Source organism: Pseudomonas sp. JS3066 (assembly GCF_036328175.1).
Taxonomy (GTDB): Bacteria; Pseudomonadota; Gammaproteobacteria; order Pseudomonadales; family Pseudomonadaceae; genus Metapseudomonas.
The window spans coordinates 170979-280728 of record NZ_CP143312.1 but is presented as its reverse complement, the minus strand read 5'-3'; the positions used below and the strand labels follow the sequence as shown (position 1 = coordinate 280728).

The window sequence follows — 109750 nt, the reverse complement described above, 5'->3', positions numbered from 1 at the left end:
ATCTCGAAGGTAGCCTCGCGACCCTCAACCTCGATGGCCGGACGGATGGCGATGCCTGCTCGGCGCATCTCTTCCTCGAGTATTTGCCGGGTCATGGAGCCACGCTCGCGCAACACCATCGGCATGTCCTCCAGGTCGGCAAGGACGATCGACTCACGCGCAGCCCATGGGTGCGAGTGGGCCACGAACGCCACCAGCGGATCAGCACTGAGCACATGTGTGATCAGGCTGTCGTCTTCGACAACGCGACCAAGCAGGGCAAAGTCCGCCTTGTACTCCTGCAGCCGGCGCAGGCATTCGTCGCTGTTTCCCGTGACCAGGCTGACGCGGATGCCCGGGTAACGCTCGCAGAAGCGCGCTATGTGCCCCAGCAGGTGAACGGGCGAATCCACCGCCAGGGTCAGGCTGCCTGTCTCCAATGCGCGTGAGGTGGAAAGCAGTTCCTGCGCTTCGGCTTCGGCTGCGAATAGCCGCTGGGTGATGGTCAGCAGACGTTCGCCGAGGTCGGTCAATTGCACCGAGCGCTTGTTGCGGTGGAACAGCAGGATGCCGAAACGTTCCTCCAGCTTGCGCACCTGGTCGGAAACCGCCGGTTGGCTGAGGAACAGGGCCTCGGCCGCACGGGTGAAATTGCCGTGCACCGCCACGGCGTGGAAGGCCTTGAGCTGTGCCTGGGAAACCGCCATTCGCCTGCTCCTCGATAAATAAGCTCAACTTATATTTGAAATACTATAAATCGATTTTTTTTATTTTTATGGAATTGGTTTTATCTCTCCATCGCAACGCGCCCTCACCAGAACAACGCTGGAGACGACCATGACCAAAGCCGAATTCCCCACCAACGCCCAACCGCTGGCAGCCCCCGCCCTCGGCGAGCCCTACCTGCTGACTCCCGGTCCGCTGACCACTTCCAAGGCCACCAAGGAAGCCATGCTGCGTGACTGGGGCTCGTGGGATGGCGCCTTTAACCTGGTAACCGCAGAAGTGCGCCAGGAACTGCTCTCCATGGCTGGCGTGCAGGACGACAGCTTCGCCTGCGTTCCCCTGCAGGGCAGCGGCAGCTTCTCGGTAGAAGCCGCCCTGGCCACTGCCATCCCCCGCGATGGCAAGTGCCTGATCCTGATGAACGGCGCCTACGGCCAGCGTGCCGCCAAGACCCTCGACTACCTCGGCCGCGCCTACATCACCCTGGACAAGGGTGACTACCTGCCGCCGCAACCGGATGAAGTCGACGCCCTGCTGCAGGCCAACCCGGACGTTACCAACGTCTTCCTGGTCCACTGCGAAACCAGCTCCGGCATCCTCAACCCGCTGCGCGAAGTCGCCGACGTGGTGAAGGCACACGGCAAGAGCCTGATCGTCGACGCCATGAGCTCCTTTGGCGCGGTGCCGCTGACCGTCAATGAAGTCGCCTTCGACGTGCTGGTGTCTTCCGCCAACAAATGCATCGAGGGCATCCCCGGCTTCGGCTTCGTGATCATCCGCCGCTCGGTGCTGGAAGCCGCCAAGGGCCGCGCCCATTCCCTCGCCCTGGATATCTATGAGCAATGGCTCTACATGGAGCGCACCGGCCAGTGGCGCTTCACCCCGCCGACCCACAGCGTGGTGGCCTTCCGCGCGGCGTTGGAACAGCACGCTGCCGAAGGAGGCGTAGCTGGCCGACTGGCGCGCTATAGCCGCAACCGCGACGTGCTGGTCGCCGGCATGCGCGAAATCGGATTCAAGACCCTGCTGGACGACCAGTGGCTGTCGCCGATCATCACCACCTTCTTCAGCCCGGAACACCCGAACTTCGAGTTCAAGCGCTTCTACGAGGAGCTGAAGGCCCGCAGTTTCATCATCTACCCCGGCAAGCTGACCGTCGCCGAGAGCTTCCGCATCGGCTGCATCGGGCAGATCGACGAACACATCGTCCGCCAACTGCTGCGCGCCATCGCCGACACCCTCGAGGCGATGGGCGTGGACATGAAATGACCCGCAGTTGAAACGGCCACCCACGTCGAAGGGCTGGCCCATTCCAGGTCACCCACCGTCCTGAGACGGTTCCCGCTGCGGGTAGCGGGGCCGTGGTGCGGTGACCTTTTTCTGAAACATATCCGTAGTAAACCAGCCGCTCGGCCGCGCCGGGCAGGAGCCAAGACTAACGCCGAATCCCATTCACCAGCCTGACGCCACGACCGCTGCCATCTGACCAAGGTCGTGCGTTTAGACAGCCCAGCAGCAAAACAACAACAACCTCCCTATTTGCACTGTCCGGCATACCCACACGGGGTCAGAAAACCATGAACAACAACGCAGGTGCCTTGCACAGCGGCTGGAAGTCCCTCCAGCGCTGGCGTGTCCAGATATTCCTCATCACCTGGCTGGCCTACGCCGCCTTCTACTTCACCCGGAAAGCCTTCTCCGTCGCCAAGCTCGGCATTGGCGAAGACCCAAGTTTCGAACTCGACAAAGCCGCGATGGCCAACCTCGATGCCCTCTACCTGGCCGCCTACGCCGTGGGCCAGTTCACCTGGGGCATCTTCGCCGACCGCTTCGGCCCGCGCGTGGTGGTACTCGGCGGCCTGGTGATTTCGGCCGTGGTGGCCGTTGTCATGGGCACTTTCGCCACCCTGCCGATCTTCGCTACCTGCATGGTGGTCCAGGGTCTGGCGCAGTCCACCGGCTGGTCGGGCCTGTGCAAGAACATCGGCAGCTTCTTCGCCACCGGCGAACGCGGCCGCGTCCTGGGTTACTGGAGCACCTGCTACGCCTTCGGCGGCCTGGTCGCCACTCCCTTCGCCGGCTGGTGGGCCTACGAAGTGTTCCATGACTGGCGCATGGCGTTCATCTCCAGTGCCCTGGTGGTGGGCGTGGTCGCGGTGCTGTTCTACTTCCTGCAGCGCAACAAACCGGAAGACGTCGGCCACGCGCCGGTGGAAGTGGAAATCGCCACCAGCGGGCCGCGTGAAGGCCACTGGAGCGCCCTGCGCAAGGTGCTGAAGAACCGCACCGTGCTTGTCCTCGGCCTCGCCTACTTCCTGTTGAAGCCGGCGCGCTACGCCATCCTGCTGTGGGGTCCGGTCATCGTCTACGAGCGTATGCCCGCCATCGGCAAGGTCGCCTCGGCCATCGTCCCCACCGCCTTCGAACTGGCTGGCCTGGTGGGCCCGATCCTGATCGGCCTCGCGTCGGACAAGCTCTTCGGTGCCCGCCGCATGCCAGCCTGCGTGTTCAGCCTGATCGCCCTCACCGTGTGCCTGGCGCTGTTCGTCCCGGCCATGCAGAGCGGCAGCCTGTACCTGGTGGTCGGCCTGCTGTTCATGATGGGCATGACCCTCTACGGACCGGATTCGATGATCAGCAGCTCCGCCGCCATCGACTTCGGCACCCAGGAAGCAGCCGGCACCGCCGCGGGCTTCGTCAACGGTTGCGGCTCGGTGGGCGCCATCCTCGGAGGCCTGCTGCCGGGCTACTTCGACACCAGCACCGTATTCGTGGTGTTCACCGCCGCGGCACTGCTGGCCAGCCTGATGCTGGTGCCCTTCTGGAACAGCCGCCCGCAAACCCTGAACGCGCCGGAAAGCTTCCCGGCAACCGGTCAACCGGCCCTGGCCGGGGCCAAGACCTGAATTCCCTTAGCCAACCTGCAATCCGCTGGAGTCATCACCATGCATTACAAGCAACCCACCCAACTGCAAGCCGTCATCCTCGACTGGGCCGGTACCGTCGTCGACTTCGGTTCTTTCGCGCCGACCCAGATCTTCGTCGAGGCCTTCGCCGAATTCGGTGTCGCGGTCTCCCTGGAAGAAGCCCGCGGCCCGATGGGTATGGGTAAGTGGGACCACATCCGCACCCTCTGCAACATCCCGGCCATCGCCGAACGCTACCGCGCCGCCTTCGGCCGCCTGCCCACCGACGATGACGTCACCGCCATCTACGAGCGCTTCATGCCGCTGCAGATCGAGAAGATCGGCCTGCACTCCGCGCTGATCCCCGGCGCCCTCGACGCCATCGCCACCCTGCGCGGCAAGGGCCTGAAGATCGGCACCTGCTCCGGCTACCCGGCGGTGGTGATGGCCAAGGTGGTGGAGCTGGCCCGCGAGAACGGCTACACGCCGGACCACGTGGTGGCCACCGACGAAGTGCCCAACGGCCGCCCGCACCCGGCGCAGTCCCTGGCCAACGTCATCGCCCTCGGCATCGACGATGTGGCCGCCTGCGTGAAGGTGGACGACACCTGGCCGGGCATCCTCGAAGGCCGCAGCGCCGGCATGTGGACCGTGGCGCTGACCTGCTCGGGCAACGCCCTGGGCCTGACGTACGAGCAGTTCAAGGCGCTGCCGAAGGACAAGCTGGACCAGGAGCGCGCGCGCATCGGCCAGATGTTCGAAGGCTCCCGCCCGCACTACCTGATCGACACCATCGCCGACCTGCCGGCGGTGATCGACGACATCAACAAGCGCCTGGCCCGTGGCGAGATGCCCCAGGCCAACTGATTGGAAGCGGGGTCAGCCGTCGGCCCCTCCCCCGGCGGGCAAGGATGCCCGCACCTCTCGTGAAAAGGCCCGGCCCTGAAAAGGTGCCGGGCTTTTTTTGCCTGTTGTGGGGGCGAATTCATTCGCCAAGGGATGCGCAGCATCTTCCCTGCAAGTCCGAAGGCCCGCCCTCTACCCCCGCGTCGCAATCGCGTGCTTGCGCAGCTTGCGATAGAGGGTGTTGCGGCTGATGCCGAGTTGCTCGGCGGTGCGGGTCATGTGCCAGCGCTGGCTATCCAGCGCATTGAGCAATGCGCTGCGTTCGGCGTCGTCCAGCGGGCTCGCTACCGGCTCGGGCACGGTCGCTGAGGGTGCCGCGCGCAATACCTCGCGAGGCAGGTCGGCAATTCGAATGATGCCGTCCTCGCACAGCGCCGCAAGGGTACGCAGCACGTTGCGCATCTGCCGCACGTTGCCCGGCCAGTGGTAGTCGAGCAAGGCCTGGCGAGACTCTTCGGTAAGCACGATACGCGTCCCTCGAGCCTCTTCCGCCAGCAGGTAATGCAAGAGCTCCGGCTTGTCACTGCGATCACGCAGGGGCGGCAGGTCGAGGACCAGGCCGTTCAGGCGATAGAACAGGTCTTCACGGAAGCCCCCGCTGCGCACTCGTTCCTCCAGCTCGCGGTGGGTGGCGCTGATGATGCGCACATCAACCGACAGCGGCTCGCCGCCGATGGGTACGACCTGGCGCTCCTCCAGCACCCGCAGCAGGCGAGTCTGCAGTGCCAGCGGCATATCGCCGATTTCATCGAGGAACAGGGTGCCGCCATCGGCCTGCTGCAGCTTGCCGCGCATGCCTTCCTTGCGGGCGCCGGTGAAGCTGCCGCCGCGATAGCCGAACAGTTCACTCTCGATCAGGGTTTCCGGAATGGCCGCGCAGTTCAGCGCAACGAAGGGTCGCTCGGCACGGGAACTGGCCTGGTGCAGCGCACGGGCGAAGGCTTCCTTGCCGGAGCCGGTTTCGCCGTTGATCAACAGCGGTACGTCGCGCTCGTACACGCGCAGCGCGCGACGGAAATCGTTCTGCAGCGCCGCGTCCCCGAGGCAGATGCCCGGGCGTGTCGGTTTTGGCGGTTCCAGTGGAATGGGTTGTGCAATGGTGCGTGGCTGACCGCGCAGGGCGGCGAACAGGGACCGACCATTGCGTGTGCGCAACGGCCAGCTGGTCACTGGCTGTGGGGTGGCGCGGCCGAGCAGATCGTCGAGACGGCAATCGAAGAAGGCCTCCACCGACTGATCGATCAAGCGTTCGCGGGGCAGCCCCAGCAGGTTGATCGCGCTCTGGTTCACCGCGCTGATCCGCCCTTCCCCATCGAATGCCAGCAAGCCTTCGCTGAACAGTCCGACGTACTCAGCCTGCAAATGGAAGCGCAGCAGCCATTTGCCTTCGAAGCGACGCAAGAAATAGCAGCTCTCGATCATCTTCGCCGAGAGGTTGACCAGCGCCATGGTGTGGAACTGGCTCTGGCGCGAGACATCGTGCCGAGCGGATGACACGTCCAGCACTGCCATCAACTCACCCTGTGGGTCGAACACCGGGCTGGCAGAACAGGTGAGGCCGGTATGGCGGCTGCGGAAATGTTCGTCCTGGTGGATGGTCAGTGCCTGGCGCTCCACCACGCAGGTGCCGATGCCATTGGTGCCCTCGCTGGACTCGCTCCAGTCGGCGCCGAGCCAGAGCCCGGCACGCTCGAAGGCGGGTCTTTCGGCATGGGCAGTAACGCAGTTGAGGATCACCCCGCGGGCGTCGGTCAGCAGCACCGCATGGCCGGCCCCGGAGAGCTGTCGGTAGAGGTTGTTCATCTCGCCATTGGCCACCTCGAGTACCTGCTGCATACGCTCGCGGCATTCGAGCATGCGCCCGTGCTCCAGCACCGTGGGTGCCACCGGCTGGGCCGGATCGAGGTGGTAGTCCTCCAGGCAGCGCAGCCAGGAGCGAGCAATCGAAGGGTCGGCAGCCGGCCCGCTGGCCTGTGCCTTCCCTTGTGCCAGGGTCATCACCTGCTGGGCGTGACGGCTGAGAGAATTCTGCATTGTTGTTGTTCTCCTGCGCGCTTCCGGGAGGCAGCCCGGGCCGTGGAACGGCATTCGCGTCGACGCAGCATCCTCCAGCATCGATGCCTTTGCAATGGCCCCCTGACCCGCTGGTCACCTGCTGTGCCAGATGCGTGACAAAGTGTCACCCTCAACTGTGGCAGGCATGTCACAAGCGCCCACCTTCGCCCTATAGGTGCGGCGCAAGAACCGCTCTGGGACGGTGCTTTCCACGCCCTGGCCCAGCACTTGCTCTGTGGAAGACATACGCCACCCTGCGTTATCTCCAACAAAACAAGAGACAGGAGAAACACCATGCGTTACGCCCAACCCGGTACCCCCGGCGCTGTCGTTTCCTTCAAGTCCCGCTACGGCAACTACATCGGTGGCGAGTTCGTCGCCCCGGTCAAAGGCCAGTACTTCACCAATACCTCGCCGGTGAATGGCCAGCCGATCGCCGAATTCCCCCGCTCTACTGCCGAAGACGTCGAGAAGGCCCTGGATGCCGCCCACGCCGCGGCCGATGCCTGGGGTCGCACCTCTGTGCAGGACCGTTCGAACGTCCTGCTGAAGATCGCCGACCGCATCGAGCAGAACCTGGAAGTCCTGGCCGTCACCGAAACCTGGGACAACGGCAAGGCCGTGCGTGAAACCTTGAATGCTGACATCCCGCTGGCTGTCGACCACTTCCGCTACTTCGCCGGCTGCATCCGCGCCCAGGAAGGCGGCGCGGCCGAGATCAACGAGAACACCGTCGCCTATCACATCCACGAACCGCTGGGCGTGGTCGGCCAGATCATCCCGTGGAACTTCCCGCTGCTGATGGCCGCCTGGAAGCTGGCCCCGGCCCTGGCCGCCGGCAACTGCGTGGTACTGAAACCCGCCGAGCAAACACCGCTGGGCATTACCGTGCTGATGGAGCTCATCGGCGACCTGCTGCCAGCCGGTGTGCTCAACGTGGTGCAAGGCTTCGGCAAGGAAGCGGGCGAGGCCCTGGCCACCAGCAAGCGCATCGCCAAGATCGCCTTCACCGGCTCCACCCCGGTGGGTTCGCACATCCTCAAGTGCGCCGCCGAGAACATCATCCCCTCCACCGTGGAGCTGGGTGGCAAGAGCCCGAACATCTACTTCGAAGACATCATGCAGGCCGAGCCGGCCTTCATCGAAAAGGCCGCCGAAGGCCTGGTCCTGGCCTTCTTCAACCAGGGTGAAGTCTGCACTTGCCCGTCCCGCGCCCTGGTGCAGGAATCCATCTACCCGGCGTTCATGGCCGAGGTGATGAAGAAGGTCAAAGCCATCAAGCGTGGCGACCCGCTGGACACCGACACCATGGTCGGCGCCCAGGCTTCGCAACAGCAGTTCGAGAAGATCCTCTCCTACCTCGACATCGCCCAGCAGGAAGGCGCGGAAGTGCTCACTGGCGGCGCGGTGGAAAAACTGGAAGGCAACCTGTCCACCGGTTACTACATCCAGCCGACGCTGCTGAAAGGCCACAACAAGATGCGTGTGTTCCAGGAGGAAATCTTCGGCCCGGTGGTGGGCGTCACCACCTTCAAGGACGAAGCCGAAGCCCTGGCGATCGCCAACGACACCGAGTTCGGCCTGGGTGCCGGTCTCTGGACCCGCGACATCAACCGCGCCTACCGCATGGGCCGTGGCATCAAGGCTGGCCGCGTGTGGACCAACTGCTACCACCTGTACCCGGCACACGCCGCGTTCGGTGGCTACAAGAAGTCCGGCGTTGGCCGTGAAACCCACAAGATGATGCTCGACCACTACCAGCAGACCAAGAACCTGCTGGTGAGCTACGACATCAATCCGCTGGGCTTCTTCTGATCCTCGGCAAGTAACCAAAAAACGCGGCCCCGGCCGCGTTTTTTTATGGGCGCCTCACAGAGCTTCCCTGTAGGGACGAATTCATTTGCCAAACAGGTCGAAGGTCTGCCGTTCGAACTCCGCGCAAAGATTCGCCCTCACCCCTAGCCCTCGCCCTGAAGAGAAGAGGGGTGACTCATGCCTGCTCCGCCCTGCCCCAATGACCAGCGCCTGTGGGAGCGAATTTATTCGCGAATGAGTTCGCCCCCACACAAGGCAGCCCCAAGCACCGACCTCAGCGCTCATCCCCGCGCCACTGCCTCGGGCTCACGCCGAACCAGCGGCGGAAGGCGCGGGAGAAGGCGCTGGTTTCGGAGTAGCCGAGCAAGGGGGCCAGCTCGGAGATGGGCCGCTGCCGTTGACGCAGGTAATGCAGCGCCAGCTCGCGGCGTGTCTGTTCCACCAGTTGGCTGAAGCTGAGGCCGTCTTCGCGCAGGCGACGCTGCAGACCCGCCGGGGTCAGTTCCAGACATTCGGCGATCTGTTCCAGGCAGGGTTCACCCAACGCCAGGGCCAGGCGAATTTGCGTGCTGGCTTCTTCCAGCAGGTTCGGCCCAGCGCCCTGCTCACCCAACCTGCGAATCACGTCCTGGAACAGGAACAACAGATTGGGATCTCGCTCGGGCATCAGCCTGCCCTGCACATCGCCCTTGGGTACCAGCAGGAAATTGCAGGGCCGGCCGAACTGCACGGGCGCACCGAATGCCTCGGCATGTTCCTGCCAGCCCTCGGGACGTTCATGTTCGAAGGCCACCGCGCGCGGCGACCAGTCACGGCCCAGCGCATGCCGGACCAGGTTGAGCGCCATGCCCATGGTCAGTTCGGCGTCCTGGCGGCGGTCGAGAATCGCGCCATGGCGGACCTGGTAATCGAAGCGATAGCACTCACCACAATCCACCAGGCGGATCAGGGTGCTGTGCTGGTGATAGGGGAAGGCCGCGGCGAAGTTCTTCAATGCCTCTTCCAAGGTGTTCGAGAACAGCCCGACATAGCCCAGCAAGCCCAGGTCGCGGGGCTGGAATTGCTGGCCATAGCGCAGGCCGAAGTTGTCGCAACCGGACTGTCGTGCGGCCTCTTCCAGCACCTGGCAGTAGTTGGTCAGGGCCAGGCTCAGTGTCGGGTGCCGCAACTGCTCCGGGTCGATACCGGCGCGGCCGAAGATGCGGTCCAGGTCTCCGCCCTGCCCGGTGATGAAGCGGTCGAGACCGCTGGCGGCAGCCGAGAGCACACCGACATTGCTCGTGGTGGATGCTTGCAGGCTGGCACTGGAAAACAGGGACGGATTCATCACGGTCCACCGAATCTTTTTTGAACGGACATTCAAGCAAAACCCATGCCCTCGCCCCGGCTTCCTGCCAACGCCGCCACAGGCCCTCCAGCTGGGCGTTTGCGGGCCATTTCCGGGCATTTTCCATAGACCCGCCCCGTGCTGGGGCACGACGCGTGGGGCGATGGGTAACAGTGCCATACGACTTGACCGCAGAGGCCGCACACGACCTTCCACGGTCAAGTCCTGGGGAGGGTCGCTGGATAAGATCGAGCCTGGTCATCCACCAACGACGCCCCCACGGGCGAGGAGTCCTGATGAGCACAACACAACTAAAACCAACGCTCGGCACCTTGCATCTCTGGGGTATCGCCGTCGGCCTGGTGATCTCCGGTGAATACTTCGGCTGGAGCTACGGCTGGGGCACTGCCGGCACCCTCGGTTTCCTGGTCACCGCGCTGCTGGTGGCCACCATGTACACCTGCTTCATCTTCAGTTTCACCGAACTGACCACCGCCATTCCCCACGCAGGCGGCCCCTTCGCGTATAGCCGCCGCGCCTTCGGCGAGAAGGGCGGACTGATCGCCGGGATCGCCACCCTGATCGAATTCGTCTTCGCCCCGCCAGCCATCGCCATGGCCATCGGCGCCTACCTCAACGTGCAGTACCCCGAGCTGGACCCGAAGCACGCAGCCGTTGGGGCGTACCTCATCTTCATGACCCTGAACATTCTCGGCGTCAGCATCGCCGCCACCTTCGAGCTGGTGGTCACCGTATTGGCCGTGGCCGAGTTGCTGGTGTTCATGGGCGTCGTCGCACCGGGCTTCAGCTTCAGCAACTTCGTGGTCAACGGCTGGGCAGGCACCAATGAGTTCGGCAGCCACGCCATCTCCGGCATCTTCGCCGCCATTCCCTTCGCCATCTGGTTCTTCCTCGCCATCGAGGGCGCGGCCATGGCGGCGGAGGAAGCCAAGGACCCGAAACGCACCATCCCGCGCGCTTACATTGCCGGCATCCTGACCCTGGTGTTCCTTGCCATCGGCGTGATGATCATGGCCGGCGGCGTGGGTGACTGGCGTGAGCTTTCCAACATCAACGACCCACTACCCCAGGCCATGAAGGCCGTGGTCGGAAACGATTCCACCTGGATGCACATGCTGGTGTGGATCGGCCTGTTCGGCCTGGTGGCCAGCTTCCACGGCATCATCCTCGGCTACTCCCGGCAGTTCTTCGCCCTGGCGCGTGCTGGCTACCTGCCGCGCGGCCTGGCCAAGCTGTCGCGCTTCCAGACCCCGCACCGCGCCATCATCGCCGGTGGCGTGGTGGGTATCGCAGCCATCTACAGCGACGGCCTAGTGAACCTGCAGGGCATGACGCTGACCGCCGCGATGATCACCATGAGCGTGTTCGGCGCCATCGTGATGTACATCATCAGCATGCTCAGCCTGTTCAAGCTGCGCGTCAGTGAGCCCAATCTGGAACGTACCTTCCGTGCGCCGGGCTATCCGGTGGTACCGGCGATCGCCCTGGTGCTGGCCGTGGTCTGCCTGTTGGCGATGGCGTGGTTCAATACCTTGATCGGATTCATCTTCCTTGGCTTCATGGCGGCGGGGTATATCTACTTCCAGTTCACCGCCCACCATCGCGCCAGCGCACCGGTCGATGCCCTGCTGAACCGCGCCTGATCCTCCCGCGCCCCAGTGCAAGAAGACTGGGGCGCCTCACCAAGGAGAGCTTCGAGTGAGTAGTTTTTCCCACAGCGTCGGCGGCGAGACCTGGCGATTCGAGAGCCTCCGGGAAGTCATGGCCAAGGCCAGCCCGGCCCGTTCCGGTGACTACCTGGCCGGCGTAGCCGCTGCCAGCGACGGCGAGCGCGTCGCTGCGCAGATGGCCCTGGCGGACATCCCCTTGAAGCACTTCCTCGACGAGGCGCTGATTCCCTATGAAGAAGACGAAGTCACCCGGCTGATCATCGACAGCCACGACCGCGTCGCCTTCGAACCGGTCAGCCACCTCACCGTCGGCGGTTTCCGCGACTGGCTGCTCAGCGAGCATGCCGACGAGTCCAGCCTCCGCGTCCTGGCCAAGGGACTGACGCCGGAGATGGCCGCCGCCGTGTCGAAGATCATGCGTGTGCAGGATCTGGTGCTGGTGGCGCAAAAGATTCGTGTCGTGACGCGCTTTCGCAACACCATGGGCCTGCGCGGCCGACTCTCCACCCGCCTGCAACCCAACCACCCGACCGACGAACCCGCGGGGATCGCCGCGAGCATTCTCGACGGTCTGCTCTATGGCAACGGCGATGCCATGCTCGGCATCAATCCGGCCACCGACAGCATCTCCTCCATCTGCGCCATGCTGGAAATGCTCGACGCGATCATCCAACGCTACGAGATTCCCACCCAGGCCTGCGTGCTGACCCACGTCACCACCTCCATTGCCGCCATCGAGCGTGGCGTACCGCTGGACCTGGTGTTCCAGTCCATCGCCGGTACCGAGGCGGCCAACGCCAGCTTCGGCATTAGCCTGAAAATCCTCCAGGAAGGCTACGAGGCGGGCCTTTCGCAGAAGCGCGGCACCCTGGGCAACAACCTGATGTACTTCGAAACCGGTCAAGGCAGCGCACTGTCGGCCAACGCCCACCACGGCGTCGACCAGCAGACCTGCGAGGCACGGGCCTATGCGGTGGCCCGCCACTTCAATCCATTCCTGGTGAACACGGTGGTCGGCTTCATCGGCCCGGAATACCTCTACAACGGCAAGCAGATCATCCGCGCCGGCCTGGAAGACCATTTCTGCGCCAAGCTGCTCGGCGTGCCCATGGGCTGCGATATCTGCTACACCAACCACGCCGAAGCCGACCAGGACGACATGGACACCCTGCTGACGCTACTTGGTGTCGCCGGCATCAACTTCATCATGGGCATCCCGGGCTCCGATGATGTGATGCTCAACTACCAGACCACGTCCTTCCACGACGCGCTCTACGCCCGCCAGAGCCTGGGCCTGAAGCCGGCCCCTGAGTTCGAGTTGTGGCTAGAGCGCATGGGCATCCTGGTGCAGAGCGACGGTCGGGTGATCCTCGGCGACCAGCTTCCGCCGGCCTTCCGCCAGGCCATTGCGCGACTGGCCTGAACTCAAGGAGCAATGGATGAAGACGCCTCGCCCCCATTCCGGCCACACCGCCAACCCCTGGGAAGAACTGCGCCGCCTGACTCCGGCACGCATCGCGCTGGGTCGCGCCGGCATCAGCCTGCCCACCCATGCGCAACTGAATTTCCAGTACGCCCACGCCCAGGCACGAGACGCGGTACACCTGCCCTTCGACCATGACGGACTTGTCGCCCGACTGGATGAGCGCGGACGCGCCACGCTGCTGCTGCACAGCGCCGCCAAGGACCGCGACACCTATCTGCAGCGACCGGACCTCGGTCGGCGCCTGGACGCGGCCTCACGCGAGAAACTACAGGAGCATGCACGGACTAATCCCGGTGGCTATGACCTCGCGGTAGTGGTCGCCGACGGCCTCTCCGCCCTCGCCGTGCAACGCCATAGCCTGCCCTTCCTCGAACGCATGGAAGAACAGGCGCTAGCGGAAGGCTGGTCGCTCTCGCCCGTGGTGCTGGTTCAGCAGGGCCGGGTGGCAGTGGCGGACGAGGTGGGCGAACTGCTCAACGCGAAGATGGTGGTGATCCTGATCGGCGAACGCCCTGGTCTCAGCTCGCCCGACAGCCTCGGGCTGTACTTCACCTGGGCACCCAAAGTCGGCCTGACCGATGCCTACCGGAACTGCATTTCCAACGTGCGTTTGGAAGGCCTGTCGTACGGCATGGCCGCCCACCGCCTGCTCTACCTGATGCGCGAGGCCTGCCGCCGCCAATTGTCCGGAGTGAACCTGAAGGACGAGGCCGAGGTGCCCTCGCTGGCTGGCGAACCGGACAGCGCCCTGGCGGGCAATTTCCTCCTGGCCACCGATCACCACTGACGCGCCGCGTCGCAACCGCTCTGCACCACTGGTCGCCGCGCCGCGCGTGGCTCCCGTTCGTCGGCTAGACACAAATCAAGCCGTCCCAGAAGTCGGCAGCCACGAACACCATCAGGAGCAACGCGATGCAAGCGACCCAACTGAGCGCCCTGGCGCTAGCGGTTTCCGCTGTACTCGGCCTTCCTGCCATAGCGAGTGAACAGTCCGAAGCCAAGGGTTTCATCGAAGACGCCGACGCAACCCTGCTGCTGCGCAACGCCTACTTCAACCGCGACTTCAAGGATGGCGCCAGGGATGCCAGAAGTTGGGGCCAGGCCTTCATCGGCACCTTCGAATCGGGCTTCACCCAGGGCACGATCGGCTTCGGTGTCGACGCCTACGGCCTTCTCGGCGTGAAACTGGACAGTGGTCGCGGCCGCAACTATGCCGCCTTCTTCGACACCGACAGCGATGGCCATCCGGTAGACGACCTATCCGAGGCCGGTGGCGTGGTGAAACTGCGTTTCTCCAGCACCGTGCTCAAGTACGGCAACCAGTTCCCCACCCTGCCGGTTCTGGCCCATGACGACAGCCGCCTGCTGCCCCAGGCGTTCACCGGCACCCTGCTCACCAGCAAGGAGATCGAGGGCCTGGAACTGAACGTCGGCCGCTTCACCGGGGACAGCCCCATGGGCGACCCGGCCCGCGACCCCAATCACCTGAAGAGCATCGACGTTATCGGCGGCAGCTACCTCGTGAGCGACAACTTCAGCCTGGCGCTCTACCACTCCGACGTGGAAGACATGTTCAAGAAGTACTACGCCAACCTGAACTACAACATTCCCTTTACCGATGAACAGGCGCTGAACTTCGACTTCAACATCTACCGCACCAAGTACGACGATGGCTCCGTTGCTGCGCTCGCACTCGGCGGCGACGGTGAGGACGACAAGAACACCCTGTGGAGCCTGGCGGCCAAGTACAGCATCGGCGCCCACGCTTTCATCCTCGCCCACCAGCGCAACACCGGCGATACCGGCTACGCCTATGATTTTGGCGACGGCGGCAGCACCATCTACGTGGCCAACTCCTACTACTCGGACTTCAACCTGGAGGACGAGCAGTCTTGGCAGGTCAGCTACGAATTGGACTTCGGTGGCTACGGCGTCCCCGGTCTGACCTACAAGATTGCCTATGTGCGCGGCACCGACATCGTTGCCGGTGGCGAGAACGACGGCACCGAGCGCGAGCTGTTCAACCAGTTCAAGTACGTGGTGCAGGACGGCCCGGCCAAGGACCTGTCGTTCAAGCTGCGCAACTCTATCTACCGTGCCGATAACGACGTGGGCCCGGACCTCAATGAAGTTCGCGCCTTCATCGAATACCCGCTCAATATTCTCTGAAGTCTCTGACGGCCCGGCTCAATCGCCCTGGGCGGTGGCCTTGAGTCCGGCCAGCACCAGCTTCTGATACAGCTGCTCGCGCAGGCCCGCCGGCGCGAGCAACCCCATCCGATCAAGATGCCCGACGTAGCTGGCCGGATCCGGCAGGTCGAACAGCGCGGCCCTGCCCAGGTCGATGATTTCCCCCAGTTTCAGCTTGCGCTTCAGCCAACGCAGGGCGCGCAACAGGTCCTGCTCCACCGGGGTGAAGTCGCAGCCCAGCGGATATTCGGAGAACAGCTGGGGAAACGCCACGCGCAGCTTTTCCAGCCGCCCCGGCGTGTTCTGCCGCCAGGCCGGTTCCAGGATGAAATCTTCGGGCAACTTGCCGGCCAGTTGCGCATCGGCGATCAGCCCGTCCTGGAAGCGTGAGTCGGCGATGCGCACCAAGGCGGCGATCACCTCCGAGTCGTTCTTGCCGCGCAGGTCGGCAATGCCGTACTCGGTAACCACCAAGTCCCGAAGGTGACGAGGAATCGTTGCGTGGCCGTACTCCCAGACGATGTTGGAACTGACCTCACCACCCGACTCACGCCAGCTGCGAAGCATCAGGATGGAGCGACCGCCTTCGAGCTCATGGGCCTGGGCGACGAAATCGTATTGGCCGCCGACACCACTGATCACCCGGCCATCCTCCAACTGGTCGGCGGCACTGGCACCGAGCAGCGTGACGGTGAAACAGCTGTTGATGAAGCGCGCATCACGACGCTGCAGGCGCTTGAGGGGCTCGTCGCCAAGGAGCCGGTTGATCTGGCTGATCGGCCCCATGGCAATACGCGCGCGACGTGCCTCACTCAGTTCGCGAAGGCGCTGATAGAAAGCCTGCGGCCCCAGGAAGAAGCCACCGTGCACCAGGATTCCCCGGCCAGCCTTGCCCCAGTAGGGCCTCAGGTCGGGGTTGTGGATATCGCATGCGCTGCTGCGGCAATCCGGAAGGCGCAGCCGTCCTTCCTCGAAACGGATGCCTTCGTCGAGCAGGCCATGAGACTTCAGCCAGGCCAGCCCCTCGGCATCCAGGCCTCGTGGCAATCGTTCGGCCAGGGCGTCGAAGTCGACTATCACACCGTCGCCATCCAGTACTCCGGCGTCAGCCAGGCGCTGTAATTCGATGTCGTCATACACGGGGCGGCGCAGGATGCCTGCTTCCATCAGCACCAGCAGGCCGAACAGGAACATTTCGCTGTTGGCGTAGAGCCCCCGGGTGAATGGCGCAAGCCCCCCTTCGCGCTTGATCAGGTCTGCCCAGCGACCGGGCACATCCATGGCGCCCAGCAGAGCCTGGTAGCGGGTGTTGTCGGCATGGCGCGCGAGCAGCGCAGCTGTCAGCCCATCAGCCATCGCGCCAATTCCCATCTGCAGGGTGCCGCCGTCCCGCACCAGGGTGCTGACATTCAGGCCAATGGCGTGGTCCTGGGTGCTGACCGGCATGTTTGGCGTGGAGAACAGGCGGCTGCGCTCGACCCTTTCCAGCACCAGGTCGAAGCAGGCCGCGTCCACCTCCGCCGGCCCTGTCATGTAGGGCAGCTCGGCATGTTCCTGGGCGACCATGACGATGACCTCGCCTCGGGCGCGGCGCTGGAGCAGGCCAGGGAGCAGGTCGAGCGTAACGTCGGGATTGCAGCTGAGGCTGAAGCGGCCGGGGTTTTGCGTCCTTGAAGCCACCATCTGGGCGATCAGATTGATGCCCTTGCGCTGCAGATCGGCAGCCACTTGGCTGTAGTTGAGGCTGACGTAGTGTTGCTGGGCCTGCGGATTGTCCAGTTGACTGCCAGGTTGCAGGTAGAACTCCTCGATGCGCACATTTGGCGGCAACTCACCGCAACGCAGATCGCTGAGGTAATCGAGTTCCACATAGTCGGCGAAAACCCGGCGCAGGAAGGGCCCGCTGAAGCGCTGCTCCAGTTCGCTGCCGGGCTGCGGCTTGGCCAGGGACAAGGCGGTATGGATGATCAGTTGCCGCTCCGGCAGGGCCTTGATCCGCTGGTAGAGCGCATTGACAAAGCGGTTCGGCTTGCCGAGCCCAAGCGGCAGGCCCAATCGAACGGGGCCATCGATGCGTTCAAGCACCTCGTCGACGGCCTGATCCAGAGCGCAACGGAGCATGGCGTCCTCCTTGGCATACAGCGATTAAGGTTGGACTCCGCCAGCGTCAGGATTGCTCACGCTTTCCCAACCATTCAAACGCTTGCTTGGATTGCGTTTTCCACAATTTCTGGTGCAGCATCGACGACGTTGGCTGGCACAGCATCTGCATCGCCAATCACGCCCATCCACAGATACCGAGGCCCATCATGCGCATCGTCCAAGCCACCCTGGAGCACCTGGACCTGCTTACGCCGCTGTTCGTGAAGTACCGTGAGTTCTACGGTGAACTGCCATTCCCGGAGTCCTCGAGAAAGTTCCTGGAGAAACGCCTGAGCCGCAAGGAATCGGTGATCTACCTGGCCTTTCCGGATGACGATGACACTCGTCTGATGGGCTTCTGTCAGCTCTATCCGAGCTTCTCCTCCCTGTCCCTGAAGCGCGTCTGGATCCTCAACGACATCTATGTCGCCGAGGATGCCCGCCGCCAACTGGTAGCCGACCGCCTGCTGCAGACTGCGAAGAAGATGGCGCGGGAAACCAACGCCGTGCGGATGCGCGTCTCCAGCAGCGTCGACAACGAAGTCGCACACAAGGTGTACGAGTCCATCGGCTTCCGCGAAGACACCGAGTTCAAGAACTACATCCTGCCAATCAACAGCGACTGAACCCGCTGCATGGGCCCGGTCAGCAAGCCGGGCCCCTCCCCACTAACCAAGCCCCAGCCAGAGCCCCAGTAGCAGCGGGAGCCCGAGTAGCAGCGCCAGCGCCACTTGCCGTGACCTGCCCAGCCTGGGAGAGGACCGTTGCCTGAGCGCCTGCGCCAACAGGCGCTCCAGGGCCAACTGGAACTCCGACAGGGCTTCGTAACGCACGCGAGGCTGTGGCGCCAACGCCTTGGCCAGCACCCCGTCCCAGCCTTCAGGTAGCCCGGGTACCCGACCCGCCAGCGGCATGTAGCGGCTGGCCTGGCCACCTTCGGGGCGCGCCGTTTCAGGCCATTGTCCACTGAGCAGCCAATAGGCCAGCGCCGCCAGGGCGAACTGGTCGGCACTGCCATCCAGGGCGCGGCCATGGCGTAGCTCCGGGGCCAAGGGGACGGCCTGGGGCGGCGCCGTCTGCTGTGGCACGCCTGGCAGGATGGCGGCGAACTCGGGCAAGAGCAGCAAGCGGCCGCGCTCGTCGAGCAGTATCTGCCTGGGATTCAGCCAGAGCCCCTGCATGCCGCGCCGCTGCAGCGAGCGAACCGCCTCGATCAACTGCACCAGAATGGCCAGGGTCGCGGCGGCATCCAGAGGTGGTCGCCCTTCCCGACGTCGCGCGAGGCTCTGCGCACCTGCCGGCGGCAAGGCGAAAAGCAGAAAGGCGTGCTGACGGTCCTGCCGCGGCGAAAGTACCTGCGGCAAGGTCTCCACAGGGCTACGGCGCAACACCCATTCCCGCTGCCAGAAGGCCTCATCGGCATCCACTTCAGACAGCCAGAACAACGCCTCGCGGCTTTCCTCCCGCGCCCGGAACAACCTCCCTGGCGGCCCATAGTCGCAGGGGGCGAGCAAGGTCCAGCCATCCATCACGGTTCCCGGCACCACGCCTTGCACCTTCGGCCAGCGGACTCCAGGCGCCGATGGCGGCAGGCAATGAGGCTCGCCGGGCAATACCAGCGCAGCGGCTCCGGGGGCGCTTAATAGGGGTTCCAGCAGCCCGCCCAGTTGACCGGACTGCAAGTTGTCACTGGATTCACGCAGGGGGCTCAGATCAGCCACTTCCAGTAGCGGCTGGGGCGCCATCAGCAGAGGCTGGCCAGGTGTCAGTGGCAGGCTGTGCTGGATCACCGCGAGCTCAGCCTGCGCTCCCAAGGGGTTGTCCCGCCCAGTCAGTTCCTGGGCCAGTTGTCCCTGAAAACGCACCAGTCCGACCGCCCCGGCCTGCAGGAAGTGCGCCTCGCCGTCCTGCACCAGCAGTAGACCAACGCTCAGTTCCGGGACCCGTTCACCGGCCTGGCGCCGACGAAAAAGCTGGAGATTGAGTGCCGCCAGCACCTGGCGCGCCGCCTGGGTCTCGCTCCATCCATCCGGCGTGCAGGCGTAGTCGACGAACAGGGCGTCCAAGTACTGCCCGAGCATTCGCACCACGTTGGTGCACGAACATCCCCAGAGCAGGGCCACCAGCATCAGCGGCGGACGCCCCTTCCGCCCGGCTACCCAGGTTGCACGGGCGCGGGCCGCCTGGGTGGGCAGGTCCCGGCCGTGTCCCTGGGCCAGGCTGACGGCGGGGTGTTCCAGCAACTGCAAGGGCATGGGCGCGCATCCTGGTCCGGGAAAACAATGGAAACAGTTGCAGCCTTCATGCCGTTCACCATTCGGATAACAGCTCGCCGTGGCCGGGAAACTTCCCCTTATAATGCGGCGACTACCTCGCTTTCTCGCCGCAGTCACTCACAAGGCGCCTCATGGATTTCAACCCGATCGACCTCATCCTCCATCTGGACCAATACCTGAATCTGCTGGTCAGCAACTACGGCACCTGGATCTACGCCATCCTCTTTCTGGTCATCTTCTGCGAGACGGGTCTGGTGGTAACGCCCTTCCTGCCCGGCGACTCCCTGCTGTTCATCGCCGGCGCGGTCAGTGCTGGCGGCGCCATGGACCCGTGGCTACTGGGCGGCCTGCTGATGATCGCGGCCATAAGCGGCGACAGCCTCAACTACCTGGTCGGGCGCACGGCCGGCGAACGCCTTTTCAGTAATCCGAATTCGAAGATTTTCCGCCGCGACTACCTGCAGCGCACCCATGATTTCTACGACCGTCATGGCGGCAAGACCGTGACCCTGGCGCGCTTCCTGCCCATCGTGCGCACCTTCGCCCCCTTCGTTGCCGGCGTAGGCCGCATGCCCTACCCGCGCTTTCTTGGCTTCAGCGTGCTGGGCACCATCCTCTGGGTGGGCGGCCTGGTGACCCTCGGCTATTTCTTCGGCAACGTACCTTTCATCAAGCAGAATCTCTCGCTGATGATCATCGTCATCATCGGCATTTCACTGCTGCCAATGATGATCGGCTTTGCCCGCAGCCACTTTCGCGCCGCCAGCAAGGGCGCCGAGCACTCGAGCTGACCGACGCACCATGTGGTCCTATCGCGGCTGGCGCCGCCAGCGCATCCTCGCCCGCAATCCGGTCACGCCGCAGCAGTGGGAGATCGTGCGCCAGCGCCTGCCGATACTCGATGGCCTGGACGAAACGGAAGACCAGCGTCTGCGCGAACGCAGCGTGATCTTCCTGCATGAAAAGCGCATCACCGCCCTGCCCGGCGTCGAACTGTCCCCCGAGGACCGCCTGACACTCGCCACCCTGGCGCAACTCCCTCTGCTGCATCTGCCAGACCTCGATTGGTACCGGGGCTTTCACGAGCTGGTGCTCTATCCCGACGACTTCGTCAGCCCCCAGCGCCATCGCGACGCAGCTGGCGTGGAGCACGAATACGATGACGAGCGCAGCGGCGAATCCTGGCAGTACGGGCCGGTCATCCTCGCCTGGCCTGGTGTGCAATCGAGCGGCGGCTGGGATGGCTACAACCTGGTGATCCACGAACTGGCACACAAGCTCGACATGCTCAACGGCGCGCCGAACGGCCTGCCCCCACTGCACCGCGACATGCGCCAATCCGACTGGGCACTGGCCATGCAGTCCGCCTATGACGCGCTGAATGCCCAACTCGACCGCGATCCCGAATCCGAAACGCCCATCGACCCATACGCCGCCGAAGACCCGGCAGAGTTCTTCGCAGTCGCCAGCGAGTATTTTTTCACCGCACCGGACCTTCTGGACCAGGCCTTCCCCGCCGTCTACCGCCAGCTCCAGGCGTTCTACCGCCAGGACCCGCTGCGGCGCCTGAAGCACCTCCAGGACATCCACCCGGACTATCGCGACGCGACCAATGGATGAGTACAACGGCGTGGCATCGGCCCTGGAATATGCCTATAATCGCGCCCACTTTTTTGGCCCACCCCCAGGGAGTTGACCATGAGCTACAGCAAGATCCCGGCAGGCAAAGACCTGCCGAACGACATCTACGTCGCCATCGAAATCCCGGCCAACCACGCGCCGATCAAGTACGAGATCGACAAGGACAGCGACTGCCTGTTCGTCGACCGTTTCATGGCCACCCCGATGTTCTACCCGGCCAACTACGGCTACATCCCGAACACCCTGGCTGACGACGGCGATCCCCTGGACGTGCTGGTCGTCACCCCCTACCCGGTCGCTCCGGGTTCCGTCATCCGCGCCCGTCCGGTCGGCGTTCTGCACATGACCGACGAAGCCGGTGGCGATGCCAAACTGCTGGCCGTTCCCCACGACAAACTGAGCGTTCTCTACAAGGACGTGAAGGAATACACCGACCTGCCGGCGCTGCTGCTGGAGCAGATCAAGCACTTCTTCGAGAACTACAAGGACCTCGAAAAAGGCAAGTGGGTGAAAGTAGAAGGCTGGGGCAACGCTGACGCTGCCCGTGCTGAAATCACTAAAGCGGTTGCGGCCTACCAAAAGTAATTTTTTAGGGGAATTCAGGGGGTTACGCCCAGATAGTACGGAACCCCCACCCCGCTAAAATCCCCCACAGCCCTCACCTGTGGTACGGAAAGTGGTACAGAAAAGGCCCGGCATTCGCCGGGCTTTTTCATTGGCGACATCCATCGCTCCCTCACTAGAATTTCGCCACGATTGAGTCGATTGCGTCGAGGGCCTGATCCCTGTATTCGGGCTTAACTTGCACTCGATGCCCACCGATACTGAGCTTTCCTGTGGGCATAGTTGCGAACGAACATCCCTTCGCAAAGGCGACCACCCCAGTAGTCCCAAAATCGCGAACATCCACCACGCCATCATGGACTTTCGCGAAGGTAAAGTAGTCCGGATAACCCCGAATCAGACCCTGAAGATCCTTATCAATCCCAGTCAGCACAGCCGCATAGGCAGACGCGGCCCCCATGTACTGAGTCAGACGGTTCTTCAAGATAAGGTGCATTCTCGGAAGCTCGCGGCCGGCAGCGTTCATCTTGGTAGCAAACGTGTACTTCGAGTACACCTCCGAGGGCAGCTTGACTCCGTACATCAATGAGAATGCGTTCTGAATTGCTCGCCTGGAGGAGTCGTCCGCCATTACCGGGAGAATGACCCTGTCCGCCGCCGCCAGCGCTATCTGCGTGTACATAGAGAAACTCGGGTTAGTGTCGATAAACACATAGTCGAACTCGTCCTTCACCTGGTGGAGAAAATCGCTCAACCAGTCAATGACACCCAGCCACGCATTAACCCCCGGAAGGTCAGCGTTTGCGAGGGTGTTCATCGCAATCGCCTGCAACTCCAGCAGAGGATCGCCGCAGACGAGATCGATGTTCTCAGGCACGTTCCCGTTGTAGTCGCTCGGGTTTGTTACGAAGTCCCAAGCGTTAAACGGAGGCGGGGCGAAAGGAGCAGGCAGGCGCGCGTCAAAGTAGCCCCCAACGCTGCACCGCGGAGTAAACCCCTGCCTCTCCAATAGCTTCGCGCTTCCTCCATTAGAAAGGCCGCCTAGGAATAGCTCAGAAAGATTGGCCTGCGGGCACATATCCACAACGAGAATTCTCCGTTCTGGATTGAGCTCTGCAAACCGGGAGACCGCCTGAAATGTGAGGCTAGTTTTCCCGGTACCACCTTTGTTGTTCCAAATTGCATAAGTCAGCATGAAAAGTCCTCCGTTAAAAGCTAACGATACGGACATTACCATGTCCAAAATGGACATTCAACAGTCCCAAAACGAACATGCAAGGTCCAATTAGTCCCTATTAATGGAAATGCAGGCCACGAATTCCGCTTCCGTACGGACGAGGGAGAGTGTCGTTAGAGGCCAAAGAACAGACCTCCAATGTCTGTCGCTTGCCAATTCATTACTACAAGCTCTCCAGATATCTCGGCCCTCGCTTGCCGCTGGTTGGTGTTGCTGTAGCGAATGTCTATCCGCTCCAGGTGGAACCCCTCAAACACCCGCCGGATGTCCGGGTGGTCATTGATGCTGACCATCACCCTCCCCTTGCAGCGCCGCATGAAGTCGGCCATGCGCTCGTAGTTCTCGAACGGGAAGTCAACCCCATACCCCTCGGTCTGCCAGTAAGGCGGGTCCATGTAGAGGAAGGTGTGCGGCCTGTCGTAGCGCTCGGCGCAATCCAGCCAGGGCAGGTTCTCGACGTAGACACCGGACAGGCGCTGCCAGGCGGCGGAGAGGTTCTCCTCGATGCGCAACAAGTTGATGGCCGGGCCGGTGGTGGCCGTACCGAAGGTCTGCCCAGACACCTTGCCCCCGAAGGCATGGTGCTGCAGGTAGAAGAATCTAGCGGCGCGCTGGATATCGGTCAGGGTCTCGGGGCGGGTCATCTTCTGCCACTCGAAGATCTGGCGACTGGAGAGGGCCCATTTGAACTGGCGCACGAACTCTTCGAGGTGGTTCTGCACCACCCGGTAGAGGCACACCAGGTCGCCGTTGATGTCGTTCAGCACCTCAGTGGGCGCCGGCATCGGGCGAAGGAAGAAGAGCGCAGCGCCGCCGGCAAACACCTCGACGTAGCACTCATGGGGCGGGAACAGCGGGATAAGGCGGTCGGCCAGGCGGCGCTTACCGCCCATCCAGGGAACGATCGGATTGGTCATTGTGTGCAAGCCTTTACTGTATGAATATCCAGTTGTTAGACTCGCCGCGCTTCGTGCACGAGGCGGGGAGCCTTGGCTGGGCTTGCAGGTACGGTCTGCGGTTCAGCGACCGGCCCGAGTGCTGGAACACTGGGGCCGGTCGCTCCTCATTGGTGAGTCGTGATGAAAGTTCAGGAGACAACCATGCGCCGCTACATCAGCCTCCAGTCCCTGATCCTGGTGAAAAGTCGCGAGCACGACTGGGTGCTCACGCCCTCCACAGCAGAGGACCTGGCTGGATTCGGGCTTCGATTGCTGATTGCCGAATTGGGCACCGAAGGCGCCCGCCTCTTCCTGCGCAAGAAGTTCGCCGAGTACCGCCCGGATTACCGTGGCGTCGGGCGGGACGACCGGCCACCCGAGAAGGACAAGGAAAAGGGACCTGGCGGGCATCCGCCACACTGATCCCCTACTGCGCTTGAACCGCCTGCCGTCCGATGCAGTCCAGCACCTGGCGGGAGCATTGCTGCAGCGCGCTCTCCAGTTCATCCACCGCCCGGCGCCAATCCTCGTTGCTGGCCGGCGCCGGCCGCCCCGGCAGGCGGCAGGGCACCAGCGGGCAGAACTGCCGGGCTGCGGTAGGCGGCGGGGTCGGTGGTGTCGGGGCGCTCGTACAGGCGGCCAAGGGCAACAGGCACAGCAGTGCGCAGATAGTCAGTAACGCTCTGGTCATGGGCTTTCAGTTCCTCGATGGCGACGGCCTGCGCCGACGCGTTGCGGTCTACGGCCTGCCCGATCTGTCGCATGCGGCGCTCCAGATCGGTGATGACGCCGATATCCTGCTGCTGCCGCTCCAGTACCCGGGCCTGCAGAGCGGTCAGCTCCTTCTCGTCGGCCAGCTCACCCTCGGCATGGGCTGCGCGCTGGGCCTCCAGCTCGATGCGGGGGCCAAGGCCCCACCACACCAGACCAGCGCCCAGGACCACCAACGCCAGTACCCCGATCACGACAGCGACAACGCGAACCGAGGGCATCATGCCGACACCCCCACACCCAGCACCTGGCGCGCCCGCGCCCAGATCTCGCGACGCTCGGCCAGGCCATTGGTGCCGCCGTTGATGATGCGGGTGATGCGGGTGAATTCGCCGGCATCGGCCAGGGTGTTCAGCTCCTTGCTGAACCAGAACCAGCCGGCCGACTGCACCGCCCAATCCGGCTCTTCCAGCAGCGAAGGTTCGCGCAGGAGGCGGTCATCCCCGAACAGCGCGATGCTGGCCATCAGGTAGTTGTACCGACCGGTGACCTGAATCAGGCCCCGCCCCCGGTAGAGTTGGCCATCGCCATCGGCCTCCGGGGTGTTGCCGAGCTTCTCCGCCAGTCGGCCGGTGTCGTACTTCGCCAGGTAGGCGGTACCGCCCAACTCGCGCACGTACTGCAGGTGCCCCGACTCGTGGCCGACCTGGGCCAGGAAAGCTGCCATGCGCTTGGGCGTGTTGATGGCCCAGCGCCGCGCCGCACCATTGATCGCAGGTGTGAACAGCGCCGCCCGCTTGCTGCCGGCGTTTGGCAGGATCTGCAGCAACTGCTCCTTGGTGATCTCCATGTGTCCTCCAGAAACGAAAACCCCGCCGAAGCGGGGTTGGTAGTGGTGGTCATTCAGCCGGCGGCGTCTCCGGCGGAGCCGGATCGGGTGGCGGGGCATCACGCTTCAAGGCGACGTGGCGATAGGCGCTGGCCAGCGCCACGTACAGGTCCTGGTAGGTCATGCTGCCCAACACGTCGCCGGTTTCGGGGTGTACCAGGTCAAACGCTTCGGCGGCGTTCTCCGGGGTGAACGGCTCCACCAGGTTGCCCAGCTTGTTGATCAGCTCGCGACCGCCGCCCAGGGCGATCACTTCTTCCTCGACGAAGGTCACTGAGGGTTCGCCGCTATGTGGGCGCGGGTTGTTGATCCCGAGGTAGCCGCAACGTACCCAGCTGGTACCGGCCACGTCGGTTTCCTTGTAGTCGGGCATGGTTATTCCTCGTAGGTGATTAGCACGGCGAATGACTTGGACAGGATGTTTTCCGAGTTGGTGGGGTGCAGGACTACCTGAACCCCCGTCGAGGTCAGTTGTACGTCGTACTGGTAGCCAGCCGAGGCTACCCATCCCGGTAGGATGGCGTTGGTGCTGGAGTGGAATACCAGCACCTGCACTCCAATAACCTTCGACGACGTGACGCCGTGGCTGGCCGATACGGTACCGCCTTCGGTGGCAGCCGTGGTACCGGTCAGCTTCTTCTGCTTGATCGCGGGCGCGGTATCGCCCAGCTGGGTGTATTCGTTGAATATCTGCTTAGCGACCCAGGTGTTGCTGAAAGCCAGGCGCGCCAGCTCCAGCCACGCCCCCCAAGCACCGCTGGCAAAGCCCCGGATCGACGCCTTGGGGCTGGTGGTATTACTGGTCAGGGCGATTTCGCTGGCGGTCGTGCTGGCCTGCGCATGCAAGATATGGTGGAAAGTGGCGCTGGGGCCATTGGTGTACGGCGAGCCAAGGTTGTACAGGCCACCCGCTGCAATGGCATTGGCGTCCGTTATCACCGGCATGACGCCGCCGACTCCGTACGCGCCAGGGGCCATCTTGGTGTCGTCGGTGATGGTAATGTTCGCTGAACCATCGAAGGCCACGCCGTTGATGGTGCGTGCAGTGGCTAGCTTGGTCGCGGTGGCCGCGTTCTTGCTGATGCTGATCGGCCAGTTGTTGGCGAAGTCCGTCGCGTCGATGGTCAGCAGCAAACCACCAGCGGACCAGCCGATTTTCACGTTGTTGCCCAACTGGCCGGCGCCAGTGCCCTGCTGGACTGGGTTGTATCCCAGTGCATTCTGCTTGGCATTTAGCGCCGCCTGAGTTGCTGTACTGATCGGTTTGCCGAGGTCGGAGGTGTTGTCGACATTGCCGAGACCGAGGGCCGCTCGCGCGTCAGGTGCATTGGTGGCCCCGGTACCGCCGGCAGCGATCGGCAACCAATCCCCAGACGGCAACTGGCGAAAGCGGCCGTTGAGCCGGATGACCGGCGCGCGCGCGGCCATTAGAGCACCACGTAGGCGTCGTCAGTGGTCAGCAGCTCCGTGGCGCTCTTCGCCTTGCCCAGGTACTGGCTGATCTTCCCGGCATTCGCCCCGCTGGTCTCGTCCAGCGGAGTGTTGGTTACCCCGCCAGCGGTACCCAGCCAGTAGTCAGCGCCAATGGTCAGGCCGCTGCGCGCGGTGTTGGGCGAGTCGAGCGGGTAGACGGTGGCCGTCGCGGCGTTGTTCACGGCAGCGAGCACGAAGCCGTCGGCCGGGCGGTTGTTGCTGTTGTCGGCCTTGCGTGCCGACCAGGTGCCGGCGTTGCCGTACAGGTTGACGAAATCGCCCGCAGCCAGTGCCTCACTGGCGGTGGCGTTGGTGGTCGCCTGCCCCACGCCAACCGGCATCATGCTGATGTCGAAGCGCCCGCTGTCATCCAGCGCGGCGATCTTGCCGGCGTCAGCGGCGCCGGCCGATACCTGGATGCCGAGGATCTGTTTGGTACGCCCGGCCACGCGAGCGAGAAAGCCTTGTGCAGCCATGGTGTTACTCCTGTTCGATGGGGTCTTGAATGTTCAGGGTGATGCGGGTGGCCGATACCGCCGCGCCAATCAGCACGTCGAAGCCATCCACCGGCGGGGTCTGGGTCAATTGCCCGTCGGCGCCGAGCCAGATGCGGCCGGGCTGCCAGCTCCAGCCGGCGTCCTCGATCACGCCGGAGCGCTGGACGTTCAGCGGCTGGCCGGCATCCGCCGCAGTCAGGCTGAGGCCAAGCAGCAGATCGATGTGCGTCTCGTCGCGGTAGTCCAGGGCGAACACCGCGCCGTCGAGTTCGTAGAGCACGCGCAGGGCACTGAGCACCTCCCCGGCCTGACGCTGGAGCGACGAACCACCCGCCGGGCCAGGGATGCCCTGCGGTCCCGGTGGGCCTTGCTCGCCGGCACCGATGACCACCGTCTCGGTCTGCTCCAGGGTGATGACGCAGTCCTCGCCCCCCTCGACCAGCACCGGAGCAGTCACGGGCTCCACCACCAGTACGAAGGCCTCGGCGGTTAGGGTGGTGTCACTCATGTGGTCACCTGCGGCGACAGGCTAACGGTACCCTCGGCCCAGCGCTGCACAGTGCCGTCGGCAAAGGTCAGCTCCAGGTCGTACACGGCAGCGGTGAAGTTCAGCGCGCCGGTCTGCGCGGCGGTGATCTCGCGCCGCAGGGTGCCGGCCGGCTCCAGGGTGAGGCCCTGCCCGGGGGCGGTTCCAAGCTCCAGCAACAACTGGCCGCCGGGCATGTCGCGGATCTGCATGCGCGCGCTGCAGCCGGTCAGGTCGACCGGCGCCTGGTAGATCAACTGGCCGCCGAGGGGCTTCAGGCCGACAGCGGACAGCGCATTGATCTCCAGGGTGTCGGCGTCCAGCCACTTGGCCGACCAGGGCCGCTGCTTGAACGGCTCGCGGTTGATGTCCTGCATCCCGGCCACACCGCGCACCCACACCGGCCAGTCGGCCGCCAGGCCGTGATCGGGCACCACCAGCCGGACCGGGGCTTCGGCGGGGATGGATTGGATGGCCTTGTAGACCAGGGTCGGCTGGCTGAGCCGCAGGGTGTCACGGTAGGTCGCGCCCTGAATCAGGCACAGGGGTACACAGGCCGGCTGCATGGCTGGCTACTCCTTGGATCAGGTGAGGGGGAGTTAGGCGCTGCGGCGCATGCGCAGGATCGGCACGCCGCCGCCGGAGCGCTCGGCCAAGCTGAGCGTCCAACTGGCCGGCAGGCCGCTGGAGAAGGCGATGGTTTTCTGCAGGATCGAGTAACGCGACGTAGCACTGCCGCCCAGCGGCACCGGACCCGACGACATGGCGTCCAGCGCACCACCCAGGCTGGCGTGGAAGGCCAGCCAGTAGACCTTGCCCGCCTCCAGGGCGAGCGGCGTGATGGCTGCCGTCTTTTCCCCCGTGGTATTCATGGCGAGACCCGCCACGCTGGTCAGCAGGTCAGCCGGCCAGCCATCGGCGGTGGCCGAATAGATGCCCACCCGCGCCTCACCAGACGTCTGCGCGGTGGTCACCCGCACGCTCAACTGGTCGATGGTCAGGTCATCCAGCGGCACCCAGGGCGCCAGTTTCACCTGGTCGGCAGAGAAGCTCTGACCGCTGGCGAAGTTATGGCTGATCACGTTGTCCAGGTACTCGCCCACCGGCATGCGGGGGATGGCGCGCAGCACGGGGCTGTCGAGCTTCAGCCAGGCACCTTCACGACGCGCGTGCAGGCCCAGCGCCGGCGCGTCCGGGATACCGCCGCCGCCCCCGCCACCAGACTCGGCGGCGTCCCGCAGGGTGGACAGGTCGCCGGCCGTCAGCCGGGCCTCGATGCGCGAGCCCACCGGCCAGAGGTTCGCCGCCGTGCCCTCCTGGGCACGCACGATGGTCAGGGCACCACCGGCCTGGGCCGTCACCTTGACGATCTCCCAGGCGGACTCGGCGCCGGCCACGTCCAGCGCCACCAGCGTCAGCAGGTAGTAGTCGCCGGTCCCCAGGCCGACCAGCTTGGCCGCCTGGGCGGCGTCGACGCTCAGCGTCAGGCCGGCCATGGCCAGCTCGGCGGTCAGCGCGGCCTTCCAGTTGTTCACGAAGAGTCGTTTCGGCATCTCAGCTCCAGCCTACTGGCGCCGCCTCGGGGGCGGCATGGTCATGGGTCGACGGGTTCCAGGCGCCGAAGGGGCGCGGCCCGTACAGTTCGAAGCGCGGGGCCAGCGGCCCCGACTGGGTCAGGTCGACCGTCGTGTCGATGGCCACCGAGCCCTGCGGGCTGGCCGCTGCCAGGTAGCGGTGGCGGTCGGGGCCGTCCATGTTCAGCCGCAGGTACAGCCCCACCAGGTTGTTGCCGTAGGGCAGCAAGTCCATGGCTGATCCGCCCGAGACACTCTGTGCCCGCACCACCGCATGCTCTTCGCCCCCCTCCGGCCAGGCCGGCGGGATCGGCGAAATGATCATCGTTGCTTCGCCGATGTCGTCGGCGATGATCACCGTGGTCCGATACGGCGCGTCGTCCAGCGACAGGGTGATGGTCATGGTGTTGGGGAGCTCCGAGGTCACCGCGCCCGCCTCCGCATAGCTCAGCTTGGCCGTAGCACAGGTCGCCGCACCCAGGCGCAGGGTGAAGCGGTAGTCGGTCGCCTTCGAACAATTGCGCTCGGTGTACTGGTTGGGCGGATCGCCCGTCGGCGGTGAGTACTCGGGAAACTCCTGGGCGGAACGCTCGTGGATGTCCAGGCACATCTCCTGCGGCTCATCCGCCCCGTCGAACCACATGGCCCAGATCCGTCCCGTGAGGGTGCGCACCGTCTCACCGGTGGCGATCTCATAGTTCAGCGTGTTGTCGTTGAACATCATCGAGCGCGGCTCGATCACCATGTCGTTGACGTAGCCCAGGGCGCCCAGGGTCTGCGCCCGGGTGCGCAGCACGCTGACGTTCAGCACGAAGGGCGTGCCCAGCCCGCCGGTCACTTCGGCCAGCAGGAAGCCCAGCGGAATCGGCCGCTCACGCGCCGGGTAGCCCGGGTCGCTGGTGTACAGCATGAAGATGGCCTTACGGCCGTCCGCGCTGATGTCGATTGGATCTTCCCACTGCAGCGCAGTCACCGGTCCGTTGCCCAGGTCCACCACCGGGGTAGCCTGGCCGGTGTCGGACGGGTTGTTGATGGTCAGGGTGCGCTGGTCGCTGGGTTGGCCGATCTCGCCGAAGCGGATCGCCTTGGCCAGGTCACGGCGGATCAGCCAGCGACTGCCGTCGGGAGCGCAGTAGATCCAGCCGCCCATCTCCTTGCCGTAGAGCTGAAAGAACCGACCGCAGAGGATCGCCTCGCTCCACCACTGGCGTCCCGCCGCGACATCGGCGGCCAGTTGTTCAGGGGTACGGGTCACGACTGGCGTGCCCGGCACCCGCAGACGATAGGTATTCCAGGGTCGTTCGGGCAGCGGGTGAGTCTTGGTCTGACCGTTGGGCAGGTGCAGGCCGGCCGCATCGATCCGACCATGCCAGGGCCAGCCCCAGAGGTTGACCTTGTCAGTCAGCACGCCACCAATGTTGATCATGGCGCCACCGACTGCGCCAGGTTGATCACCACGTCGGCGTTGGCGGCGTCCTTCAGCTTCAGGGTTTTCACCGGCGGCACCTCGTAGGTGAAGATGCCGTCACTGCTGGTCAGCACCAGATCCGGCCAGTAGTCGCGGTCGGGCACGGTGTCCTCGCCCACCACCTTGGTCTGTTCGGTGAGCGGGCTGGCCACGCCACCGCCCACCGTCGCCGCCTGCGGATTCCACAGGCCGCGCCCCTTGGTGGCGGGACGAAGCCCCTTGCGCTCCAGCGACACCAGTTCGCGGATCTGCCGACGCTGAGTCTCCAGCGAGTTGAGATCGCGGCGCAGGGTGGACGTGCGCGCAGCCGTGATCCCCGCGCGGGTCGCTGCACGTTCTTGGGCCAGGGTCATGGGTTACAGCTCCAGCAGGTCGTTCGGGATGGCCAGCTGATAGGTCTGGGCCTGGCTGACCGTGTACTCGTCACGGTGATCTTCGGGAATCTCCGGCGCCGTCAGGTCGAAGCGGCGCGGGAACTCCTCAAGCGAGGGGTTGATGTCCAGGTCGTTGACCGTGTAGTTGCCGGCGAAGCCGTCCAGCTCTTCGTCGTAGATCGGGCTGATGTTCCGCGAGCCCAACTGGGTCGGCAGGATTATCAGTGACGGCGGCGTGCCGGGTGGCGTACTGGGAGGACTGGCCGGCGGCGTCAGCGGATCGGTGACATCGCCACCGCCCTGGCTCACGGCCAACTGGATGCTGGTCAGCGCCGAACCACTGTCGAGGTCCCACTCGTCCAGCAGGTTGAACACCTTCGCCCGGCACTGCACCGGCTGCCCAAGAATCTCATCCTGCACATGCAGGGTGTGCTCCAGGCGAAAGCCCAGGGTGTCGGAGGTCGGTAGCTGGAACGCGAAGCGGTTGCCACGGTGGGCGCCGAAGATGGTCGTGGCGGCCATGGCCAGGCCGCAGGTCAGCGCCTCGGTCCGGCGTTCTTCCTCTCGCAGGTCTACCACCCAGTCGCCCAAGGCGTCCTCGTTGGCGTCCGGTTCGTGTTCGGTGAACTCGGCACCTTCAAACTCCGCTTCCCGATCGCTCTCGGTCTCCAGCGCAACCCGCTCGCGGCTGATCACCTCGCCGGCCTGGGCCACACTGGCGGGCGCTTCAACCCTGAGGGTGTATTGCTCGGTTACCCGTTGGCTCCAGCGCATGGCGCTGGTCCAGGTCGCACTGAGCAGCAGGTCGGGGTACGGGTTGGTCCAGCCGAATGGCGGATCACACAACACACCACTGCCGGTCGCGGGCACCCGGCCCCAGTTTGCGGTGCTCAGGATGGCCTGATAGCCCGCGCCACTGCTGGCGTCCTCCACCATACCGATGTCCGGCACCTCGGTGTTGTCTTCGCGGCCCCAGGTCAGGCAGAAGCCATCGATGATGGACACCCCCTCAACCGCCGGATGCTCCCAGATAAAATCCTGGTGGCGCTCGCGCAGGCGAATGAAGCGGTAATCGGCGGCCACCTCCACCACGTTGATGCGGTCATTGAGCTCCACCGGCACCCAGTCCAGCGTGCCGTCCAGCACGGCGCCGGCCGGGATGACAAAAGCCGCTGCACCAGCCGCCCAAGGGGTCACCTGCAAAGCGCCTTCGACGCTGCGCTGCAGGCTGGCGGCCTGGGTGCTCATGCGCTCCAGGGCATAGTCCCAGCGCGAGCGCCCGTCCACCGGCTCGAACACGTCGGCCGACCACAGTCCACCCACTAGGGCGTCGATGGCGGCCACGTCCATGGCCTCGACCTCTTCCTGCAGGCGGTCGCTGCACTCGCAGGCGAGCACGCGGGTCTGTAGATTGAATTGCGGACGGATGACCTGACCGGTGAAGCGCAGGGTTTCGGTCCAGACATCATCGCGACGATCACGGTAGTAGATCGACACGCTCTGGCCAATGTAGCTGGCGGGATTCACCGAACCGACATCAAGCAGCAAGCTAAAGTCGGCGATTGCCCGGGCGCCCTCCTCCCGCTCGATACGCACGGAACCGGTGAGCAGGTCGCTGGCATCCACCCCATTGAGCAGCAGGCGAACGTCCCAAACCACCGACAGCACCGGTTCGATGGTGATCGACTCCGGCAGCTCCCCATCCGCCGCTGCGCCGTTCAGTTCGACGGCGTTCAGTTCAGCGCCATTCAGCTCCATCAGACTTCCTCGGCCGTGAAGGACCAGTCGTGGGTGTTGTCCTCGGCCTGCATGCCGCGCTCAGGCTTCGGACAGAACACGGTGTAGACCGGCATCCAGTGGATGCGGTACGAGGTTGCGCCCGCCACCGCCGTCAGGGTGTAGGCCATGTCGACCATGCTGATTGACGTGCGCACCAGCTCCCCCTCCACCCAGGCGAACGCCCATGGCGGAACGTCCGGGCGCCATTGCGTCGGCAGTTGTCCGACTAGAGATGGCGTCTCCAACTCCAGGGGCTTGGTGCAGCGCAGCTCCAGGGGTTGGGTGAAGTCGAGCCCATCGAACCCCGGCCCCATCCAGCCTTGGCCCGAGACGGTGATGGCCTCCCTGACCCAATGCTGCATGCGCACGGCGCGCCCCTTGGAGCGGCGCCGCGTAACGACCCCACCGACCGTCGAATAGCTCTGCCGAGGCGGGCCGCTGAACGTGCGGATGGGGATACCACCCAGCTCCACATGGATCATGATTTGCTCCCTCCACTCTTACGGGCCGCGAGCCGCAACAGCTCCTCTGCCGAAGACCGGCGAGCCAGTACCTCGATAGACTTGCCCTCATCCTCGATGCGGAAACGACCCCAGTCGTTGTCGAAGGGGTTCACCTGCGCCGACTGCGCTGCGTCCTGCAGCACCTGCCCGCCCATGTCCAGCTCGGCCAACCCTTCCAGCCGGCTGGCCACATTGCGCGAGGCCAAGGCCGACAACACCTTCTCGCCGCCATTGAAGGCCCTAAGCTCTGGGCCGTTCTCGCCCACCCAATGGATGCCGGGTGTAGCGCTATTGGTCCCCTGGGCGTACCCGCTCACCGGGAAGGTCAGCGGATCGCCGCCCTGCAGGGCCATAGCATTCATGTCTGCCGTCGGCTGGATTCGCGCCGGAATGATCAAGGTCTGGCCCAACGCAGCAGCCAGCTCCTCCATCTGCCCCTTGACCTTGGTGATCTCTTCCTCAGAGAGGTTGATGGTGATGTTCACGTTCTTCAGCTGGTCGGCCTGTGCCTGCAACTGCGCCAGGCTTTCGCGGATCGAGGCGAGCTTCTGCTCGGCCTTGCTCTGCTCCAGCTCACTGGCAGCCAGCTCGATGGCCTGTAGCTCCTTGGCAAAGCCGGTGAAACCGTAGGTGCTCTGCCCAGCAGCGGCCAGATCCTGCAGCATCTTCAGCGCGGCCTGTGCCTGCTGCTGGGCCGTCTCGGTATCCCCGGCCCGCAACGCGTCTCTGGCGCCGACCTTGAGCACATTCGCAGCGCCGAAACTGGCCTGGCTTTCGCCGCCAGCGTTGAAGCCGGCGATGGCCTCCTTGTAGCGCTGCTGGATTGCCAAGCGCTCCTTGCCGAACTTCTCCAGATCGGCCAGGGCCTTCTTCTCGGCGGCCTGCGTCCTTTTGATGGCATCCTCGGCATCGGCCACCACTTGGTCGCGAATGCCCTTCAGCGACTTGCGATAGCTAGCCTCCTGGGCCAGCCGTGCGGCGGCGATCTTGTCGGCCTCGCTGACCTCCTCCTTGGCCGCATCGCGCAAGCGCTCCAGCTGCTGGCTCACCAGGTCGATCTGGCTGTCGAAATAGGCGGCATCTTTGTTGCCGAATAGCAGCCGATTGGTGAGGCCCAGTTCGCCATCCTGGGCTATCTCGTCGCGGGCCTGCTGCATACGCTGCAGCACCACTTCCAGGGCAGTTATCTTGGCATCCCCCACCAGTCCCTCGGTCAGCTTCTCCAGCCCCTGCAAGCCTTCCTTGTTGAATGCCTTCAAGGCATCGGTGGCGGTATCCGCCACACCCCCCAGGAATTTGAAGCGATTAACCAGACCCTGAGTGAAACCAGTCGCGGAGTCGATCTGGCCGGCGAAGCGGGTGGCCGAGTTACCCAGGGTGGTCAGCGAACCGCCCACCGTCTCGGGGATCTGCTCGGCTTCCTTCTGTAGCTTCGGCAACTGCCCGATCAGGGCATCGGCCACCACCTCAGCGGTGAGCTTGCCTTCGCCGGCAAGCTCCTTCAGCGCCCCGACTGGCACGCCCAAGCTGTCCGCCAAGGCCTGCATCAGACGCGGCGCCTGCTCGGCCACACTGTTGAACTCATCACCGCGCAGCGCGCCAGAACCAAGGGCCTGGGCGAACTGGACAATGGCCCCCTCGGAATCAGCGGCGGAAGCCCCGGAGACGCGGAAGGCGGTGGCCACCGCCTCAGTCACCTGCAGGATCTCCTCCTGAGAGCGTCCAGCCTCTCGCAGCGGGCGAGATATCCGCGAGTACAGGGTGACCAGCGACTGCAGCGGCGCCTGCGTCTTCTGCGCCAGATTGAACAGATCCTCTTGGGCGCGGTTGAACTCGGCTTGCGAGCTGGTGGCCAGCTTCAGCTGGGCGTCCATCTGCTTCACAGCATCGGCCGCCGAGCTGAATACCTTCACACCCTCCGCCACCAGGCCGCCGACAAAGGCGGTACGGATGCCATCGGCCAGCCGGCCGACTCGCTCGCTCAGGTCTTCGACATCCTTGCCGGCCTCCTTGAAGGCCTTGCGGCTGTTGTTCTTGCCCTCGATGACAAACTGGGTCGTGATTCTTCCGGCCATCAGCTGAGACTCTTCAGGACTTTGCGGTACTGCTCGGACTTCGCCCGAGCAGCGCGGAGGAGCAGCAGCTGCGTGCGCTGGGCAGATTTCTGCTCATCGGCCAAGGCCGACATGAACAGCTCAGCCTGATCCAGGGTGAAATCGCGCACCTGTTCCAGACTGAATCCGGCACTCACGAACCGCTGGACGATTGCGCCCCAGCCAACACCTTTGCCACCTCGACCAGGGCTGCGTCGAAAAAACTGGTGTTCACCCGTACCACGAGGGTGAACAGCTGCAGGGACGAGGCCGCAGGCAGACGCCAGATCCGCCAGCGACTGAGGCTGGTGGTCAGACGGAGGGCTCGGCGCAGATCCTTGGCGTGCCGTTCGGCGAACTCTGCCAAGGCCGCAGGATCACGGCTGCCGATCAGTTTCAGCAGCGGCGTGACACTCTTGCCGAAGGCTTCCAGGTCGCCCAGGCGCACTGGGTGGATCACCACCCGGCGCCCGTCGACCAGCCCAGCCAGCGGCTCGGGGAAGATGACGGAGAGATCGGTCATTCGTCGATTACCTCATCCTCCCAGACGAAGAAGGCCGACTCGTCCGGTACGAAGAAATTGGGGTCCTGGGAAAGGTTGAAGGTGACGCCGATGGCCGCGAAGTCGTCGCGGTTGATCAGCGGCAGGCTGCCGCTCAGGGCGATTCGGGCGCGGCGCAAGGTCACCCGCCGGCCGTTCAGCTGCCCAGCCTCGTTCATCGTCTCGATGAACACTTCCCAGAACTCGCGACCCTTCATGAAGGCCTGGATCAGGTCGGTCTTGCAGCGTACGTAGGTCACCTTAACCGGCAGGCTCTTGTAGCCGTCGGTGTCCGCTGCAACGGCGGCAATGGCCTCAGCCAAGGGGCTGCCCGGCAGCACACGAAGGCCGCCCGGCGTTTTCACATAGTCAGTGTTGGCGACATAGGTCGTCACATCATCGACACTCTTCACCGAGGTGATGGAGAGCGGCAGGAACTTGAGCATGGAGGTGCGGCCAATCATGACCACCACCGACTCGTCGGCAACGGACTCGGAGGCGACGGTCTGCCGGCGTCCCGCCAGCAGGGCCACCAGGGTCTCGGGCGCCAGCTCCAGCAGCTCACCTTCGAGCGCGCCCCCGGCCGGGCGGCTGACGCCATCCAGCTCGGAGTTAGCCAGGGTGCGCGGGTCGGCCACGGTCAGCTCGTTCAGCTCGGGGGTGAATTCGACCTGGCGATAGGCGCCCAGCTCGAACGGCGGCAGCGTGGAGCCCTTGCGGCGGACATGGACGCGGCCGTAGTTCAACTGAGTAAAAGGGTTATCGGACATGCTGATCTCCTGGGCTCGGCCCGCTGTTACGCGTAGTTTTCGACGTAGGTGGTTTGGATGGTGATAACGATGCGGCGGGCCTGGGCCCCGCTATCCATGCGCGGGATCTCGGCCGTATCGCTTACGAGCTGGCCAGGCAGTGGACGGTCGAACTCGCCCCCAGCCCAGCCAAGGGCGCGGAGCACGTCCTGGTGGAACCGCTCCAGATCGGCCAGCTCAGCCGAGCGAGGAAAGACGCCCTCGATCACGTAGGCGCGGCTGCGAGTTACCCTGGTCAGCACCCGCTCTCGGGTCTCGTCCTCGCCCCAGCTCAACAGCGCCATGGGCTTGGGCTTGTCGTCCGACACCTCCTCGGTGTGGACTGCTTTGAGGTCAGTGGCGTAGCCGTTGGATGGGCAAATGAGCCCCAGCCGGGCCTGAATGGCCTGGCTCAGTTGAACGCTCTTGGACATGGCGGACCTGGACATGAAAAGGCCCGCAGCGCGGGCCGGGTTGAACGGTGCAGGGTCAGCGCTTCGCGATGGCCTTCTGCTCGGCCTGGCGCACTCGCTTCTCGAAATCCTGCTGCGCGTAGGCGTTGATCATCCGCACGCGCTTCACGGTGGTCAGGCGCTTGAAGTAGTACGCCACCGACGGCCCAAGCGCCGGCTGCGGTCGCTGGAAGCCATAGCGATAGCTCTTGCGCTGGTCGTGCTTGGGCGGCTTCTTCAGGTTGCGGGCTCGCTCGGAGCGCGTGCGCAGCGGCTCCTTCTTCTTGCTGCCTGGGTTTACGAAGCCGGCGGCGAGCTTTCGGCCACCCCCTACATCGGGCACATAGATCCGCGCCCGTGTCTTGGACAACGGATCGAACCCCCAGCCCTTGCGGCTTCTCACCTCGACACCCGAGCCGGAGGGGATGATCCGGGCATTCAGCCGGCGCGTGCCGGCCAGCTTGATCTTCAGCTTCTTGTTCAACCACGCGCGCTGTGGGAACACGGCCCGCAATTCCTTGGCGTAGATCCCGCGTCGCGCCCAGCGCACGGTGGTGTTCAACGTACCGCGCAGGATCGGGTCGACCGACTTGCCCACAGCATCCAGCCGCGCCTTGGCAAGCTTCACACCCTGCAGACCGATCTCGACTCTCATTGCGCCTCCAGCCAGAGACTGCGCACCACGCCATCGTCGCTGCCGTCGACGTAGCCGATCACGTTGTAGACGGCCTCGCCGATCACCAACTGGTCGTCGAGTTGCACTCGGCCGGTCTCGACCAGGGCAACCTCGGCCTGCAGGCGGTAGTCGGTGAGGCGGTCGTTTTCGTCCACGAAGGGCGAGATGTGCCGCAGGAAGATTCGCGCCGGCACCGGGCGGCCACCTTGCGGTCGATACTCGCCGGGCTCGCCCACCAACTCCTCGCACGACATAACCAGTTCAGCCCGATCACCCCGGAAGTCACGGGCGCTGGTGACGTGCAGTAGCCTGCCACCGTGGATCAGGTAACGGCCAGGCACCAGGCAGTCGCTGAAACGAGCGCGAACCTCAACCAAAGCCGCCACCCGCAAGCCATCAGCCGCACGTACATCGGCAGCCTCTTTGGTGCGGATACCCACCCAGCGCTGCCCAACGGTCACCGGCACCTGGTCCGGCGACAGTGCCAGTACAGTGGCGCGCTTGCTCAGTTCACCTGCTCGCATGTCAGAACCTCGGAGGCACTTCGATTTCGGCCAGCAGCGAGTCGGTGAAGCGCGACGGCAATTCGGCCAGAATGGTCCCGGTGATCAGGGTTTCCCGGTATTCGTGAGCCGTGGCGGCGCTCATCAGCAGCCAGAGCTTCACGCCCGGATAGGCGGCAGGGTCATACCCCGCCTTGTAGCGAATCCGCAGGACGCCTGCCGGGCGCCCATTGGGGAAGTGCAGGAAGCTCTCCCGCTGACCACGCTCCAGGCGCCGAGGATCTGTCAGATCTTCGGTCGTACCGTCGCCCAGCACCCGCTTGACCGACAGCACCTCGCTGGCCTGGCCGACATCGAGGGCATGGCCCGAGCCGTAGGACTCGGGCCACTCCTCTTCGTACTCGGCCTGGCGAATCGCCGCCCCGGTGCGCTGCTCGGCCTGGGCCGTAACGCCGGGGATGATCACCTGCTCGATCAGCTCGCGCTGCAGATCCTCAGGCTCGACCCGACATTGCAGGGCCACGTCGTCGAGGGTGATCACCGGATCACCCTGGTAAGCGATTCGCCGGGCCATGATCAGGGCTTCTCGTCGTCGTCATCGCCGCTTCCGGCGCCGGGATCGCCGTCGTCGTTACCACCACCATCGTCATTGGCATTGGGTTCGTCGTTATCGTCGCCATCGCCATCGTCATTGGCATTGGGTTCGTCGTTATCGTCGCCATCCTCATTACCGGCAGCCGGAGCCGGAGACTTGCCGGGAGCCTTGGGCGTCGCCTTCTTCGCGGCAGGCTTCGCGGCCTTGACCTTGTCGTGCGCCACAGCTACCTCGCCCTTGATCAGCTGGTCCGCCTTTTCGGGCAGGAATCCGGCAATCTCGCCTGGGCCATAGCCGTTCCACGGCTTGACGAACTTCACGATCTTGCGATTGCTCATTGCTTCACCTGTGCTCAGGGGTTCAGGGAATGCCCCGCCCGGAGGCGGGGCGCTCGATTACATTCCGTCGCCCCAGGTAACGGCGGTGCCCACGGCAATCGACTCGGCGTGACGCGGGCCGAAGTCGTGCTTGCTGATCACGCGGATCAGGGTCTGGTCGCGCTGGAAGGCGCTGACCATGTTGCCGCCGCCGTCCTTGTAGGCCGCCTCGGTACTGATGGCGATTTCCAGGTTCTCGTCCTCTCCGATGTAGCAATCGGAGAAGTTGACGAAGTAGATCTCCGACTCGTCGCCGCCAGCGCCGAGGTTGGTCGGGATCTGCGTGGTGAGGGCGAACGGGTAGCCCTTGAGCTGACCCGCGTCGATTTCCGGGTAGGCCTTGTTGCCATTGCCATCACGCAGCGACTGCAGCCAGCGCACAGTGCGCGGGTGCATCAGCCAGCCGCAGGACGACAGGTCAACGTTGGCCACTTCCAGGCGCAACATCAGGCCGCCCAGGAAGGTGTCGATGTCGGCCAAGGTGACGCCCGCCGGCTGCGGGATGATGTGCCCGGCCGGAGCCCAGTAGCGCAGGCCCTTGGGCAACGGCGCCACACCCGAACCGCGGATGAAGTGCAGATCCTCGGACAGCGCCATGCTGGTGGACAGGTCAGCACTGACCTGGGCGTCCACACGGGGGTTCACCCCGGCATAGGCCAGCAGATCATTGGAGATCGGCACGATGGCCGCCGCCTTCTTGGCCGCCAGCTTCAGATCACCAAACTGCATGTCGCTCAGCGGGATGTCCGTCTCGGTTCCGATGTAGGTCACCGAGGTATTGCCGATCACACGTGGCAGGGTCAGATTGCCGTTGTTCAGCGGCAGGCTGATCGCGCCCATGCGGCGCACCACCGACTTCGGCCGCAGCGATTCGATCATGCTCCCGCTGAAGTTGGTCGGCACCAGCACACCGCCGGCGCCCGGAGTGACGGTGGACAGCGCCATGTGGACGTCGGCGCCATAGCCACCGGACTTGGCCAGCTCGGCAGCCTGTTGCTGGTTGCCCTTGGCCTGGGCCAGAAGGCGCACCATCTGAGCCATAGCCAAGCCTGGCTTGGTCGGCTCATTGAAGGGACCAGAGATGTTGGCCGGCGGCGAGTTGTTGCCAGCAGCGCTCTCGGAGACTGGCACGGCCGACGCGGCAGCCATACGCTCGGCCGCCTCGGCACGGCTGATCTTGGCGCTGAGGTCAGTGATCTTCGCCTCCAGATCCGCAAACTCGGCCAGCTGCTCGGCGGACAGGGCAGCGCCGCCGGCCTCCAGCTGGGCCAGTGCCTGCAGCTGGGTGTTCAGCTTGGCGCGTTCGCTACGCATTTGAAGTACAAGGGACATAGTGCCTCCTGGGCATGAAAAAGCCCGCACTAGGCGGGCTCGGTTACTGCCGCGAACGCGGTCAGAGTTGGGATTGGATATTGGCGGCAGCGGCGCGGAGGCCGATGCGATTGTTCTGTCGGCTGGCTCTGCTCATCGCCACCGCGCGTGAGACTTCGTCTACTGCGTCCTGCGGGCTCTGCAGGCGGTCAGCCAGACCGGCGGCGATGCCCGCTTGCCCGCGATAGAGGCCAGCCTGGGTGGCGATCACCTTCTCGGGAGACAACCCGCGATACTCCGCCACCGCGCCGACGAAGAGCTGATAGCTCTCCTGCACCAGGTCCTGGAGCACCTTCAGCGACTGCTCGGTGAGCGGCTCGTGCGGGCTTAGGTCGTTCTTGTGGTCACCGGCATACACGGTGGTCACCTTGACCCCCATGTTCTCCTCCATCTTGGAGCGGTCCATATGGCTGGCGATCACGCCAATGGACCCGACGCCGCTGGTCTGGCTAACCACCAGCTCGCTGCAGGCGCTGCCGATCAGGTAGCCGCCGGAGTAAGCCATGAAGTTGACCAGGCCGCTGATGGGCTTGAGCCGGGCCAAAGCGCGGATGTCGGCCGCCAGCTCGAAGGCGCCCACTGCCGCCCCACCAGGACTGTCGATGTCCAGCACAACATGCTCGACCATCGGATCAGCCACCGCTTGCTTCAGCTGGGCCCGCAGATCCTCGTAGCTGGTCATGGTCTCGCAGGCGTTGAGGTGGCTGCCCCGGCTGACCAGAACGCCATGGACCGAGATCACCTCGACGCCGGTCTTGGCGATGGCCGCGCGGCGCTGTTCCTCGATGCGCTCCAGGCGGGCGCCGTAGTCATCGTCGTCGTGCCAGAGCTTGTCACTAACCGTCGGGCCGATGTTGATGATGTTGAGGTTCATTGCCTGGTTGGCCCAGCGCACACCCAGGTCAAGCATGTCGGGCGTCACCAGCAGCGGCTGGTTGAACAGCAGGCTGGCAGCTCGCAGGTAATGTTTCATTGCGCCAAGATCCTCTCGATTTCGCGCTGCTGCAGCTCCAGCTGCGCCCGCACGTTGGGGTTGTTCAGGTCGGGCATGCCCTTACCGGCGTCCACCATGTTCAGCGGCTGCAGGTACACGTTACCGCCCGGCACGGGTGGCATGTTCTCCAGCCGGCGGATGTCGTTGACCGACAGCCAGCCCCACTGGCGGCCAATGGCGTAGGCCTCATAGCGGCTCTTCTGGTCACCACGGAGCAGGCCGGACAGGTTGAACTCGATGAAGTACTCGCGGCGGTCCTGCGGCAGCAGGAAGTCGCGCATCATCGACTGCTCATGGCGCTTGACCCACGGCAGCAGGCCGAACACCACGAACTGGATCAGCAGCTGCTCGATGGTGTTGTAGTTGGCCTTTTCCAGGTCGTTGAGCATCGGCAGCGGGATCTTGTAGATCCGCGCAATGTCGTTGCCCGTCAGCTTGAGTAGGTTGACGATCTCGGCGTCGACGTGGTTCATCGACACCGGCTTGAAGGCCATGCCCTCCTGCAGGAAGGCCACCTTCTTGGCATTGTCCATGCCGCCGAACTTCGCCCCCCATTGATCAAGGATGCGATCAATCGTCCCCTGGTCCTTGATCGCCGGAGCCTCGCGGGGGCGCTCAATCACGCCCGACACGGCCACGCCGTTTGCAAACGACTTGCCGGTGTACTGGCGGATCGCCTGGGCCATGCCGACCGATTCGGCGTGCAGCTCGATGGGCGACATCCCCACGTAATGGTTGGTGCTGGCCCAGCGCACATGGTGAACCATGCGCATAGGCAGCGGTTCGCCCCCATTCACGCGGTAGTACGGCAGCATGTCGGCGCCCTTTAGCACCTGCACCTTGTCGTTCTGCAGGGGCCAGATCGCCGCGACGTTACCGTCACCTCGGCGGTCGATGAAGCTGTAGCTGTTGCCGCGCAGGCCGGCCGCCAGCTGCTCGCACTCGCGCAACTCGAAAGGCGTCTGGAATCCGTTCGGCTGGTAGCGCAGCACGTCGTACAGCGGGTGATTGACCGCCGCCTCCCGCTGCCCCTGGTCCTGCCGCCGGTATAGCTCCAGCGGCAGCTGGGCCACGCTCTCGGCTAGCAGCGTCACGCAGTTCTGCAGCATCGGCACACCGAGCGCCGTCTCGGGCGTCACCCGGACGCCGGTACTGTTCCGGCCGGAGCCGATCAGTCCACGCCAGAAGCCGGAGGTGGCATCGACCAGGTTGCCCTGGCCCGAACTGAGCACACTGGAAAAGAACATGCTCAGCCTCCTTTGGCATTCATGGTGGCCGCGGCGGCCCGGTCGGCGAGGCGAGCCCAGGCCAGCAGCCCAGCGCCAGCCACGATCAATGCGGCCGGCACATTGACCATGGCCACGCCAGCCACCAGCAGGCCGAAGCCCAACAGACCAGCCAGCCAGGACAGGATGACCAATTTCATATGCCTACCCCTTCGTCATAAACAGATTTGCCGGAACCAGGCGCGGCAGTGCCGCTGATCCCGGTGGCCATAATGGAGGCCACGATGCCGTCGATGCGGCCGATGGCCTTGGCCTTGTCGACCTTGCGGTTGCCCGCCGGGTCGGACACGGTGACCGCGTTGCCGGCGTTCCAGGTCAGGACCGGGTTGCCGTCGTGCCGGAGCGTCTCCACCTCCACCTCATCGGGCGGCAGCAGCTCGAAGTCATCGGGGTCTAGGGCGATCACGTCCCCCTCCCCCGCACCCTTGGGCGGTAGGCCCAGCAAGCGGCGCTCGAACTCGTCGACGGCCGGCCCCATGTCCTTGAAGCCCTGGCCGAACGACACCAGCTCGGGCAACACAATGTCGTTATCGATCATCAGCGCCTTCAGGTCCTCAATGCGCCAACGGTCATAAGCAATCGTCAGGACATCGAAGTAGGCGCAGATCGTTTGCAGCCGACGCAGCACATGCAGCTTGCTGATCGCTCGGCCCGGCGTAGTCTCCAGGTGCTTGTCCTTGATCCAGACGCTGTACGGCACCTTGTCGCGTTTCTCCCGCTCCTCCAGCTGGTGGTCCGGTATCCAGAAGTACGGCAGCAGGCGCCAGTGCGGGTCAGCCTCAGCCGGGTAGAACAGCAGCACGAACGCCGTCAGGTCAGTGGTACTGGACAGGTCCAGCGCCGCAACGCAGGGCCGATTGCGCAGCACCCGCATGGGCACCCGCTCCTCGGCCTGGCTCCACACGTCCCAGCTGATCCAGGGCGAATCCGCCTGGGTCCACTGGCAGAAGTTCAGCCGGCGGACCACCGCCTCCTTGGCAGGCAGCCCCTTCGCCTCCTCCACCTGCTCGCGCAGGTACACACGGCCAGGGATTCCATCCGCCTGCCCCTCCGGGATGTAGTCCAGGGAAGGGTTCACCTTCGGCCAGCAGGTCTCGTCCTTGAACGGGTCGTCGCCCTCATCCAGCGAGCAGATGAAGGCAAACAACGTATCGCTCTGCTCAATGCCGGCGCACACGCGCTTACCCTGCTCGTGGTACTGGCCGGCGACGCTGTTCTTGTCCGAGCCGGAGTTGGTGATCATCACGACCATGGCGCGGCGACGGTTCTTGGTCCCGGCGCGCATCATGTTCACCATCGCCGCCGTCCGGTGCTCATGCACCTCGTCCAGCAGGCTGATGTGAGGGCGAGGCCCTGACTGACTGTTCTCATCCGAACCGATGGAGCGGAAGAAGCTGTTGGTGTTCGAATAGAAGAGGTTCCAGACCTTCTCATGCTGGCCGGACTGCACCAAGCGGGAGGCCAACTTGGGCGACATGTTGACCATGCTCACCGCGTCGCGGAACAGGATCTGCGCCTGGTCCTTCTTGGTCGCCGCCGCGTAGATTTCCGCGCGCTGCTCACCATCCGACACCAGCCCATACAGGCCAATGCCAGCCGCCAAAGGCGACTTGCCCGAGCCCTTCCCCGTCTCGACGTAGGCGATGCGGAAGCGGCGGTGGCCGGTGTCCTTGTACCAGCCGAATAGGCTACCGACGACGAAGGCCTGCCAGGGCGCGAGCAAGAAGGGCAAGCCTTCGTAGTCGCCTCCGTTGAGGCACAACACATCCTCGAAGAATCCGATGGCCCGGTCGGCGGCCTCCTGATTCCACACCAGGCCGCGCAGCGGCCCCTCGTCCAGGTCGCTCAGGTGGCGCCGCGCAGCATTGCGCACGTCCGGCCCTGCGACGATCTCTCCAGCCAGCACCGCGTGCGCGAAGCCGGCAACGCGGCACTCAGCTGAAGTACTTGTCTGCTGCGTCTCTTGCTTCATGGGGGAAAAGCTCGCCTTGAGGCGCCAGCGCCTTCATGGCTCGGCGGGCCACCGGGGAGAATCCGAACAGCGCGCCGGCCTTGTTCGCGCGCTGCTCGGCATCGTTGGCCAGCTGCCGCCAAACGCTGAGCTGCTTGGCGCCGCTCTGGAAGGTCTGCACGTCACCGCCGCTGTCCATTGCCGCGTTCAGCTCAGCGATCTTGCGGCGGAAGCGCAGCCAGTCGGCCACAGCCTCGCAGTACGTGGCCAACGCCATCATGTCGAGGCTGCTGATCCAGCCGAGGGCCAGCAGCGCTTCGACTACGCGGTCCCACTCCATGGCCGCCTCGGGCGTCAGGAAGTCGGGTTTTGGCGGAGCCTGTACCGGGATAGCCGGAGCCTGCGACTCCGCTTGGAGCGCAGTCATACCCTTCTTGCTGGGGTCGCCGCGCAGCATGTGAACCGTTGCCGGCAGAGCCGGCCGGCCAGAATTGTGGTTTCCAGCCATAAAACCTCCTTGGTCAGAGGGGCCAGTTGATACCCCCACCCCTCCCATTTTTCCCGGCGTTGCAAACCGAGATCCCCCCGTCGTTCGACACTCGGGAGACTGGAGGTTTTTCACCCCCCCTCCCCGGCCGAAGTCGGGCGGTTCCAGTGGTGGCGCGGGTCGAGCGGCCGTCCGTCGTCGGAGCAGCCGACCCGGCCCGACTTCTCCATCCGCTGCTTGGTCGAGTCGTGGCAGGGCTTGCACAGCGACTGCCAGTTGGCCCGATCCCAGAACAGCTTCCACGCCCTGGCGATCTGTTCCTGGTCACCGCTCAGCTTGGCGTCGCCCAGCTTGTGCGCCTTGATGTGGTCGACCAGAGTGGCCGCGACCGACAGGCCGCGAGCCAGGCAGAACACACAGAGCGGGTGGCGGCGCAGGTGATCGGCGCGGGCCAGCTTCCAGCGGTAGCCGTAACCCTTTGCCGCCGAACTAAGAGGCTTAACGCTCATCGGCTCCACCTGGTGGCGGGACATCGCACACGTCCATCCGCTTGGCCACCCACCGCTCGTACAGGGTGGAGGACACATCGGCGCCCATGGTGGCGACGACGCAGCCGACACACACCGCGACAACGATGTGCGCTTCGAGCAGCAGCCAGACCAGGCCGAAAGTGGCGAGGCCGAAGAACGCCGAAGCCCCAGCCCGCAGCACGATGCGCTTCAGCAGATCCCAGCCGGTGAGGCCGGCCTTGTCGGCCCGCCACATCTCACCGCTGAGTCCGGCCAGCACCAGGGCCAGTACCACTGTCCACAGCGGCACCTCAGCCACAACCTGGCTCTGTTCGCTCATCGCATCACCTCGAAGAAAAAGCCCGCTGCCTTGCGGGCGAAGGGTCGGCTATCAGTCGACCAGCGTGATAGGTGCCGCCTCGCGGCGGCGGGTGCTGCTGACCAGGGCGGGGACCCCGCAGCACCAGGGAGAACGGGCAACAAAAAACCCGGCGCGGTGGCCGGGTTTCGTTGTGTTCGTTGCTGTCGCACCTCTTGCGAAGCTAGCGGTATTTAACCCCCTGATTCCGGTGGCAGCAATGGGGCAGGACTGCCATAGGCGCAATGCACCGGCAATGTGCCCGCAATGTACCCCGAATGTGCCCGCAATAAGTTCCACTCTGGCTACTGGCGCCTCTGGCGCCGTCCCACCGCGCCCCACCTCGCATGCGAGGTGGGACGCCGCAAACCCCTGATATCCCTACCTTTGTCCCACTCCCCACTAAAGTATTAAATGTATTCACGCGAGCAAGCGCGCGCGAACACACGCTACGCGCCACACGCCCCCATGCCCACGTCACGTACATACGCACGGCGCGAGCGGAGGTGGGGCGTGGGACAAGCCCAAGCGCGGCGCGGACTCTGGCCGTCCCACCTGATAACAGAGGTGGGGAACGTGGGACGGAAACGAAAAGGCGCGCTCATGCGGCGCGCCTCTTCATCAGTTGGGCCTCAATGGATTCATGGGCCTGGTGCAATCGCTCGTAGTACCGCGTTCGGCCACAGCCGCACGCCTCCCACTTCTGGGCCTCGCGACTGTCGTAGTTGGTGTAATGCTCGACCACGACCTGCTTTTCCTTGAATGGCAGATGCTTGTTGACGATCAGCTCGATCTCGGCCGCCTCGTCCAGCAGCACCCTGGAGCCCCGCGTACTGCGGATCAGCTCCCCTTTGGTGGCCATCAGGGTAGCAATGACATTGCCGCCTCCGCTACCCCAGATCACCGGCTCAGGACCATGCAGCTCTGCAGCCCAGAGCTTCAGCGCCTCGTCGATGTAGTCGATCATAGGGCCGGCTCCCGCACCGGCAGGGGCTGTTGCTGCGCCCCGCCGCCCCACGACTCCGGCCGATGGTAGGAGTACAGACGCAGCCCATGCTTGCTGGGGCGCGTATCGCGTCGACGCTTCCATCCAATACGGTGCATCACCTGGCCCAGCCGCGTCTGCTCAGGCTTGCCCCAGTGTCCCGCATCGAGGTTGAGTGCCTTCGACAGCAACACATCGCCCGTCACCTGCTTGTCCAAGTTGGTCTCCAGGTAGCGGACGATCACCGGCTCCCATGCGTCCGTCGCGAACCGGCAATCCTGCTCGGCTTCAAACATCGCCGCTTCATCAGGCTGCGCCCACCAAGGCTCTCCCTGGTTGTACAGATGCACCGCCTCCGCCCACAGCTGATCGCGAGCGGCCGTCAGGCCCGCCACATCCACTGCCTCGCAGAAGACAGGCCAGTAGCGGCGGTTACCGGTAGCATCCTTCAGGTACTCGTCCTGGTTGGTCGTGCCCGCGAAAACACACTGGCGTGGCACGTCCACAGTACGACGGGCATAGCTGGCCCGGAAGGTATCCACCGAGGCCGAGAAGAACTGCTTGGCCTTGGTGCTCTCTGCCTTGTTGAAGGCATCCAGCTCCCCCAGTTCGATGATCCACTTCCCCCGGATCTGTTGGAAAGCCTCCTTGTCACCGAGCTGGAAAGGCGAGTCCATGAACCACTCGCCGCCCAAGATCTTCAGGGCGGTGGATTTCCCCTTGCCCTGCAGGCCCTCGAAGATCAGCACACAGTCCGCCTTAACGCCGGGCTGCATCACCCGAGCCACAGCAGCGACCATCCAGCGCAGGCCGGCGATGCCGGGATAGCGCTCATCATCGGCGAGCGCCCTCGCGCCCAAGTACTGCACGGTCCAACTGGAGAGGCGGTGCTTGCCGTCCCATTTCAGCCCGTTCAGATAATCCCGCACCGGGTGGAACTGATTGTTTCGCGCCACTACCGAAACACCCTCCAGCACCGTAAGGGACTTGGTGCGCATGTTGTACTGCTCCGCCAGCCAGATCGCCGTCTGGATATCGTCCAGGTCCGACCACTCGCCACGACGGCTGCCATAGGGCGTGGTGCGCCGGATCACCGTCTTCGAGCTGAAGGTGTCCTCCGCGATCACGCCCTGCCAGCGCTTGTCGTTTCCCAGGATCAGCGCCACGTTGACGGCATGGGAGATCAGCCCCTCCTTCGAGCGGTGCAGCTGGTTCAGCCAGGTCTCGTCGGTCGCCGGCTGAACCACCGCCAACACCTGGCGGCGCACAGCCTCCAGACCCTCGGAGCAGTGCAGGTCGTTGAAGTCCGTCCACTTCGCCTCCCGGTCAATGTCGAAAACCGGCACCGCCACCTGCCCACCAACCACTTCGGCGGCGTTCTGCGCCTTCTCCACTCCAGGGTTCCAGGCCGAGCCATCCGGCCGCGTGGTCTTCCAGTCATCATCCGCGCACAGCACGAACTGCCGACCAGGGAATTCCGCACGCAGCGCTTCGGCCACCGGGAACAGGTTGCCCGCATCGAAGGCAATCGCCACAGTCAACGAGGTCGCCATGTGCAGGCTGGCGCCGGTCGCGTACCCCTCACAGATCAGCAACGGCTCGCCCGGATCGGGGCGCGGGCCGATCAGGTGAAAGGCCCCCTCCTTCGCCATACCCTTGGGCCAATAGGTCTTGTTGCGACCGCCGGCCAGCTTGGCACCGCCGATGATCTGCAACCCCATGATGTGGCCCTTCACGTTGCGCATCGGCACCAACATGGCGCCCGAATTCGGCGAATAGCGCACCCCGAAGCCACCGACCTGCTTGGCTACCAGGTAGTCACTGCGCCCCTTCTCCGGCATCGCGTTGAACATGCCGGCAGCGCGGCGGGCCGCCAGCTTGGCACGCTTGGCCTCGGCCTCGGCGGCGGACTGGCGCGCCCGCTCGGCCTTGGCCTTCATGACGGCACGGTCCTCCTCCGAGATCCTGCGCCCCTTCTGTTTGATCTTCTGCCAGTCGCCCTTGCCACCCTGGCGCCAGTCGCCATAGGCGCCGCAGTAGAACAGCCGGCCATCGGTGCCGCGATGCTCATAGATCACGTACCAGCCGGTCTCGTCGTCGCTCTTGTCGCCATGCGCCTTGCAGCGTGTGCGCTTGTCGATCAGCAGCGGCAGCTTGGGCTCCAGCCCATAGTCCTGCAGCTGCTCCAGCACGTTGTCGAGGAGATCATCAGCCATAGATCACCGCCCTTTTCCGGTCATGCCGGCCCTGACACTCGATGCAGCGAGTGCAGCCCCGCCCGGCCATGGCCAGACGGCGCCCCTCGGGGATCACCTCCCCGCAGTCCTCGCAATCCTCTGCGACTGCCCCGCCTTGGGCAGGCTGGCGCGCCGCGATCTGCTGCTCCAGCTGCAGCAGCATGGCGTCGTTGGCCATATCCACGTCATCAGCCATGGGCGCAATCCTCCGCATGCTTCTTGCGCACAGCGGCGCCGAGCTTGAACACGGCCTGCACCAGCCGCTCGGTCAGTGCCTCGAACTCGGCCAGCTCGTCGTCGTTGAGGTCGTCATCATCCAGGCTCTTGCTGAGATGCTGGGTCAGGTCACCTTCGCGGCTCAGCATCTCGCTGATGCCGGCCAGCAACGCCTTGGGGGTGTCCGTCTCGCGCAGGTCCGAAACGTCGATACCCACCCAGCCAATGGGGCGCAGGATCGATTCGACGATGCGCGGATCTCGCGTGGCGTCGAGGATCAGCTCCAGGTCGCGAATGTTCGGCGTGTGAGTGGTGTTGGTGAGGCTCAGCTTGTGATTGAAGGTGGAGGGGCTGATATCCCCATCAATGGCCGCGATGGCGGTGGCGCCACCGGGATAGTCACGGGCCGCGTGATGCAGGGCCTGCGGAAGGGTCAAAATGGTACGTCTGGCACGCTCGGCATATCCAAACCGGGCTCGGCTCATGGCAGTTGCTCCCTAAGTCTGCCAGTGACCGCGCCGCGCCTGATTGCTACAGTTGCGGCATGGTCACTTACAGGTGGTCATGTGCGGATGGCGGCTCTGTGGTGGAAAGGCCATCCGCTCCCCAGTAGGCGAGGCGCTCGCTCCGCGAACGCCCCGCCGAAAAAGCCAGCTGCTCTGTGGTGGAGAGGCTGGCAACCCAGGGCCTCCGTGCCCTGGTTCGGGAAGCGGGGTAGATCGGCTGGCTGTACTTGGTGTGCTCCATGCCGATCTGCCCCGCACCCCACCCCGGTGGTGACGGGGTGAATGCTTAAGCTGCAGCCGGGTGCTCAGGAGCCGGAAAGATGTCAGGGAGGTCCGGGCGCAGCTCATGCGCAGCAACCCTCCCCTTACAGGCACGCACGACCGCATGGACACGTTCAACGGGAATGCCTCGTCTTTTCCATTGCGAGACGGCCATTGGGCTGACTCCCAGCTCAGCGGCCAATGCTCTCCCGCCGCCGGCTGCTTTGATCGCCCGAGATAGAGCTGAGTCGTTCATAAACACACCGTTCATTTTGGTCACGGAAGTACACGTTACGTTTATTTAAACGGATTGTCTAGCCCGGTAAACTTCGTGTTTATGAATACTTCAGGACAAAGGCTGCGCGGCCTACTAGACGAGCAAGGGATCGCCTACAGCGATTTCGCGGCATCTATAGGCGTCGAACCGCAGCACGTAAACAACTGGTTCAATCGCGGCATTCCCAAGGGCCGGGTTTTTGCAATCGCAGACACCCTTGGCGTGAATGCCCGTTGGCTCGCGGATGGATTAGGTACCCAAACCACATCTGCCACCTCCAGCCCAGGCTCACAGCCCGTGAGCGAGCTGCTGGAACCCATGGAGCCATGGGACGAAACAACCCCTCTGGATGACGATGAAGTAGAGGTGCCGTTGTACAAGGAAGTCGAGATTGCTGCCGGTGCAGGCAGGACTGCGGTTCGGGAAATCCACGGCCGCAAGCTTCGATTCTCTTACGCCACGCTTCGAGCAGCTGGCGTCTCTCCATCTAATGCCTTCTGCGCCACGGTAGGCGGGAATAGCATGGAGCCGCTCATCACAGACGGCGCGACGATAGGTGTCGATCGGAGCGGCACGCGAGTGGTCGACGGCGAGATATACGCTCTCGAACACGACGGAATGCTAAGGGTTAAATTCCTCTACCGCACACCTGGCGGCGGTATCAGGCTCAGGAGTTTCAACGCCCTGGAGCATCCTGACGAGGAGTACAGCCCTGAACAGATGGAACAGCTGCAGATCAAGATCCTGGGATGGGTATTCTGGTGGTCAACCCTTCGCACTCGAAAGTCCCCATCACTCATTCGATAAACAAAAATAAACAAAGCGTATTGACCTAACGATAAACGCACCGTTTAATTGCCTCGTCTCTCCACCACAGAGCCGAGGTAAACCATGCAATGCGCCACCATCCACGCTCTGCCGTCCTGCGGCACCGAGCGCATCTTTGAACTGCGCCGCGCCGCTCAAGTAGCCGGCGCCCGCTTCTTCCGCATCAAGCCCAAGGCCAGCACCAAGCCGGTCACCTCCCACAACCCCTGGGGAGGTGACGCGGCATGAGCACCTTCCTCCGTCTCGATACCGCAGCCTTCATCCGACTGAAGGCGCAGATCAACCTGAACGGCGCCTTCAACCACACCCTTCGCAACGAGCTGCGGGCCACAGCACAGGTCTCCGTGGAGATCGAGCAGTGCGAGCGCGCCGTACACGCCACCGTGCGCGGCGGCCCCTACGTCAACAGCGTCACGCTCGACAAAGGCAATCGTACCAACGCCATCCGGCTCGCCCGATTCATCGAAGCCAGCGCCAACGGTGGCAGCTTCGGAGCGGTAGGGCTGGAAGTCGGCGAGGACGATTTGGCCGACGACATGGAGCTGACCCTGCGCCACGCCCTGCGCCTCGGTCGCGGCACGCACTACCTGCCGACCGAAGATCTCGACACCTGCATCCTCATGCAACGGACCTGGAACGGCAGCCAAGTGGCCGTGCTGGAAGCCGACGATGTTCAGGTGCAGATCGCCCTTCCACGCGACCGCCGCGCCGCCTTCGAAGTGCTGAAGGCCGACGTAGGCCGCTTCCTCGCCGGCCATCGCGCCGCACTTGCCGCGTGAGGTCTATGCCATGTCGAACTCCCTCAAGTACACCGCCGAACGCTTCGGCCTGGGCCATCGCAAGCTGATGCAGCTGATGCGAGAGAAGGGCTTGCTGAACGAGCACAACCACCCGGCACACCCCGACCGCGACAAGGAATTCCTCGTCACGCGGGAAGGTAAGTGGTTCGACCCGAAACACGGCCATCAGTACCCGCGCACCACTCGCGTAACCGATGCCGGAATCCCCTGGCTAGCCCAGCAACTCGGCATTGAACGACCGATGCCGGCACTCAAGCCGGACCCGCGCGATGCCGCGTGATTCCGGCCCCTGGCCGCGCCACTACACGGCTCACATCGTGAGCCTGCCCACCCTGGCCGAACGCCGTGCGGCGTTCGACAAGGTGCCACCGGAGTGGCGCGAGCTGGTGAAGAAGCAAGTGGAGATCGCCTGGAACCATCCAAGTAGGAAAGAACCCCATGGACAGCAAACTGATTGATGAAACCCTGCTCCAGGTGCTGCAGCTACCCGAGGCCAAGAGAACCCCGGAGCGCATCCTGAGCCACCTGGCCCTCGCAGCCACGGCCGCAGACGCCAAGCTGCCTGGCGCCTCACCGCTCCAGCTGGAGCACATGAAGCTCGCCGCAGCCGTCGGCCATCTGGCCGGCGAGCTGGGTGACGGCTTCACCCACCGCACGGCCTTGCGCCTCGGCCCCGACCTGGAAGGGATGGAGCTGTACGCAAGCATCGAAGCACGCACCCTCGGCGACGAGGGCCCCCGCTGGGTGGCCTTCGGCGGCTCAGCCGAGCGTGTACTGGCATCCCTCCGCCGCGACATGGAGCAGCACGGCAAGGCCCTCGAACAGCGGCCCCCTCGTCGCCTGCGTAGCTCCAACCCGCTCCGCATGCTGCCGAGGGAGCGCCGCGCATGAGCCAACAGCAAGAAGCCCAGCAACGCCTCCACCTGCCCAGCCAACCGCGCCAAACCACGGTGGAGCTGCTGTTCCGCATGTTCGGAACCGTGCTGATCCCCGCCGAGGACGTGCGCACCAAGCTGTTTCGCAACCTCAACCAGGACCGCTTCGGGCGTGTCCTCGGCCGGCATGGCATTCCCATGCCAGTGACCCAGCTCCACGACAGCAACAAGGCCCCGGCCTACGTCGAGATCCACCGCCTCGCAGCATACATCGAGCACCGCGCAACGCTCGCAGACGAGCACCTGACGCGCCTGCTCAACACCTCGGAAGCACCGGAAACGGAAGCCCAGGAAGACTGATCCACCCACCGCTGCCACCACCAGCGGAACACCACACCAAGGAGCACACCATGGAACTGACCAACCAACAGCTGATTTATGTCCTGTTCGCCGCCCTGGTCATCGCGCTCGCGCTGGCCGGTATCGCCTACTGCGTCGGCCTGAAGACAGGCCAAGGCGCCGGCTTCGAGCAAGGCCGCACCACCGCTACCGACTACTGGAAGCCCTTCTGCCGAAACCTTCGCAAGGACCTGATCAACGTCGAGGCCCAGCTGGACTGCCGCAGCAGGGAGATCCGTGCCCTGCGGCTCAACATCGAGCAGGAGACCTCCGACCATCAGGCCGTCGAGCGCGCTCTGCGCGAGGAGCTGAACGCAGCCCGCGCCTATGCCCTGACCTGGGACGACCAGCAGACTCTGATCAAGGCCGTCCGCCAGCTCGGACTCGCCGCCCAGCAGTTCGCCCGCTCCGGCAGCACCAAGACCAACCACGCCGCCCTCCACCGTGACGCTCTGTCGGCTCTCGCCGCTAAGGTGCAGGCCGCCATCGACGGTGGCGCCGTCCACCCGGACACCGAGCTGATCGAGTGGCTGGACCGCGAGGCCACCTTCTGGGCCGACCACGAGACCGGCGAGATCCGCTTCCTCTTCGCCGCCTCCCCGAACGGGCACGAGCACCTCCGCGATGTGCTGCAGATGGCCAAGCAACAGGCCGAAGAGATCGAACAGAACCACGCCACCCTCCTGCAGGAGGCCGCAGCATGACCTGGATACTCACCCGCAGCGGCAAGCGCTTCGACCTGCAGTCGCCCTCGGCCAAGATGGTCGACGCCGCCGACATCGCCTACAGCCTCGGCCAGCTCTGCCGCTTCAACGGCCATACCGGTGCCTTCTACAGCGTGGCCCAGCACTCCATCATCGTCGCGGACCTGGTGCCGGCTGAACACCAGCTGCAGGCCCTCCTCCACGACGCCGCCGAGGCCTACGTGGGCGACATGGCCAGCCCGCTCAAGAAGATGCTGCCGGAGTACCGACAGATCGAGCTGAGGGTGTGGCACGCCATCTGCGCCCACTTCCACATCGAGCCCGAGCTGGCCCCCTGCGTCCAAGACGCGGACCTGATCGCCCTGGCCACCGAGCGCCGCGACCTCATGCCGGCGCACCCCGACGCCTGGGAATGCCTCGCCGGCACCCAGCCCATGGCCGCCCGGATCACGCCCTGGAGCCCAACCGAGGCAACCACCCACTTCCACTACCGGCTGCTGGATCTGCTGGCCACCACCCACCGCGCGAGGGCTGCAGCATGATGTCAAGCATCTATCTGCCCCAGTTGAGGGACTCAATTGCCGACTTTTTGGCTGATCTGATCAATATGGTGGAGAGCGTCATCAACAACGGAGACGCTCATGACAAACAAGAAGTGGCAGTGGATTCAACGGGTATTGGCTTGGCTGTTCGTGCTGACTTTGCTGCTGCACTCCCAGCCAGTGCTTTAGCTCTCGCCACCCACCACACCCAAGCCCCGGCCGCGCGAAAGCGCGGCGGCGGCCTCGCTCCAATGCCCCAGTACTGCGCCGTGGCCACCGGCCGCCAGCAGATGCCCGGGGGTGGCGAGATAAACAGCCTCTGCCGCGCAGCGGCAGGCATCATCCCTACGCTATCCAGCGCCCGCGCAGAGGTCGGACACCCCACGACAGGCGTGCGCAGGGGCGCAGAAATGGGGGCAACGCTCCGCTTCCCTTTTCGCCCGCACGCGCAGCTTATTAAGGGGTACAAAGCCTCAAGGCAGTACAAGTTCTGGAAGGTGGCCGGTCGCGGCGCTTTCGATTCTTCGCACTGCATCGACGGCGCGTTGGCACGCTTCGGCGGCCTCGTGATAATCCTGCTCTTCAAAGGACTCCGGGGCGTGCTCAGCCAACTCCACTGCACGTCGGACGTCATTGGCTGCATGTCTCAACTCAACCCAGCCAAGAGCCGCTTCAGATTGGGGTATTCGGTCGAAAGATACTTGCCGCAGCAAGTAGTCGCTGTTGTCCAATGCCTTGGAAACGATGTCCAGTCCAGCAAACTCACCGTACTTATTCTCGAGCACGTCGAGCGAAGCCATGGTGAGGTTTCCAGTGTGCTTTGCGATAGCAACGACCTTTTTGAGCATTTCGGCCTCTTGTTCGCGCACCAGCCTTATCTGCTGAGCGCTATGCCGGGAGGCCACCAACATTGCCACCAAGACCGCGCCAACCGATCCGACTGCCTGAACCCAAGCCGGCGCATTAGCGCTGTTCCACGGCAAGCTCAAAACCCACCAAATAATCCCCCCCGCCAAAGGAGACAGGAACAGGCCTGCCAGCAGGGTACGGGGGCGCAGAGTGATGGTGACGTCATTGGGAAGCACAGCATTCTCCTTGCCGTTAATCACGGCGGGAGCTTGCCCTTTCCTTTTTCCAGGGTCCAGAGGGGGAATGGCAAATGACCGCTACCGCCGAAGAACTGGTTGAGCACCCAGTCGACAAAGTACTAGAGGCCAAGTTGGCCCAGTTGGTCGGCACGACGCGAAAAGCCCTGGAGCGCAAACGCGAACGCAAGATCATCCCCGAAGGCGTCTGGCAGAAGCTGGACGGCCGCATCATCTACAGCATCAGCAGGTACAACGCATGGCTAGAAGGCCTCTGGATCTCCCCTCCGGCGTCGAATTCATTGGAGAGCGAATCCGTATCCGCTTCAGCTGGCGGAAGGTCCGCCGCTGCGAAACCCTCCCCTACCCCCAGACGCCCAAGGGGATCGCAGCGGCAGCTGGTCTACGTGATCAAGTAGTCCAGCTGGAGCGCATGGGGATGCTCACGGACGAGAAGTACCTGGAGCTGTTCCCCACCACCAGCTACGTGCTGCACCAGCTGGTGCCCACCTTCGGCGAGTTCTCCCAGCTGTGGCTGAATAGCCGCGAGCTGGTGAAGAACACCCGCAACAATTACCGGCGAGCGCTGAACAGCTACTGGATGCCCAAGCTGGCCACCGTGCCGATGCCCGACATCAGCTCGCTGATGCTGCGCAAGATCGTTCAGGACATAGAGTGGCCGTCGACGACAGACCGGCGATTCGCGGTGAACACCCTCAGCGGGATCTTCAAGGCGGCGCTGGCCGATGGGGTGGTCGGGCACAACCCGGCTGCCGCCATCCCCAAGGTGAAGGTGCAGAAGAAGGAGATAGATCCGTACACCCAGGCCGAGGCCGACCGGGTGATTGACCACCTGTACGCCACGCTTCAGGGAAAACTGCGAATCTACGCGGCCTACTTCGAGCTGGCCTTCTGGACGGGCATGCGCCCATGCGAAATGCTGGCCTTGCGCTGGGAGTCGGTGGATCTGGAGAGGAGGCGGCTGCGGGTGAGCCGCGTGATGGTCGACGGCGAGATCCACGAGCGGGTGAAGACCAAGTACGCGCGGGATGTGTTGCTGAACGACCGGGCGATGAACGCCCTGGAGGAGGCGCGGCGACTGAAGGTGGAGGGCGGATCGCCCTTCGTCTTCCCGCCGGCAGATGGAAGGAGCGCGTTCATCCGCTCGGAGAACACGCCAAAGGAACACCTGAATAGTGCTCTAGAGGCTATGAGCATTCGGCGGCGACGCCAGTACGCCGCGCGCCACACGTACGCGACAATTTGCTTGATGGCGGGGATGACTCCGGCCTTCGTCGCAAGGCAACTCGGCCATAGCGTACAGGTCCTTCTGGACACTTACGCCCGCTGGATTGACTCCGAATCAGACTTCCTCGAGCTGGACAAGCTAAGCCAATTCAAGGACCCACCCCAGGAAACGCCTTCAAACGGCGTCACAATCTGACGCGCCTTCTGATGACGGACGACATCGAGGCAAGCCACCAGCATGGCTAATGGCTTGCCTTTCGACCAGCAGGCGTGGCTCCTGTGCCGGCCAGCAGGTCCGCATCTTCACTAGCTGGAGGCAAGCATCTTCGCTTCTCGCAAATCTATGCGAGCCTTATGGCCATGTTTCTGCAGCATGTGAAGCAAGTTCCCTCCATTCAACAATACCAGCGGCTTGCCAGTGGCGAACGCATAAGAATCAGGGCCGAAGTCCGAGGTCGTCACCAAGATCCCTTTGTTCGCCCCCTCGTTCATAACGGTACCGTAGAGATCGCGGACCGCGCCGACTCCAACTGTGTTGGTATAGCGTTTGGCCTGTATCACGATCTTGCCGCCTTTAATCGGATCAGGGTCGAAAGCGATAGCATCAACGCCACCGTCTCGACTGGCCTGCGTGACCTTTACCTCGCCACCACCAGTGGAGAACTCCTTCTCGAAGAGCTCGCGAATAAGATGCTCGAAGTCCTCCCAGCCAATCGCTGCCAGGTTCACACCCTCGTCGAGGTTACTTGCCACCTCATAGCTAGATACGAAACGCCTATCTTCGCGGCTCAGTTGCATGATTGGAGCTACAGCAGCAAGGCCATGCAACTTTGAGCTACCTACGCCCTTGAGAGATTTGAAGCAGGCCTTCGGGTCCACCTGCTCAAGATTGACTTCAATGAACTCGTCACGATTAGCCCGAAGCGAAAGGACGCAGGAAGTAACCTCTTTCCCTGTCGCACGATCAATGGCGGTGACAATGCCGTTGAAAACCACAGAGCTTAGGGTTTCTATGTAGTCTGCCTCGAACAGTTCATGAACGGTACGCAAGGTGACCTGGTAAAGCGCATCGTCATAGAGCTTCGCCGCCTGTAGATCTGATATGTACTGCTCCTCGAACTCTCCTCGACTGTGAATGTACTTGACGCTCTTCAGGCGAGGCAGGTCGTCGGGAGCAGGCAGCTTGTAATCCACAATCAACGTCTTAGCCGACGCGTCGTAGTCCAGATCGAACTCCTGAGGGAAGTAGGCTGGATAGTTCGATGATGACAGCACCAGATCACAATACTCGAGGATGGCCTCAGGATCTCCTGCCTCGTAGGAGGCCCTCTTGGCATCTACTTCTGCGTGTTCTTCCTGCTTAGCGGCGTGGTAGTTGTTGCGACGTACAGCCCATTCCGAGACCAACTGATCGTGGATACGTTTATTCTCGGCAACTGCTTGTTCATGGACTTGAATTGCAGCAGCAAAAGCATGGCGCGCAATTGTCACCTGCTGGGCCCAGTTTTTATGGTCTTCAGCAAGAACGTATGCTGCTGCTTCCTTCAACCGAGCCTTACGAGAAGGGATCAGCCACTCAAGAATGCCTAGCTTTGGGTTGTACTTTTGATCTAGATGACTTGGCTCTGGGGGCAGCGTTGCCATTTTTGGCTCAGGAGGTTGCTTGCCCAGAATCGGTTTTGCTTCAGGAAAAGGAGTTCTGTCTTTCAGGCTATCCCAATCCAGAGTGTCGTCGACATCAATCGTCGCGCGGAGGATTCCGGCAAGCCCTTCCAGCTCCTGCTGTGCCTCCAAGGTTCTCTCAGCAGCCTCAGCCTTGTTCTCTTCCTGCTGGAGCCGATTGGCGTCCTTGTCGGCTTTCTGCCGCCGACGCTCCTCAAGCACCTGCCAACGCTGGTCCCATTCGTCGACCTGTAGCGATGCCTTCATTCTGACAATAGCGACAGACTCACCGCGGATCATTCGATGCTTATTGAGGCCATCGTGCCAAAGCTCAAGGCTATAAGAGGAGATCCCACGGGGGCTTACCTTCTCATACAAAGTGCCTATGCGCGTCTGCATCGCTCTTGTCTCCTTATGGCGCATGTACCAGTCCAGGACGCCTTCCTCTATAGAGACGCCTAAGTATGTCGGAGACAATACCTCGACTCTGGCAAAATGCCAGCCAGGCCTGTGACGAGCTTAAGGCGGCCTTTCATGCAAATGGACCATTCCAGACATGCACAGGGCTGCCCACAAGCCCCGCAAGGAGGCAAAGGTCCACAGCCGATCACGCCTGACTTTGGCTTCAACATCTCCTACAGCATGCTGTGTCAGGTGATGTATAGTGCGCGCCACTCGGCGGCGACCAGCCGCCTGGAATTGGCAGGATTGGTACAGATTTGGTACAGTCCGCGCCCCTAGCAGAGCTAAGCACCTGATCTGCAAACAAAATTCAAAGTGGTTGGCGCTTACCAAAAGTAAGCCCCGACCACTCATGAAAAGCCGGCCACAAGCCGGCTTTTTTATTGCCTGGGAAAAAGGCCGTTCAACTCCCTCACGCAGTTTCTTCAGGGAACTCAACCCCGACGTCGAAACGACAGTTTCAAGGGTGGCAGCGCCATCTTCAGGATGTAGCCCCAGAGGCCGAACACCAACGGCCCACCGGCCAGCGAAAGCGCACGCGTGGCGAGCGTTGCGCCCTCCTCCATTGCGCCGCTGATGAGGACCAGTCCCAACCCCAGCAGCGCCATCATGAACAGGAGTCTGGCGAGGTAGACCTTGACGGTCAGCAGCATCCAGACCCACTTCATGCGCCGCCGTCGGACTGGGGCCTTGCTTGCTTCCGGTACGTCCATCACCGCCTCACATCCCTGCCGAACGCGACATACCGGCGAAGTGCCGCCCGCCTGGCCACGCAAACCTGACGGAATGCTCGGGTTAGAATGCCGCCCCCGCTCATTCCAGAACCGCCCCGCCATGAACCTCGACGCTATCGCCACCCTCGAACAGCAACTGACCGCCGCCCTGGAGAATCCGCCGGACGAGATCCGCCGCGTCTTCCACGGCCGTGGACGGCGCTGGGTGGGGTTGGAGCATGTCACGGTCGACTGGCTACAGGGGATCGTGCTGGTGTCGTTGTTTCGCGAGGTGGGCGAAGACGAACTCGCTGCGCTGCGGGCCATGTTGCTCGGTCTCACCCGGTCGCCAGCCTGGCAACGCAGCGGCGCCCGAACGCTGCTGATGCAGCATCGCTACCTGCTGGAAAGCACCGTGGAGCTGCTGTGGGGCGAGGCGGTGGATGAGTGCGTGGTCAGCGAAGCGGGTCTGCGCTTCAAGCTGGACCTGGGCAAGAAGCAGAACAATGGTCTGTTCCTCGACATGCGCTACGGCCGTGACTGGGTCCGTGCCAACGCTCGGGGCAAGCGGGTGCTGAACCTCTTCGCTTACACCTGCGGCTTCTCGGTGGCGGCCATCGAGGGTGGTGCCGAGCATGTGGTCAATCTCGATATGGCCAGCTCGGCCCTCAGCCGCGGGCGGGATAATCACCGGCTCAATGGACATGACCTCGGTCGCGTGAGCTTCCTCGGTCATGAGCTGTTCAAGTCCTGGGGCAAGGTGAAGAAAACCGGGCCTTACGACCTGGTGATCATCGACCCGCCGTCCTTCCAGAAAGGCAGCTTCGCCCTGACCCGCGACTACCAGAAGATCCTGCGCCGCCTGCCAGAACTGCTGACCGAGAACGGGGTAGTGCTGGCCTGCGTGAATGATCCGGCCATCGGGCCGGATTTCCTCATCCAGGGGATGGCGGCGGAAGCGCCGGAACTGCGGTTTGTGGAGCGGCTGCAGAATCCACCGGAGTTCGAGGATATCGATGCGGATGCGGGGTTGAAGGCGTTGGTGTTTCAGCGGGGGTAATTGCTGGGGCCAAACGGGGCTCCGCCTCCCTCTCCCCCGGACCCCGCTCTGCGCCCCGGCCTGATCGCTTCGCGCTCCGGCGTTCATCGGCACCGGAAGCAATGCTTCCGAGAGCGTGCCTCTTCACCCCTGAAGAGGAGAGGGGTGACTCGCGCCGGCGTGACCCTCCCTGTAGGGGTGAATTCATTCGCGAAGCAGGACGCAGTCCTGCCATGACACGTGGCCCAATACCGAATGGGGGCTTCGCAGCCCTCACCCCAACCCTCTCCCGGAGGGAGAGGGGGCTGTCCGTGCCACGGAACGTGCAACCTGTAGGGGCGGCAGGACGCAGGCCTGCCCACGTGAACAGGCGCTAGAACGGCACCGTCAGCTTCAGCCAATAGGCATCGCCTTCCGCGCGGTTGCGCACCTGCATCTCCTGTTCCCACTTGGCGGTGAGGAACCAGCCATCCTTGTTGCTGTACATGATCGATGGGCCGATTGAGAAGGCACGGCCCTTGTTGTCATCGATGCGCTCGCCATCCTGGCGGTCGTCAGTGGTCTGGCGATAGTAGTAGCCGCCCACGCCGAGTACCCAGCCATTGCCCATGCCCCAGCCAACGGAATAGTCGAAGTGGAATTCCTGGCCGGAGCGGTAGTCGGTGGCAGGGTTTTCCCGATTGAAGTCGTACATCAGTTTCACACTGGCGTTGAGCCCGGCGGGGTCGACATATGAAATCGCCCATACCGGCTCGACGGTCCAGTAGTTACGTCCGATGTTGGCCAGGTCCCCGCGGTCGTACTCACCTGTGGGTGCGATGAAGTCGAGGGCGAAGATGCTGTGCAATTTGTCGCTGTGGTGAAAGCCGAGGGCGGGGCCGAAGATGATGTCGCCAAGGCCCTTCTTGTGCTGGGACTGGCCATTCACATCCACCTTGAGGTCGACGAAGGGCACCAGCGCGGCGAAGGCCAGGTTGCCGCCGAACAGCTGCTGCTCGCTCACCCAGATCAGGCGCGGCGCGACGACGTTGGCGCGCACGCGGAAATCCACCGGCAGGCTGCGGCCATCGTTACCGCGCAGGGTGTCGGCTTCGTAATGAGTGGAGAACACCTGGCCGTAAAAGCCCGGTGGCGGCATGGCGCCGGACATGTAGTTTTCGGCGCCCATAGGATAGGTGGAGCCTCCACCTTCGGTGGCATGGGCGACGTGGCCGAAGGTGGCAAGGATGCAGCAGGAAAGGACACGCAGTTTGGCGCACATCAGCAATACCTTCTTGTTTTTATGGGCGTGAGCCGCCGTCCGCGCACAAGGCGCGGAGCGACGGATAAAGCGGAGTCAGATGCGCTTGAACAGGGCTGAGCGGGTGCTCTCGCCGGCGCCATCGGCGGCAGTCAGGAAGCGCTCCATGAATATGTCGCGCTCGAACAACCGTCCCTGCATCAGCGCGGTGATGGCTGCGTCGATCATCGGCGGCGGCCCACAGAGGTAAGCCTTGTTGCCGGTGAAGCGGCCGTCGAAATGCTTCTTCGCCGCGTCATGCACGTAACCGCGGAAGCCGGTCCAATCAGTGTCTTCCGCCGCCTGACTGAGGGACGGTACGTAAGTGAAGTTCTCGTGCTCTTCGGCAAGGCGCTCGAAGAGTTCACGGTTGTAGAGTTCGGCACGGGTACGGGCGCCCTGGAACAGCGTCATGCGCCGTGTGTCCCCCTGCTCCAGCAAATCGAGAATCATCGATTGCGGGCTGGACAGCCCCGAGCCACCGGCGATGAAGATCAGGTCGCCGGCCTGGGACCCGCGCACGAAGAACTGGCCATAGGGGCCGGAGAGTTCGAGCGCATCGCCCACCTTCAGGCCGTCATGGATGAAGCCGGTTGCCTGGCCACCCTCCACCAGGCGGACGTGCAGTTCCACCTCGTCGGCACGGCTCGGCGGGTTGGCCAGCGAGAAGGCGCGGGTGCCGTCGATACCCGGAATCTGCAGGTTGATGTACTGCCCGGCCTGGAACGCCATGGGACGGTCCAGCTTCAGGCGCAAGCCCTTGATGGTGGGCGAGAGGTCGTCCAGCGCGATCACCGTCGCGCGGTAATCCTGCACGGCGTGGCCGGCGAAATCCGGGTCGACGTCGATGTCAGCCTCGATCACCAGGTCACTTTGCGGAATCGCGCAGCAGGCCAACACCTTGCCCTCGTCGCGTTCCATGTCCATCAGGGCGAAGGGCGACGCGGCGCCAACATCCACTTCGCCTTCCAGCACCTGCAGCTTGCAGGTGGCGCAGGTGCCATGGCCACAGGCGAAAGGCAGCCAGACGCCCTGGCGCAGGGCGGCCTGGAGGATGGTCTGGCCTTCCTCGACTTCGATTTGCTCGCCGGTGGGTTCGATAGTGACCTGATAACTCATGGCGACCTCCTCAGTTGAAGCTGCCGTTGAGGCCATCCAGGCCAGGGGTGAAAAGACGCAGCAAGCTCTTGTGGCCAATGCCATTGGCGGCCAGCCCAGTCGTCAGGTCGGGTTGGAACTCCGTGTCATCGAGACGCCAGCTGGCCTTGGCGAAGTCCACCTTCGCCGCATCCGGGTGCGCAGCGATGGCCGGCTTGACCACCTGCTCGATGAAGTCGGCGAAAGGCATGTCCGGCGGCAGCGGCAAGGTGAAAGGGGCGCAGAACATCAAGTGGCGTTCCCAGCAGAGGTACACCAGTTGCAGGCCGTTGAAGTTTTCCTGGCGGTCCAGGGATTGCGCCGCATAGGCGCCGATGGCAGTCACGGGCATGACGCTGTCCTTCTTGTAATGGGGTGGTGGGCGGGCGCGCAGCACCCGCCACGGGACTCAACCGGCCTTGGGGAGGTCGGCGGGCTTGTCGCCCTGCCACTCTCGCCAGCGCTGGTGCTCCGGCGAGTCCTGGTAGTCGAAGTTGTCCTGGCCGAAGGCGATGTTGTAGTAGTCGCGCACCACCGCCTCGACATCTGCGCCGCCGCAGTTGCCCTGGAGAATCTGGTGCACCGGAAGCCAGGCCTGGACGTACTTCTCCGGCTCGTACTGGAAGATGTCGCAGCAGCCGTCGGAGCAGAAATGGAAGCGCTCGCCGCCATGCACGACACTGCGATGGCTTAGCGTCGTATCCGCATCCGGCTCGGTGAAGGCCAGCGGGATCTGGCAGATCTGGCAGAGCATCGGCAGCGTGTTGTTGTAGAAGCGTTCTCCGCGCGCCTGCATCTCGCGCCATTGCTCATAGCGCGGACGGTAGATGCGGTCGAAGGTGTCCGGGTACTTGGCCGAGAGCCAGTCCAGTTCCTCGTCCGTGGGAATCCAGGTGTGGAAGTTGGTGGCCTGGCTGTACTGGTAGAAGATCGACCAGGCCTGGTGGCTGATGTGCTCCTTGCCAATGGTGGTCTGCTCGACGTACTTCGGCGGGCGGATGCCGTAGCGTTCCAGATCCTTGAACAGCGCGCCGCCGGCCTGCTCGTAGTACACCTCCCAGGCCTCGGCCCAGGACATGACTTTGTTCGGCAGCATGTAGTCCATCATCATCCCCACCAGCGTCAGCAGGCGGTAACCGCGCCAGAACCACTTGTCGATCCAGCGCTGGATGATCGGCACGTTGTCCTCGTGCTGCTCCAGCAGGAACTTGATCACTTCCAGGCCGAGGGTCATGTGCCGGGCCTCATCGGATTGCGCCGAGAAGCCGAAGGTGACGGTGGCCATGTCGCCGTTGTAGGCGGCACCGGACATGAAGGGCACGAACAGCAGGTTGGTCAGTACGTACTCGAACGAGAACGAGATGGCCGTGAGGAACTCGAACGGGCCAGCCGTGCGGGCGTCCTCGAAGAAGGACTTGGGCACCGAGAGGAACCACACCCGATCGTGCATGTGGGCGAAGTCATGCAGGCCGTTGAAGTGTTTGTTGTAGTGACTCATGGCGTGAATCTGGGTCTGCACGTGGCGCAGTTCGTCGATCGCCTGCATCTGGCAGGCAACCCGCGCCCCGGCCCCGCCGAAATGCCGGCCGACTCGGGCGAAGCCCTGGTAGGCCTGGTACTCCAGCGGAGTCACGCCGCAGAGGAACAGCTTCAGCGCATTGACGTAGCGCGCGTCGGACAGGTTGGTATGGCCATTGTTCTGGGAGAAGGCATCGAAGATCGCGTAGAGCTTCTTCTCCTTCTCGGCCTGGTACTTCCAGTAGGCGTCCATGGTCAGGCGGAAGGGGTCCTCCCACTTGTCCCAATCTGTGATCTTGATGCCCTCGAAGCGCTCATAGGGGTAGATATCGTCCTTGCTCTGGTAGCTCGGCTCCCAGGCCAGGTCGCGGGTCAGGCAGCGGTACTTGTCTTTCTGGTTCAGGCGTTTGGCGGCCATGGTGGCTCTCCCGATTCTTGTCGTTGTGCGCGGGTCAGTTCCAGTGCAGGGCGAAGCGGTCTTCGTCTTCCTCGACGTTGCCGCCGAGGGTGATGACGTCGATGAGCATTTCCTGCACGTCCCACTCGCGGCCGAGCTTTTCCTCCACCGTGGCGCGATTGATCTCCAGGCGCTGTTCGGCCTGGACACGGATCATGGCCGGCTGGTGCTGGATCTCGGCGTGGGGGTTGTCCTGGACGATGGCCTCGACGATGTAGCGGGCGTTGTCGTTGTCCTGGAAGGCGATGTAGACGAGGGAAGTCATTGCGCGGCTCCTACAAGGCCGATTTTCTTCAGGCGGGCGGCGAACTCGCCGGCCACGGTGTCGAGGGCGACGCTACCGGGGCCGATGTTTGCCAGCGGCGCCAGGGCTTCCAGGGCGCGGGCCTGCCACTGACCGATCCAGCCTTCGACGAGCTGGCGGTTATCAACGCTTTCGCTGGCGACTGTTTTCACCAAGGCATCGACCCAGCGCTGGGTCTCGGCGAACCAGAGGCGCATGAACTCGGTGAGCATCCCTACCTGGCCGGCACCCTGGGCGCAGAGCTGTTCATCGAACTTGTGGAACAGGAGCGGGTAAAGCAGGCCATCACTGACCAGGTTCTGCGCCAGGGTCAGCTCGAACCAGTCACGCACTACCATCGTGTCTTCCACGTAGCGACGCAGGCCCTGCCAGGCCGGATCCTGCATCCACTGCTGCTTGGCCTCGGCGAGCAGGTCGGTGCCACCGTCATCGAGCATCAGGCCGATGCGCGACAGGTACTGGGCGATACCGAGTCGGTCCATGGCCTGGAACATGTGCAGCTGGGTCAGGCTGGTGCCGAAACCGTCGGCGGCGATGCCGCTGTTGTTCATGTTGGCGCCGAGCTCCGCATGGCGCAGGGGCAGCAGCAGGCGGGCGATCTGATCGCGGCTGGCGGCATCCAGACCAGCCAGCAGGTTGCGCTTCTCGCAGAAGGCGTAATCGTGCTCGGCGTTCTCCTGCATCCTGGCGCGAGTCTGCACGTAGGCGCCGTAGTAGAACTGGCGTGGGTCGCTGACGGCGTACCAGTCAGCCATGCGAATGGCGGTGCGGGTGGCGTCGTTGAGCAGCTTGTCCGGCTGCCACAGTGGGCGGTAATGGAAGTTGGTGGCGGCCTCGATGTCGAAGCTGGCCTCCTGGTAGCGGCTGGCAGGCTTGTCGCCGAAACGCCGGCGGGTGTGGCTGAAGGTCTGGCGGATCGGCTCGGCCGTTGCCGTCTTGATCTCGATGCTCATGCAGGGCGTCCTGTACTTGTTGTTGTGGGGAGTCGGCGCGTCGTGGTCAGGCCATCAGTCGGCCTGATCGCGGCTCTCGCCGTAGCGCCACTTCTCCATGTCGGCGTCGATGGCTTCGGCCATCTCCGCATCCATGTGCTGAACCCGGTTCTGCTCGCAGAAGCTGGTGAAGGCTGCGCGTGGCAGAACCAGTTCGACGAAGAGGTCGGGATAGCCGATGGCGAAGTCGAACTCGACGAAGACGGCGTCGGGTTCGCTGCGCACCCGGACGTAACGCGGCAGTTGATCGAAGCGAGTCTGTTGCTGGCTCATGCAAGGCAACTCCATGGGCGGGTTGCCAGGGGCAGAGCAACGGCTGTGCCAGGGCCTTGAAAAACCCACAGAAATAAACACAAGGCATTGTTATTAATGGATTTTTTACGAGTTCTTCGAGAACAGGACGAATCGGGAACCACGGCTCTCGTCCGATGGCTTTTCACCATTTGCTCAATCGCCGGAGTGCCCTTGAGCAAATCACCAATCGACCTTCCCCCACGCGCACAGGCGATTGACTTTTCACCGGCTTTCAGGCCGCTTAGAAAAAGAGCACGGCCACACCTTGCGTCCTCCGGCCGTCCGGTCGAACCCTTTTAACCGCCTGCCTGAGCGGTGGCTCGCCGGCTTCCCCGTACAAGAACAATCTGGGGTGCAACACGATGAAAGTTGATTACAAGGCGTCGGAGCACAGCCCGACGCTGAAGGACCTGACCGACCGCATCCGCTTCCTCGACAACGAGGGCAAGATCTGGCTCGACGAGCAGCGCATGCTCCTGCTCCAGGCCGCCGCCATGGGCTCCTTCCGCCGCGAGCTGGTGGACATGCTCGGCGTCGAGCGCGCCAAGGGATTTTTCCTGCGCCTGGGTTATCAGTCCGGCCTGAAGGACGCCGAACTGGCACGCAAGCTGCGCCCCGATGCCGACGCGGTGGAGATGTTCCTCACCGGCCCGCAGCTGCACTCGCTCAAGGGCATGGTCAAGGTCAACCCGCTGGAGATGAACATCGATATCGAGAACGGCCAGTTCTACGCCGACCTCGAATGGCAGAACTCCTACGAGGTGGAGAACTGCCGCGCCGAAGGCATGTCATCCGACCAGCCGGTGTGCTGGACCTTGCTCGGCTACGCCATCAGTTACTCGTCGTTCTTTCTCGGTCGCCAGGTGCTCTACAAGGAAGTCAGCTGCCGTGGCTGCGGCGACTCGCGCTGCCGCATCATCGGCAAGCCGGTGGAGGAATGGGAAGACGCCGAGGAGTTCATGCGCTACTTCCAGTGCGACCCCATCATCGAAGAACTCCAGGCCCTGCAAGTACAGGTGGCCAACATGCGCCAGCGCCTGCAGCAGGACGCCGGGCAGTTCTACGGCATCGGCAAGGCTCCGCTCTACCGCAGGGCTTGCACGCTGATCGACAAGGCTGCGCCAGGCAAGGCTTCGGTCCTGCTGCTGGGCGATACGGGAGTCGGCAAGGAGGTCATGGCGCGCAGCCTGCACTTGCGCAGCGAACGCGCCAGCGGCCCCTTCGTGGCCCTGAACTGCGCCGCGATCCCGCCGGACCTGATCGAGGCCGAGCTGTTCGGTGTCGAGCGTGGCGCCTATACCGGTGCCCAGCACTCGCGCATGGGCCGCTTCGAACGCGCCAATGGCGGCACCCTGTTCCTCGACGAAGTGGTGGAACTCACGCCGCGCGCCCAGGCCAGCCTGCTACGCGTGTTGCAGGAGGAGGAACTGGAACGGGTCGGCGACTCGCAAACTCGCAAGGTTGATGTGCGCGTGGTCGCCGCCACCCACGAGGACCTGGCCAAAGCAGTCAAGGATGGACGCTTCCGCGCCGACCTCTACTATCGGTTGAACGTCTATCCGGTGTTCATTCCGTCGCTGCGCGAGCGCAAGGAAGACATTCCGCTGCTGGTGGATCACTTTCTATCGCGGCTGCATACCGCCTACGGCAAGACCACCCTGGGACTTTCCGACCGGGCCCTGGAGGCCTGTATGCGCTATGACTGGCCAGGCAACATCCGCGAGCTGGAAAACCTGGTCGAGCGTGGCGTGATCACCACCGACGCCAATCAGAGCATCAGCGCGGATGCGCTCTTCCCGCACCTTTCTCACGAGGCCCATAGCATCGGCCTTTCCAGCGATGGTGCGCTGGTGGAAGCGACGCCGAGCGTCGAGCCGGATTGGGTTGAGCGCCTGATCGACAGCGGCGTCAGCCTGGACACGGTCGAAGAGGCGCTGATGCAGGGGGCGATGAAGCGCGCCCAGAACAATGTCTCGGAAGCCGCACGCCTGCTCGGCATGACCCGCCCGGCCCTGGCCTACCGCTTGAAGAAGCTGCCGGCGGAAGACGCGATTGAGCAAATGAGCAAACGCCCGCGCCCGGGTTGACGACCTGATCAAGCCGGGTGCCTTGCGCACGGCATCCGGCTCTTTTTAATTTATTTGCAATCAAATACTTATCGACCATCACCAAACTGGCACCGCCCTTGCTCAAGGGTTCTGGCCCACAACAAAAACATGAGGCCCAACCGTGAGCAACAAACTGTCCAGCACCGAAAGCGTCCAGAAGTTCTTCCAGGAAGTGAGCGGCTTCAACAACGATCGGGGCAGCCCGCGCATGAAGCAACTGGTGAACCGCATCCTGGTCGACTCCATCAAGATCATCGAAGACCTAGAAGTCACCACCGAAGAGTTCTGGAAAGCGGTGGACTACTTCAACCGCATGGGCGCCCGCGGCGAAGCCGGCCTGCTGGTAGCCGGCCTTGGCCTGGAGCACTACCTGGACCTGCTGCTGGATGCCCAGGACGAGCAGGCCGGCCTGTCCGGCGGCACCCCGCGCACCATCGAAGGTCCGCTGTACGTGGCTGGCGCGCCGCTGTCCGAAGGCGAAACGCGCATGGACGACGGCACCGATGCCGGCACCGTGATGTTCCTCCAGGGGCAGGTGAAGGATGCCGAGGGCAAGCCGATTGCCGGCGCCGTGGTCGACCTGTGGCACGCCAACACCAAGGGCACCTACTCCTACTTCGACACCACCCAGTCGGACTACAACCTGCGTCGCCGCATCGTCACCGATGCCGATGGCCGCTACCGCGCCCGCAGCATCGTGCCGTCCGGCTACGGCTGCCCGCCGGATGGCACCACCCAGGAAGTGCTGAACCACCTGGGCCGCCACGGCAATCGTCCGGCACACATCCACTTCTTCATCTCCGCACCGGGCTATCGCCACCTGACCACCCAGATCAACCTGTCGGGCGACGAATACCTGTGGGACGACTTCGCCTATGCCACCCGCGACGGGCTGGTGGGCGAGGTGCGCTTCGGCGAAAACCGCCATGGCGTGGTAGGTCGGGTTGCCGAAATCGACTTCGACTTCCAGCTGCAGAAGGCCCCTAGCCCGGAGCAGGAAGCCATCCGCGATCGCGTTCGCGCCGAAGGCTGAGTCGGGGGAGGCTGGTTCTCACGCTACTTGAGCCGGTCGTTATGGGCCGGCCTTGGGTGCCGAGCGGGTTTCCCTCACCCCCGGCCCCTCTCCCGCAGGCAGAGGGGTGACTCGCGCCGGGTACTCCCTGCCAATCCTTCAGGCGAGAACGATCGCCGATCGGCGTGGCATTCCCTACTCCATCCACTAGAGTTCCAGCAGCGCTTTCGCGTTTCCGCCCAAGGAGGGCTCCATGCGTCTGACCTGTGCCGCTGTTTCTCTGCTCCTGCTCGCCGGTTGCTCGTCCTACCGGGCCGAGCAGGAACACATCATCCCAGTCCCGGCCGACCGTTTGCTGGCGTTCCAGGACCCGGTAGAAGGCGGTGGACAGATCGTGGTGAACCGCGACATGGGCGGATTGGGCAGCGGCTGCTACATCGCCGTGCATGTGGATCGCCAGTTGGCGGCGCGCATCGGTATCGGCGAGGTTGCCAGCTTCCAGGTGCCGCCCGGTGATCGAATTGTCGGCATCGGCATCGACGAAACCGACGACACCCTCTGCTCCAAAGGTCGTCTGCGTCGTGAGAAGGCCGCCCATGTGGAGACCGGCCAAAGCGAGCATTTCCGCATCGTCAGCGACAACCGTGAAGGTTTCGCCCTGCTGGCGGACGATCCGAAAGCACAATGAAAGAGGCCGGAATCGGGGCTGTATAACCCGGTTCCGGTCTGACGCTAAAGCGTGGATCTCTACCTTGTCACCTTCCTCAGTTACTGCCCGGGAAGGCTTGTGGAGTGGGCTTCCTTGCGCTTACCGCCCCCGCCCCATACGAGTTGTTGAAAGCATACTGCTACCGCGAAAACACGCGTCTCCACTTATCAGCGATTCGGCTCACTGGTCGGCGGCCAATCAGGCAGGAGACCGTTCGCCCGTCCTTTGCCACCGTTCATTCTCGAGGGTAACCTGCCGGCTTTTGCGCGCCTGCTCATGAGCCTCCACGATTTCTTCCTCCTATTGGTCGCCGGCTTCGCGGCGGGGGGCATGAATGCCCTTGCCGGCGGCGGAACGTTTTTCTCCTTCCCCGCCCTGCTCGCGGCCGGCCTGCCCCCTGTCACCGCCAACGCTACCAACGCCGTGGCCCTGTGGCCCGCCAGCCTGGCCGCCAGCTGGGCGGCACGCGAACAACTGCGTCCGCTGGGTCGCTACGTGGTGCCGCTGGTGCTGGTGTCCCTTCTGGGCGGACTGGGCGGCGGCCTGCTGTTGCTGGCCGGTGGCGACGAGACATTCCGCCGGCTGATTCCCTGGCTGCTGCTGGCCGCCACCCTGTTGTTCGCTGCCAGTCCCTGGCTGAGCAGGCTGATCAACCGCCAGCACGCAGCCGGCGGGCTTCCGCCCCACGGCCTTGCCAGCCACCTGTCTCACAGCCTGGTTGCCATCTACGGCGGCTACTTCGGCGCCGGCATGGGCATCCTGCAACTGGCGGCCTTTTCCATCGAAGGCCATCCGCTGCTGCGCGCCAACGCGTTGAAGAACCTGCTGTCGAGCACTATCTACAGCGTGGCGGTGGTGACCTTCGTGGCGGCAGGCAGGGTCAGTTGGACCGAACTCGCCGTGCTGCTCGGTGCCGCCAGTTGTGGCGGTTATGCAGGCGGCGCGCTGGCCCGGCGGCTGCCGACCAGCTGGTTGCGCTGGCTGGTGATCGCCGTAGGGACGGGGATGACGGTGTATTACTTCTTCACCGCCTGAGTGTGGGAGCGAATTCATTCGCGAATAAATTCGCTCCCACTGGACGCCGAACCTCCCTTGGTGGGCTGAAGCCCACCCTACGGACTTCACCGAACGCGCTCTTGTAGGGGGGAATTCATTCGCCCCTACAGGTTCCTCACCAAGCCCCAGCAACCATCCGCCCCCTTCATTTGCCCGCAAGGTGCGCCTCTGCTAGTGTCGCGCCCGATTCGACCGCCGCGAGACAGCAACATGGCCCGCAAGAAAGCCTCCCCCGATTTCGAACAGTCCCTCGCCGAACTGCAGACCCTGGTGGAACGCCTGGAAAGTGGCGAGCTCTCGCTGGAGGACTCCCTCAGCGCCTTCGAGCAAGGCATCCGCCTGACCCGTGAATGCCAGTCCGCGCTGAACCAGGCCGAACAGAAGGTGCAGATCCTGCTGGAACGCGACGGCCAGCTGGAGGAAGCGCCCTTCGACGCGGACGAGCAAGCATGATTTCCGGCTACCAGACCCGCTGCCAGGAGAGAGTCGATGCAACCCTCGCCGAGCTGTTCATCGCTCCGCTCGCGCCGCTCGAACGTCTCTACCAGGCTATGCGCTACAGCGTGATGAACGGCGGCAAACGCGTGCGCCCGCTGCTGGTCTACGCAGCTTGCGAAGCCTTGGGCGGCGATGTGGCGCGGGCCGATGGTGCGGCCTGCGCGGTGGAGCTGATCCACGCCTATTCCCTGGTTCATGACGATCTGCCGGCGATGGACGACGACGACCTGCGTCGTGGCCAGCCCACCACCCATATCGCCTTCGACGAAGCCAGCGCCATTCTCGCCGGCGACGGTTTGCAGGCACTGGCCTTCGAAGTGCTGGCCGATGCCCAGCGCAACCCGCACGATGCTGAAACCCGCCTGGCGATGATCGCCAGCCTCGTCCAGGCCGCTGGTCCCGCCGGGATGGTTGGCGGCCAGGCCATCGATCTGGGTTCTGTAGGGCTGAAACTCGACCAGGCGGCATTGGAAACCATGCACCGTCACAAGACCGGTGCGCTGATCGAAGCCAGCGTGCGCCTCGGTGCCCTGGCCAGTGGCCGTGCCGACCCTGCGACACTGGCAGCGCTGCGCATTTACTCCCGCGCAATCGGCCTGGCCTTCCAGGTGCAGGACGACATTCTCGACGTGGAAAGCGATACCGCCACCCTGGGCAAGACCCAGGGCAAGGACGAGGCCCACGACAAGCCCACCTACCCTGCCCTGCTCGGCCTCGACAATGCCAAGGCCTATGCCCTGGATTTGCGTGACCAGGCCCTGCGGGCCGTCGCCTCGCTCGGTGACAGCGCCGAGCCGCTGCGCGCCCTGGCGCGCTATATCGTCGAACGGCGTAGCTGATCGCGCCGTCCGACATTAACCTCGGTTTTATCAGGCGACCGGCTCGGCTGCAGCGCCCTGTGGCGTGCGACCTGCTTCCAGCAGCCCCATGCGTACCAGTATCCAGGGCATCGCTGCCGCTACGAACATGCCCATCACCAGCCCGCGCAGCCCCTGCCAGAGTTGCGGGTCCAGCGGCCAGGCACCACCGGCCAGCTTCAGCGCTTTCTGCAGCACGATGAAACTCACCGCACCGATGCCTGCGGCCAGCAGGCGGCGCCAGACGGCAACCTCGGCGGAAAACGCCAACTGGCGATAGCCGCACAACACGCCGATGATCAGCCCCGCCAGCAGCGGCACATAGCTGGGCGCAACCCCAGGCCAGGTCTGCCAGGCGCCAAGGAACACCAGCAGGATCAGCGCCAGGTGCCAAAGCCCGTGGGCCTCGCGCCACCAGTTCCATTGCCGAACCTGCGCGAACAGCAACAGGGTGGCGATGCCCAGCAGCGAGCCACCCAGCACGTCCTCCACATCATGAGCACCGAGGTAGAGCCGGCTGAAAATGATCCCCGTCACCACCCCGGCGCTGACCACCCAGGCCCAGGCGCGACGCAGCTCGAAGGCCAACCAGAACCAGATCACCACGGCGATCTGCGCGTGACCGCTGGGCAGGCCGAAGCTGTCGCCCACCTCATGGTCCATGCGCAGGGTCATGTCCGGACGCGGGTCCTGCCAGTAATCCTTGAGCCAGGCGTTGATCAGTGCGGTCACGGCCACCAGCACCAGCAGCCGCAAGAAGACCCCGCGGTTCCAGGCCCAATAGCCCAGCGGCAGGAAGAACAGGATGAACTTCTCGTAACCCAGCAGAGTAAAGAAGCGCATCACCGGGGTCAGCGTGTCGCTGCGTAGGGGCAGCACCCAGTCCAGGCTGTGCAGCAACTCGTTCATCGACGGTCCTTGTGGAGTAAATGGAGGCGCCACAGATACTGCAGGGCATCGGGCTGCCACAAGGGCCGATTCGGACATTCCATATCACCGGATCATCAGCCGCCATGAGTGGCGGGTATTCGTCGCGGCACAGTTGGCTGCGGCGATTGGCCCTCGCTGCCTAAGATCACTGGATTGCACGCCAAGGACCCTAGTCGTGACCACAGCCATCCAGTCCCTGCTGATCGCCAACCGTGGCGAAATCGCCATCCGCATCGCCCGCGCCGCCGCCGAACTGGGCATCCGCAGCGTCGCGGTGTACGCCGAGGACGATGACCAGTCCCTGCACCTGCGCAAGACCGACCTCGCAGTGCCGCTCGTGGGCCGCGGCGCAGCGGCCTACCTGGATGCCACTCAATTGGTGAAAGTGGCGCTCGAGAATGGCTGCGACGCCGTGCACCCCGGCTACGGATTCCTCAGCGAGAACGCCGATTTCGCCCGCCAGTGTGAAGCCGTCGGCATCCGTTTCATCGGGCCTTCGGCCGAGGCCCTGGAACTGTTCGGCGACAAGGCCCGCGCCCGTGAGTTGGCCGCGCGCTGCGGCCTGCCGCTGGCCACCGGAAGCAATCACGCCACTTCCCAGGAAGAAGCCGGCGCGCTGCTGGAAAGCGGCCCGATCATGCTCAAGGCCCTGGCCGGTGGTGGCGGGCGCGGTATGCGCGCGGTACGCGACAAGGCGGAGCTGGCACAAGCCTTCGAGCGCTGCCAGTCCGAGGCCCGCGCCGCCTTCGGCAATGGCGACCTGTACGTCGAGCGACTGATCGAGAACGCCCGGCACATCGAAGTGCAGGTGCTGGGCGACGGCGAGCAGGTGACGCATTTGTGGGAGCGCGATTGCAGCCTGCAACGACGTCACCAGAAGGTGGTCGAGATCGCCCCTGCGCCCGACCTGGATGTGGACCTGCGCCAGCGCATCCTCGATGCGGCGCTGACCCTGGCCACCGCCGTGGGCTATCGCGGTATCGGCACATTCGAGTTCCTGGTGGACGCAGCCCGTGGCAATTTCGTGTTCATGGAAGCCAACCCGCGCGTCCAGGTCGAACACTGCATCACCGAGGCCATCACAGGCATCGACCTGGTCCAGGCGCAGATCCGTCTCGCCGCCGGCGCCAGCCTGGCCGAACTGGGCCTTCTTGCGCCCATTGCCTCACGCGGCTTCGCTGTCCAGTTGCGGATCAATCTGGAGAGCATGCAGGCCGACGGCAGTGCCCGCCCTGCTGGCGGACTGATCAGCGCCTTTGATCCACCCAGCGGCCCCGGCATCCGTGTCGACGGCTATGGCTACGCTGGTTACGCCACCAACCCCAGCTACGACTCGCTGCTGGCCAAGCTGATCGTCCAGGGCGACGACCTGCCCGCCGCCCTGCGCCGCGCCTATCGCGCACTGTGTGAATTCCGCCTCGAGGGGGTGACGAGCAACATCCACTTCCTGCAAAACCTGCTACGTCGTGCAGAACTGGCAAATGGCGTCGACACCCGCTTCATCGAGCGGGAAATCGGTCAACTCCTGGCCCCGCAACAAGCTGCCCATCCACACCTGTTCGTCAGCGGCGCGAAAACCGCCAGCAATGGCCCGACCGGGCAACCCGACGCACCGGCCGGCTGTGTGCCGCTGAACGCGCCCAGCCAGGGTGTGCTGGTCAGCCTCGATGTGCAGGTGGGCGACGCCGTTGCCGCCGGGCAGGCGGTGGCGGTGCTGGAGGCGATGAAGATGGAGTTCGTGGTCAAGGCGGTCCAGGGCGGCATCGTCCGGGCACTGGCCGTGGCACCGGGCGACAGCCTGTTCGAAGGCGCTCCGCTGCTGTTCCTGGAACCTGCGGAAGTGGTCGGTGATGCGGTGCTGAGCGAGGAGAGCCTCGACCTTGCCCATATCCGCGCGGATCTTGCCGAAGTGCTGGAACGCCATGCAGTCACCACCGATGAACGTCGCCCGCAGGCCGTGGCCCGGCGGCGCAAGACCGGTCAGCGCACGACACGAGAGAACCTTGACGACCTGCTGGATGCAGGCAGCTTCATCGAGTACGGCGCATTGGCGCTGGCGGCCCAGCGTCGGCGACGGTCGCTGGAGGAGCTGATAGAGCAGAGCCCGGCCGACGGGCTGGTGGCTGGTATCGGCACGGTCAACGCCACCCGGTTCAGCAGCGAGGCCGCCCGTTGCATGACCATCGCCTACGACTACACAGTGTTCGCCGGTACGCAGGGGGTGATGAACCACAAGAAGACCGACCGCATGCTGGGCCTGGCCGAGCAATGGCGGCTGCCGCTGGTGCTGTTCGCGGAAGGCGGCGGTGGCCGGCCGGGGGATTCGGACTTCGTCGGTGTGGCGGGGCTGGACTGCCACACCTTCGTGGGCATGGCGCGACTGTCCGGCCTGGTGCCGTTGGTGGGTGTGGTTTCCGGCCGCTGCTTTGCCGGCAATGCTGCGCTGCTCGGTTGCTGCGATGTGATCATTGCGACAAAGAACGCCAGCATCGGCATGGCCGGCCCGGCCATGATCGAAGGCGGCGGCCTGGGCAGCTTCGCGCCGGAGGAAGTCGGCCCCAGCAGCGTCCAGGGCCCCAACGGGGTAATCGACGTGCTGGTGGAGGATGAGGCCGAAGCGGTTCGAGTAGCCCGGCAGTACCTGTCTTATTTCCAGGGCGACCTGGTCGACTGGCAATGCGCCGACCAGCGCCTGTTGCGCCAGGCCATTCCGGAGAATCGCCTGCGGGTCTACGACGTACGCGCACTGATTGAAACCCTGGCCGACCAGGACTCGGTACTGGAGCTGCGCCGACCGTTCGCGCCCGGCCTGATCACGGCCTTCATCCGCATCGAAGGCAAGGCGTTCGGCCTGCTGGCTAACAACCCGATGCATCTGGGCGGCGCCATCGACGCCCAGGCCGGCGACAAAGCCGCGCGTTTCATGCAGCTTTGCGATGCCTTCGACATCCCCATGCTCTCGCTATGCGACACCCCCGGCTTCATGGTCGGTCCGGAATCGGAGAAGCAGGCCACGGTGCGCCATGTCTCGCGCATGTTCGTCGCCGCTGCCGGGCTCTCGGTGCCCTACTTCACCGTAGTGCTGCGCAAGGGCTACGGCCTGGGCGCCCAAGCCATGGCGGCGGGCAGCTTCCATTCGCCAATCTTCACCATCGCCTGGCCCAGCGGCGAATTTGGCGCCATGGGCCTGGAAGGCGCAGTCCGTCTGGGCTACGCCAAGGAGCTGGCAGCCGTGGAAGACCCGACCGAGCGCCAACTGCTGTTCGACAAGATGGTTGCCAAGGCCTACCAGAACGGCAAGGCGATCAACATGGCCAGCTTCCTGGAGATCGACGCCGTGATCGACCCGCAGGAAACCCGCTCCTGGTTGCTGCGCGGGTTGAACGCCGCTCCCAGACCGGCGCCCCGCTCTGGCAAGAAACGCCCCTTCGTCGACACCTGGTAAGAAACGGAGCCTGTCATGCCGCCACTCGAACATCGCCTGCTGCCGGTCAATGGCATAACCCTGAGCCTTTACATGGCCGGCCCCGCCGCGGGACGACCGGTGTGGCTGCTGCATGGTTTCCCCGAATGCTGGTTCTCCTGGCGCCAGCAAATAACGCCGCTGGTGGAAGCCGGCTATCGGGTGCTGGTACCTGAAATGCGTGGCTATGGGGAGAGCAGTGCCCCTGAAGCGATCGAAGATTACGCACTGCTGACCCTTTGCGCAGACATCCAGGCCGCCATGGACAGCCTCGAGCAGACCGATGTCTGCGTGATCGGCCATGACTGGGGCGCGCCGGTGGCCTGGCACCTGGCGCTACTGGAGCCGCGCCGCATCCGTGCCATGGGCGCCATGTCGGTGCCCTTCGGTGGGCGTCCCAAGCGTCCAGCCATCGAGATCATGCGCGAGGCCAATGCCGGTCGCTTCAACTACATCCTCTACTTCCAGGAGCCTGGTGTGGCCGAGGCGGAACTGGATGCCGACCTCGACCGCAGTCTTCGCCTCCTGCTGAGCGACCTGGGCGACGCGGTGCTGCGCGACCGGCCCGCCGGCGCCGGCCTGCTGGATGGCCTCAGCGAGTCGCCCGCCCTCCCCGGCTGGTGCGATGCCGAGGAATTCGCCGTCTACCGCCGCACCCTGACCCGACAGGGCTTTCGCGGGCCGCTCAACTGGTACCGCAACTTCACCCGCAACTGGGAGCAGACCGAATTCCTGGCAAGCACGCAGGTCGAGCAGCCCGCGCTGTTTCTCGTCGGCGACCTCGACCCGGTCGCACAACTGGAGGCTTACACGCTCAAGCGCATGGCCAGCCTGGTGCCGCGCCTGGAGCAGACCCGGTTACCCGATTGCGGCCACTGGTTACAGAACGAGCGCCCTGACCTGGTGAATCCGTTGCTGCTGGACTTCCTGTCCCGCCATTACCCGGCGTAGCAGATCGCACAGGCTGCTACGAACTGACTGACAGCGTGTTTGGGCAGTTACCAACGCATCAGGTAAACTTGCCCATCTTTTTTTTCCTATAACGATTCGCCTGATGCCCACGACGTTCCACGAGATTCCCCGCGAACGCCCCGTCACGCCCCTGCTCGACCGCGCGGCGACGCCGGATCAACTGCGCCGGCTTGGTGAGGCTGAGCTGGAAACCCTGGCCGACGAACTGCGCCAGTACCTGCTCTATACCGTCGGCAAGACCGGCGGACACTTCGGTGCCGGCCTGGGCGTGGTGGAACTGACCATCGCCCTGCACTACGTCTACGACACACCCGACGACCGGCTGGTCTGGGACGTGGGCCACCAGGCCTATCCGCACAAGATCCTCACCGGGCGCCGCGAGCAGATGGGCACCCTGCGCCAGAAGGACGGCGTCGCCGCCTTCCCACGCCGCGTGGAGAGCGAGTACGACACCTTCGGCGTCGGCCACTCCAGCACCTCCATCAGCGCCGCCCTGGGCATGGCTATCGCCGCCCGCATGCAGGGTTCAAACCGCAAGTCGATCGCCGTGATCGGCGACGGCGCGCTGACCGCAGGCATGGCCTTCGAGGCGCTCAACCACGCGTCGGACGTGCAGGCCGACATGCTGGTGATCCTCAACGACAACGACATGTCGATCTCGCGCAATGTCGGCGGCCTGTCGAACTACCTGGCGAAGATCCTCTCCAGCCGTACCTACGCCAGCATGCGCGAAGGCAGCAAGAAGGTGCTCTCGCGCCTGCCCGGCGCCTGGGAAATCGCTCGCCGCACCGAGGAATATGCCAAGGGCATGCTGGTTCCTGGCACGCTGTTCGAGGAGCTCGGCTGGAATTACATCGGCCCCATCGACGGCCACGACCTGCCCACCCTGGTCGCCACCCTGCGCAACATGCGCGACCTCAAGGGCCCGCAGTTCCTCCACGTGGTGACCAAGAAGGGCAAGGGTTTCGCCCCGGCGGAAGTCGATCCCATCGGCTACCACGCGATTACCAAGCTGGAGCCGATCAAGGCCCCGGCCGCACCGAAGAAACCTTCCGGCCCGAAATACTCCAGCGTGTTCGGCCAGTGGCTGTGCGACATGGCCGGGCAGGACCCGCGCCTGGTGGGCATCACCCCGGCGATGAAGGAAGGCTCCGACCTAGTGGCCTTCAGCGAGCGCTTCCCGGATCGTTACTTCGACGTGGCCATCGCCGAGCAGCACGCTGTGACCCTGGCGGCCGGCATGGCCTGCGACGGCGCCAAGCCGGTGGTGGCCATCTATTCCACCTTCCTCCAGCGCGGCTACGACCAGTTGATCCACGACGTGGCGGTGCAGAATCTCGATGTGCTGTTCGCCATCGACCGCGCCGGCCTGGTAGGTGAAGACGGCCCGACCCACGCGGGCAGCTTCGACCTCTCTTACCTGCGCTGCATCCCCGGCATGCTGGTGATGACGCCGAGTGACGAGAACGAACTGCGCCTGCTGCTGACCACCGGCTACCACTTCGAAGGCCCGGCAGCGGTGCGCTACCCGCGCGGCAGCGGCCCGAACGCACCGATCGATGCGACCCTGGCGCCGGTGGAAATCGGCAAGGGTGTGGTCCGTCGCAAGGGTTCGAAGGTCGCGATGCTGGTGTTCGGCGTGCAACTGGCCGACGCCCTGCAAGTGGCCGAAGGCCTCGATGCCACAGTGGTCGATATGCGTTTCGTCAAACCCCTGGACGAAGCGCTGGTGCGTGAACTGGCCGGTAGCCACGAACTGCTGGTGACTATCGAGGAGAACAGCGTGATGGGTGGCGCTGGCGCCGCCGTCAGTGAGTTCCTCGCCCGCGAGAACCTGCTCAAGCCGGTGCTGCACCTGGGGCTGCCCGACTACTACGTCGAACACGCCAAACCGGCGGAAATGCTCGCCGAGTGCGGGCTGGATGCGGCGGGTATCGAGGCGTCGGTGCGCGCTCGCCTGGCGTTGCTGGGGCTCTGATCGTCACCTGAAACTGTGGGGGCGATTCATTCGCGAATGAATGCGCTCCCACAAGCAATCCATGGTCCGGATGCAATCCGGGAGTGGCGTACAAGTCTTCCCGGATATCACTGGGTTACACGCCTGTAGAGTGCGCCGCGCGCACCAAGCCTCCGTCGGTGCACATGGCACCCTACCTTGCAGTCTCCAGCAAGCGGCACAGCTTCCTGGTCGCCTCCAGCATCTGGAAGCTCGGGCGCTCCAACCCCCGGTCCGGCACGGGCCAGACCCGCTGGTTCTTCACCGCAGCCAGTTGCGGCCAGGACGCCCAGGCGCTGGCCTGGCCCGGCTCGCTCACCAGGATCACCGCCGGGTCACGCTGCAGAACCGCTTCGACGCCCACTTGCGGTGCCGGCAATGACAGGTCGGCGAAAACGTTTTCCGCTCCACAGACCTTCAGGGCATCGCTGACGATCTGCTGCCCGCCCAGGGTGTACAGCGGCTTGTCCCACACCTGATAGAAGACCTTCAGCGGCACGTCGCGTTGATGACGCTGGCGCAGTTCCGCCAACCCAGCCTCGAAACGCGCTGCCAGTTGGCGACCCTGATCCGCGCGTCCGACTCGCTCGCCAATTGAGATGAAAGACTGCGCCAGTTGGCCCAGGTCCCTGGGTTCGACCACCAGTTGGGGAATGGAAAGCCGCTTCAGCTGCTCGCGACCGGCAGCTCCGACACTGTCGGGCCACAGCAACACCAGGTCAGGCTTGAGGCTGAGCAAGCTTTCTGCCTGGAGCTGGCCGTAGCGTCCCACGGACGGCAGGCCGGAGAGGTCGGCCGGCCGCTCGCCACCGTCGAGCACGCCCACCAGCAGATCGCCGGCGCCGAGGTCGAGCATGGTTTCAGTCAGGGAAGGTGCCAGGCTGACTACCCGCAACTGCGCCGCAGCGGGTAGCGCCAGGCACAGCAGCAGGAAGGCGAGCAGTCGGCGCATCAGCCGAGCTGGCGGGGGATTCGGTAGAGGTAGAGCATCACCAGGCTGCTCATGGCCAGGAGAACCAAGGCCACGGCGTTGAGGCCGAATGGCACTGCCAGCGCGGCTATCCACGCCGGAAGGCCGGCAGCGACGAATGCCTTGCGGCGTTGGCGCGCCAGTTCCTGCCAGGCTCCTGGCTCTTCGGCCCGGCCAAGGGCGGCTTCGGTCGCCACCAGGGCACGCTTGTAGGCGGAAAACATCGGCAGGCTGAGGAACATGGATGCCAGGGCGACGATAAAGAGCGGCATCTGCAAGACCGGCAGTGCCGGCTCGCCATCACCGAACAGGTAGCCCATGACCAGCAACGGCACCAGGGTGTAGCCCACCTGGCGCCACCAGGCCAGGGCCAACTGGCGGCGGACTTCCTTGCGGGTCACGACTCGGCTTCCGCCTGGTGCAGGTTGCCGAGCATATGCCCGAGCTTGCCCGCCTTGGTCGCCAGGTACTTGCGGTTGTGCTTGTTCAGGCCGGTCTGCAGCGGGACGCGCTCAGCCACGTTGAGGCCGTAGCTTTCCAATGCCTTGACCTTGCGCGGGTTGTTGGTCATCAGCTTGATGGCGCTGACGCCCAAGTGTTCCAGCATCGGCTGGCACATGGCGTAGTCGCGCTGATCGGCGCCGAAACCAAGGCGTTCATTGGCTTCCACGGTGTCGGCACCGGCGTCCTGTAGCTCGTAGGCGCGAATCTTGTTCAGAAGGCCAATGCCACGACCTTCCTGGCGCAGGTAAAGGAGCACGCCGCAACCGGCTTCAGCGATGGCACTCAGGGCCGCTTCCAACTGGAAGCCGCAATCGCAGCGCAGGCTGAACAGGGCATCGCCGGTCAGGCACTCGGAGTGCAGACGGCCCAGGACAGGTTCGCCATTGGCCACATCACCCAGAGTCAGCGCTACATGTTCCTTGCCACTGGCCTCATCGAGGAAGCCGTGCATGGTGAACACGCCGAACGGAGTGGGTAGCTGGGAGGCGGCGACGAATACGACAGACACCGTGAAACTCCTGGAAATTTGCAAGGCCGGCATTGTAACAGCAGCGCTAGTTGGCCGGTCAGTTTGAATAGTTGGGGATAAGTATCGGTTGGCTCGAAGGAAGCGAGTCAGAACTTGGATTCCAGCATCAGCACCCCCTGCTCCTCGCGCCAGCGCACGCGATTCAGGAAGCTCATGCCGAGCAGCACATCCACTGGCGCCTCACCCTCGACCACCGCGCCTTCCACGCCGAGCACTTCGATGCTCCCGACCTTGATGCGATCGAGAGTCACCCGCCAGGCGTTGACTGTGCCAGCGGCGGTGCTGGCCTTCATCGGCTGGCCCTTGACCCGGTAGTCGATACCCAGGCGGCGTGCCTGGTTCTCGTTCATGGCAACGCTGGTGGCGCCGGTGTCCACCAGGAACTGCACCGGATGACCCTCGATGGAACCGGCCACCTGGTAGTGGCCGTTATTGCCGCGGGCAATGCTCAACTGGGTTTTCTGGGGCGCCGGCGGGCTGCCGGAGCCTGCAGGGCCGATGGACGTGCCGGACGGATTGTATTCACGCGAAAGGCTGTAACTTCGCTCGACCCCATCGACCCGCAGCACCGCGCCCTTGCTGTCGGCGCTGATGACCTGGACACCGCCAGGGCCGGTCTGTCCGACCTTCACCAGCTTGCGCTGGCCATCGACGTTGAGTACCGCAGCGCCGGGGAAAAGCCCGACTACCTGAACCTGGGTGGCGTCGACAAGCAGCGGAACGAGCGCCAGCAGGAAGGCGGCGATACGCAGATCAGGGCGCGACATGGGGTTTCTCCAGCTCCTTGTCGAAGGCATAGGGTTGTTTCCAGCGGACGAACAGCGGACGAAGCTCGCCACTGGCGACCAATGCGTCCATGCGACGGTCGAACATGTCCGCCAGGCGACGGCCACGCGGCGTGTCGGCGAAGCCCAGGTACAACGGCAGGCGCGCCAGCGGGGTTACACGGTACTTGCCGGGCTCGGCCGCGCTCTCCAGCACGTCGTTGACTTCGGTTCGGGCGTCGATGTAGAAGTCCACGTGCCCCAGTTCGAGCATCGAGAGTATGCCGCTGCGCCGCTGGATTTCCTTGAAGTGCTTCAGATTCGGCAGGTAGTCCTGGTAGTCGTAACCACGAATCCAGGCCAGGCGGTACTGGCCGAGGGTGGCCAGGGTGGGAACCGGGGTTGAACGCAGCGAGAGTGCGCTGACCTGGTCGGCGTCGTAGTGCCAGCGCGGGTAGTACGCGCTCTGGACCTCATTGCGATAGGAGCCGACCCAGGCATCTGCCTCGCCGCGCTGCACCAGGCCAATGGAGCGGGTATAGGGTACGGAGTGAATCTTGAGCTGGATGCCTTCGGGTTCGTAGACCTTGCGCAGGATGTCCCAGCCAAGCCCTTTGCCGTTTGCCTCGGTGTGCTCGGGCCAGACCTCGCTGGCGAGGTGGATTTCATTGGACGGGAACTCGTCGGCCCACGCTGCGGGGAGCAGCAGGCAACCGATCAGAACCGCCAGAATCCAGCTCCGCATTGCGCCTCCGTCTACCAGCTCATCGTGGCCGCTGGTCCTGACAAGACTAGGCTACGCCCCAGACGATGAGTTGCATTGCCAGCCAGGCGAAGACACCGGCCAGCACATCGTCGAGCATGATGCCCACGCCGCCGTGGACGTGGCGGTCGATCCAGCGGATCGGCCAAGGCTTGAGGATGTCCATTACGCGGAAGACCAGGAAGCCCAGCAAAAGCCAGTGCCAACCTTCCGGCACCAACCAGAGGGTGATCCACATGCCGACCATCTCATCCCACACGATGCCTTCATGGTCGTGGACACGCAGGTCATCGGCGACCCTGCCGCACAGCCAGAAGCCAAACAGCATGGTGAGGCCCAGCATCAGCCAGTAGCCCCAGTCCGGCAGCATCTGCCAAAGCGGGATGAATGGCAGCGCCACCAGCGACCCCCAGGTACCCGGGGCCTTGGGCAAGGTTCCCGAGCCAAAGCCGAAGGCGATGAAGTGCCAGGGGTTGCTCCACACCGAATGGGGGATGGGTTGCGGCGTGGCCGATTCGCGATCAGTCACCTTGACTCCCGAAATGTTGATAGCCCAGTGCCGGCGGCTGAAGTATTGCGCCGGCATCGTCCAGCAGATGAACACCCTGCCCGGCTGCGACGCGGCCGATCACTGCCACTTCCGGCCAGTCCGCCCGGATGGCGGCCAGCTCACTGGCGGGCAGGGTAAAGGCCAGGCGGTAGTCGTCGCCACCGGACAGCGCACAATTGAGCGCGAATTCCCTGGAAAAGAGGCTTTCGAGTGCCGAAGACAGCGGCAGCTTGGTGGTTTCCACCAGCAGTGCCACGCCGGAGGCTGCGGCGATATGACCGCAATCGGCAAGTAGTCCGTCGGAAATGTCCAGGGCTGCTGTGGCCCGTCCACGCAGCGCCTGGCCGAGGGCCAGCTGAGGCTGTGGCGCCCAGTAGCGTTGCAGCAGGTAATCCACCTCTGGCCCTCGTTCCTGACGCTCGCCAAGCACCAGTGGCAATGCCCCACCGCCATCGCCCAGGCTACCGCCCACGCAGAGCAGGTCACCCGGACGCGCCCCGGCGCGGGTCAGCGCCTGGCCGGCCGGGACGCGGCCGAACACGGTGAGGGTCAGGCTTAGCGGTCCACGCGTGGTATCACCACCGACCAGTCCGATTCCGCAATCGCTCGCCATTGCACAGAGTCCGCGGGCGAAGCCTTCGAGCCAGTCGGCGCGGGCGTCGGGCAGGGTCAGGGCAAGGGTGAAGGCGATGGGCTTGGCGCCCATGGCTGCCAGATCACTGGCGGAAACCGCCAGAGCACGCTGGCCAAGGAGGAAGGGGTCGGCGTCATCGGGGAAATGCACGCCAGCCACCAGTGTGTCGGTGGAGATCGCCAGCTGCTCGCCAGCCGGTAGCTGAAGCAGGGCGCAGTCGTCGCCAATGCCAAGGGCAATGCCTTCGCCCCCGGCCGCGCATGCGGCGGAGGCGAAGAAACGGCGGATCAGCTCGAACTCACCCACGCGCGAGCTGCAATCAGCGCTTGCCGCCGCGGACTTCGGCGGCCCGCAAGCGCGGTGCCAGCTTGTCCAGCACGCCGTTGACGAACTTGTGCCCGTCGGTGGCACCAAACACCTTGGCCAGTTCGATGCCTTCGTTGATAACCACGCGATACGGCACGTCCTGGCGGTTCATCAGCTCAAAGGTCGACAGGCGCAGGATCGCCAACTCTACCGGGTCCACTTCTTCAAGGGCACGATCCAGGCAAGGCAGGAAGGCCGCATCGATCTCAGTCTTCTGGCGCGGCACGCCGTGCAGGATCTCGTGGAAGTAGGCACCGTCTACCGTGCTGAAATCGTTGTCGACGCGGAACTGCGCCTCGATTTCGTTGAGCGGCTGACCAGCAATGTGCCAGGAGTAGAGTGCCTGCATCGCCAGGCTGCGGGCCTGGCGACGGGCTGCAATCTTGCCTTTCGGTGCCTTGGGCGCCGAACCGTCTGCGTTGCTCACTTGGCCTCCAGGGCAGCCAGCAGGCTAACCATCTCCAGGGCGGACAGGGCAGCTTCTGCGCCCTTGTTGCCGGCTTTGGTGCCGGAACGCTCGATGGCTTGCTCAATGGAGTCGACGGTCAGCACGCCGAAGGCGACCGGAACGCCGAACTCCATGGAAACCTGGGCCAGGCCCTTGGTGCACTCACCGGCAACGTATTCGAAATGCGGGGTGCCGCCACGAATGACCGCGCCGAGGGCGATGATGGCGGAGTACTCGCCTTGCTGGGCGACCTTCTGGGCTACCAGCGGGATCTCAAACGCGCCGGGAGCGCGGATGATGGTGATGTCGTTTTCGCTGACACCGTGGCGAACCAGAGCGTCTACGGCGCCGCTTACCAGGCTTTCCACGACGAAACTGTTGAAACGGCCGACCACCAGGGCATAGCGGCCTTTGGGGGCGATGAAGGTACCTTCGATGGTCTTCAGGGACATGGGCGAGTTCTCGTCAATTAAAGAGCGAGGGCCCCGGCCTTGACGGTCGGAGCCCTGCGGGTCATTCAGCGGGCAGGTATTCTACAACTTCCAGGTCGAAACCGGATATCGCGTTGAACTTCATCGGCGAACTCATCAGGCGCATCTTGCGCACCCCGAGGTCGCGGAGAATCTGCGATCCGGCACCGACGGTGCTGTAGGTGGTCGGATTGGTGACCTTGGTTTCCGCTCCCAGCTGACGCTCCAGGTGCGCCAGCAGCTGCGGGCCGGTCAGCGGGTTGCCCAGCAGCAGCACTACGCCGCTACCGGCCTTGGCCACCGCGCTCATGGCAGCGCGCAAGCTCCAGCGGCCTTCCTGGTTGACCATGAACAGGTCGCGCAGCGGGTCCATGTTGTGGACCCGCACCAGGGTCGGTTCTTCCGGGCAGATCTTGCCCAGGGTCAGCGCCATGTGCACATCGCCTTCCACGGAATCACGATAGGTCACCAGGTTGAAGTGGCCCAGTTCGCTATCCAGCGGCTGCTCGGCGATGCGCTCGACGGTGCGTTCATGGATCAGGCGATAGTGGATGAGGTCGGCGATGGTGCCGATCTTGATCCCGTGCTCGGCGGCGAAGGCCTCTAGCTCGGGGCGACGGGACATGGTGCCGTCGTCGTTCATGATCTCGCAGATCACGCCGCTGGCCTCGAAGCCAGCCATGCGCGACAGGTCGCAAGCCGCCTCGGTGTGACCGGCGCGGGCCAGCACACCGCCTGGCTGAGCCATCAACGGGAAGATGTGACCGGGGCTGACGATGTCTTCGGCCTTGGCACCTTTGGCCGCGGCCACCTGTACGGTGCGTGCGCGGTCGGCGGCGGAGATACCGGTGGTCACACCTTCGGCCGCCTCGATGGAGACGGTGAACTTGGTGCCGAAGCCGGAACCGTTGCGCGGCGCCATCAGCGGCAGCTTCAGGAGTTCGCAACGCTCGCGGGTCATCGGCATGCAGATCAGGCCACGGGCGAAGCGGGCCATGAAGTTGATGTGCTCGGCCTGCACGCACTCGGAGGCCATGATCAGGTCGCCTTCGTTCTCGCGATCCTCGTCATCCATGAGGATGACCATCTTGCCCTGGCGGATGTCTTCGATCAGTTCGTCGATGCTGTTGAGAGCCATGGGCCCTCCTTCTGAATTCAGTGTTTGAGGTAGCCGTGTTCGGCGAGGAAGCTTTCGGTCAGGCCGGTGGACTGGGGCTCAGCCGCCTTGTCACCCAGCAGTAGGCGCTCCAGGTAGCGGGCCAGCAGGTCGACCTCCAGGTTCACGCGGCGACCGGGGCGGTAGTCGACCATGATGGTCTCGGCCAGGGTGTGCGGGACAATGGTCAGTTCGAACTCTGCGCCATTTACCGAGTTCACCGTCAGGCTGGTGCCATCCACGGTGATCGAGCCCTTGAGGGCGATGTACTTCGCGAGGTCGCGCGGCGCACGGATGCGGAATTGCACGGCGCGCGCATTGTCTTCCCGCGCCACGACTTCGCCGATGCCATCGACATGGCCGCTGACCAGGTGGCCGCCAAGACGGCTGGTGGGAGTCAGGGCCTTTTCCAGGTTGACCGGACTACCGGCCTTGAGGTCGTCAAAGGCAGTGCGAGCCAGGGTTTCGCGGCTGACGTCGGCCCAGAAGCCGTTACCGGGCAGTTCCACTGCGGTGAGGCAGACGCCATTGACCGCGATGCTGTCGCCGAGCTTGACGTCACCGAGGTCCAGCTTGCCGGTTTCCACCAGGACACGAACGTCGCCCCCCTTGGGGGTGATCGCACGGATGGTGCCGATGGCTTCGATTATGCCGGTGAACATGGGACCTCCAGAGCTTGCAGCGAACCGACAGAAGCCGGTGAAAGACGCATTATAGGCGCCCACCCCTCGCCCGCGCGCAGGCAAGCCGCCGGCGCCGGAAGGATCTGGGTTGTTGCATATGACATCGATGTAACTCCTGTTTCGTGAAAAACAGGGCGTATCGGATCGAAAGGGATCTGACGGGCACTGGCACGGACGTACGCTGGCCCAGGCAGGCAATCCCGTTCTCTCTTCATCCGGACTATTACCGTCGGCCCCGGAATCTAACCGGGTCTGCTGACCTCGCCATGGACGAGCGCTCGCGGGCTATGCGCTTGGCACGCAATTACCGCCGGTGGGGACTTGCACCCCGCCCTGAGAACGTTTCAGCCAGCATCGAACTGGCTGGCAGGCGTTTTATCACAGTCGTAACGAACTTGCATCGGCCTGTTCGGCCATGTTGGCGGCGGGGAAATCAGGCAGTAGAGCGAGGCACCGCGATGACTCGCCAGTCGTCGCCTACGGCGCGCATTTCCACGATCTTCAATTCCTGGGCCTCGGCCATACGTGCCAGCGGCCAGTCAAGCAGCGGGCGGGCGCTGGAACCCAGGAACTTGGCGGCGATGAAAATCTGGTACTCATCCACCAGTCCGGCACGGGCAAAGGCCCCTGCAAGGCTAGGGCCGGCCTCCACCAGGACCTCGTTGACACCCCGGTTGGCCAGCTCCTGCAACAGTCGGCGCAGATCGACATGGCCATCGCCACCCGGCAACACCAGCAGCTCGTGGCCCGGGTAACCATCCTGGGCGCCCGCGCGGGCGGTCGCCACCAGTGTCGGGCCGGCCTGGAAGAAAGGTACTGACAGCGGCACCCGCAGGCGCCCGTCCACCAGCACCCGCAGCGGCGGGCGACTGACGGCCAGCGCAGTGAGCTCAGCGTCCAGACCCAATTCGTCGGCACGTACGGTCAGGCGTGCAGCATCGGTAAGCACGGTGTCAGCGCCGGTCAACACGACGCTGGCGCGGGCACGCAAGCGCTGCACCGCCGAGCGGGCCGCCGGACCGGTAATCCACTGGCTTTCGCCACTGGCCATGGCGGTGCGGCCATCAAGGCTCATGGCGAGCTTGACCCTGACGAAGGGCAACCCCTGTTCCATCCGCTTGATGAAGCCGGCATTCAGTGCACGCGCTTCAGCCTCCAGCACGCCGCTCTCCACGGCGATGCCCGCATCTGCCAGACGTTGCAAGCCGCGGCCGGCGACCTGGGGATTTGGGTCCTGCATGGCGGCAACCACGCGCCCGACTCCGGCTGCCACCAGCGCATCGGCGCACGGCGGCGTGCGGCCGTGATGGCTGCAAGGTTCGAGAGTGACGTAGGCAGTGGCGCCACGGGCCAGATCGCCGGCCTGGCGCAAGGCATGGACTTCGGCATGGCGCTCACCGGCGCGGACGTGCCAGCCTTCACCGACGACCTCGCCATCACGAACGATGACGCAACCGACGCGCGGATTGGGATGGGTTGAGTAGATGCCCTTGCGCGCCAGCTCCAGGGCGCAGGCCATGTAGGCCTGATCGCTGGTGGCCATCAGTCTTTCGAGGGCTCGCGGGCCAGGCGCTCGATTTCCTCGCGGAACTCGTTGAGATCCTGGAAGCGGCGATAGACCGAAGCGAAACGGATGTAGGCGACTTCATCGAGCTTCTGCAACTCGACCATCACCAGTTCGCCCAGTACCCGAGATTTCACCTCGCGCTCGCCGGTGGCGCGCAACTTGTGCTTGATATGGGCGATGGCCGCCTCGAGACGTTCGATGCTCACCGGACGCTTCTCCAGTGCCCGCTGCATGCCGGCGCGCAGCTTCTCTTCGTCGAAGGGCTGGCGACTGCCGTCCTGCTTGATCAGGCGGGGCATGACCAGCTCGGCGGTCTCGAAGGTAGTGAAGCGTTCTTCGCAAGCCAGGCACTCGCGACGACGACGCACCTGATCGCCTTCTGCGACCAGCCGCGAATCGATGACCTTGGTGTCGTGGGCGCCGCAGAAAGGACAATGCATGGCGTTCGAGGAGCATCTGCAGAAAGGGGGGACCATGGTAGCGCATCCCCGGGGCAAGACAAGCCGACGGCTTTGCGCTATAAGGCCCGCGCATACAGATCAGGAATTCCAGATGCGCCCACTCCTTCCCCTGCTCCTGGCCGCGCTGCTAGCGGCGTGTGCCAGCGAAGAGCCCGCCCCGGAATTACCCACTCCGGCACAGCAACCCAAGGTTGAGGCCACGCCTGCACACATGCGTGAACTCAGCGGCGTGCTGCAGGCGCCGCCCGCGGGCAGCGAGGTGGAGCTGGCGCTGATATCGATCGATTCGCGCGACCGCCCGCAACGCCTGCTCGGCAACCTGGTGCTGAACGGCAATGGCGGCCCGCTGCCCTTCCGCCTGCTGTTCAACCCGGAATACTTTCCCCGAGGTGAGCGCGTGGAGCTGCGTGGGCGCGCGAGCCTGTCGGGACAACTAATCCTGAAACTGCAACCTCGCCTGATCCTGCAGCCTGAAAGCCAGTCCCTCGGACCGTTGCAGATGGTTCCAGCACCATGAGCGCCCCGGCAGCACTGCAACAGGCACTGGTCCAACTGCTGGGCGACGCCAGCCTCAGCGCGGAAACCCTGCCGGGAACCGATATCAGGCTCTGGCTGATCGATGCCAACAACATGGACCGCGCCTTCAGCCCCGAAGAAACCCGACGCATCCTCGAAGAGCCACCCTACTGGTGCTTCTGCTGGGCCAGCGGCCTCGCCCTGGCGCGCTGGCTGGCCGAGAAGCCGGAATGGGTCGCCGGCAAACGCGTGCTGGACTTCGGCGCTGGCTCGGGCGTGGCCGCCATTGCCGCGGCCAAGGCCGGCGCTGCTGAAGTGGTGGCCTGTGATCTCGACCCACTGGCGTTGGAAGCCTGTCGCGCCAATGCCGAGCTCAACGGTGTGCAGCTGAGCTATTCGGCGGACTTTTTCCAGGAACAAGACCGCTTCGACCTGATCATCGTCGCCGACGTGCTCTACGACCGCGCCAACCTGCCACTACTCGACCACTTCCTTACCCGCGGTCGCCAAGCCCTGGTGGCCGACTCGCGGGTACGCGATTTCCAGCACCCGCTCTATACCCGCCTTGCCGTGCTGGACGCCTGCACTTGGCCGGACCTGGCCGAGCCGGCGGAATTTCGCAATGTGAGCCTGTATCACGCGATTCGCTGAGGCAGAGCACCTTGGCGAGGGAGACATGTTGTGGGGGGGGCGCTAGGGGTCCCTCATGATGCTGCGGCCGGGCAAGGAATCGTCCCGGTACAGCTCGGAGTTGGGGCGCCCCTGCGGGGCGCTTGGCGAATGAATTCGCCCCTACAGGCAGCAGACCGACCGGCGGGAGAACACCTCGCTCGTACGGGGCATATTCATCCCCCGTCGGCGGCCTTATGATTCGCCCATTCCTTCGTGCCTTCGAGTGCCCAGATGAGCGACATTCCCTACATCTTCGATACCACCGGTGCCGATTTCGACCAGGCGGTGATCCAGAACTCCTTCCACAAGCCCGTGCTGGTGGATTTCTGGGCTGACTGGTGCGCGCCCTGCAAGGCGCTGATGCCACTACTGGCACAGATCGCCGAGTCCTACCAGGGTGAACTGCTGCTGGCCAAAGTGAACTGCGATATAGAGCAGGACATCGTGATGCGCTTCGGCATCCGCAGCCTGCCCACCGTGGTGCTGTTCAAGGACGGCCAGCCGGTGGACGGCTTTGCCGGCGCCCAGCCGGAATCGGCTATCCGCGCCATGCTCGAACCCCACGTACAGCTCCCAGCCACGCCGCAGGGCAACCTGCTGGACGCTGCCCAGGCCTCGTTCAGCGAAGGCCGCATCAGCGAAGCCGAGAATCTGCTCAAGCAACTGCTCACCGAAGACAACACCAATGCCGCCGGCCTGATCCTCTATGCCCGCTGCCTGGCCGAACGCGGTGAACTGGGTGAAGCGGAAACCGTGCTCAATGCCGTGAAGAGCGACGAGCACAAGCAATCACTCGCGGGCGCCCGCGCCCAACTGACATTCCTGCGCCAGGCAGCCGACCTGCCTGAAGTGGCCGACCTGAAGTCGCGCCTCGCGCAGGATGCCGGTGATGACGAAGCGGTGTACCAGCTGGCGGTCCAGCAACTCTCCCGCCAGCAATACGAGCCGGCGCTGGACAGCCTGCTCAAGCTGTTCGTGCGTAACCGTGGCTTCGAGAACGGCCTGCCCCACAAGACCCTGCTGCAAGTGTTCGACCTGCTGGGTAACGACCATCCGCTGGTCACCACCTATCGCCGCAAGCTGTACAACGCGATCTACTGACAGGGTTCCGGGCCAGCCCTTTTCTGTGGGAGCGAATTCATTCGCGGTTGAAATCGCTCCCACAGTTCCTCAGCCCCTCCAGATATATAGGGGCGCGTCCTCTCCCGCTTCCATATGCACCTGCTCGCAATGGCGCAGGCGCACCAGCAGGCGCTTGCCCGCGGCAGTACCGCCGGCCAGGGCTTCCAGTTCCGCCAACAGGCGAGGACCTTCCATTTGCCCGGCATCGCGCAGCAATTGCTGGGCGGTATCCCAAAGTGCATCACTGCGCGGTGTGTTCGGAGCCTTGGGCGCGGCCGGAGCCTGGACCGCGACCTCGGGCGTCAGGCGACTGGCCAGTTGGTCCCAGTCCTCAGCGTCCATTTCAATCGTCAGATCTACCGGCCAATCACCGATCTGTCCGCGAATTCGCAGCATGTCCAACTCCTCCAGAAACGAATGCGCAATGCTCCCATGGTGTTGGCGGGCTGCCTACATTTGTTATAACGTAACGCAAATTTTCGTCCCGCCCCGGAGATCCTTCATGCGCAGCCTGCTGCTTGCCCTGCCCTTCGCCCTGTTGCCTTTGGCCGTCGTCCAGGGCCACGAGCACGACCATGATCACGAACACGGCAGCCTCGGCGCCCACGAACACGGTGTGGCGCAGCTGAATGCTGTGCTGGACGGCAAGACCCTGGAACTGGAACTGGAAAGCCCGGCCATGAACCTGGTGGGCTTCGAGCATGAAGCGAAGAGCGATGCCGACAAGGCCAAGGTGGCTGCCGCCCGTGCAGAACTGGAAAAACCCCTGACGCTCTTCGCCCTCCCCGCAACGGCAGGCTGCAAGGTCAAATCCCAGGAACTGGAAAGTCCACTCTTCGGCGCTGACGAGCACCATGACGAACATGCCGAAGGCCATGACCACGAACACAGTGAAGTTCACGCCCATTACCAGTTCGAATGCGCAAAGCCCGACGAATTGAAGGCCCTGGATCTGGCCGGGCTGTTCAAGCGCTTTCCCGCCACCCTGAAAATTCAGGTACAACTGATCGGCCCCAACGGCCAGCAAGGCGCGGAACTCAGCGCCAGCAACGCCAGCCTGAGCTTCTAACCCTTCGCAGAAACAGCCGGGGCAACCCGGCTGGATTCCCATGAGCCAGACACTGATCGAACTCCATGGGCTGGGCTTTGCCTGGCCCGGCCACCCGGAATTGCTGGACATCCCCGAATTCCATCTGAAACGCGGTGAGAGTCTCTTCCTCAAAGGTCCCAGCGGCAGCGGCAAGACCACCTTACTGGGTCTGCTCGGCGGCGTGCAGAAGCCCGGCCGTGGCAGCATTCGCCTGCTCGGTCAGGATCTGGCCTCGCTCTCCGCCAGCGCTCGCGATCACTTCCGCGTGGATCACACCGGTTACATCTTTCAGCAATTCAACCTGCTGCCCTTCCTGTCAGTGCGGGAAAACGTCGAATTGCCCTGCCGCTTCTCACGCTTGCGTTCCGAACGAGCCCGCCAGCGACACGGAAGCGTCGATGCGGCGGCAGCAACCCTGCTGCGCCATCTCGGCCTGAAGGAAGAACTGCTGCAACGCCGTGCCGACGCGCTGTCAATCGGCCAGCAACAACGGGTAGCGGCCGCTCGCGCGCTGATCGGCCAGCCGGAATTGGTGATCGCCGACGAGCCGACCTCGGCCCTGGACGCCGACGCCCGCGAGGCCTTCCTGCAGCTGCTGTTCGCCGAATGCCGTGAAGCCGGCTCCAGCCTGCTGTTCGTCAGTCACGACCAGAGCCTGGCTGCACTGTTCGACCGTAGCCTGTCGCTGGCGGATCTGAACCATGCCGCGCACATCGAGGAGGATTGAGATGTATCTGCTGCGCCTGGCCCTGGCCAGCCTCGCCAACCGCCGATTCACCGCGCTGCTGACGGTCTTCGCCATCGCCCTCTCGGTCTGTCTGTTGCTGGCGGTCGAGCGCGTGCGCACGGAGGCACGCGCCAGTTTCGCCAGCACCATCAGCGGCACCGACCTGATCGTCGGTGCCCGATCCGGTTCGGTGAACCTGCTGCTCTATTCCGTCTTCCGTATCGGCAATGCTACCAACAACATCCGCTGGGAAAGCTTCGAAGCCATCAGCCAGGACAAACGGGTGAAGTGGGCCATCCCCATTTCCCTCGGTGATTCGCATCGCGGATTCCGCGTGATGGGCACCAGCGCTGCCTACTTCGATCACTATCGCTACGGCCGCGGACAGCCCTTGCAACTGGCCGAGGGCAAGCCATTCGCCGACATGTTCGAGGTGGTATTGGGCGCCGAAGTGGCCGAAGCCCTGCACTACAAGCTAGGTGACAAACTGGTGCTGGCCCACGGCGTCAGCACCGTCAGCCTGGTGCAGCATGATGACAAGCCCTTTACCGTGATTGGTATCCTCGCTCGCACCGGCACTCCTGTTGACCGCACGTTGCACATTTCCCTGGCCGGCATGGAGGCACTGCACGTCGACTGGCAGAACGGTGTACCCGCACGCGGCGCGGGCAAGGTCAGCGCTGATCAGGCGCGCGCCATGGACCTGCAACCGAAGGCCATAACCGCCTTCCTCCTTGGTCTCAACAGCAAGATTGCCACCTTCGCGTTGCAACGGCAGATCAATGAGTACCGGGGCGAACCGTTGCTGGCGATTCTTCCGGGCGTCGCCCTGCAGGAGCTCTGGAGCCTGATGGGGACGGCGGAGAAGGCGCTTTTCGTAGTCTCGCTGTTCGTCGTGCTGACCGGGCTGATCGGCATGCTCACGGCCATCCTCACCAGCCTCAACGAGCGTCGCCGGGAAATGGCCATTCTCCGCTCGGTAGGCGCGCGGCCCTGGCACATCGCTAGCCTGCTGGTGCTGGAAGCCTTCGCCCTGGCCATGGCGGGTGCGGTGCTGGGGGTGGGCCTGCTCTATCTGGGCATAGCGCTCAGCCAAGGCTACGTCCAGGCCACCTACGGCCTCTTCCTGCCTCTCGCCTTGCCCAGCCCCTATGAGTGGACGCTGCTCGGCGCTATTCTGGCCGCTGCCCTACTGATGGGTGTAGTGCCAGCCTGGCGTGCCTATCGGCAGTCGCTGGCCGACGGTCTGTCCATTCGCCTGTGAGACTTTCATGACGCGCATCCTGCTGGCCCTGTTGTTGACGCTTTCTTCCCCGCTCTGGGCCAGCGAGGCACGCGAACTCACCTGGGCCGAAATGATTCCGGAAGGCGCGCCGCCACCTGCACCTCCGGCGCCCGTCCACGATCTTTCGCAGCTCTCGGATGCACTCCAGGCGGAGGCCGGTCCGGCAGCCTCGCAACAGTCACCGGCAGCTCCGGTGGTCCAGGCGCTGGACGGCCAGGAAGTGAAATTGCCGGGTTACATCGTGCCGCTGGATGTCACGGAAGAAGGCCGCGTTACGGAGTTCCTCCTGGTGCCCTACTTCGGTGCCTGCATCCATGTTCCTCCGCCGCCGTCGAACCAGATCGTCCATGTGAAGAGCGAGCTCGGCGTATTGATGGATGCCCTCTACCAACCCTTCTGGATCGAGGGTCCGCTGCAGGTGAAAGCCAGCAGCAGCGACCTGGCCGAGGCGGGTTACCAGATGGACGCGAGCAAGATCTATCCCTACGAGTCCCCCAGCAACTGACGTTCCAAACACGAAGGCTTGGCGTGACCGGGCCTTTGACGTCCAACCTGAGAGACATTGCTCTGGATCAAGATACGAAGCGTCCTAATTAAAGAAACTGGCTCCAGCCCAACACTTGTAGAATTCATTGGAGCCTTTAATGCGCAAGCTGCTACTCACCGCCTCCCTGCTCGCCCTTGCCGTCGCATCGCCCCTGGCCCTGGCCCACAAGGCCGGCGATGTGATCATCCGTGCCGGCGCCGCCACCGTCGACCCGAACGAAGACAGCTCCAATCTGTCGCTCGCCGGCACCAAGGTAGGCGGTACAAAAGCCACCCTGGACAGCGATACCCAGTTGGGCCTGACCGGCACTTACATGCTCACCGACCACGTAGGCCTCGAACTGTTGGCCGCCACTCCTTTTCAGCATGAAGTCGGCGTGAAAGGTCTTGGCGGTGCTCTGGACGGCAAACTGGCTGATATCAAGCACCTGCCGCCGACCCTGAGCCTCCAGTACTACCCGCTGGATCCCAACTCGGCGTTCCAACCCTATGTCGGGGCTGGCCTCAACTACACCTTGTTCTTCGACGAAAGCCTGACTAGCCAGCGCAAGAGCCAGGGCTTCAGCAACCTGGACCTGGACAACTCCTGGGGTCTGGCTGCGCAGGTGGGCATGGACTACATGCTGACCGACAACATCCTGCTCAACGCTGCAGTCTGGTACATCGATATCGACACTCAAGCCAGCACCGATCTGGCCGGTGTGGGCAAGGTCAAGGTCGATGTGGACGTGGACCCGTGGGTCTACATGGTTGGTGTCGGCTACAAGTTCTGAGCGGGAAAATCCTGGGGGACGGACACTACCGCTATAGGCGCCTTCGGGCGCCTTTTTTATACCCGTGGTTTAGTTCGGTCACACGAACCTCCCCACGGGCACCGCATAGAGCAGTCGCTCAGCGCCCCAGCAGGCGCGCAACGCCCTCGCGCAACGGAGTCGAGACCGGAAAGTCATAGCGCAGCAGCAGGCGGGCATTGTTCGCCCGCGAGTGACGGATATCCCCGGCGCGCGCATCGGCATGAGTCACTGGCGGCAGATCACCCAGCACTTCGCCGATAGCGGCGAGCAACTCGTTGAGGCTGGTCGCCCGATTCAGGCCCACGTTCACCGGTCCGACCTCCAGCCACTCTGCTTCCAGCGCCTGCACCAGCACTTGCACCAGGTCGCCGACATAGACGAAGTCGCGAGTCTGCTCGCCATCTCCGAACACGGTGATCGGCAATCCAGCCAGAGCGCGCTCGGTGAAGATACTGATCACACCCGAATAAGGCGACGATGGGTCCTGGCGCGGGCCGAAGATATTGAAGAAGCGAAACACCCCAGGCTCCAGCCCATGCTGCCGGCGGTAGAAGTCCAGGTAATGCTCGCTCGCCAGCTTGTCAGCCGCATAAGGTGTCAGCGGCGACTTCGGCGTGTCTTCGTCGATGGCCGTGCCTTCGCCGTTCTGGCCGTAGACAGCCGCGCTGGAGGCGAAGATCACCCGTTTCACGCCACTCGCACGCATGGCTTCGCAGACGTTCAGGGTGCCGATCAGATTGCTCTGGTGCGTTGCCACCGGATCATCCACCGAGGCCTGGACCGAAGCGACCGCCGCCAGATGCGCGACCGCCTTGCAGCCCGACATTGCCTTCGCCACCAGCGCGGAGTCGGCAACGTCGCCTTCGATCAGTTCCAGTCGCGGGTTGTCCAGCGCCAGATTGGCCCGTTTGCCGGTGGACAGATTGTCCAGCACGCGCACGGCGTGCCCCCTGGCGAGCAGCGCATCTGCCAGGTGCGAGCCGATGAAGCCAGCGCCGCCGGTAATGAGGATGGGGGATTCAGACATGGCGATAGTAGCGGTCCAGCAGGTTTGGCAGGGCAGCACGCCAGGCGCGCGGCTTGATGCCGAAGGTATGGAGGATTTTCTTGCAGGCCAGCACTGCGTTCTGCGGCTCGTCCCCTGCATCGGGGCGAGCGGCGTGGGCCTGCGGCGTGATGTCCTGCACCTTCAGCGGATGCAGGCTGCGAGCCTCACTGAGCAGCGCCTGGCCCAGCGCCAGCGGAGTGGTGGCCTCGTGCCCCCCATAGTGATAGGTCCCCCAGAGCGGCGCCTGGCAGTCCAGTTGCTTGATCACTGCAAGCAGCACACGGGCTGCATCATCCACAGGGGTCGGATTGCCGCGACGGTCGTCGGCCAGGCAAATTTCGTCGGCCTGCTCCGCACGACTGAGGAAACGGCCCAATGAACCATCGCGGCTGTCGTCCAGCAACCAGCCAAAACGCAGCAGCACGTGCTTGGGGCAGGCGGCACGGACACTCTGCTCCATCCGCCAGATGGCCTTACCGCGTTCACTGAGCGGCACGGTCTCGTCCTTTTCGCTGTAAGCGGTCGCGCGCGAACCGTCGAACACCCGATAGCTGGAAGGCTGCAGCAGAATGATTCCGTGATGCTGGGAGAGTTCGGCAAGGCGCTCCACGCCGCGCTCCTGGGCGGCCAGGCGCACGTCGCTGACTTCGTCGGCCTGGAACCAATCGAAGTAGTAGGCGAGGTTGATCACGGCGTCGGGCCGGGTGTCATCGAGCAGCTGGGTCAGGCTGGCGGCATCCCAACCCTGTTCGGGCGGACGCGGAGCGAGAAAACCTATGTCTTCCTCGGCTCCCAGGCGAATCAGCGCCTGTCCGAGTGAATTGCCGCCACCCAACAGCATCAAGCGCATTCGCATAGAGAAAGAGGTCGCTTAAAGCCGGTTATAGGGAGTGGGCGGGCATATTCCCCGCCGCATAAGAGCCGCATTCTGCGGGTTTCACTGGCGTACGTCACTAGCCGCGTGGCGGTTGCGCCTTGCCTGGGCGGTAGAGATGAGCGTGGTCGGCCCGATACAGGGAAGAGTCGGCGAAGCCTTCGGCGGCCAACACCTCGCCCACCAGGATCAATGCGGTGCGACGGAAATCCCGTGCCGCCACCTTGGGCACTATGTCACCCAGGGTACCGGTGACCTGCTCCTGATCCGGCCAGCTGGCGCGATGGATCACCGCGATCGGGCAGGCGACGCCGTAGTGCGGCAGCAATTCTTCGACAATCTTCGCCAACTGGCTCACCCCGAGGTGAATGGCCATGGTGGCGCGATGCCGGGCCAGGTCTGCCAGCGCTTCACCCTCCGGCATCCGCGTCTTGCTGGCGTAGCGGGTGAGAATCAGCGTCTGGGACACCTCCGGCAAGGTCAGCTCGCACCCCAGCAGCGCTGCGCAAGCAGCGGTGGCTGTCACGCCCGGCACCACCTCAAAGGGAATGCCACGCTCGCGCAGATGACGAATCTGCTCGCCAATGGCCCCATACAACGATGGATCACCGGAATGCACCCGCGCCACATCCCGGCCCTGGGCATGGGCTTGCGCCAGCAGGGCGACAATTTCATCCAGATGCAGTTCGGCGGTGTTCACCACCAGATCCGCGCTGTGGCCTGCCAGCACCGCTTCGGGCACCAGCGACCCTGCGTAGAGAATTACCGGACAGGAGCGGATCAGCCGCTGTCCCTTGACCGTGATGAGCTCCGGATCGCCGGGGCCGGCGCCGATGAAGTAGACCGTCATGGCCGTCCGGCCTCCTGATGGATACAGGCCAACGCACAGGTAGCGCTGGCGCTGCGGCGTTTGTCGATGAGCAGGGTGACGCGGCGGCCAAAGAGGATTTCAGCCTGGGCCAGCGCCGCGGCTTCGGCCACTCCGGGGCTGCCGACGGCGTCTCGAACCCGCTCTGATGGCTGGTTCAGCCGACCTTCAAAGGCGGCAAGAACATCCATCGGCAGGCCATGCAGCGGCAGCCCCAGTCGCTCGGCCAGGGCGACCAGCCCCGGCTCTGCGGATTTTGCCTCGCTGGTAGCCAGGGCGACCACCTGATCGAGAGAGACACTGGCCTCGGCAAGGCACTGCATCAGCAGGCCCTGCAACTCACCCGGCGGACAGCCGCGCCGGCAGCCCAGTCCGGCGACCAGTTTCAAGCGGAGGGCGATGCGTGACGCTGGTACAGCCACGCGGCAGCCCAGCCGAGCACCGCCCAGAATGCGGCATTGGTGATCAGCGACGCAGCGATGAACTCCTGCTCCAGCGCTTCAGGTGCCAGGCTGGCATGCACTTCGGGCTGCGGCGCACCGACAACATGCGGGATCACGAGAAACACGATACCTGCCACGCGCAACGCCCAGTGACGGCCAAAGGCGATCAGGGCGAGGCCAGCGGCAGTGGAGGCAGCGGTACCAATCCACCAGGCCTGACGGTGGGCCAGATCGGCAGCGGCGGTACCCGGCAATTCCGGCGGCAGGCCGAGGGACGGTGCGAGCGCAAAGGTGGCGAACCCGCCAAGCCCCCAGAGCAGGCCATGCCAGGCACGACTCGGCCCGCGCAGACTGAACAATCCGGCAAGGATCAGGGCGAAGCCCACAGCCACCACTAGGTTGCTGCCACCGGTCGACAGGGTCCGTTGCCAGCCATCTTCCGGGGCCCAGGCCTCGTCGCTGTGCTCGTGGGTGTGAGCGACAGCCGCGCCGCCGTGCTCATGGTCGTGCGCCTGCTCCACCTGGGTGGCGGGTTCGGCGTTTTCATAGGTTTCCGCCTGGAGAATCAGCGGAGTGACCCACAGGCTCTGTAGCAGGGTCAGCACCAGGGCGGCGATCAGGCCGGCGAAACCGGCGGTCTGGGCAATGCGCTTGATCATCCGTGAATCACTCAATGGCAGGGGAAGGCGGCACTGTGGCGGGTGTCGTGAGCGGCGTTGTGCACAGCTTCGATATGCGAGAAGCCGGCGAAATACACCAGGGACAGGCCGACCAGACTGGCGCCGATGGCCAGTACAAGACGTTGGGTCAGGGTCGAGGAGGAAGCGGCGGAATGAGACAGGGTACGGCTGGACATGGAGGTTCCCTCTGCGTTGCTAACGATACCGGCAGAGGAACGCGCGCGAGGGAAGCGGGCGCAGGCGCACCCAGGTTTCCGGCTTGCGCCCGCCCACCGCGGGTTGCCAAAACGTGATCAGGCCGGTCTCCGGGCTCACGACGCCTGCCAGGGGCAGGATGGGCATGCCTTCCCATGCCTTGTCGGCACAGTGGCGTACTTAACCCTACGGTCGCTTACCGTTGCGGGGGCAGCGTCGGACTAGTCCGAAAATGGACGCACCGACTTCCCGTTTCACCTCGCGTACGGCGACGCAAGGCACCTGAAAAAACCGTGCTAGGACATCACGAGTCCGACCAAGCGTCAACTGCCGCAATTGACCGCTGCTCGGGCGCTGCGTAGCCTTCGCCCTTTCGAGGTTCTCCGGCCGAGGCGCCGGAGCTAAGAGGGAACGTGGTCAAGGCCACGGCTGCCCCCGCAACTGTGAACGTCCCAAGGCCCTTCGAAACGCCACTGCGCAAGCGGGAAGGCGAAGGTGCCGCCCAGCAGCTTTCAACAGCCCGCTGGCGCAGGGTCGTAAGCCAGGAGACCTGCCTCGACGAAATTTCAGACAACCGGGCGGGGTGATCCGGTGGCGAATCCGTTGCGCGGGACGAGTCCCGCTGCGTTCGTCATGCCCGCCGACCGACCACGTAGAGGCGCGCATGAAAACCCTGGCCAAGCTCCCCGTCACCATCGTTACCGGCTTCCTCGGCGCTGGTAAGACCACCCTCCTGCGCCACATGCTGGACAACGCGGAAGGTCGCCGAATCGCGGTGATCGTCAATGAGTTCGGCGAGCTGGGCATCGACGGCGAAATCCTCAAGCAGTGCTCCATCGGCTGCACCGAGGAAGAGGCCGCAGGCCGCGTCTTCGAACTGGCCAACGGCTGCCTCTGCTGCACTGTGCAGGAGGAATTCTTCCCGGTGATGCGCGAACTGGTGGCACGCCGTGGCGACCTCGACCAGATCCTCATCGAAACCTCCGGCCTGGCGCTGCCCAAGCCGTTGGTCCAGGCCTTCCAGTGGCCGGAAATCCGCAACGCCTGCACCGTCGACGCAGTAATCACCGTGGTCGACAGCCCGGCCGTGGCCGCCGGCACTTTCGCCGCGCACCCCGAGCAGGTAGACGAACAACGCAAGCAGGACCCCAACCTCGACCACGAATCTCCCTTGCATGAGCTGTTCGAAGACCAGCTCGCCAGCGCCGACCTGGTGGTGCTGAACAAGGCCGACCTGCTCGACGCTGAGGCCTTGGCCGCCGTGCGTGCTGAAGTGGCCGAGGAGCTGCCGCCGGCGGTGAAGATCGTCGAAGCCAACTCCGGCAAGCTGCCCCTCGATGTTCTGCTGGGGCTGAACGCCGAGGCTGAGTTGCACATCGACAGCCGCCCCACCCACCACGACCACGAAGGTCATGAAGACCACGACCATGACGAGTTCGACTCCTTCCACGTCGACCTCCCGGAAGTCGAGGAAACGGCTCTGATCGCCGCCCTCGGCCAACTGGTGGAGCGCCATTCCGTCCTGCGTATCAAGGGCTTCGCCGCCATCCCCGGCAAACCGATGCGCCTGCTGGTCCAGGGCGTTGGCAAACGCTTCGACAAGCACTTCGACCGCAAATGGCTGACCGACGAAACCCGTGGCACGCGCCTGGTAGTGATCGGACAGGAGCTGGATCAGGCGGTGATCGCCAACGAGCTACGCACGGCGCTCGCGTGAAGCACGTCCTGCCCCCTCTCCCACTGGGAGAGGGCTGGGGTGAGGGAAGCCCCCAGCGCTCGGAGACAGCCCTCACCCCCGCCCCCTCTCCCAGAGAGAGAGGGGAGTAAATGCACCTCCTGCGCACCCAACCCGGCGGCTTCGTCCCTGACGATGGCATCGCCCACTTGGCCCAGACGCCCGCCGAACTGGTGATCCTCTGCAGCGGCGACTCGCACCTGGCGCTTTTGGCCGAAGCCTCCCGCGAATTGCCCGACGACTACCCGAGCCTACGCCTGGCCAACCCCATGCAGCTGCAGAACCACGCCTCGGTGGACCTCTATGTCGACGAGGTGCTGCAGCACGCCAAGGTCATCCTCATCTCGGTGCATGGCGGCGTGGGTTACTGGCGCTACGGCATCGAGCAACTCGTGGCGCTGGCCGAACGCGGTGCCAAGCTGATACTGGTGCCCGGCGATGACCGTCCCGATCCGGAGCTGGCCAGCCTGTGCACGGTCCCGTCGAAAGATGCCGAACGCCTCTGGCAGTACCTGCGCCAGGGCGGCCTGGACAACGCCCGGCAGTTGTTCAATTGCCTGGCCGACAATTGGCTGGGGCGCGACTACCCCTGGACCGAGCCACAGGTTCTTCCACGCGTCGCCCTCTACCACCCGCGCGTTCGCCCGGCGCAACTGGCGGATTGGCAGGCCGAATGGCAACCAGACCAGCCCGTGGCCGCCCTGCTTTTCTATCGCACCCACTTGCAGGCCGCGAATACCGCCTTCATCGACGCCTTCTGTGAGCGCCTGGCTGCCCGTGGCCTGAATCCCCTTCCCATCGCCGTCGCCAGCCTCAAGGAAGCCGAGTGCCTGGAGGCTGTGGAAAACTGGCTGGACGCCGCAGCTGCCGCGCTGATCATCAACACCACGGGGTTCGCCCAATCCAACCCGGACGCCCCCAGCCTGCGTCCCTTCCGCCGAGACATCCCAGTGCTGCAGGCCATCTGCTCGCTGGACAACGAACCCCTCTGGCGGGAAAACCCGCAAGGCCTCGGCCCGCGCGACCTGGCCATGCACATCGCCCTGCCGGAGCTGGACGGCCGCATCATCACCCGGCCCATCAGTTTCAAGGGCATGGCCTGGCGCAGCGAGCGCAGCCAGAGCGACGTGGTCTGCTACCTGCCGCACACCGAGCGCATGGACTTCGTAGCCGAGCTGGGAAGACGCTGGTGCGCGCTTTCGCGCAAGGTCAATGCCGACAAGCGTGTGGCGCTGATCCTCGCCAACTACCCCACCCGCGATGGCCGTATTGGCAACGGTGTGGGTCTGGATACGCCCGCTGCCGCGCTTAACATCCTTCGTGCGCTGGAGTCCGAAGGCTATCCGCTGGCTGGGCTGCCAGAGAGCGGTACTGCGCTTATCCACAGCCTGCTCGGCGGCGTCAGCAACGACCTGGACAGCCTCGATGCGCGCCCCTGCGCCCAGAGCCTGGCCCTCTCCGACTACCTCGACTGCTTCGCACGGCTACCCGAAGCCAATCAACGCGCAGTCATTGAACGCTGGGGCGAGCCGCAGCAGGACCCGATGTTCCGCAGCGGCCGCATGATGATCGCCGGCCTGCGCTTCGGCCTCGCCTTCGTCGGTATCCAGCCGGCGCGCGGTTACCAACTCGACCCCGCGGCCATTTACCACGACGCCGACCTGGTACCGCCTCACGGTTATCTCGCCTTCTACTTCTGGTTGCGCGAAGTATTCACCGCCGATGCGCTGATCCACGTCGGCAAGCATGGAAACCTGGAATGGCTGCCGGGCAAGGGAGTCGGCCTGTCCGCCGAGTGCTGGCCTGACGCGGTGATGGGGCCGCTGCCGAACATCTACCCGTTCATCGTCAACGATCCGGGCGAAGGTGCCCAGGCCAAGCGCCGCGCCCAGGCGGTGATCATCGATCACCTGATGCCGCCCCTGACCCGCGCCGAAAACTACGGTCCCCTGCGCGACCTGGAACGTCTGGCCGACGAGTACTACGACGCCTCGCTGCTGGACCCGCGCCGGGCCGTGCAGCTGCGTGGGGAGATTCTCGAACTGGTGAAGGCCACCGCCCTGGACCGCGAGCTGAACCTGATCATCAACGACGCCCCGGAAAGCTGGTTGCCGCAACTGGACGCCTACCTCTGCGACCTCAAGGAATCGCAGATTCGCGACGGCCTCCACGTCTTCGGCGAATCTCCGACCGGGCGCCTGCGCAACGACACGCTGCTGTCCCTGGTGCGCATTCCGCGCGGTGACGGCAGGGGCACCAACGCCAGCCTGCTTCGCGCCCTCGCCAACGACCTGCAACTGGGCCACGACCCGCTCGACCTCAACTGGGCGGAACCCTGGGAAGGCCCGTGCCCAGCGGTGCTGGACGCCGTCAGCGATGAGCCCTGGCGCAGCAATGGCGATACGCGCGAACGCTTGGAACTGCTGGCGCTGCGGTTGATCGAGACCACGGACTTCGGCTCCATCGGCGCCACCAGCGATGCGGTTATCCACAACCTGCACGCTGAGATCGCCCCCACCCTGGATGCCTGCGGGAGTGCCGAGATCGGCGGTGTGCTTTCCGCCCTGGCAGGTCGTTTTGTCCCGCCCGGCCCAAGTGGCGCGCCCAGTCGCGGACGCCTCGACGTGCTGCCCACGGGACGCAATTTCTTCACGGTGGACGTGCGCAATCTGCCCACGCCCACTGCCTGGCGCCTGGGCTTCCAGTCCGCCAACCTGCTGCTGGAACGCCACCTGCAGGACCACGGCGATCACCTGCGCCAGCTTGGCATTTCCGTCTGGGGAACCGCGACCATGCGCACCGGGGGGGATGACATCGCCCAGGCGCTGGCGTTGATGGGTGTGCGTCCGGTATGGCAGTCCGGCAGCCAGCGGGTGGAAGACTTCGAAATCCTGCCGCTGTCCCTGCTCGACCGCCCACGGGTGGATGTGACGCTGCGGGTGTCGGGCTTCTTCCGTGATGCCTTCGCCAACCTCATCCGCCTGTTCGACGCTGCCGTGCAGGCGGTGGCCGGACTCGACGAACCCGAAGAGATGAACCCCCTCGCCGCCCGAGTCAAACAGGAAAGCGAGCGCCTCGCTTCCGAAGGCATCAGCGCCGAGAGCGCACGCCTGCAGGCCGGCTGGCGTGTATTCGGCGCCCAGCCCGGCGCCTACGGTGCCGGCGTGCAGGGCGCCATAGAAGAACGCCAGTGGCAGGACCGCGCCGAACTGGCCGAGGTCTACCTCAATTGGGGTGGTTACGCCTACGGCGCCCAGGATGCCGGCACTCCGGCGCGGGAACGCTTCGCCCAGCGGCTGCAAGGGTTGCAGGCCGTGCTGCAGAACCAGGACAACCGCGAGCACGACATCCTCGACTCCAACGACTACTACCAGTTCCAGGGCGGCATGCTTGCCGCCGCCGAAACCCTGCGTGGCGACAAGGTCGCCAGCTACCACGGCGACCACAGCCAGCCAGATCTGCCGCGCATCCGCTCGCTCAAGGAAGAACTGGCGCGCGTGGTCCGCTCCCGCGCGGCCAATCCAAAGTGGATCGCAGGCATGAAACGCCACGGCTACAAGGGCGCCTTCGAACTGGCGGCGACCGTGGATTACCTCTTCGCTTTCGACGCCACCAGCGAACTGGTGGACGACCATCAGTACCAACTGCTGGCCGACGCCTACCTGCTGGACGAGGACACCCGCGAGTTCATTCGCCAGCACAACCCTGAAGCCCTGCGCGACATCGCCGAACGCCTGGTGGAAGCGCAGCAGCGAGGATTGTGGGAACAGCCTGGGGAGTACCGCGAGGTAATCGAGAATCTGCTGCTGGATATCGAGGAGCAGTGATTAGCGCAGGGCCGAGGTCCTGTGGGAGCGGATTCAATCGCGAATGAATTCGCTCCCACAGCGAATGCCATCACCCGCGCAACCGCGCCGCCGCCTCTCGCAGGATCGCTTCCGTCCCCGCCCAGCCCAGGCAGCCATCGGTGATCGAAACCCCATAGCGCAACTCGCAGGACAGCGACTGCGCGCCATCGAACAGGTGGCTCTCGATCATCACCCCACGCAGGGCGTCCTGGCCGGCCAGGCGTTGGCTGATCACATCTTCCAGAACCGCCGGCTGACGCAGTGGGTCCTTGCCACTGTTGGCATGGCTGCAGTCGACCAGGATACGCGGGGCGATACCGAGTTTCTCAAGCCCGTCGCGCGCCGCTTGCACACTGGCCGCATCATGATTCGGTCCACGGTTGCCGCCACGCAGCACCAGGTGGGTATCCGCGTTGCCGGCGGTCTGCACCAGCGCCGGACGGCCCTGGACGTCAATACCGAAATGCTGGTGAGCATGGGCGGCCGAGCGCATGGCGTCGGTGGCGACGCCGAGGCTGCCATCGGTTCCGTTCTTGAAGCCCACGGGCAGGTCCAGGCCGCTGACCATCTCGCGGTGGATCTGCGACTCACTGGTGCGCGCGCCAATGGCGGCCCAGCTCAGCAGGTCGTCCAGATAGCCAGCGACCAGCGGCTGCAGCAGCTCAGTCGCGATCGGCAGGCCCAGCTCGGCTACATCCAGCATCAGCCGGCGACTCAACGCCAGGCCCTCGGCCATGTCGCCACTGCCGTCCAGATGCGGGTCATAGACCAGGCCCTTCCAGCCCACGGTGGTGCGCGGTTTCTCGACATAGGCACGCATCACCAGCAGCAACTGGTCACTCACCTCCGGCGCCAGTGCAGCGAGACGCCGAGCATAGTCGAGGGCGGAATCCGCGTCGTGGATGGAGCAAGGGCCGACCACCACCAGCAGGCGCGAATCCTCGCCATCCAGCACGGCGCGAACAGCTTCGCGCTGGGCGTCGATCTGACGGGCAATGGCATGACTCAGCGGTAAGCGCTGGCGCAATTCGGCGGGAGTGGGCAGCGGGTGGGTGCTGCGCGATGGGGAAAGGGCAGCTTCCAGTGCAATAGCATGGAGCGGCTGTACAGCGGCGGGCAGAACGGATTGGTGCGAATTCATGACTGGCATCCTCAGCCGGCGCGGCTCGATCCGCGCACGGCGCTATCTGGGTGTTCGATTCAATGGTGTCTGTGCGGAGCCTGCGCGGCTAAATCGCCAGTCGGAGTTGCGGTAATAGGTCTGGTAGGTGCGATAGCTGATCATGGTGCGATCCTGTATGTCGGTTGTTGGCCTTGTGGGCCGGAAAACAAAAACCCCCGGTCGGGTTGCCGACCGGGGGTTTCGTGGAGCTTTGGCGGCGACCCTGCTGGAGTGGGCCGCCTGATTGGGTATCAGGTCAGCCCGTGGCTAAACCAATACCCATAGAAATAGCTGGCCGCAGCAGCCACACGCACACACGCCTGGGCCTTGGCCGGGCGAGCGATGAGCGAAGTGGAAGCGAGGTGCGGCATGACAATCTCCAAAGCGAATGCTGGCTAACCTACTGCATCGCCGTGCCGCGTTCAATCACTGATTTCTATCGGCCGCCCCAGGCTTTCGCTACCATGCCCGCCAGGCACCGCAGGACACAGCCATGACCGATATTCCCCACTTTCCCCTGAGCGCAGTGGTCGGTTCCGACGAACTGAAACTGGCGCTCTACCTGGCCGCCATCGACCCCGCCATCGGCGGCGTGCTGATCGAAGGCCCGCGCGGCATGGCCAAGTCCACCCTGGCGCGGGGCATTGCCGACCTGCTGCCCGAAGCTCTCTTCGTCACCCTGCCCCTGGGCGCCAGCGAAGAACGCATCGTCGGCACCCTGGACCTGGACGCCGCCCTCGGCGAAGGCTGTGCGCGCTTCTCCCCCGGCGTACTGGCCAAGGCCCACGGCGGCGTGCTCTATGTGGATGAAGTCAACCTGCTGCCCGACCACCTGGTGGACCTGCTCCTGGATGTGGCCGCCAGCGGCGTGAACCAGGTGGAACGCGACGGTATCTCCCACCGCCATCCCGCACGCTTCGTGCTGATCGGCACCATGAACCCCGAAGAAGGCGAACTGCGCCCGCAACTGCTGGACCGCTTCGGCCTCAAGGTCCTGCAGAACGGTCAGCCGCAGCCCGCCGAGCGCGCTGAGATCGTCCGCCGCCGACTCGCCTTCGATGCCGACCCTCAAGCCTTCACCGTCCACTGGAGTGGCGAGCAACAGACCCTGGTCCAGCGCTGCCAGGACGCCCGCGTGCGTCTGCCCGGCATTCCGCTGGACGATGCTGCCCTGGATGAGATCGCCCGACGCTGCTTCGCCGCCG

Annotated in this window: 118 protein-coding genes and 3 riboswitches (2 of these 121 only partly in view); of the genes, 45 read left to right on the top strand and 73 right to left on the bottom strand. The window is 64.2% G+C overall.

All coding sequences use genetic code 11. The features are described 5' to 3' along the window. Positions 1–686: the 5' portion of a LysR substrate-binding domain-containing protein gene (locus tag SA496_RS01410; protein ID WP_153921492.1), read on the bottom strand. It extends 187 nt beyond the left edge of the window; only the first 686 of its 873 coding nucleotides appear in the window; the start codon lies at positions 684–686; its stop codon lies off the left edge, out of view. A gap of 130 nt (positions 687–816) precedes the next feature. Here SA496_RS01410 and SA496_RS01405 point away from each other — a divergent pair, with 130 nt between their 5' ends. The 3 genes from SA496_RS01405 (at position 817) to phnX (ending at position 4478) form a co-directional block, all read left to right on the top strand. Beyond that, complete coding sequence (locus SA496_RS01405; protein ID WP_120653146.1) at positions 817–1974, top strand: 2-aminoethylphosphonate--pyruvate transaminase; 1158 nt, start codon at positions 817–819, stop codon at positions 1972–1974. A 308-nt stretch (positions 1975–2282) separates the two neighbouring features. After that, entirely contained in the window at positions 2283–3611 is a 1329-nt protein-coding gene (locus SA496_RS01400; protein WP_153921494.1) for an MFS transporter, read from the top strand. A gap of 39 nt (positions 3612–3650) precedes the next feature. Then, a complete protein-coding gene (gene phnX / locus SA496_RS01395; protein ID WP_330114941.1) occupies positions 3651–4478 on the top strand; it encodes a phosphonoacetaldehyde hydrolase in 828 nt (275 codons plus the stop codon). 171 nt (positions 4479–4649) lie between these two features. On the opposite strand, the gene SA496_RS01390 is transcribed toward phnX, so the two are convergent. Next, complete coding sequence (locus SA496_RS01390; RefSeq protein WP_330114940.1) at positions 4650–6551, bottom strand: sigma-54-dependent Fis family transcriptional regulator; 1902 nt, start codon at positions 6549–6551, stop codon at positions 4650–4652. A 315-nt stretch (positions 6552–6866) separates the two neighbouring features. On the opposite strand from SA496_RS01390, the gene exaC reads away from it, so the two are divergent. Then, complete coding sequence (gene exaC, locus SA496_RS01385; protein WP_120653154.1) at positions 6867–8387, top strand: acetaldehyde dehydrogenase ExaC; 1521 nt, start codon at positions 6867–6869, stop codon at positions 8385–8387. A gap of 274 nt (positions 8388–8661) precedes the next feature. Here exaC and qhpR read toward each other — a convergent pair whose 3' ends face one another. Then, the gene (gene qhpR / locus SA496_RS01380; RefSeq protein ID WP_120653155.1) at positions 8662–9714 is read right to left on the bottom strand and encodes an AraC-like transcriptional regulator QhpR; all 1053 of its coding nucleotides are present in this window, start codon (positions 9712–9714) and stop codon (positions 8662–8664) included. A gap of 293 nt (positions 9715–10007) precedes the next feature. Between qhpR and eat the strand changes: the two genes are divergently transcribed. The 4 genes from eat (at position 10008) to SA496_RS01360 (ending at position 15060) form a co-directional block, all read left to right on the top strand. Beyond that, positions 10008–11378 (top strand): ethanolamine permease, encoded by a 1371-nt coding sequence (gene eat / locus SA496_RS01375; protein WP_174235606.1) that lies wholly within the window; start codon positions 10008–10010, stop codon positions 11376–11378. 55 nt (positions 11379–11433) lie between these two features. Further along, positions 11434–12828, top strand: a complete 1395-nt coding sequence (locus SA496_RS01370; RefSeq protein WP_120653157.1) for an ethanolamine ammonia-lyase subunit EutB — start codon at positions 11434–11436, stop codon at positions 12826–12828. A gap of 16 nt (positions 12829–12844) precedes the next feature. After that, on the top strand, positions 12845–13678 hold the full coding sequence (eutC, locus tag SA496_RS01365) for an ethanolamine ammonia-lyase subunit EutC (protein ID WP_120653158.1): 834 nt from the start codon (positions 12845–12847) through the stop codon (positions 13676–13678). A gap of 125 nt (positions 13679–13803) precedes the next feature. Beyond that, the gene (locus SA496_RS01360; protein ID WP_120653159.1) at positions 13804–15060 is read left to right on the top strand and encodes an OprD family porin; all 1257 of its coding nucleotides are present in this window, start codon (positions 13804–13806) and stop codon (positions 15058–15060) included. A gap of 18 nt (positions 15061–15078) precedes the next feature. Here SA496_RS01360 and SA496_RS01355 read toward each other — a convergent pair whose 3' ends face one another. Beyond that, positions 15079–17202 (bottom strand): acetyl-CoA hydrolase/transferase C-terminal domain-containing protein, encoded by a 2124-nt coding sequence (locus tag SA496_RS01355; protein WP_330114939.1) that lies wholly within the window; start codon positions 17200–17202, stop codon positions 15079–15081. A 188-nt stretch (positions 17203–17390) separates the two neighbouring features. Here SA496_RS01355 and SA496_RS01350 point away from each other — a divergent pair, with 188 nt between their 5' ends. After that, the gene (locus SA496_RS01350) at positions 17391–17849 is read left to right on the top strand and encodes a GNAT family N-acetyltransferase (RefSeq protein WP_120655284.1); all 459 of its coding nucleotides are present in this window, start codon (positions 17391–17393) and stop codon (positions 17847–17849) included. A gap of 42 nt (positions 17850–17891) precedes the next feature. Here SA496_RS01350 and SA496_RS01345 read toward each other — a convergent pair whose 3' ends face one another. Further along, complete coding sequence (locus tag SA496_RS01345; RefSeq protein WP_330114938.1) at positions 17892–19478, bottom strand: protein kinase; 1587 nt, start codon at positions 19476–19478, stop codon at positions 17892–17894. Between the two features lie 152 nt (positions 19479–19630). On the opposite strand from SA496_RS01345, the gene SA496_RS01340 reads away from it, so the two are divergent. The 3 genes from SA496_RS01340 to ppa all read left to right on the top strand — a co-directional run bounded on the left by SA496_RS01340 (position 19631) and on the right by ppa (position 21725). Next, on the top strand, positions 19631–20290 hold the full coding sequence (locus SA496_RS01340; protein ID WP_120653162.1) for a DedA family protein: 660 nt from the start codon (positions 19631–19633) through the stop codon (positions 20288–20290). Positions 20291–20300: 10 nt separating this feature from the next. Continuing rightward, positions 20301–21119: a zinc-dependent peptidase gene (locus SA496_RS01335; RefSeq protein WP_120653163.1), complete on the top strand. Its 819-nt coding sequence runs from the start codon at positions 20301–20303 to the stop codon at positions 21117–21119. Positions 21120–21197: 78 nt separating this feature from the next. Then, positions 21198–21725 (top strand): inorganic diphosphatase, encoded by a 528-nt coding sequence (gene ppa / locus SA496_RS01330; protein WP_016490694.1) that lies wholly within the window; start codon positions 21198–21200, stop codon positions 21723–21725. Positions 21726–21879: 154 nt separating this feature from the next. Here the strand turns inward: ppa and SA496_RS01325 are convergent, their stop codons facing one another. Together SA496_RS01325 and SA496_RS01320 are read right to left on the bottom strand one after the other, a co-directional pair. Next, the gene (locus tag SA496_RS01325; protein WP_330114937.1) at positions 21880–22899 is read right to left on the bottom strand and encodes a ParA family protein; all 1020 of its coding nucleotides are present in this window, start codon (positions 22897–22899) and stop codon (positions 21880–21882) included. A 155-nt stretch (positions 22900–23054) separates the two neighbouring features. Beyond that, entirely contained in the window at positions 23055–23858 is an 804-nt protein-coding gene (locus SA496_RS01320) for a DNA adenine methylase (protein ID WP_330114936.1), read from the bottom strand. Positions 23859–24041: 183 nt separating this feature from the next. Here SA496_RS01320 and SA496_RS01315 point away from each other — a divergent pair, with 183 nt between their 5' ends. Then, complete coding sequence (locus SA496_RS01315) at positions 24042–24302, top strand: hypothetical protein (RefSeq protein ID WP_330114935.1); 261 nt, start codon at positions 24042–24044, stop codon at positions 24300–24302. A gap of 4 nt (positions 24303–24306) precedes the next feature. On the opposite strand, the gene lysC is transcribed toward SA496_RS01315, so the two are convergent. The 34 genes from lysC to SA496_RS01145 form a co-directional block, all read right to left on the bottom strand. Then, a complete protein-coding gene (gene lysC / locus SA496_RS29080) occupies positions 24307–24570 on the bottom strand; it encodes an Rz1-like lysis system protein LysC (RefSeq protein ID WP_442965070.1) in 264 nt (87 codons plus the stop codon). 300 nt (positions 24571–24870) lie between these two features. Further along, a complete protein-coding gene (locus tag SA496_RS01305) occupies positions 24871–25440 on the bottom strand; it encodes a glycoside hydrolase family 19 protein (RefSeq protein ID WP_330114933.1) in 570 nt (189 codons plus the stop codon). 49 nt (positions 25441–25489) lie between these two features. Next, positions 25490–25852, bottom strand: coding sequence for a hypothetical protein (locus SA496_RS01300; protein ID WP_330114932.1), 363 nt, complete (start codon positions 25850–25852; stop codon positions 25490–25492). Positions 25853–25854: 2 nt separating this feature from the next. After that, positions 25855–26907: a hypothetical protein gene (locus tag SA496_RS01295; RefSeq protein ID WP_330115679.1), complete on the bottom strand. Its 1053-nt coding sequence runs from the start codon at positions 26905–26907 to the stop codon at positions 25855–25857. Beyond that, positions 26907–27428 (bottom strand): hypothetical protein, encoded by a 522-nt coding sequence (locus SA496_RS01290; RefSeq protein ID WP_330114931.1) that lies wholly within the window; start codon positions 27426–27428, stop codon positions 26907–26909. Before SA496_RS01290 ends, SA496_RS01295 begins: the two co-directional genes overlap by 1 nt. Positions 27429–27432: 4 nt before the next feature. Then, positions 27433–27957: a hypothetical protein gene (locus SA496_RS01285; protein ID WP_330114930.1), complete on the bottom strand. Its 525-nt coding sequence runs from the start codon at positions 27955–27957 to the stop codon at positions 27433–27435. Further along, positions 27954–28541: a hypothetical protein gene (locus SA496_RS01280; protein ID WP_330114929.1), complete on the bottom strand. Its 588-nt coding sequence runs from the start codon at positions 28539–28541 to the stop codon at positions 27954–27956. The genes SA496_RS01285 and SA496_RS01280 overlap by 4 nt, the downstream gene beginning before the upstream one ends. A gap of 33 nt (positions 28542–28574) precedes the next feature. After that, positions 28575–29528 (bottom strand): hypothetical protein, encoded by a 954-nt coding sequence (locus SA496_RS01275; protein WP_330114928.1) that lies wholly within the window; start codon positions 29526–29528, stop codon positions 28575–28577. Between the two features lies 1 nt (position 29529). After that, on the bottom strand, positions 29530–30975 hold the full coding sequence (locus SA496_RS01270; RefSeq protein WP_330114927.1) for a hypothetical protein: 1446 nt from the start codon (positions 30973–30975) through the stop codon (positions 29530–29532). Continuing rightward, positions 30972–31370: a hypothetical protein gene (locus SA496_RS01265; protein WP_330114926.1), complete on the bottom strand. Its 399-nt coding sequence runs from the start codon at positions 31368–31370 to the stop codon at positions 30972–30974. The genes SA496_RS01270 and SA496_RS01265 overlap by 4 nt, the downstream gene beginning before the upstream one ends. Positions 31371–31373: 3 nt before the next feature. Next, complete coding sequence (locus SA496_RS01260; protein ID WP_330114925.1) at positions 31374–33149, bottom strand: hypothetical protein; 1776 nt, start codon at positions 33147–33149, stop codon at positions 31374–31376. After that, complete coding sequence (locus tag SA496_RS01255; protein WP_330114924.1) at positions 33149–33652, bottom strand: hypothetical protein; 504 nt, start codon at positions 33650–33652, stop codon at positions 33149–33151. The genes SA496_RS01260 and SA496_RS01255 overlap by 1 nt, the downstream gene beginning before the upstream one ends. Beyond that, positions 33649–35748, bottom strand: a complete 2100-nt coding sequence (locus tag SA496_RS01250; RefSeq protein WP_330114923.1) for a tape measure protein — start codon at positions 35746–35748, stop codon at positions 33649–33651. Before SA496_RS01250 ends, SA496_RS01255 begins: the two co-directional genes overlap by 4 nt. Further along, complete coding sequence (locus tag SA496_RS01245) at positions 35748–35924, bottom strand: hypothetical protein (protein ID WP_330114922.1); 177 nt, start codon at positions 35922–35924, stop codon at positions 35748–35750. The genes SA496_RS01250 and SA496_RS01245 overlap by 1 nt, the downstream gene beginning before the upstream one ends. After that, complete coding sequence (locus SA496_RS01240) at positions 35921–36289, bottom strand: hypothetical protein (RefSeq protein WP_330114921.1); 369 nt, start codon at positions 36287–36289, stop codon at positions 35921–35923. The genes SA496_RS01245 and SA496_RS01240 overlap by 4 nt, the downstream gene beginning before the upstream one ends. After that, positions 36286–37077: a hypothetical protein gene (locus tag SA496_RS01235; protein WP_330114920.1), complete on the bottom strand. Its 792-nt coding sequence runs from the start codon at positions 37075–37077 to the stop codon at positions 36286–36288. The genes SA496_RS01240 and SA496_RS01235 overlap by 4 nt, the downstream gene beginning before the upstream one ends. A gap of 26 nt (positions 37078–37103) precedes the next feature. Further along, the gene (locus SA496_RS01230) at positions 37104–37529 is read right to left on the bottom strand and encodes a hypothetical protein (RefSeq protein WP_330114919.1); all 426 of its coding nucleotides are present in this window, start codon (positions 37527–37529) and stop codon (positions 37104–37106) included. 55 nt (positions 37530–37584) lie between these two features. Beyond that, positions 37585–38202: a hypothetical protein gene (locus tag SA496_RS01225; protein WP_330114918.1), complete on the bottom strand. Its 618-nt coding sequence runs from the start codon at positions 38200–38202 to the stop codon at positions 37585–37587. Next, on the bottom strand, positions 38199–38747 hold the full coding sequence (locus SA496_RS01220) for a hypothetical protein (RefSeq protein ID WP_330114917.1): 549 nt from the start codon (positions 38745–38747) through the stop codon (positions 38199–38201). The genes SA496_RS01225 and SA496_RS01220 overlap by 4 nt, the downstream gene beginning before the upstream one ends. Position 38748: 1 nt before the next feature. Next, on the bottom strand, positions 38749–39300 hold the full coding sequence (locus SA496_RS01215; RefSeq protein WP_330114916.1) for a hypothetical protein: 552 nt from the start codon (positions 39298–39300) through the stop codon (positions 38749–38751). A gap of 2 nt (positions 39301–39302) precedes the next feature. Next, positions 39303–39659, bottom strand: coding sequence for a hypothetical protein (locus SA496_RS01210; RefSeq protein ID WP_330114915.1), 357 nt, complete (start codon positions 39657–39659; stop codon positions 39303–39305). Positions 39660–39716: 57 nt separating this feature from the next. Next, positions 39717–41030, bottom strand: a complete 1314-nt coding sequence (locus SA496_RS01205) for a phage major capsid protein (protein ID WP_330114914.1) — start codon at positions 41028–41030, stop codon at positions 39717–39719. 61 nt (positions 41031–41091) lie between these two features. Beyond that, complete coding sequence (locus SA496_RS01200; protein WP_330114913.1) at positions 41092–42042, bottom strand: S49 family peptidase; 951 nt, start codon at positions 42040–42042, stop codon at positions 41092–41094. Then, positions 42039–43310, bottom strand: a complete 1272-nt coding sequence (locus SA496_RS01195) for a phage portal protein (protein ID WP_330114912.1) — start codon at positions 43308–43310, stop codon at positions 42039–42041. The genes SA496_RS01200 and SA496_RS01195 overlap by 4 nt, the downstream gene beginning before the upstream one ends. Positions 43311–43312: 2 nt before the next feature. After that, the gene (locus tag SA496_RS01190; protein ID WP_330114911.1) at positions 43313–43489 is read right to left on the bottom strand and encodes a hypothetical protein; all 177 of its coding nucleotides are present in this window, start codon (positions 43487–43489) and stop codon (positions 43313–43315) included. Continuing rightward, entirely contained in the window at positions 43486–45321 is a 1836-nt protein-coding gene (locus SA496_RS01185; RefSeq protein WP_330114910.1) for a terminase large subunit, read from the bottom strand. The genes SA496_RS01190 and SA496_RS01185 overlap by 4 nt, the downstream gene beginning before the upstream one ends. Beyond that, positions 45284–45727, bottom strand: a complete 444-nt coding sequence (locus SA496_RS01180; RefSeq protein ID WP_330114909.1) for a P27 family phage terminase small subunit — start codon at positions 45725–45727, stop codon at positions 45284–45286. Before SA496_RS01180 ends, SA496_RS01185 begins: the two co-directional genes overlap by 38 nt. A 191-nt stretch (positions 45728–45918) precedes the next feature. Beyond that, positions 45919–46296, bottom strand: a complete 378-nt coding sequence (locus tag SA496_RS01175) for an HNH endonuclease (RefSeq protein ID WP_330114908.1) — start codon at positions 46294–46296, stop codon at positions 45919–45921. Continuing rightward, entirely contained in the window at positions 46286–46636 is a 351-nt protein-coding gene (locus SA496_RS01170; RefSeq protein WP_330114907.1) for a phage holin family protein, read from the bottom strand. The genes SA496_RS01175 and SA496_RS01170 overlap by 11 nt, the downstream gene beginning before the upstream one ends. A gap of 619 nt (positions 46637–47255) precedes the next feature. Further along, complete coding sequence (locus tag SA496_RS01165) at positions 47256–47621, bottom strand: PA0613 family protein (RefSeq protein WP_330114906.1); 366 nt, start codon at positions 47619–47621, stop codon at positions 47256–47258. Next, positions 47618–49855: a VapE domain-containing protein gene (locus tag SA496_RS01160; protein ID WP_330114905.1), complete on the bottom strand. Its 2238-nt coding sequence runs from the start codon at positions 49853–49855 to the stop codon at positions 47618–47620. The genes SA496_RS01165 and SA496_RS01160 overlap by 4 nt, the downstream gene beginning before the upstream one ends. Then, the gene (locus SA496_RS01155; protein ID WP_330114904.1) at positions 49848–50072 is read right to left on the bottom strand and encodes a TraR/DksA C4-type zinc finger protein; all 225 of its coding nucleotides are present in this window, start codon (positions 50070–50072) and stop codon (positions 49848–49850) included. The genes SA496_RS01160 and SA496_RS01155 overlap by 8 nt, the downstream gene beginning before the upstream one ends. Next, the gene (locus SA496_RS01150) at positions 50065–50577 is read right to left on the bottom strand and encodes a phage regulatory CII family protein (protein WP_330114903.1); all 513 of its coding nucleotides are present in this window, start codon (positions 50575–50577) and stop codon (positions 50065–50067) included. The genes SA496_RS01155 and SA496_RS01150 overlap by 8 nt, the downstream gene beginning before the upstream one ends. A gap of 307 nt (positions 50578–50884) precedes the next feature. Next, the gene (locus SA496_RS01145) at positions 50885–51115 is read right to left on the bottom strand and encodes a transcriptional regulator (protein ID WP_330115610.1); all 231 of its coding nucleotides are present in this window, start codon (positions 51113–51115) and stop codon (positions 50885–50887) included. Positions 51116–51433: 318 nt separating this feature from the next. Here SA496_RS01145 and SA496_RS01140 point away from each other — a divergent pair, with 318 nt between their 5' ends. The 9 genes from SA496_RS01140 to SA496_RS01100 all read left to right on the top strand — a co-directional run bounded on the left by SA496_RS01140 (position 51434) and on the right by SA496_RS01100 (position 55284). Next, a complete protein-coding gene (locus tag SA496_RS01140) occupies positions 51434–51943 on the top strand; it encodes a S24 family peptidase (RefSeq protein WP_330114902.1) in 510 nt (169 codons plus the stop codon). A gap of 84 nt (positions 51944–52027) precedes the next feature. Continuing rightward, complete coding sequence (locus tag SA496_RS01135; protein WP_330114901.1) at positions 52028–52192, top strand: hypothetical protein; 165 nt, start codon at positions 52028–52030, stop codon at positions 52190–52192. After that, complete coding sequence (locus tag SA496_RS01130) at positions 52189–52743, top strand: hypothetical protein (protein WP_330114900.1); 555 nt, start codon at positions 52189–52191, stop codon at positions 52741–52743. Before SA496_RS01135 ends, SA496_RS01130 begins: the two co-directional genes overlap by 4 nt. Before the next feature lie 10 nt (positions 52744–52753). After that, positions 52754–53044 carry a phage antirepressor KilAC domain-containing protein gene (locus SA496_RS01125; protein WP_330114899.1) on the top strand — a complete coding sequence of 97 codons (291 nt, stop codon included), beginning with the start codon at positions 52754–52756 and terminating at the stop codon, positions 53042–53044. After that, on the top strand, positions 53034–53222 hold the full coding sequence (locus SA496_RS01120) for a hypothetical protein (RefSeq protein WP_330114898.1): 189 nt from the start codon (positions 53034–53036) through the stop codon (positions 53220–53222). Before SA496_RS01125 ends, SA496_RS01120 begins: the two co-directional genes overlap by 11 nt. Then, positions 53203–53655: a hypothetical protein gene (locus SA496_RS01115; protein WP_330114897.1), complete on the top strand. Its 453-nt coding sequence runs from the start codon at positions 53203–53205 to the stop codon at positions 53653–53655. Before SA496_RS01120 ends, SA496_RS01115 begins: the two co-directional genes overlap by 20 nt. Continuing rightward, positions 53652–53999: a pyocin activator PrtN family protein gene (locus SA496_RS01110; RefSeq protein WP_330114896.1), complete on the top strand. Its 348-nt coding sequence runs from the start codon at positions 53652–53654 to the stop codon at positions 53997–53999. Before SA496_RS01115 ends, SA496_RS01110 begins: the two co-directional genes overlap by 4 nt. A gap of 50 nt (positions 54000–54049) precedes the next feature. Continuing rightward, positions 54050–54742, top strand: a complete 693-nt coding sequence (locus SA496_RS01105) for a hypothetical protein (protein ID WP_330114895.1) — start codon at positions 54050–54052, stop codon at positions 54740–54742. Continuing rightward, positions 54739–55284 (top strand): phosphohydrolase, encoded by a 546-nt coding sequence (locus SA496_RS01100; RefSeq protein ID WP_330114894.1) that lies wholly within the window; start codon positions 54739–54741, stop codon positions 55282–55284. The genes SA496_RS01105 and SA496_RS01100 overlap by 4 nt, the downstream gene beginning before the upstream one ends. 473 nt (positions 55285–55757) lie before the next feature. Here SA496_RS01100 and SA496_RS01095 read toward each other — a convergent pair whose 3' ends face one another. Next, complete coding sequence (locus tag SA496_RS01095; RefSeq protein WP_330114893.1) at positions 55758–56393, bottom strand: hypothetical protein; 636 nt, start codon at positions 56391–56393, stop codon at positions 55758–55760. Positions 56394–56443: 50 nt separating this feature from the next. Between SA496_RS01095 and SA496_RS01090 the strand changes: the two genes are divergently transcribed. Both SA496_RS01090 and SA496_RS01085 read left to right on the top strand, forming a co-directional pair. Next, positions 56444–56788, top strand: a complete 345-nt coding sequence (locus SA496_RS01090) for a hypothetical protein (protein WP_330114892.1) — start codon at positions 56444–56446, stop codon at positions 56786–56788. Next, positions 56671–57813, top strand: a complete 1143-nt coding sequence (locus tag SA496_RS01085; RefSeq protein WP_330115609.1) for a tyrosine-type recombinase/integrase — start codon at positions 56671–56673, stop codon at positions 57811–57813. The genes SA496_RS01090 and SA496_RS01085 overlap by 118 nt, the downstream gene beginning before the upstream one ends. Positions 57814–57923: 110 nt before the next feature. Here the strand turns inward: SA496_RS01085 and SA496_RS01080 are convergent, their stop codons facing one another. Together SA496_RS01080 and SA496_RS01075 are read right to left on the bottom strand one after the other, a co-directional pair. Continuing rightward, positions 57924–59678 (bottom strand): restriction endonuclease, encoded by a 1755-nt coding sequence (locus SA496_RS01080; RefSeq protein WP_330114891.1) that lies wholly within the window; start codon positions 59676–59678, stop codon positions 57924–57926. 497 nt (positions 59679–60175) lie between these two features. Further along, positions 60176–60394, bottom strand: a complete 219-nt coding sequence (locus SA496_RS01075) for a hypothetical protein (protein WP_153919656.1) — start codon at positions 60392–60394, stop codon at positions 60176–60178. 181 nt (positions 60395–60575) lie between these two features. Between SA496_RS01075 and SA496_RS01070 the strand changes: the two genes are divergently transcribed. Beyond that, positions 60576–61514: a class I SAM-dependent methyltransferase gene (locus tag SA496_RS01070; RefSeq protein ID WP_120653208.1), complete on the top strand. Its 939-nt coding sequence runs from the start codon at positions 60576–60578 to the stop codon at positions 61512–61514. A gap of 352 nt (positions 61515–61866) precedes the next feature. On the opposite strand, the gene SA496_RS01065 is transcribed toward SA496_RS01070, so the two are convergent. The 7 genes from SA496_RS01065 to SA496_RS01035 form a co-directional block, all read right to left on the bottom strand. Then, positions 61867–62754 (bottom strand): SphA family protein, encoded by an 888-nt coding sequence (locus SA496_RS01065; protein ID WP_330114890.1) that lies wholly within the window; start codon positions 62752–62754, stop codon positions 61867–61869. 75 nt (positions 62755–62829) lie between these two features. Beyond that, complete coding sequence (locus SA496_RS01060) at positions 62830–63891, bottom strand: NADH:ubiquinone reductase (Na(+)-transporting) subunit F (RefSeq protein ID WP_120653210.1); 1062 nt, start codon at positions 63889–63891, stop codon at positions 62830–62832. 10 nt (positions 63892–63901) lie between these two features. Then, the gene (locus tag SA496_RS01055; RefSeq protein ID WP_120653211.1) at positions 63902–64261 is read right to left on the bottom strand and encodes a phenol hydroxylase subunit P4; all 360 of its coding nucleotides are present in this window, start codon (positions 64259–64261) and stop codon (positions 63902–63904) included. 57 nt (positions 64262–64318) lie between these two features. After that, positions 64319–65845, bottom strand: coding sequence for an aromatic/alkene/methane monooxygenase hydroxylase/oxygenase subunit alpha (locus tag SA496_RS01050; RefSeq protein WP_153919648.1), 1527 nt, complete (start codon positions 65843–65845; stop codon positions 64319–64321). A 34-nt stretch (positions 65846–65879) separates the two neighbouring features. Then, positions 65880–66149 (bottom strand): MmoB/DmpM family protein, encoded by a 270-nt coding sequence (locus SA496_RS01045; RefSeq protein ID WP_077524328.1) that lies wholly within the window; start codon positions 66147–66149, stop codon positions 65880–65882. Next, positions 66146–67141 carry an aromatic/alkene monooxygenase hydroxylase subunit beta gene (locus SA496_RS01040; protein ID WP_120653213.1) on the bottom strand — a complete coding sequence of 332 codons (996 nt, stop codon included), beginning with the start codon at positions 67139–67141 and terminating at the stop codon, positions 66146–66148. The genes SA496_RS01045 and SA496_RS01040 overlap by 4 nt, the downstream gene beginning before the upstream one ends. Before the next feature lie 54 nt (positions 67142–67195). Then, positions 67196–67453: a phenol hydroxylase subunit gene (locus tag SA496_RS01035; protein ID WP_120653214.1), complete on the bottom strand. Its 258-nt coding sequence runs from the start codon at positions 67451–67453 to the stop codon at positions 67196–67198. Positions 67454–67836: 383 nt separating this feature from the next. Between SA496_RS01035 and SA496_RS01030 the strand changes: the two genes are divergently transcribed. The 6 genes from SA496_RS01030 (at position 67837) to ispA (ending at position 73696) form a co-directional block, all read left to right on the top strand. After that, positions 67837–69561 carry a sigma 54-interacting transcriptional regulator gene (locus SA496_RS01030; protein ID WP_330114889.1) on the top strand — a complete coding sequence of 575 codons (1725 nt, stop codon included), beginning with the start codon at positions 67837–67839 and terminating at the stop codon, positions 69559–69561. Positions 69562–69703: 142 nt separating this feature from the next. Then, positions 69704–70615, top strand: coding sequence for a catechol 1,2-dioxygenase (gene catA, locus SA496_RS01025; RefSeq protein ID WP_330114888.1), 912 nt, complete (start codon positions 69704–69706; stop codon positions 70613–70615). A gap of 232 nt (positions 70616–70847) precedes the next feature. Beyond that, entirely contained in the window at positions 70848–71282 is a 435-nt protein-coding gene (locus tag SA496_RS01020; RefSeq protein WP_330114887.1) for a 3-isopropylmalate dehydratase, read from the top strand. 297 nt (positions 71283–71579) lie between these two features. Further along, the gene (locus tag SA496_RS01015; protein ID WP_153918436.1) at positions 71580–72338 is read left to right on the top strand and encodes a sulfite exporter TauE/SafE family protein; all 759 of its coding nucleotides are present in this window, start codon (positions 71580–71582) and stop codon (positions 72336–72338) included. A gap of 231 nt (positions 72339–72569) precedes the next feature. Further along, positions 72570–72812 carry an exodeoxyribonuclease VII small subunit gene (locus tag SA496_RS01010; protein ID WP_120653218.1) on the top strand — a complete coding sequence of 81 codons (243 nt, stop codon included), beginning with the start codon at positions 72570–72572 and terminating at the stop codon, positions 72810–72812. After that, the gene (ispA, locus tag SA496_RS01005) at positions 72809–73696 is read left to right on the top strand and encodes a (2E,6E)-farnesyl diphosphate synthase (protein WP_330114886.1); all 888 of its coding nucleotides are present in this window, start codon (positions 72809–72811) and stop codon (positions 73694–73696) included. The genes SA496_RS01010 and ispA overlap by 4 nt, the downstream gene beginning before the upstream one ends. Positions 73697–73726: 30 nt before the next feature. Here ispA and SA496_RS01000 read toward each other — a convergent pair whose 3' ends face one another. Further along, positions 73727–74623, bottom strand: coding sequence for a phosphatase PAP2 family protein (locus SA496_RS01000; RefSeq protein ID WP_162945852.1), 897 nt, complete (start codon positions 74621–74623; stop codon positions 73727–73729). A 196-nt stretch (positions 74624–74819) separates the two neighbouring features. Here SA496_RS01000 and SA496_RS00995 point away from each other — a divergent pair, with 196 nt between their 5' ends. From SA496_RS00995 to dxs, 3 genes are all read left to right on the top strand, one after another. Continuing rightward, positions 74820–78089: an acetyl-CoA carboxylase family protein gene (locus tag SA496_RS00995; protein ID WP_330114885.1), complete on the top strand. Its 3270-nt coding sequence runs from the start codon at positions 74820–74822 to the stop codon at positions 78087–78089. A 15-nt stretch (positions 78090–78104) separates the two neighbouring features. Next, on the top strand, positions 78105–79058 hold the full coding sequence (locus SA496_RS00990; protein ID WP_330114884.1) for an alpha/beta fold hydrolase: 954 nt from the start codon (positions 78105–78107) through the stop codon (positions 79056–79058). A gap of 103 nt (positions 79059–79161) precedes the next feature. After that, positions 79162–81057 (top strand): 1-deoxy-D-xylulose-5-phosphate synthase, encoded by a 1896-nt coding sequence (gene dxs / locus SA496_RS00985; protein WP_120653223.1) that lies wholly within the window; start codon positions 79162–79164, stop codon positions 81055–81057. Positions 81058–81229: 172 nt separating this feature from the next. On the opposite strand, the gene SA496_RS00980 is transcribed toward dxs, so the two are convergent. The 13 genes from SA496_RS00980 to nrdR form a co-directional block, all read right to left on the bottom strand. Then, positions 81230–82027, bottom strand: a complete 798-nt coding sequence (locus tag SA496_RS00980) for a cobalamin-binding protein (protein WP_120653224.1) — start codon at positions 82025–82027, stop codon at positions 81230–81232. Beyond that, positions 82027–82446 (bottom strand): MFS transporter, encoded by a 420-nt coding sequence (locus SA496_RS00975; protein WP_120653225.1) that lies wholly within the window; start codon positions 82444–82446, stop codon positions 82027–82029. The genes SA496_RS00980 and SA496_RS00975 overlap by 1 nt, the downstream gene beginning before the upstream one ends. Then, on the bottom strand, positions 82443–83057 hold the full coding sequence (gene ribA / locus SA496_RS00970; protein ID WP_120653226.1) for a GTP cyclohydrolase II: 615 nt from the start codon (positions 83055–83057) through the stop codon (positions 82443–82445). The genes SA496_RS00975 and ribA overlap by 4 nt, the downstream gene beginning before the upstream one ends. A gap of 107 nt (positions 83058–83164) precedes the next feature. Beyond that, entirely contained in the window at positions 83165–83845 is a 681-nt protein-coding gene (locus SA496_RS00965; RefSeq protein ID WP_153918428.1) for a retropepsin-like aspartic protease family protein, read from the bottom strand. After that, positions 83832–84587: a substrate-binding periplasmic protein gene (locus SA496_RS00960; RefSeq protein ID WP_330114883.1), complete on the bottom strand. Its 756-nt coding sequence runs from the start codon at positions 84585–84587 to the stop codon at positions 83832–83834. The genes SA496_RS00965 and SA496_RS00960 overlap by 14 nt, the downstream gene beginning before the upstream one ends. 46 nt (positions 84588–84633) lie before the next feature. Then, positions 84634–85134 (bottom strand): phosphatidylglycerophosphatase A family protein, encoded by a 501-nt coding sequence (locus tag SA496_RS00955; RefSeq protein ID WP_120653229.1) that lies wholly within the window; start codon positions 85132–85134, stop codon positions 84634–84636. After that, the gene (thiL, locus tag SA496_RS00950) at positions 85127–86095 is read right to left on the bottom strand and encodes a thiamine-phosphate kinase (RefSeq protein ID WP_330114882.1); all 969 of its coding nucleotides are present in this window, start codon (positions 86093–86095) and stop codon (positions 85127–85129) included. Before thiL ends, SA496_RS00955 begins: the two co-directional genes overlap by 8 nt. A 13-nt stretch (positions 86096–86108) precedes the next feature. Next, entirely contained in the window at positions 86109–86582 is a 474-nt protein-coding gene (gene nusB, locus SA496_RS00945; RefSeq protein WP_120653231.1) for a transcription antitermination factor NusB, read from the bottom strand. Next, positions 86579–87055: a 6,7-dimethyl-8-ribityllumazine synthase gene (ribH, locus tag SA496_RS00940; protein ID WP_120653232.1), complete on the bottom strand. Its 477-nt coding sequence runs from the start codon at positions 87053–87055 to the stop codon at positions 86579–86581. The genes nusB and ribH overlap by 4 nt, the downstream gene beginning before the upstream one ends. A gap of 61 nt (positions 87056–87116) precedes the next feature. After that, positions 87117–88211 carry a bifunctional 3,4-dihydroxy-2-butanone-4-phosphate synthase/GTP cyclohydrolase II gene (gene ribBA / locus SA496_RS00935; RefSeq protein ID WP_120653233.1) on the bottom strand — a complete coding sequence of 365 codons (1095 nt, stop codon included), beginning with the start codon at positions 88209–88211 and terminating at the stop codon, positions 87117–87119. A 17-nt stretch (positions 88212–88228) separates the two neighbouring features. Beyond that, on the bottom strand, positions 88229–88891 hold the full coding sequence (locus tag SA496_RS00930; protein ID WP_330114881.1) for a riboflavin synthase: 663 nt from the start codon (positions 88889–88891) through the stop codon (positions 88229–88231). Between the two features lie 219 nt (positions 88892–89110). Next, positions 89111–89257: riboswitch (FMN riboswitch) on the bottom strand. Between the two features lie 88 nt (positions 89258–89345). Further along, a complete protein-coding gene (ribD, locus tag SA496_RS00925) occupies positions 89346–90455 on the bottom strand; it encodes a bifunctional diaminohydroxyphosphoribosylaminopyrimidine deaminase/5-amino-6-(5-phosphoribosylamino)uracil reductase RibD (RefSeq protein WP_330114880.1) in 1110 nt (369 codons plus the stop codon). Then, a complete protein-coding gene (nrdR, locus tag SA496_RS00920; RefSeq protein ID WP_120653236.1) occupies positions 90455–90919 on the bottom strand; it encodes a transcriptional regulator NrdR in 465 nt (154 codons plus the stop codon). The genes ribD and nrdR overlap by 1 nt, the downstream gene beginning before the upstream one ends. 112 nt (positions 90920–91031) lie before the next feature. On the opposite strand from nrdR, the gene SA496_RS00915 reads away from it, so the two are divergent. From SA496_RS00915 to trxA, 3 genes are all read left to right on the top strand, one after another. After that, complete coding sequence (locus tag SA496_RS00915) at positions 91032–91457, top strand: YbaY family lipoprotein (RefSeq protein ID WP_120653237.1); 426 nt, start codon at positions 91032–91034, stop codon at positions 91455–91457. Next, positions 91454–92107 carry a class I SAM-dependent methyltransferase gene (locus tag SA496_RS00910; RefSeq protein ID WP_120653238.1) on the top strand — a complete coding sequence of 218 codons (654 nt, stop codon included), beginning with the start codon at positions 91454–91456 and terminating at the stop codon, positions 92105–92107. The genes SA496_RS00915 and SA496_RS00910 overlap by 4 nt, the downstream gene beginning before the upstream one ends. 252 nt (positions 92108–92359) lie before the next feature. Next, the gene (gene trxA / locus SA496_RS00905; protein WP_330114879.1) at positions 92360–93229 is read left to right on the top strand and encodes a thioredoxin; all 870 of its coding nucleotides are present in this window, start codon (positions 92360–92362) and stop codon (positions 93227–93229) included. Between the two features lie 69 nt (positions 93230–93298). On the opposite strand, the gene SA496_RS00900 is transcribed toward trxA, so the two are convergent. Beyond that, a complete protein-coding gene (locus SA496_RS00900) occupies positions 93299–93646 on the bottom strand; it encodes a hypothetical protein (RefSeq protein WP_120653240.1) in 348 nt (115 codons plus the stop codon). Positions 93647–93752: 106 nt separating this feature from the next. On the opposite strand from SA496_RS00900, the gene SA496_RS00895 reads away from it, so the two are divergent. The 5 genes from SA496_RS00895 to SA496_RS00875 all read left to right on the top strand — a co-directional run bounded on the left by SA496_RS00895 (position 93753) and on the right by SA496_RS00875 (position 97671). Then, a complete protein-coding gene (locus SA496_RS00895) occupies positions 93753–94319 on the top strand; it encodes a DUF2796 domain-containing protein (protein ID WP_120653241.1) in 567 nt (188 codons plus the stop codon). A 40-nt stretch (positions 94320–94359) separates the two neighbouring features. Continuing rightward, positions 94360–95067, top strand: a complete 708-nt coding sequence (locus tag SA496_RS00890) for an ABC transporter ATP-binding protein (protein WP_330114878.1) — start codon at positions 94360–94362, stop codon at positions 95065–95067. A gap of 1 nt (position 95068) precedes the next feature. Next, positions 95069–96331: an ABC transporter permease gene (locus tag SA496_RS00885; protein WP_120653243.1), complete on the top strand. Its 1263-nt coding sequence runs from the start codon at positions 95069–95071 to the stop codon at positions 96329–96331. Positions 96332–96338: 7 nt separating this feature from the next. Beyond that, a complete protein-coding gene (locus SA496_RS00880; protein ID WP_330114877.1) occupies positions 96339–96857 on the top strand; it encodes a DUF3299 domain-containing protein in 519 nt (172 codons plus the stop codon). 139 nt (positions 96858–96996) lie between these two features. Continuing rightward, complete coding sequence (locus tag SA496_RS00875) at positions 96997–97671, top strand: OmpW/AlkL family protein (RefSeq protein ID WP_120653245.1); 675 nt, start codon at positions 96997–96999, stop codon at positions 97669–97671. A gap of 118 nt (positions 97672–97789) precedes the next feature. On the opposite strand, the gene SA496_RS00870 is transcribed toward SA496_RS00875, so the two are convergent. The 6 genes from SA496_RS00870 to SA496_RS00845 form a co-directional block, all read right to left on the bottom strand. After that, positions 97790–98719 carry an NAD-dependent epimerase/dehydratase family protein gene (locus SA496_RS00870; RefSeq protein ID WP_330114876.1) on the bottom strand — a complete coding sequence of 310 codons (930 nt, stop codon included), beginning with the start codon at positions 98717–98719 and terminating at the stop codon, positions 97790–97792. Then, positions 98712–99596: a sugar nucleotide-binding protein gene (locus SA496_RS00865; protein ID WP_120653247.1), complete on the bottom strand. Its 885-nt coding sequence runs from the start codon at positions 99594–99596 to the stop codon at positions 98712–98714. The genes SA496_RS00870 and SA496_RS00865 overlap by 8 nt, the downstream gene beginning before the upstream one ends. A gap of 97 nt (positions 99597–99693) precedes the next feature. Then, positions 99694–100464 (bottom strand): precorrin-4 C(11)-methyltransferase, encoded by a 771-nt coding sequence (cobM, locus tag SA496_RS00860; protein ID WP_120653248.1) that lies wholly within the window; start codon positions 100462–100464, stop codon positions 99694–99696. Further along, positions 100461–100871 carry a cobalamin biosynthesis protein gene (locus SA496_RS00855; protein WP_120653249.1) on the bottom strand — a complete coding sequence of 137 codons (411 nt, stop codon included), beginning with the start codon at positions 100869–100871 and terminating at the stop codon, positions 100461–100463. Before SA496_RS00855 ends, cobM begins: the two co-directional genes overlap by 4 nt. Next, complete coding sequence (locus SA496_RS00850; RefSeq protein WP_120653250.1) at positions 100868–101584, bottom strand: CbtA family protein; 717 nt, start codon at positions 101582–101584, stop codon at positions 100868–100870. The genes SA496_RS00855 and SA496_RS00850 overlap by 4 nt, the downstream gene beginning before the upstream one ends. An 11-nt stretch (positions 101585–101595) precedes the next feature. Continuing rightward, positions 101596–101781: a CbtB domain-containing protein gene (locus tag SA496_RS00845; RefSeq protein WP_120653251.1), complete on the bottom strand. Its 186-nt coding sequence runs from the start codon at positions 101779–101781 to the stop codon at positions 101596–101598. A 103-nt stretch (positions 101782–101884) separates the two neighbouring features. Continuing rightward, a riboswitch (cobalamin riboswitch) is annotated at positions 101885–102101 on the bottom strand. Positions 102102–102159: 58 nt separating this feature from the next. Next, positions 102160–102372: riboswitch (cobalamin riboswitch) on the top strand. A 92-nt stretch (positions 102373–102464) separates the two neighbouring features. Between SA496_RS00845 and cobW the strand changes: the two genes are divergently transcribed. Both cobW and cobN read left to right on the top strand, forming a co-directional pair. Continuing rightward, a complete protein-coding gene (cobW, locus tag SA496_RS00840; RefSeq protein ID WP_120653252.1) occupies positions 102465–103517 on the top strand; it encodes a cobalamin biosynthesis protein CobW in 1053 nt (350 codons plus the stop codon). 110 nt (positions 103518–103627) lie between these two features. After that, positions 103628–107362, top strand: coding sequence for a cobaltochelatase subunit CobN (cobN, locus tag SA496_RS00835; RefSeq protein WP_330114875.1), 3735 nt, complete (start codon positions 103628–103630; stop codon positions 107360–107362). Between the two features lie 70 nt (positions 107363–107432). On the opposite strand, the gene SA496_RS00830 is transcribed toward cobN, so the two are convergent. Beyond that, a complete protein-coding gene (locus tag SA496_RS00830; RefSeq protein WP_330114874.1) occupies positions 107433–108524 on the bottom strand; it encodes a 3-deoxy-7-phosphoheptulonate synthase in 1092 nt (363 codons plus the stop codon). 514 nt (positions 108525–109038) lie between these two features. Here SA496_RS00830 and SA496_RS00825 point away from each other — a divergent pair. Next, positions 109039–109750, top strand: partial view of an ATP-binding protein gene (locus SA496_RS00825; RefSeq protein WP_330114873.1) — the 5' portion only. Its footprint extends 290 nt past the window's final position; only the first 712 of its 1002 coding nucleotides appear in the window; the start codon lies at positions 109039–109041; its stop codon lies off the right edge, out of view.

Excerpts from the sequence above, each read along its gene's own strand:
- SA496_RS01125 (WP_330114899.1), top strand. The coding sequence starts at position 52,754 with ATGTCGAACTCCCTCAAGTACACCGCCGAACGCTTCGGCCTGGGCCAT.
- SA496_RS01225 (WP_330114918.1), bottom strand. The coding sequence starts at position 38,202 with ATGAGAGTCGAGATCGGTCTGCAGGGTGTGAAGCTTGCCAAGGCGCGG.
- SA496_RS01270 (WP_330114927.1), bottom strand. The coding sequence starts at position 30,975 with ATGATCAACATTGGTGGCGTGCTGACTGACAAGGTCAACCTCTGGGGC.
- SA496_RS01030 (WP_330114889.1), top strand. The coding sequence starts at position 67,837 with ATGAAAGTTGATTACAAGGCGTCGGAGCACAGCCCGACGCTGAAGGAC.
- trxA (WP_330114879.1), top strand. The coding sequence starts at position 92,360 with ATGAGCGACATTCCCTACATCTTCGATACCACCGGTGCCGATTTCGAC.
- SA496_RS00850 (WP_120653250.1), bottom strand. The coding sequence starts at position 101,584 with ATGATCAAGCGCATTGCCCAGACCGCCGGTTTCGCCGGCCTGATCGCC.
- SA496_RS01360 (WP_120653159.1), top strand. The coding sequence starts at position 13,804 with ATGCAAGCGACCCAACTGAGCGCCCTGGCGCTAGCGGTTTCCGCTGTA.
- SA496_RS01015 (WP_153918436.1), top strand. The coding sequence starts at position 71,580 with ATGAGCCTCCACGATTTCTTCCTCCTATTGGTCGCCGGCTTCGCGGCG.
- SA496_RS01295 (WP_330115679.1), bottom strand. The coding sequence starts at position 26,907 with ATGGCCGCGCGCGCGCCGGTCATCCGGCTCAACGGCCGCTTTCGCCAG.
- lysC (WP_442965070.1), bottom strand. The coding sequence starts at position 24,570 with ATGACCAGAGCGTTACTGACTATCTGCGCACTGCTGTGCCTGTTGCCC.
- SA496_RS01250 (WP_330114923.1), bottom strand. The coding sequence starts at position 35,748 with ATGGCCGGAAGAATCACGACCCAGTTTGTCATCGAGGGCAAGAACAAC.
- cobW (WP_120653252.1), top strand. The coding sequence starts at position 102,465 with ATGAAAACCCTGGCCAAGCTCCCCGTCACCATCGTTACCGGCTTCCTC.
- SA496_RS01120 (WP_330114898.1), top strand. The coding sequence starts at position 53,034 with ATGCCGCGTGATTCCGGCCCCTGGCCGCGCCACTACACGGCTCACATC.
- SA496_RS01075 (WP_153919656.1), bottom strand. The coding sequence starts at position 60,394 with ATGCTGCTGACCGTCAAGGTCTACCTCGCCAGACTCCTGTTCATGATG.
- dxs (WP_120653223.1), top strand. The coding sequence starts at position 79,162 with ATGCCCACGACGTTCCACGAGATTCCCCGCGAACGCCCCGTCACGCCC.
- cobM (WP_120653248.1), bottom strand. The coding sequence starts at position 100,464 with ATGACGGTCTACTTCATCGGCGCCGGCCCCGGCGATCCGGAGCTCATC.
- SA496_RS00990 (WP_330114884.1), top strand. The coding sequence starts at position 78,105 with ATGCCGCCACTCGAACATCGCCTGCTGCCGGTCAATGGCATAACCCTG.
- SA496_RS01080 (WP_330114891.1), bottom strand. The coding sequence starts at position 59,678 with ATGCAGACGCGCATAGGCACTTTGTATGAGAAGGTAAGCCCCCGTGGG.
- SA496_RS01195 (WP_330114912.1), bottom strand. The coding sequence starts at position 43,310 with ATGTTCTTTTCCAGTGTGCTCAGTTCGGGCCAGGGCAACCTGGTCGAT.
- SA496_RS00930 (WP_330114881.1), bottom strand. The coding sequence starts at position 88,891 with ATGTTCACCGGCATAATCGAAGCCATCGGCACCATCCGTGCGATCACC.
- SA496_RS01175 (WP_330114908.1), bottom strand. The coding sequence starts at position 46,296 with ATGAGCGTTAAGCCTCTTAGTTCGGCGGCAAAGGGTTACGGCTACCGC.
- SA496_RS01290 (WP_330114931.1), bottom strand. The coding sequence starts at position 27,428 with ATGGCTGCACAAGGCTTTCTCGCTCGCGTGGCCGGGCGTACCAAACAG.
- SA496_RS01205 (WP_330114914.1), bottom strand. The coding sequence starts at position 41,030 with ATGTCCCTTGTACTTCAAATGCGTAGCGAACGCGCCAAGCTGAACACC.
- nrdR (WP_120653236.1), bottom strand. The coding sequence starts at position 90,919 with ATGCATTGTCCTTTCTGCGGCGCCCACGACACCAAGGTCATCGATTCG.
- SA496_RS00960 (WP_330114883.1), bottom strand. The coding sequence starts at position 84,587 with ATGCGGAGCTGGATTCTGGCGGTTCTGATCGGTTGCCTGCTGCTCCCC.
- SA496_RS01155 (WP_330114904.1), bottom strand. The coding sequence starts at position 50,072 with ATGGCTGATGACGTGGATATGGCCAACGACGCCATGCTGCTGCAGCTG.
- SA496_RS00915 (WP_120653237.1), top strand. The coding sequence starts at position 91,032 with ATGCGCCCACTCCTTCCCCTGCTCCTGGCCGCGCTGCTAGCGGCGTGT.
- SA496_RS01340 (WP_120653162.1), top strand. The coding sequence starts at position 19,631 with ATGGATTTCAACCCGATCGACCTCATCCTCCATCTGGACCAATACCTG.
- SA496_RS00865 (WP_120653247.1), bottom strand. The coding sequence starts at position 99,596 with ATGCGAATGCGCTTGATGCTGTTGGGTGGCGGCAATTCACTCGGACAG.
- SA496_RS01260 (WP_330114925.1), bottom strand. The coding sequence starts at position 33,149 with ATGGAGCTGAATGGCGCTGAACTGAACGCCGTCGAACTGAACGGCGCA.
- SA496_RS00885 (WP_120653243.1), top strand. The coding sequence starts at position 95,069 with ATGTATCTGCTGCGCCTGGCCCTGGCCAGCCTCGCCAACCGCCGATTC.
- SA496_RS01235 (WP_330114920.1), bottom strand. The coding sequence starts at position 37,077 with ATGTCCGATAACCCTTTTACTCAGTTGAACTACGGCCGCGTCCATGTC.
- SA496_RS01110 (WP_330114896.1), top strand. The coding sequence starts at position 53,652 with ATGAGCCAACAGCAAGAAGCCCAGCAACGCCTCCACCTGCCCAGCCAA.
- SA496_RS01335 (WP_120653163.1), top strand. The coding sequence starts at position 20,301 with ATGTGGTCCTATCGCGGCTGGCGCCGCCAGCGCATCCTCGCCCGCAAT.
- SA496_RS00870 (WP_330114876.1), bottom strand. The coding sequence starts at position 98,719 with ATGTCTGAATCCCCCATCCTCATTACCGGCGGCGCTGGCTTCATCGGC.
- SA496_RS01220 (WP_330114917.1), bottom strand. The coding sequence starts at position 38,747 with ATGCGAGCAGGTGAACTGAGCAAGCGCGCCACTGTACTGGCACTGTCG.
- exaC (WP_120653154.1), top strand. The coding sequence starts at position 6,867 with ATGCGTTACGCCCAACCCGGTACCCCCGGCGCTGTCGTTTCCTTCAAG.
- SA496_RS01130 (WP_330114900.1), top strand. The coding sequence starts at position 52,189 with ATGAGCACCTTCCTCCGTCTCGATACCGCAGCCTTCATCCGACTGAAG.
- SA496_RS00980 (WP_120653224.1), bottom strand. The coding sequence starts at position 82,027 with ATGCGCCGACTGCTCGCCTTCCTGCTGCTGTGCCTGGCGCTACCCGCT.
- SA496_RS00900 (WP_120653240.1), bottom strand. The coding sequence starts at position 93,646 with ATGCTGCGAATTCGCGGACAGATCGGTGATTGGCCGGTAGATCTGACG.
- eutC (WP_120653158.1), top strand. The coding sequence starts at position 12,845 with ATGAAGACGCCTCGCCCCCATTCCGGCCACACCGCCAACCCCTGGGAA.
- SA496_RS01345 (WP_330114938.1), bottom strand. The coding sequence starts at position 19,478 with ATGCCCTTGCAGTTGCTGGAACACCCCGCCGTCAGCCTGGCCCAGGGA.
- SA496_RS01145 (WP_330115610.1), bottom strand. The coding sequence starts at position 51,115 with ATGAACGACTCAGCTCTATCTCGGGCGATCAAAGCAGCCGGCGGCGGG.
- SA496_RS00845 (WP_120653251.1), bottom strand. The coding sequence starts at position 101,781 with ATGTCCAGCCGTACCCTGTCTCATTCCGCCGCTTCCTCCTCGACCCTG.
- SA496_RS01045 (WP_077524328.1), bottom strand. The coding sequence starts at position 66,149 with ATGACTTCCCTCGTCTACATCGCCTTCCAGGACAACGACAACGCCCGC.
- SA496_RS01035 (WP_120653214.1), bottom strand. The coding sequence starts at position 67,453 with ATGAGCCAGCAACAGACTCGCTTCGATCAACTGCCGCGTTACGTCCGG.
- SA496_RS01315 (WP_330114935.1), top strand. The coding sequence starts at position 24,042 with ATGCGCCGCTACATCAGCCTCCAGTCCCTGATCCTGGTGAAAAGTCGC.
- ppa (WP_016490694.1), top strand. The coding sequence starts at position 21,198 with ATGAGCTACAGCAAGATCCCGGCAGGCAAAGACCTGCCGAACGACATC.
- SA496_RS01040 (WP_120653213.1), bottom strand. The coding sequence starts at position 67,141 with ATGAGCATCGAGATCAAGACGGCAACGGCCGAGCCGATCCGCCAGACC.
- SA496_RS01275 (WP_330114928.1), bottom strand. The coding sequence starts at position 29,528 with ATGCCGAAACGACTCTTCGTGAACAACTGGAAGGCCGCGCTGACCGCC.
- SA496_RS01320 (WP_330114936.1), bottom strand. The coding sequence starts at position 23,858 with ATGACCAATCCGATCGTTCCCTGGATGGGCGGTAAGCGCCGCCTGGCC.
- SA496_RS01215 (WP_330114916.1), bottom strand. The coding sequence starts at position 39,300 with ATGGCCCGGCGAATCGCTTACCAGGGTGATCCGGTGATCACCCTCGAC.
- SA496_RS01170 (WP_330114907.1), bottom strand. The coding sequence starts at position 46,636 with ATGAGCGAACAGAGCCAGGTTGTGGCTGAGGTGCCGCTGTGGACAGTG.
- SA496_RS01070 (WP_120653208.1), top strand. The coding sequence starts at position 60,576 with ATGAACCTCGACGCTATCGCCACCCTCGAACAGCAACTGACCGCCGCC.
- SA496_RS01325 (WP_330114937.1), bottom strand. The coding sequence starts at position 22,899 with ATGCTGACTTATGCAATTTGGAACAACAAAGGTGGTACCGGGAAAACT.
- SA496_RS01400 (WP_153921494.1), top strand. The coding sequence starts at position 2,283 with ATGAACAACAACGCAGGTGCCTTGCACAGCGGCTGGAAGTCCCTCCAG.
- SA496_RS01405 (WP_120653146.1), top strand. The coding sequence starts at position 817 with ATGACCAAAGCCGAATTCCCCACCAACGCCCAACCGCTGGCAGCCCCC.
- SA496_RS01060 (WP_120653210.1), bottom strand. The coding sequence starts at position 63,891 with ATGAGTTATCAGGTCACTATCGAACCCACCGGCGAGCAAATCGAAGTC.
- SA496_RS01165 (WP_330114906.1), bottom strand. The coding sequence starts at position 47,621 with ATGATCGACTACATCGACGAGGCGCTGAAGCTCTGGGCTGCAGAGCTG.
- SA496_RS01050 (WP_153919648.1), bottom strand. The coding sequence starts at position 65,845 with ATGGCCGCCAAACGCCTGAACCAGAAAGACAAGTACCGCTGCCTGACC.
- SA496_RS01300 (WP_330114932.1), bottom strand. The coding sequence starts at position 25,852 with ATGCCCGACTACAAGGAAACCGACGTGGCCGGTACCAGCTGGGTACGT.
- ispA (WP_330114886.1), top strand. The coding sequence starts at position 72,809 with ATGATTTCCGGCTACCAGACCCGCTGCCAGGAGAGAGTCGATGCAACC.
- SA496_RS00875 (WP_120653245.1), top strand. The coding sequence starts at position 96,997 with ATGCGCAAGCTGCTACTCACCGCCTCCCTGCTCGCCCTTGCCGTCGCA.
- SA496_RS01200 (WP_330114913.1), bottom strand. The coding sequence starts at position 42,042 with ATGAAACATTACCTGCGAGCTGCCAGCCTGCTGTTCAACCAGCCGCTG.
- SA496_RS01355 (WP_330114939.1), bottom strand. The coding sequence starts at position 17,202 with ATGCTCCGTTGCGCTCTGGATCAGGCCGTCGACGAGGTGCTTGAACGC.
- SA496_RS00890 (WP_330114878.1), top strand. The coding sequence starts at position 94,360 with ATGAGCCAGACACTGATCGAACTCCATGGGCTGGGCTTTGCCTGGCCC.
- qhpR (WP_120653155.1), bottom strand. The coding sequence starts at position 9,714 with ATGAATCCGTCCCTGTTTTCCAGTGCCAGCCTGCAAGCATCCACCACG.
- SA496_RS00880 (WP_330114877.1), top strand. The coding sequence starts at position 96,339 with ATGACGCGCATCCTGCTGGCCCTGTTGTTGACGCTTTCTTCCCCGCTC.
- cobN (WP_330114875.1), top strand. The coding sequence starts at position 103,628 with ATGCACCTCCTGCGCACCCAACCCGGCGGCTTCGTCCCTGACGATGGC.
- SA496_RS01065 (WP_330114890.1), bottom strand. The coding sequence starts at position 62,754 with ATGTGCGCCAAACTGCGTGTCCTTTCCTGCTGCATCCTTGCCACCTTC.
- SA496_RS01100 (WP_330114894.1), top strand. The coding sequence starts at position 54,739 with ATGACCTGGATACTCACCCGCAGCGGCAAGCGCTTCGACCTGCAGTCG.
- SA496_RS01280 (WP_330114929.1), bottom strand. The coding sequence starts at position 28,541 with ATGCAGCCGGCCTGTGTACCCCTGTGCCTGATTCAGGGCGCGACCTAC.
- SA496_RS01285 (WP_330114930.1), bottom strand. The coding sequence starts at position 27,957 with ATGAGTGACACCACCCTAACCGCCGAGGCCTTCGTACTGGTGGTGGAG.
- SA496_RS00965 (WP_153918428.1), bottom strand. The coding sequence starts at position 83,845 with ATGTCGCGCCCTGATCTGCGTATCGCCGCCTTCCTGCTGGCGCTCGTT.
- SA496_RS01350 (WP_120655284.1), top strand. The coding sequence starts at position 17,391 with ATGCGCATCGTCCAAGCCACCCTGGAGCACCTGGACCTGCTTACGCCG.
- SA496_RS01020 (WP_330114887.1), top strand. The coding sequence starts at position 70,848 with ATGCGTCTGACCTGTGCCGCTGTTTCTCTGCTCCTGCTCGCCGGTTGC.
- SA496_RS01240 (WP_330114921.1), bottom strand. The coding sequence starts at position 36,289 with ATGACCGATCTCTCCGTCATCTTCCCCGAGCCGCTGGCTGGGCTGGTC.
- SA496_RS00830 (WP_330114874.1), bottom strand. The coding sequence starts at position 108,524 with ATGAATTCGCACCAATCCGTTCTGCCCGCCGCTGTACAGCCGCTCCAT.
- SA496_RS01150 (WP_330114903.1), bottom strand. The coding sequence starts at position 50,577 with ATGAGCCGAGCCCGGTTTGGATATGCCGAGCGTGCCAGACGTACCATT.
- SA496_RS01000 (WP_162945852.1), bottom strand. The coding sequence starts at position 74,623 with ATGAACGAGTTGCTGCACAGCCTGGACTGGGTGCTGCCCCTACGCAGC.
- SA496_RS01210 (WP_330114915.1), bottom strand. The coding sequence starts at position 39,659 with ATGAGCAATCGCAAGATCGTGAAGTTCGTCAAGCCGTGGAACGGCTAT.
- SA496_RS01055 (WP_120653211.1), bottom strand. The coding sequence starts at position 64,261 with ATGCCCGTGACTGCCATCGGCGCCTATGCGGCGCAATCCCTGGACCGC.
- SA496_RS01305 (WP_330114933.1), bottom strand. The coding sequence starts at position 25,440 with ATGGAGATCACCAAGGAGCAGTTGCTGCAGATCCTGCCAAACGCCGGC.
- SA496_RS01090 (WP_330114892.1), top strand. The coding sequence starts at position 56,444 with ATGACCGCTACCGCCGAAGAACTGGTTGAGCACCCAGTCGACAAAGTA.
- SA496_RS00910 (WP_120653238.1), top strand. The coding sequence starts at position 91,454 with ATGAGCGCCCCGGCAGCACTGCAACAGGCACTGGTCCAACTGCTGGGC.
- SA496_RS01135 (WP_330114901.1), top strand. The coding sequence starts at position 52,028 with ATGCAATGCGCCACCATCCACGCTCTGCCGTCCTGCGGCACCGAGCGC.
- SA496_RS00895 (WP_120653241.1), top strand. The coding sequence starts at position 93,753 with ATGCGCAGCCTGCTGCTTGCCCTGCCCTTCGCCCTGTTGCCTTTGGCC.
- SA496_RS01265 (WP_330114926.1), bottom strand. The coding sequence starts at position 31,370 with ATGACCCTGGCCCAAGAACGTGCAGCGACCCGCGCGGGGATCACGGCT.
- SA496_RS01160 (WP_330114905.1), bottom strand. The coding sequence starts at position 49,855 with ATGGCTGATGATCTCCTCGACAACGTGCTGGAGCAGCTGCAGGACTAT.
- SA496_RS01255 (WP_330114924.1), bottom strand. The coding sequence starts at position 33,652 with ATGATCCATGTGGAGCTGGGTGGTATCCCCATCCGCACGTTCAGCGGC.
- SA496_RS01115 (WP_330114897.1), top strand. The coding sequence starts at position 53,203 with ATGGACAGCAAACTGATTGATGAAACCCTGCTCCAGGTGCTGCAGCTA.
- SA496_RS01185 (WP_330114910.1), bottom strand. The coding sequence starts at position 45,321 with ATGAAGCAAGAGACGCAGCAGACAAGTACTTCAGCTGAGTGCCGCGTT.
- SA496_RS01105 (WP_330114895.1), top strand. The coding sequence starts at position 54,050 with ATGGAACTGACCAACCAACAGCTGATTTATGTCCTGTTCGCCGCCCTG.
- phnX (WP_330114941.1), top strand. The coding sequence starts at position 3,651 with ATGCATTACAAGCAACCCACCCAACTGCAAGCCGTCATCCTCGACTGG.
- ribD (WP_330114880.1), bottom strand. The coding sequence starts at position 90,455 with ATGGCCACCAGCGATCAGGCCTACATGGCCTGCGCCCTGGAGCTGGCG.
- SA496_RS01180 (WP_330114909.1), bottom strand. The coding sequence starts at position 45,727 with ATGACTGCGCTCCAAGCGGAGTCGCAGGCTCCGGCTATCCCGGTACAG.
- ribH (WP_120653232.1), bottom strand. The coding sequence starts at position 87,055 with ATGTCCCTGAAGACCATCGAAGGTACCTTCATCGCCCCCAAAGGCCGC.
- SA496_RS01390 (WP_330114940.1), bottom strand. The coding sequence starts at position 6,551 with ATGCAGAATTCTCTCAGCCGTCACGCCCAGCAGGTGATGACCCTGGCA.
- ribBA (WP_120653233.1), bottom strand. The coding sequence starts at position 88,211 with ATGGCTCTCAACAGCATCGACGAACTGATCGAAGACATCCGCCAGGGC.
- SA496_RS01190 (WP_330114911.1), bottom strand. The coding sequence starts at position 43,489 with ATGAAATTGGTCATCCTGTCCTGGCTGGCTGGTCTGTTGGGCTTCGGC.
- SA496_RS01010 (WP_120653218.1), top strand. The coding sequence starts at position 72,570 with ATGGCCCGCAAGAAAGCCTCCCCCGATTTCGAACAGTCCCTCGCCGAA.
- SA496_RS01230 (WP_330114919.1), bottom strand. The coding sequence starts at position 37,529 with ATGTCCAAGAGCGTTCAACTGAGCCAGGCCATTCAGGCCCGGCTGGGG.